Source organism: Candidatus Bathyarchaeota archaeon (assembly GCA_026014725.1).
GTDB lineage: Archaea > Thermoproteota > Bathyarchaeia > Bathyarchaeales > Bathycorpusculaceae > Bathycorpusculum.
Genome location: JAOZHV010000026.1, coordinates 115,344 through 230,686, shown reverse-complemented (window position 1 = coordinate 230,686; position 115,343 = coordinate 115,344). Strand labels below are relative to the sequence as shown.

Sequence of the window (115,343 nt, the reverse complement as noted above, 5' to 3'; positions counted from 1 at the left end):
GCATACTCAGCGGTTGTTGCCATGGCTCTGCCTTCAGCGTTAAAGCTAACCGTGAATGCCGTATCTGTCACGTAGCCATCGATGTGAACTCCTAAATCCACTTTAACAGTGGAGCCTTCAGGAATCCGCAAAGTGTCATCGGGCGGTGAAGTATAATGCGCCGCAACCTCATTGATGCTGACGTTGACGGGAAACGCTGGTTTGCCACCTTTTTTGCGGATAAGCCCTTCTATTTTTTCGCAAATGTCTATGGCAAGCATGTTTTCCTCGACGATGCATCTCATTTCTTCGCGTGTTTCCCGCAGGATTTTGCCTGATTGGCGGAATTTTTCGAGTGCTTCCCTGTCATACGGCATGTTAAATCACTAATGTTATGGGTTTGCTTAATGCACTGCATCCTTAAATGCCTAACCTAAAAATGTTAATCAAAAAGGTGGGTAAAATTTAGTGGTGCGGTCGCCGAGATTTGAACCCGGGTCGTCAGCGTGGCAGGCTGATGTCCTAGACCAAACTAGACTACGACCGCCTTTCCATGGTTTCCTATTGGACTACGACCACCATTTGGGTGATGCGCACCCCTGATGATGAGTCGCCGTTTTGATAGACTGCGCTGATATTTATGTGCTTTTTGGTTATACTTAGTCATGTACTATTGTTGACGCTGAGCATACTTGCTTTATATTAGAGGTATCGGTGGTTTTTTGCGCGTTAAGTTCTTCCTCACAAGTGCTTCAAAACTTGTAGTTTTTCAAGCAATTATTAGGTGCTCTGCTCTTTTCCATAGGGTCTCAAAATGCTCTTCGAAAATAGCCACCAAATTCGAGTGGTTGGTCCATAGAGTCACTGCCTCGTTTAAGGGTCTTCCGGGAGAGTAGTTGAAAGCTACCTCTCTCTTATCAAACACTGCAAAGTTCTTTCCAGATATAGTTCTGACCATTCTCAATTCCAAATTGGTTCGCTGTTGCAGCGCAGGTATATTATCCAAATCATTATTACCATTATCATTTGTTTCTAATAACCCGCGCCAAATAACTCCCCTTTCTAGCGATTTTTTAATATTATCTTGGCAATTTTCATAAATCAGTAGCCATCTTTTCATAGGAGACACAAAAACGACTGTGCTCAAAGCATTATCCATACTGTATTTCAATACACTAAGCAATTTCTGTTTGCCTTTACTTACTGTGATTTTAGGTTGAATTGCATCTTGCTTTTTTTCGATTTTTTCATAACTAGCTAAGAACTTATCTAATTCTCGTAGATTCCGCTGATATTCGTCATACTTCCTTATCAGAAGTGATTCTGTCCCTGATCTTATCGGTGTAGCTGCATAAAGGTAGGGAACAGCCAAATGCTTCTCAACTAAGCCTGTCTCTTCTAACTCGTCAAGTATTCTATACGTCTCAGTTCGTGGAATCTTTGTCTGCCGCGAAATTGTAAGAGCGTCTGCGCTCCCTATTCTACCAAGTGTTAGATATACATGTGCTTGAGCGCGCGTCAACCCAATCCTTTCTAATAAGTTAACATCCGCATCTTTAGGCAAGATGTTGCCCCCCTCTCGCCAAGGTTATTATCTACGTTTACAAATTTAGCGTTTTCTGTATTATTACAAGGTTAAGACAAGATTATATTAGCGCTATCTTAGGAACAAAGAGCGTCTATATTGTTATAGACTAAAGAAGATGAAATAAATGAATAAAAAAACCAAACTTTCAAAAACTATTGCTTTAATTCTGCTGTTGACATTGTTTGCAACAACTATTCTTGCCACTCAAATTAACGTCGCACAGGCAATTGATATGCCAACCTTCTTATTTGTAACCGCTTCACCTAACCCCGTAGGCGTTGGCCAAACCGTTTATGTCGGCATCACTTTCAGTAAACCCCCACCCACAAGTTCGGGTGCCACAGGCGATCTCTATGAAGACGTAACCCTCGAAATAATAGACCCAGACGGACATAAAACCACTCATGGACCATACCTTGCAAGCCAAGCTGCAGGTGTAACCTTTACCTTTACACCCGATAAAGTCGGCAATTACACTCTGCAAGCCTTTTACCCTGGGCAAGTATTAACAGGAACTAATCCACTTAATCCCACCACCATCGGAACCAATAACCGACAACTGATTGGCAGTAAAATGTTGCCATCTGAAAGCAACATAAAGACTCTGACAGTAAAGGAAGAGGCAGTGGGACCAATATATCAGACTCCTCCTCTTCCAACTGAATTCTGGACGCGCCCAATATATGCAACTAACTGGAACTGGGGAGAAATAGGGTCTAACTGGTTTGGATTAGCCAGTCAAGGGGCATACGATGCTAGCGGAAACGTCAGGCCATTTGGTACAGCACCAAACTCTGCCCATATCGTGTGGACGAAAGCAACCCAATTCGGAGGCCAACCAGGATCACCCATCGAAAGCGATTCATCCACTGCGTACAGTTCGGTCTCACTAATTCAAACGTACTTCCACCCAATATGCATCCTCAACGGAATACTCTATCACAATGTATATGACGGCAGTCCAGGTTCTAACTTGTTAGGCTGGAGAGCCATAGACGTTCACACAGGAAAAGTACTGTGGGACAAACCTGCGGGTAAATCAGGCATCGAGACAATTGCATGGGGCCAAATAGTAAACTACAATAACTATCAGGAGTTCGGATCAAATGCATTCCTATATAGTTCGCCGGGAGCCGGCGGGGCCTTCTCCTCTGCAGCGAACTGGATGGGAATATACGATGCATATACTGGAAACTTTTTGGCAAACGTTACTAATACTATTAGTGCAAGCAGGGTAATTGATTATGATGCAAATCTTGGGGGAGCAGTAGTCGGCTACTACGTTTCTGGTGGTAATCTGTGCATGTACAACTACACCAACTTGATATCCACAGGCACATTCGTTCGCGTAAGCGGTAACATTAACGGCTCTGATCCCCGCATGACAACATGGAAAACGCCACTTCCAACCACATTCAACGGTGACACCATCAGTCTCAGCATTTCTGCAGTAACCCCTGAAGTAATACTTATGCGTCAAGTACCCAACGCGGTTTCGTGGCAAGGAACCACTATGGGCTATCAATACGTCGCAGGCTACGATGCAAAGACAGGCGCTAAACTGTGGGGACCATTAAACCAAACACTACCCGCATATGAAGACACAAGTGTACTATGCGCGCGCGAAGGCTACTATGTTATGCACAACAAGGACAGGAATTTAGCGTGGGGCTATAGTCTACAAACCGGTCAAATGAAATGGGGTCCAGTTCAACTGAAAGGAGGCGGCGACAGTGCTGTTTGGCGTGACGGTGAAATTGCTTACGGCAAAGTCTACGTCTTTGACCTCGGCGGCTACGTAAATGCCATCGACCTTGAAACAGGAAAGGTCGCGTGGACATTCTATGCTGGAGACGCTGGATATGACACTCCTTTTGAAAGCTATCCAATTTTCGGCTACAATCGACATACTATTACAGATGGAAAACTATTCCTCTCCGAAGGCATCATGTACACCCCACCATTACATCCAAGCTATCGACTTGCTATAAACTGCACTGATGGAAGTCTAGTATGGAAAATATTACAGTACAGCAGTACAACTTGTGCTCCTGTAGGCGACGGCTACTTGATTTCATGGAACAGCTTTGACAACCAGATATATAGCTTCGGCAAGGGACCAACCGTCACCAAAGTTTCAGTATCTCCGAAGGTAGCGGTACATGGCCACAGCGTACTCGTTGAGGGTACGGTCATGGACACATCTGGCGGCACGACACAGGACATTATCACAACACGCTTTCCAGAGGGCCTTCCAGCTGTATCTGAGGATAGCATGGAAGCATGGATGGAATACGCCTACATGCAGCAGATTAAGCCTACAAACGCGACAGGTGTTAAGGTTGTCATAACTGTGCTTGACCCGAACAACAACGTCTACGATGTTGGCACAACGACAAGCGATGCTAGCGGCTCTTACAAGTTGATGTTCACTCCTGAAGTTCCAGGTGCATACACTATAATTGCGACGTTCCAAGGCTCTGAGTCCTATTATGGTTCTTATGCGGTAACCCACATAGGAGTGGAAGATGCACCAACGCCTGCTCCTACAGCAATGCCGATAAAAGAATCGATGGCTGACTTGTACTTTTTACCTGCAACAGCTGGAATCATCATAGCGGTCGTAGTAATCGGACTAGCAATCATCATCCTAGTGCTCAGGAAACGCTAAACAAACCTGCAAAAACCAAAATCAACCTTCCTCTTTTCTTTGTTTTCATGATTCATACAACAAACAAGAATCCTGAAAACTGGTTTTTGAGTTTTAAGGAAATTAGGTTGTTTGGCTCACTTTTGAGATACCGTGGCTCGTTTTATCCCAATAGAACGGCTTTTTTATTAACTGGATTAGTCCCCTCCAGCTGGCAGCGCTCAAAAGAGCCCAATACAGCGGCATAAGCAATGCATATGGTACATACTGGTACTTCTTAAGTTTGAAACACGCTAAAATGTAGACTGCAATGTACGAGAGATTGCCCACTATAAGGTTAAAGAGACAAAGGGGTTGCAAATAGCTTGGAATAAGCCAGCCGAACGCAGAAGGTAAAACCACAGTAACGCCTAGCAACATCCACAGTATTGGGTTAATGATGGGGATGAAAATGCTTGTTCCGAAAGTAAGCTGGAATTTGAAGAATTTTGCAAAGCCTAAGTCATCAAAGAGTTGTTTGGGATTACGCATGTGCACAAGATAGGTTTGAACATGCCCCTTGAACCATCGGGACCTTTGGACAACCCAGCTTTTAACATTCACAGGGGCCTCTTCGTAAGTGTAAGTTTCAATCATTTCAGTCTTTAGCTTTCTTCTAGCTAGTCTGATGCCTATGTCGGCATCTTCAGTGACATTGTAGGGGTCCCATCTGCCCAGTTCGTCAAGCCCTTTTTTACGGAAATGATTACTTGTGCCACCCAACGGGATAGGTGCATCAATCCAATCTAGCCCTTGCAGGTAGAACTCATACCAACTGGCATATTCAATCGAGAACCATTTCGTTAGCAAATTTTCATCAGCATTGTAGAAGTTAAGCTTAGACTGGAGACACACAACATCTTCAGATGAACGCTGAAATGCTATTGCGGCTTTTTTAAGCTGGTCAGGGTCAGGGTTATCCTCGGCATCATAAATTACACAAAGTTCACCTTTTGCACGAAGTAACCCATAGTTGCATGCCCGAGGCTTAGTTGTTACCTGTGCTGTTGGGATAATTATGGGGTCAAACACCTTTAGAAATTCAGTGTACTCATCGCTTGGAATACCCTTTACCGTCTTTTTGGGCGAACCAAAGAGTCCCAAGAGCTTGGCTTCATGAATTGTTTCATCATCTTTTTCTTCCATGAGAATTTTTATGTCCAGTTTATCCCTCGGATAATTCAAGCGGTAAATATTGCGTAAGTTTTGAGCAAGCACGCTTGCCTCATGAAAAACAGGGATTAAAACTGTGTAAACTGGAAGACCTGAATCTGGAATTTGTAGCAAGTTAGCCTTGGAGATTGTTGCTGGTACTCTTGCTCCTCGAAAGCCTCTGATGGAAATGTAAATTTTTATCGGGTTAACTATAAAGTAAGCGACACTGATTGCTGACAACAGGACAATAGCGGTTATTGCCGAATTTAGAACTGCACAGACGGTAATTATTAATGCCACAGTCAAGACGAAAATTTTTTGGTTGGGATAAAGTACCTTATAGGCTGACTGACTGGGTGTTCGATTATACAAATCAAGCATTGCCGCTTGTTTGTGAATTTGACTGTAAATACTATCAATTGCCCAGTCGATAGCTTTAGAGGAGACCACACGAAGGTTAATTGTCCAAGAGCTAAACAGACATTTTATTGTAAACATGACGCGCTTGTCTAAAGGGTTGTCGACGGCTAAGTCAACAACTGTGCCGTTTACTTCTAGGGGGATGACTTTGTATTTGCTTATTACCGCGTAAGGTAAAACTGTGATCAGCTTTCTTCTATTCTCTTTTTGATATACTTTTTGCACATGAAAGTAATCTACAAAAAAGAACCCCAGCCTTGAAGCTAAATCCTTAAAGAAAGTTTCAGGTATCTTAACTTTGGCCTTCCTTAAAGTTGGGATGACATTTTCGATTGTGACGTTAGAGTTTTCAACAGAACTTGTTTTTACTCTGTGCATCTTGAGGAGGTTAAGTAAGCCTTCTTTATCGAGTGGCTCTTTCGTGGAAGTGTCTATAAAGATTCCATCGAACTTTTCTTCTTCAAGGCTTGACATTTAAAGTCTACAATGTTCAAATTAAGAATGAAAATTAATAAGACTTGTTTATTAACAATACGTGTTTATAATTTATTTTTAATTAGTTATAATTTAAACTAAATTGTTTCAATAGCGATTCATATGTCTTTTAATATTGTATTAATTAATTATGAAATGTATAAGTGTTTATTTTGACAAAAATTTAAGAGCTTAACCGCCATTCTTAACGAAACATAAACACGCCAAATTGAGCCAACATGATTAGTGAACATAAACTAAGAACATTGCTAAGCGAACACTACGCCCTAATAGGCATTCTAATCGGTGTTGCACTGGTCTCGTTTACGATTAGCCCATTTCGCAACGGTGACACTCGACTCGAATATGCTGCCGCTTCAGGTGTGGTAAATTGGGGTATGCCATATGCCTACAGTATCCCCAACATAATTGACGAACCGCCATTAGGTTTCTATATTTCAGGGTTGGTGTTCAAAATTTTCGGTTTATCAGTCGAAAATGGTGTTGCTTTGATAACTCTTTTCGGGCTCGGTTGCACAGTTCTCATTTACAAAATAGGCAAAGAAACATACGATAAAACAACAGGTTTGTTTGCGGCTGCACTCTTCGGTTTGGCACCATGGCACCTAATCCTCACCCGCAGTTTCCTCATTGATGCGCAATGCCTATTCTTTAGCCTGCTTGCCCTATACTTTGGAATCTTTGCCATCCGTAAAGATTCACTCAAACTGACAGCCATCGCAGGCATATTCTTCGCACTTGCACTCCTCACAAAACTATATGCCGTCTTCGTGTTGATTCCGCTGTTGCTCCTGTACCTTCACCACAGACCCAGAAACACAAAACAAATACTCACGCAATTGGGCATTTTCGCGTTCCCCGCTGTGTACTCTTCTTTTTTGTGGTACCAAATAACATTAGGCAAAGACCTTCTCTACATGGTGACACACGGCGACTTCACTTACCTAAATGCCCCAGAAATTGCTCCAACGCCCACGTTCGTTTGGGATTTTCTGGTTAATTATGGTTTAGGAATCTTTTTTGTTGCTGCAACACTTTTTTCTTTAAGCATCGGTTTGCTGTTTAGAAAGCACTTGCCTAAACAGACGCTTCTCTTAGACATCGCTTGCTTAATCACCGTAGTGTCTATTTTGAGTGTTAACGTGTATCTGGCTGTAGTATTGAACCTAAAAGTGCCCTACACTAGCGCGGTTAAGTACGATTACCAAGCCTTGCCCTACTTTAGTCTGCTGGCCGCATCACTGGCAAGCAAAAGTGTTTTCCTGTTTCGTACGGTTAAATCGCAAAATAGGCTGAGAAAGATTTTGTTTTTCTCCGTCGCTTTTGCTGGGTTGTTGCTGCTTGTAGCTCCAATAATTACTAACATGTATTATGCGCATCAACTTTCTTTGTCTGACTATTTGCTTTTTAGAGTTGAACCAGACAAGCTAATTGGCTATTCGTTTTTCAACTATTTCCCAACCAGTCCAGATAGTCCTTTAATGTATATGCAATATTTGGGGTTTGCATTTGTTTTGTCTGGGCTCTTGTGGGCAAGCAGGCACAAGCTTGAGGGTTCTTAAAAACTTAAGCGAGTTTAACCTTGCATCAAGTTTTTATTTCAAAACAATACACATTTGAATAGAGGTAATTCTAATGAGCGCTTTAGTTCTTAAAAGCCCTGCGTTCGAGCACAACAAAAGAATCCCCCAAAAATACACTTGCGATGGCGAAGGCATCAATCCACCATTAACCATTGAAGGCATTCCCGAGGGAACAAAAAGCCTTGCATTAATTTTTGAAGACCCTGATGCCGTGGAGGGCATGTTTGACCATTGGGTAGTCTGGAATATTCCACCATCAACAAACAAGATTGCTGAGGACTCAGTTCCAGGAACGGTAGGACTAAATACCGCCCGAGGACACGGTTATTATCCGCCGTGTCCACCTTCAGGCTCTCACCGATATACCTTTAGAGTGTACGCACTAGATACAATGCTTGGTATAAGCGCTAATTCAAAAAAGAAGGATTTAGAGAAGGCTATGCAAGGACACATTCTCGCTAAGGGCGAACTGATTGGCAGGTACCGCTAACACTGGTCGGCAACACTGTCAGGGTATCTTTGTGTTTTATAGTGTTAACCTTTTAATATGTTAGTTTTTGTTTATCTATGCAAGTGAGCCTGTTGAACCGTAAATTTGTTATCTTATTTGGCATTGTGCTTGTTGTGCTTGTTGTGGCGGCTCTTTTTTTTGCTGCTAATTTCTTGGGCTCACGCGCGTCACTTAGGGAGTTCTATGTGGGCGTAGAATATGCTTATGGTGACCATGGCAATGATGTTGCTGAAGTGAAGCTTTTGGTTGATAAGGTTAAGGATTACACTAACCTTTTTATCATTGGCTTGAGCGGTTTGACGTTTAACAAAACAGCGTTAGATGAGGCTTCTGACTACGTGGTTGCTGCCGATTTGAATCTTATTGTGCAGTTTACGAGCTTATACAGGTACGATTATAATACTTCAGTGTGGTTAGCGGAGGCAAGCATGAAGTATGGAGACAAGTTTTTGGGCGTTTATAGGTATGATGAACCAGGCGGTAACCAGCTTGACGACGAAACACGACTGATTAATAATACGGTGATAGCGCCGAGCTGGGGTTACAGCCAAATTGCTGAAGTTTACGTCGGTAATTTGTCGGTTTTTCCTGATTATTATCTTAATTTCGCGCCAAGAATTTTTACTGCCGATTACGCACTATACTGGTTTGATTACAAAGCCAAATACACCACAATTTTCGCCGAGTTTGTAGGCAACGAGAGCAGAGAGCGCCATATCGCCTTGTGCCGGGGCGCAGCACGAGCGTTTGATAAAGATTGGGGTGTTATTGTCACTTGGAAGTATGAGCAAGAGCCTTATCTTGAGAGCGGTGAGGAGCTTTATGCTGATTTGGCGTTGGCTTACAGTGCTGGAGCCAAGTACGCGATTGTTTTCAGTTACCCCCATGTCACAGATTACGGCACGTTAACTGATGACCACTTTGATGCCTTGGAGAGGTTTTGGAACACGATGCACACCAACCCTGAAAGTTTTGGCTCCCGCCACCCAGAAGTCGCCTACATCGTACCTAAGGATTACGGATTTGGCTTTCGTAGCCCCACCGACAACATTTGGGGCTTTTTCCCTGCTGATGAGTTATCGCCAAAAATCTACAACGACGTGGTAACTCTAACCGCAAAATTCGATTCAAAATTAGACATATTCTATGACGAACCCGAATATATCGAGGCATTGCTTGGAAACTATAGTAAAGTATACTACTGGAACCAAACAATAACATAACTGGTCATTACACTGGTCCCTATCTTAGTCAGTCGACAAGTGCTCACCAACCTATTTGTCGTCTATTAGAAACTCATTGCAGAAACCTATAGGGGGTAGGTCACTATTGGCGCTTTTTTCAGCTAAAAAGCATTTGAAAATCCCGCCTTTAAATAGGGGGATAGGTCTACCGCAGAGCAATAAAAGCTTTTTAGCACAAGTGCTAGCTGTTTTCTCAAGCAAAAGAAAAAGGTTGAGGCTTAAATATTAAAGAAGCCTGTTCCGATGGGTAACAAGCCTATACCGATTCCGATCAGCCATAGAATCAACGCTATCACAACGTAAATTACTGCCGCTACTATGGCAATTGCTAAGGCTTTGAGCCAGCCGCAGTCAAAGAAATGCTTCACCAAACCCAGAGTAATCACAAGCAGTATCAGCGAAGCAATGATTCCTTGAAAGAAATACCCGAAAATCGAGCTGATCACTGTGCCTAAAACAACAATCCACAGCGCATCCGTGAATTTTGCCTTTGCCTTGCCAACTAAGAGCCTGCCAGAAATCCACAGAACTGGCGAAATAAAAATGATGTTGACGATTATTGTCACAATCAAATTGATTAATGCAACATCTAAATTAACCATTCAATTAACCCCTTCGCTTAATTGCTAGTTTGTGTAGTTACGTTTAAAAGTTTTATGTTACTGCTCCCACGCTTGAAAGCACGCTGTATCAGAAGGAAAATTTGCTTTTCTTCCCCGCTTCAGAACCAAGCTCTTTAGCCAACTGCTCCACAAGCGCCCTCTGTTTGCTACTCAACTTCTTAGGGACCTCAACACCCACACGAACCAGCAAATCGCCTCTGCCGTAACCACGAAAACGAGGCATACCCTTACCCCTAAGAGTAATCACTTCGCCTGGTTGAGTTCCAGCGGGAATCTTAAGCGAAGTTTCGCCGTCTATGGTTGGCACAGAAATCTCCGCTCCTAACGCGGCTTGTGGATAAGTAATCATGGCAAGGTGCCAGAGGTCATCGCCTTCCCGAACAAACTGCGGATGCGGCAGAACATGCACTATAACGTATAAGTCGCCTGCTTCGCCGCCGTTTGGCGCCATTTCGCCTTCACCGCGAAGCCTAAGCTGGTAACCTTCATCAATGCCGGGTGGAACTTTAACGCTGATTTTTCGGCGCTTCTTAACCAGTCCAGACCCACGACAATTGGTGCAGGGTGTTTCTATCAGTTGCCCTTTTCCTTTGCAGGTTGGACAAGCTGACACCATACGCATGTACATGCCAAACGCGCTTTGGCTAACGTTTTCTACGTGTCCTGTTCCGTGACATTTGGGACACATTTTGGGGTTGGTGCCTGGTGCTGCGCCTGTGCCGTTGCAGACTTCGCATTTTTCGGTTCTTGGAATTTCAATTTCTTTTTCGGTGCCTTTGGCTGCTTCTTGCAGCGTTATCTTGAGTTCATATGCGATATCTTCTCCGCGGTTGCGTTGTTGGCGGTATTCGCCGAAGGGTGAACCGCCGAATATGGTGCGGAAGAGGTCTCCGAAGCCCATGTCGCGGAATATGCTGTCGAAGTCTGCTCCGCGGAAGATGTCTTCGCTTGTGTATCGTTGGTCAAATCCTGCGTGTCCGAGTGTGTCGTATTGTTGGCGTTTTTGGTCGTCAGATAGGACTGCGTATGCTTCGCTGATTTCTTTGAATTTGTCTTCTGCGCCTGGTTCTTTGTTGCGGTCTGGATGGTATTTTAGGGCTAGTTTTCGGTATGCGTCTTTGATTTGGTCTTTGGTTGCGTTTTTTTGTACGCCCAGGACTTCGTAGTAGTCTCGTTTTTCTGTCATGCAGCCTTACCGTGGGTTTGTTTTTTAGCTTTTATAGATAGTTTTGGTCTTGGATTTTTATGTTTTCCTTTGGTTGGCTTGTTTTTCTTTAGTAGTTGTTGTGTGTGACCCTTCCCCTTCACAACATCAACTTGTGGGTTGTGTGGTTGGTTGTTTTTTGGTTTTTGGGTTTGTTTTGGGTTTTGCGTTAGTTGTGAGGTTTGCACAAGCAGTGTGTTGGAAATGTGCGGTGATTTTCGGTTTTTTATGTGTTGGTGTTCGTAGGGTATAAAAATCGGTCATGCATTATCTACTGGGGAAGTATTAACGTTGGCTTTGCCTGTTGATATGTTGGTTATCGAGCACAAGCTGATTTTGCAAGCTGTTGAAAAAATCAAAAAAGAAATTGGGCAGATAGAGGCGGCAAAGGCAGCAAACCCAAATTATCTCGCCACTGCTGTGGATTTCTTCCGCACATACGCTGACAGGTTCCACCATGGCAAAGAAGAAGGCATCCTCTTTAGAGCTCTCTCTCAGCGGAACCTAAACGAGACAGACCAAAAAGTGATGATGGAGCTAATGATTGAGCATGGGGTTGCTAGGCGCACCGTAACTGCTCTCGACAATGCCAAGGGGGAATACATCGAGGGAAAACAAGAAGCCCTAACGCACATTCTTGACCTGCTAAACACTCTTGTGAAACTCTACCCAGCACACATCGAAAAGGAAGACGCACACTTCTTTTACCCCTCAATGGCATACTTCACTGAGAAAGAGCAAAACGAGATGCAAACAAGCTTTATCACGTTTAACCAGAACTTCACCGATAAAAAATATCAACAAGTAATCGACCAACTGCAATAGATAAAAATATATGCTTCTTTAAAACAGGCTTTCAGCTGCTTTTTGGTAGATTTGGAAGTCTCGCTCAGAAAACAGCACAAAAATAACCCTGTCAAGCCTGTCTTCTTTTTCCAAGAAATCTTTGACTGTTCTCACAGCGATGAGGCTGGCTTCTTCAATGGGGTACTCGTATGCTCCGGTGCTGATCGACGGAAAAGCAACAGTTCTAAGCCCATTAGAAACTGCAAGTTTTAGTGAGTTCCTGTAGGCTTGCTTTAAGAGTTCAGCTTCAACATGAAAGCCTCCCAGCCAAACGGGACCAACGGTGTGGATAACATGCTTGGCTTTAAGGTTGCCACCTGAAGTAATTACTGCTTTTCCTGTTGGCAGTCCATCTGGCCATAATGTAGCCCTTATTCGTTTACATTCTTCTAGGATTTTTGGTCCACCTTTGCGGTGTATCGCGCCGTCTACTCCTCCACCGCCCAGAAGTGTAGAGTTTGCCGCGTTTACTATGGCGTCAGCTTCAACATCGGTTATGTCACCTTTGACTAGTTGCAGGGTTGCGTTTTCAACTTTGAATTCCATAAATTAACCTTTACCTAAACAGTCTATTTAACTATGCGAATAGTGACCACAACGCTGAACCCATAAAGTACGCTCCAAACCCAATGAAAACCGCCACGCAAAAAAGCGTAATTCCTATTCTCGTGCGCTGTGTCCAGAAGCGTTGCGACTTGAAAATCAGCAGAGCCGCCACCGTGTACCATGAGAAATCACACAGCCAATGCACGCCTGCAAAGATGGAAAACCCTAAAAGCCCAAACAATTGAGCATTCAAAATCAGAGTAGTGCCGATGGTTAGCCACCAAAGTATGAAACCAGCGTTTGCTGCTGTCGTGTAAACACCTGCAAGAATCGACTCACGCTTCACATTAATGGCTACTGTTTCTTGTTTGTGCCTGTTTCTAAAAGTTTGTATGCCCATGAAAATCATCAAAGCGCCGCCAATTAATCCAACTGCAACCTGCACAAGACTTGGGATTTCAAATTGGCTGAGCACAAAGAAAATCAGAAACATCAACGGAAACTCCACAATCCCGTGCCCAACTGCGATTAAGGCACCCGCGATTTTGCTTTTCGATGCTTTCTCAAGCGTAACAGCGAACAGCGGCCCAGGCATCAAAACTCCAGTGAGCGATATTAGCAGAACTGAAGCTAAAAACAAGTAGAAATTGGTAATAATTTCCAAACTTCAATTCTCCATAACTGCGCTTAACCATCATTTTGCATGGTTAATTATAAGGGTTTCATGATGCCGTATACAAAAGCATCAACAAAACACAGTTTCAATCACACTTTTTGCCTTTCAAAAGTCGAGTTTGCATCTCCACGATTTCTGCGCTATCCTTAGCAGTCACGTAATTATCAAGCAACATGCCATTGACTTCAAAGAAGGTGTGTCCCCACGTGAAAATCGACAAAAGCTCCTCTGACTCCTTCTTGAACCTAACAATGTACAAGGCAGCGGCAATCGCCTCAGCAGTCGTCAACTTCGTCAACTTTCCAAAATTCACAGGGTTGCTTGCAATCAAGACGGGCAAGCATCGGCTTGTTCCACGTACATGTTTGCCCAGGACCTTTTGAGCGTGCTCCCAACTGCAATCCAGCGCAACCAAGCCAAACTGCTCAACTCGCTCGCGGTCAGCAGGAGAAAAAGCGATTTCTCCAAACGGATTTAACACTATAGCTCGTTTTGGCAGAAACCGTATTTTATTTACTATCCTAGCGTATCCTCGACGGCTCAGCCTAAGTGCAGTGTTCTTCTTCGGGTCATCCTGAGCTGCATGATATATAGCAATCCTGACGGGAAAAGACGGCTTCTGTGCTTCAGGTTCAGTGCTCACTTGGCTTGCGCACCTTCACATGGCACATAGGGTCATCCAAAACTTTAGGAATCCACTCAAGAATGTCTGTGGCAACCATGTGGAAACCGATTTCGCTGGCTACAAAATCACCAGCCGCACCATTAACAAACGCCCCAGCCACAGCGGCTTCAAACGCGTCACCATTTTGGGCAAGCAAACCGCCGACAATGCCGCTTAGAACGTCTCCTGTTCCGCCAACAGTCATACCTGGGTTACCTGTGAAATTCAACTTTGCCCTCTCTGAATCGCAAACAATATCCACTTTACCCTTTACCAAGATGACAGCGCCAAGCTGTTTTGCAGTCTTCTGTATTGCAGAGATGCGGTCTTTTTGGTTTTCAGGCAATGCTTCACCAGTTAATATGGCATATTCGCCCGCGTGCGGAGTCAAAACAAGCGAAACCTTTAACGCTCGCTTGAAATTCGCATACGCTTTAAGCCCATCAGCATCTAAAAGCAGTGGCTTCCCAGCAGCCTCCACCTCTCCAACAAATGCCTCAACGAATTTAGTGGTTTCAGAATTTAAACCCAAGCCAGGACCAACAACGACAGCATCCACCAAGCGCAAGTAGGGCTTGAGTGTTTCAATGTTGTGCGGGTTTAAATTGTTGTCCTCTAGCTTTATCGTTATCAAGTCAGGGGACATCGAAGCAATCGAATAAGCCGTCTTCTCAGGAGCAGCAAGATAAACAATGTCTACACCAGTGCGCAGGGCAGCTAACGAAACCAGTGTTGGAGCACCAGAGAACACTTCGCTTCCGCCGACAACGAGAAGTCGCCCAAAGTCGCCCTTGTGAGCTGTTGAGGCACGCGGTTTTTTAGCAAGTAAAACATCGCCTGGACCAGCAAACTGCTCCATCTCAGTAGGCAAACCAATGTCCGCTACAGCAAGTTTGCCAACGTGTTTTTTGGCTTTTTCCAATCCAGCCTTTGCCTTATGAAACGTTACTGTCAAATCCGCTTTTACGGCAGTGCCTAAAACGTCGCCAGTATCTGAATCTATTCCTGTTGGCACATCTACTGCAATTTTAAACCCCTTTAGTGAGTTGATGTACTCCACCACTTGCGAGATTGGCGGTTTAAGTTTTCCTTTGGTTCCTGTGCCCAGTAAAGCGTCAACAACAACATCCGCGGTCACTTTAGGTATGAGCGTGCTGTCAGTCACTTCATAGACTGGAACACTATCCTGCAAGCTTTGCAGTGCAACAAAGTTTTTCAACGCTGCTTCATGACTAATGTCTCGGCTCCTGCCAACAAGAACAACCTCCACATTGTGGCCTGCTGCCAACAGATGCCTTGCTGCAACAAACCCGTCGCCCCCGTTTCCTCCTAAACCACAAAAAATCAAAACCTTCTTCTCTTTTGAGAAGCGAGACGTAATTTCTTGGGCTATGTTGCGTCCGGCATTTTCCATTAATTGAAGTAGGCTTATGCTGAAGTACTCAGCGTTAGTTTCTAAAGCTCGCATGTCACGACTTGTTATGTAAGTTTTATTTTTTGTTTGCATAGTGACGCCTGATTAGTATTGTGTTTGGTTTAAAGATAAGCCTATCCTTGCTGTGTATACAAAAGCATCGCCCAAACACAGAAAATCTTGTTTTGTACTTTTTGGCAGGCTAAAAGGCACTGAATTATCGAAAATTAACGAACCTTATATATTCATACACGCTTAACAATCAACTGAAGCCCTCCATACCGCATAAAAAAGGTCAAAACAGGTTTAATGTGTCATACATGAGTATTTTTAGTCTGCCTTTGCTCTCTTTTGCTCGTTTAAGCTCTGTTTATTGCTTCCTTATTGTGCATTGTCCGCTTATTTGACGTTATAGCGAACTTTTTTAATGGTGTTTTGTATGCGATTTTGTTTTTTGGTAGCTTATATAAAGCGAAAAATAATCGAATGTTCACTTTTTACATTTAAAAGTTAAAAAAGCCCATGACTGACAAAAGAAAGTTAAAGAATAAGTGCAATTTCTCCATTGTTTTGCTGTTCTGTAGCGCTACGGAAAGCGAATACCGCATGATGAAAAAAGCAGGTGACTGTGCAGGGCTTTGGCTAAAAGAATATCTATTCACAAAAAAGTGTTGACGGCTATTTTTTCTGTTTTTTGCCCTTGTACTCCCTTGAGATAATCATGGTTGACGTTACAAGTACGTTAGGTACTGTTCTGATACTATCCGAAACAAAGTCTTCCAACTTCTCCAAATCCTTCGTTGACAACAAGGCAATCACGTCATATTCGCCGAAAATAATGTCCGCCTGCAAAACTTCGTCGAATTCGGTGAGTTTTTGAGCGACTTCGCGCTCGGTTCCTGACGCTACCTTAAAGAGTACATACGCTAACACCGTCATATTGTTCACCATTTCAAAAGTAGGCAAGACGGCTTAATTACTTTTCCGTGAACCACCAATGGCAAAAAAGTTTATCCCATACTAGTATCTTCTATTGAAGATAGTCTTAAAAAACAAAACAGGTTATTTTAAAGGTGTGACTTGCTTGAAAACCACATACATTCTAACCAATTCAGATGCCCTTTTAGTGACTGATATCCAAATTGATTTCTTACCTGGCGGTGCTTTGCCAGTTGCTAACGGCGACCAAATCATCCCAGTGATAAACGAATACATTAAACGGTTTGAGATAGCTAACGCGAGCATTTTAGCGTCTCGAGATTGGCATCCCCCAAACCACATGTCCTTTAAAGCGCAGGGTGGTCCTTGGCCGCCTCACTGTGTCCAAAACACTAAAGGTGCAGAATTCAGCCCAACCCTAAAACTGCCCCAGAATACAGTGATTATTTCTAAAGCAACAGATCCTAAACATGAAGCGTACTCCGCTTTTGACGGCACACCCCTAGCTAAAGAACTGGAGATGCGGGGAGTTAAGCGTCTCTTCATAAGCGGTTTAGCCACCGATTACTGCGTTTTCTATACAGTTCTTGACGCGCGGCAACTTGGTTTTGAGGCGGTGGTGCTTATGGACGCAACCTTAGGCATAAACGTTAAACCAGGCGACGTAGACCGCGCCATCAAAACAATGCTTGAACACGGCGCACAACAAGCAACCACCGAAGACTTCCCTGACGCCGTAGATAGCTTACCTGTAGAGGAAGCGGAACCTGACGTGTTAGAAAAAAAGCCTGCCTTGATGGCAGCAGAAAAAAAGAAAGCCCGCATGAGACCCCGCGGCGCCAATAAGCAGATTAAGCCTGAGCGCGGCTAACTTTTCTCGAAGACGAACGAACCTTATATATACATGCAACACAACAGACCTAAAAACACTGCAGAGGGAAGAAACTGCTGATTTTTTCATCTCGCGAAACCCTGCAAGCTAACAAAATAGGTGCCGACGCCCATTTCTCCCCTTTATTGATTGTATTTCAACACGTTTTCAACGCTCCCAACTCATCATTTTGCGGTTTTTGGCTTCCAAGCGTTAAGAACTCCGTATTTCAAGCCATGCGAAATTAGCTCGAATTGTAATTTTTCACAATTAACAGTTAAAAAATTAAATTAGTACTTACGAATTTATAATTAAATCATTAAAAAGAATGGGTTCAGAAATTTCTCTGTTGCACGATAAGCGAAAAACTGCTCGGGAACGCGTGTGTGCTATTGCTCGCCCATGATTTGGATAATCAGGGTTCTCTGCCTCGCGTAAACATCAGTCTCCACAAAAAGCAACGACTGCCACGTACCAAACTCCACCCTTCCATTGATGATAGGCAAGGTTTTGTCAGGCGGTAGCATCATGGACCGCAAATGCGAATGAGCATTCGACGGATGTTGATAAGAGCCGCGACTTGGCGCTAATTCTTCGAGGAAAACTTTAATGTCGTTTAGCAGGGCATAATCGTTCTCTGTTAAAATCAGCACGCCCGTTGCATGCGGGGCAAACACGTGGACAATGCCGTTTTTGATGCTTGAGCGAGCCACCTCTTCTTGAAGTTGGTCAGACAGGTCGATGAAGTCTATTTCGCCCTTTGTGCGAAAATGGTAGGTTTTGTTTACAACTTTGAAATCTGTCATGATTAATCAATCGTTAGCACTGCAAAAAAAGTTTTCTAGCCAGCCAAAAACGGTGTTTGTTAACGCTTCGAAATACAACGCGCCTGTGTTTGGGGTTCCAGGCTCTTTTTTGTTGCTGCGTATTGAGCGTTTTAAACATGTAGGCTCCTTTTTGTAGTCACAAATTCATAATAAATTCACTCTTTATCCATACCTTAGTGATTTCTGATGGAAAAAATTAAAAGTGCAGTAGGCAGTATGGTGCAGACTGGTATCCGCCGAGAAAAACCCAACGTTTTCAAGCCCTTCGAAGAGAAAGGCACGCCCATTGAAGAACAGTTTAGGAACTGGAACACAGTAGTAAAAGCGCCTTACGACAAGGATAAGGTTGATGCGTACACAAGAACAAGGGTCATTTTGATGAACGGCATCGAAAACAACAGTGTCTTAACTTCTCATGCAATGGCACGAATGATTGAGAACGATGAAATTAAACGTAAAATGGCAGCTATTAGAAGAGCCGATTCGCAGCATCAATTAACCGTTGACTGGCTCAATCCCGGCAACCAGAGCATTCTGGAAACCACCATAGGCTACGAGCAGGTGGCAGTGGACTTAACAGCTAACCTTGCAAAGAACGAACCAAACGATTACTTTAGACAAACCCTAGATTTCGCGTTGCTGGAAGATTTTGACCACCTCTACCGCTACAGCCTTCTCATGAAAATGCTTGAAAACAAAGATGCAGAAAACATTGTTCAGGGCAAAACAGAAATCAAACCTGGCAGACCAACCAGCATTGAGCACAGGCACCCTGATGATGAGATGCGCTTGCATTTTGGCAAGGATTCAGCGCAGATAAAGTCTTGGATGAACTATTTCACTATCGTGTCTGGTGAGCAACAGACAATGCTCTACTACCGCACCCACGGGGCGAATTTGACTGATGATCTGGCGCGGAAACTGTATGCTGAGATCGCAGAAATCGAGGAACAACACGTTTCGCAGTATGAAGCTGTCGGTGACCCTAACGCTACGCATCTAGAGATGGCTACGCTAATTCAGCTAAGCGAAGCCTACAACTACTATTCTTGCATGATGACCGAGCCTAACGAGCGTATAAGAAACATATGGGCTGAGTTTTTGGCTGATGAAATAGAGCACTTTAACATCTGCAACCAGCTGTTGGAGAAGTACGAGAAAAAGGATATCCGTGACGCGATTAAGGCAGAGTCAATTGAGCCTTTGATAGTGTTTGAGCCAAACAAGGAATACGTAAACAAAGTGCTAGAAGAACAAGTGAACCTGCGACCCTACAACATGAAGTTTATGCCTGAAGAAGAATTGCCCTCGGATTGGAAATCTTTTAGCTACCAAGAGAAAGTGAACGCTGGCGGAGTGCCGTCTGATATTGTGGAGGAGCGTTGGAGAGAAAGGTAACTTGTAGGTTGCCTACCGCTCCTTTTTCTATTAGCACATCACCAACTTCTCTCTAATTAGCGCATTACACCTCACCAGTTAAAGACGGATTTTTGTAAATTATAAGCAGTAAATACATCCCTCAGCAGTAAGCTTTGGACACCATTAAAAAAGTAGCTGTCGCTAAAGCGCATTTGCTTGTGCATCATAGTGGGCCTGTGACGAATATTACTCAGTGGCTGTATTGCTGACTGCGTTTAAAATAGTGGTTGTTGGGCATGTTAACTTACGAGTTATCGTTTGGCTTTTTTTCATAAAATCGGTTTATTTTAAGGTTATTTTAATTCAAAACATTCAATTTATCACTGTTTCGTGACGAAACTATTTGATCTGAAATTTGTCAGAAGTTTTGACTCCAGAATCCAAAACTAAACACCCTAATATTGCTTAAAAGTACAAAACCGCCTCAAATTGGGCTTTTTTGCCTGTCTCTTAGGAACTTGGAATGGGCAATATCGGAGCCTCATATAAGTACTGTCGAAAATCTCCATGCGAAACAAAATGCCGTTTTTTCGGTTAACCTTCGAGCTCTCAAGTTTGTTTTTGGCATTTTTGGAGAAACTTTGGTTTTTTGTTGAGCGCATTAAGTCGTTATCGGGCAAGTGGCTCTTTTGGTTTCCTTCTCAGGGAGCTTTTCAAAAGTGTGTTTTGTTGATGCTTCTGTATACGGAGATTGCGGATTTGTGTTGTCTTCTTAATCGTTTTTATGTGTTTTTGGGTGTTTTTGAGGGCGTTCTAGTTCGTGCCTTTGGGGGTTAGCGGTTGTTTTGATGTGCTTGATGTAGTCTAAACTGGCGATATTTTGAGTGATTGAATGTTGGTTGTTCCGTTATTGGTGATTATCGTTGTATCAGTATTACTCATAATTGTTATCGTCACCAGCCCTCTCCACTCTCACCAACCAAATTTGTCGTATACTGAAGCATCTCCCAGACACACTTTTTACAGCGTTTTGAGGAACAATTTTTATCTCAAAACTTGCAATATAGCAAACACTTGAGGCAGATTGGTTGAAAGAAATTGATAAAATAAAACTTAGACGCTGGCGCAAACGGGGCTTCTACAGTGAAACCGTACTAGTCAAACTGTTGCAGAAAAACGGCTACAATGCTGTCCGCGTGCCGGTAAGCAACCCCAGCCTCAACCCGCTACCAGATGTCATGGCACGCAGAGGCCAGCACTTATACGCTTTCGAAGTGAAAAACGCCAGCTACTATGCATATTTTCCTAAGCCGCAAATTGATAAGCTCTTCCAGTTTCTGGACCAGTTCATTCCTTCAGGCAAAGAAAATAAACATGCAGTAGTTGCAGCACATTTGGGTAAGAGATGGCTCTTTAGAGAAATTAGCTGGGTGGATTGGGAGAAGGGTAAGGTTCCAGAGAAAGTCAGGATTCTCAAACGCGACCGCGGCAACTTGAATATAGCAAACTGTTATGTTGAGCCTCAGTAGCAGTAAAGGAACGTACCTCAAACTTTATTTCTTAAAAGACAACTTGGCTACTGACAATGCAGGTATAAGAAAGATGACTGAAAAAGAAGCCGAGTTAATTGTTCTAACAGAAAAGCTCAGCAAAATCTATCCCTTAGGAGACGCAAAAATCAAAGTTCTAAACGACATAAACTTGCAGATACCTAACGCACAATTCGTTGTGCTATGTGGTCCTTCAGGTTCAGGCAAAACAACGTTGCTCAACATTATCGGCGGACTCGACAGGGCAACAGCGGGGCGAATTTTTGTGGCAGGTGAAGACTTGACAAATAAAGATGAGGACTTCCTTTCTGATTTTCGCTGTAACTGTGTAGGTTTTGTGTTTCAAGCCTACAATCTTGTATCAACCTTAACAGTAGCCGAGAACGTGGCTTTTCCAATGGAATGGACGCAAAAACCGCCCAAACACATACAGCAAAGCGTTGAAGAACTACTAAAAACAGTTGGTTTGGAGCATCGAGCAAACCATTTCCCATCTCAACTAAGTGGCGGCGAACAGCAACGGGTGGCATTTGCAAGGGCATTAGCAAATGACCCTGATTTAATTTTAGCGGATGAGCCAACGGGTAATTTGGATGCAAAGAATGCTCAAAAAATTGTGCAAGTGCTTCAGTTGTTGAAGTCCGAGGGCAAGACAGTTATTGTTTCAACGCATGATGAGCAAATCCGAAAGCTTGCAGACCAAGTTTTATGTCTAGAAGATGGCAAATTGGCGAGTGAGAATGAGCATTAGGGCTAATTTTTCACTTAACGATTTATTTCGTCGTAGGCTTCAAACAAGCCTCACACTTGTAACTTTAACATTAAGCGTGGCATCTACACTGTTTCTTTTGCTTTTTGGTAGTCGTTTGGGTTTAGGTATCTCCTCGGCAACAGGCACACTAACATGGGGTTTGGCTGCTATCTTTCAACAATTCCTCCTATTCATCGGCGTTTTGATTTTTGCAGTCGGAGCAGTACTATCTTCCTTTATTGTTTTTTTGATGATGGCGCAGAGAATCCGTGATTTTGGTTTAATTAAGGCTGCTGGTTGCCCAAACAGCCTTGTGGGCGGTTATTTTATGACTGAACTTTTAACAATAACTGTTCTCGGGTGCGTTTTAGGTATCGCTTTTGGCTTTCTAGCAGATTTTGCAATGGCTAATCTCGTTTTTTCAGGTTACTCTTTGCCTAACTTCTGGTTTGCTCCAGTAGTATTTGCGGCTTTTTTTGCTCTTGCACTTATCTTCGGCTTAAACCCCATTCTAAAAGCATCAAGAATGTCAGCAATAAGTGCTCTTTCACCTGTAAATTACTATGGCATAACCACAGCAACCAAGCACAAGCCTCTCTCAAGACGGGGAATAACTTGGCGCATCGCATTAAGAAGCCTGTTTCGTCGTCAATCAGCAAGCATTAGAATTGTGGTTTTACTTTCGATAGTTTTTATTTTGCTCACTGTTTCAATTTGTGGAGGTATAGTTGCCAATGACACCACAACTTCATGGGTCCAAAAAACCGTGGATAAAAATACAATCGCCATAGCGCATAGTAGCATGGCAACCCAGTACAAACTGTTACTTACAAAGTTTTCAGGCGCCCATGAAACAGGAGCTTTCAACTATGCTGACCCAAACCTTGGCATCTCCAACTCACTAATAGAAACATTGAATGCTTTGCCGACTGTGAATTTCGTTGATTCACGGCTAATATTGTTTGAGTATGTCCAGGAGGTTGGCAACTTCACTATTGACCCAGAAACCAAAAACACTTTACCTGTCGGTGACAGCCGAAAAGGCGAATCAATCGTAATAGGCGTTGATCCAGAAGAACTTGCCAGTGACTGGTCGGTAAAGGGCAGATTTTTGTGTGATAGCGGTGATTTGGAAGCGGTTATTGGCGATTCTATTTCTCAAAAACTATACTCGCCACATCCCAGCAAGTACGTAGTACTCGCAGACCCATTGCTTGAAAGCATAAAACTCCAAAACACCACTTTCCGCATCGTAGGGGTTTGTATTGACCCAATAAACAACGGCTTTGTTACTTATGTCCCAATTCAGAAACTGATGAACGTAACACAAATTTCAAGCCCTAACCTGCTAATAGTCAAGATAGCCGACTCAGCAGACCTCGAGACAGCCCTTACACAGATAAGAAATACAATTCAAGCTACAGATTCAAACTTAGAAGCCTTTGACTTAAATGATTTAGTTGCTCAGAACACGGCATTTCTTTCCTCATCTTGGCAAACAATCTTGCTTTTGCCACTGTTCACACTGGCATCAGCCGCCTTTTGTCTTGTTGGGTATATGATGCTCTCTGTGGATGAGCAACACCAAGAATTCGCCATATTGCGAGCTGTTGGCGCTAAACCACGAATAATCATTAATGTTTCAGCCATTCAAAGCGGGATCGTTCTGCTTTCAAGCTTTGGGGTTGGAATATCGTTCGGAATCATTATTACTTTGCTTATTTTAATGACTAATCCGCTAGTGACAACCACTACAGTGCTTGTTATTGCAGTTTGGCTAGCTTCAGCCTTAATCAGCATGTTTCTTTTCAGCCTTATTCCAGCCTTCAGGCTATCTAAAACCTCAATCCTAAAAATCATGACCTAACGGATTGAAGGATTTTGGAAAGAACTTTAATGTTTCAACGTATGCAGGCAACTGATGTAAGAAATCCTGAAGCTGAAGAACAGCAACCACTGGAACGTTATCATAAAACTTGAAGACACAAGGAACAAGAGAAAGCATAGCAGGCAAAAACTTAGCCTTGCCCCATTTAGTACACTCAAGATTTAGAGCAATGTTTGGTAATGAATCGGCTAACGCTTTGGTTCTCTCCACCTGAGCGTTAACAGTTCTCTTCAGGGCTGATGGTGACAATGCCCGTTGCCAGTGCTTGCAATCAACACATACAACTAAAGGCTTCCTGCAACCCACCACATCAATCTCCCAACGCCGTCCGCCATACTTAAACCGCACGTTATTTTGCACCACATACCCATTGTTTCTTAATGCCAACGCTGCAATTGCCTCAAACTCTTGCCAACAAAGAAAACGGCTAATGCTTTCAACATCTGCACCTAAAGACACTGCCTTAACGGCCAGTTTAAGCCTGCCATCCGTTTCAACGTTAATGGTGTCCTGTTTGAAATAAACAAGCCCCTCATTTTGCAATCTTCCAAGCATTTTCAACATACTGGCTGTTGGAATCTTAGCATCATTTTTGACACTTTCAATTAAAACAGACCCTTCCTTGGAAAGTTTAAGCAACGAAATTGCCAAATTCCTCTCAATACTCACGAAATCTTCTCCTATAAATTGGCATAAATGGCTCAAAAAATTTACCAGCAATACTCAAAAAGACCATTTCATATGTTAATCTTCTTAAATGGTATACGAAAGCATCAACCAAACACATTTTTGAAAGCCCTAAACGATTTAATGCCATCAGTCTTTCTAACATTATCCGTTCAAATATTTAATGAGTTTTTAGTATAATGCTTTCTGGAAACCCACTTACGCTATTGCAAAAACCAACTTTGCCCTGTGACGATTGCCCCGCATAATTACAAGCTGCTTCTTTGCCTTCATGTGATGGCTTGGTAAGCTACCAAGCAAGACGCAGAGCTGAAAAGTACCAAGCCTTACGGAAACTTAACCACCGCCTGCGTTTACAAGTAGAAAAGAACAGGCAAAATCTTAAAAAAACATCATCACTACTATTTTTTTATGACACTAAGACGAGAAAAACAAGACGATCCCGATGTGCTCATGTATTGCGCTGATACGCTAAAACTTAATCTATTAAAAGGCAAACCTTGCAAGAAGTGCCACGACATAGCCGAACAGATAGAGATTGATTTTTTAGGAATAGCTGTTATCTGCAAGGGTTGCGGAAACGTTAAGTATTTTTTGCCAACTGTTGAGGCTTGAACAAGGGGATACTTGCTAATTGCACCTTCGGGTGATGGTTTCTATAAAAAAGCTTACATACCCCACGAGGTTTTTATTCGCCTTCATTTTTTACAACCTGTTTTAAAAGTGTGGAATTAGTGCTTTTTGGAATAGCTGTCTATTGTTTCCCCGTTGAAAGTCGCCGTTTTCCAAAGCAGATTTTTCAACAAGCGCGACTTCGTAAGTCGGAGTGGCACGGTTAAGCAAAAACAAGTTTAGTGCACTATTTCCATTAATTTCAACAGTCTATACTAAGAGTTTTTTTAACTTTTTAATGTTAAAATTGACCATTCGAGAATTTTTCGCTTCATTTACAAAACCAACCAGCATAGAAAAGCAGCAATTCAATGAATAATCAAAAAGCAAACTTGAGAAAAACAACAAAGTCAACATTTAAAAACTTGTAAATGAGCACTAATTAACTGAAAAAGCCTAACGGTCAACCCATTATCCACGTCATAACTTCGCGCAAAATACCCATACGTTGTCTCTGACGCATGGATATATAAGGTTCGCCGAGTTTCGATAAATTAAACCTATAAAGTGAGTGCTTTTGAAGGTTTTGTGTCCACAAAACATGTTGAAAAATCCGCCTTTAAATAGGGGGATAGGTCTATGGCAGAGCAACAAAAATGGATAGTTTATAGGTGCTGTCTGACTTTTTTTGCCATGTCTTCAAGTTTTGAGCGCTCAACCACTTTTAGGTCGCTAAAATGCGGCAGTACCTGCCCCTCAAACCGTGGAACCACATGCACATGTAGATGAAAAATGTCTTGCCCTGCTGCTTTACCGTTTTGTTGGATGATGCTTATGCCATCCGCCTTTGTTGCTTTTTTGACGGCGGAAGAAACCAGTTTAGTAATTTCGTAGATACGGCTCAATAGTTCCTCTGGGACATCAAAAATATCTGCATAGTGAATTTTAGGGATAACTAAAGTGTGGCCAAGATTTAGCGGTCGAATATCAAGAAAAGCCATCACTGCCTCATCTTCATAGATTACGCTTGAGTGCGCCTGTTTTTGCACGATTTTACAGAAGATACAGGAATCATCAAAGACCAATCATATCACCGCTAAATCGCCGCAACTCAACTTCCATCAATCAGTTTATATGCTATCCTCTTCATATTTCTTTCACCACATGCTTGAGGCTAAAGAAATGACCGAATTAGAAGACCAAGTCCGCAAAGCAGTCGGCAACGTGCAAGACCCAGAAACTGGTCAAACCTTCGAAGAAATGCAAATGATTCTTAGCGTAAAAGAAACAACACCCGGCAACGTAACTGTTGAATTCGTTCCAACAAGCCCATTTTGTCCAATAGCTTTCAAACTAGCCGTCGACTTACGGGAAGCAGCAAAAAAAGTGCCAGGTGTGCAAAAAGCCACAATCTTATGTCGTGGACATGCGATGGAGCAACAAATCAACGAAATGACAAACAAGTAATATGCCCGTTAAGCACTATTCTTTTCATTTTACCTCTTTTAAAAAAGCATAACTGATAACTACCACACCTACCAACAATCCCCTATGAAACGTGTAATCCTAATCACAGGCACACCATGCACAGGGAAAACAACCACTGCAAAACAGCTTGCACAAAAACTAAACGCGCACTACATCAACCTTACAAAATACGCTAAAGAAAACAATCTAACAATAGGTGAAGACAAAGAACGCAAAACCACCATAATTGATGAAAAAGCAATGAAGACAAAACTCGCGAAAACAATAGATTCCCTCGAAAACGTTGATGTAATCATTGATGGACACTACGCAGCTGCAGTCACACCACAAAACCAAACAACCCACGTGTTCGTTCTGCGCAAAAATCCAAAGCACTTAAAACAACAAATGCAAAACTGCGGATTCGAAAAACAAAAGCTTTGGGAAAACCTAAGTGCTGAAATCCTCGACGCATGCCTAATCGAAGCGCTCGAAAATCAAAAAGGCAAAGTCTGCGAAATAGATACCACAGAGAAAACAACAGACCAAATCGTTAACGAAATCATAGATGTCTTAGAGAAACGCAAAAAATGCTACAGCGGCCACATCGACTGGATAAGCATGCTTGAGCGCGAAGGAATAACCGAACAATACCTAAAAGCCTAAACTCAACGAAAACTGCCCAACTTCTGCTTGGTTAACAGAGTAATCTTACGCCGATTCGAATACGATTTGGCATGGTCACTAAATTTCTCTCCAATCATTATTGGACTGGACAGGTCCACATCCTCAGAAGCTGTATCTAAAGTTATAATTACATTAACCCCAATCGTGCGGTTCCAATCACGCACCCAAACACCCTGCTCAAGTCGCCCCTTCTGAACAATCAAATCAAAATGTCTAGTCACGCCACTGTGACCTTCCAAATAAACGTCTTCACCGTTAACCTTGTATCCTTCCTTCTTGAAGTATCGAAGGGCCAAATCCATCAAACGGAACCTAACCTTTTCTTCACTAGCCACAGCGCTCGCTCCCTATTTCCAATTAACTAATCCTTATCTACTTGTATGTGGAAAAGCCTTTCGGAAGCAACCGCAAAAATGCCAATAACCCACATTGTAAAATGCCCCAAATGCGGCAAATTGATGCTGGCTAAACACAGCCAAAAAACCAAAACTTGCCCATACTGCAACAACAAAGTCAGCCTTCTTTGTGCCCAAAAAATTGCGACAGCAGACTCCGCTTTTGAAGCTTCAGAAATGCTGCGTAAACTCAAAAATAAATAAGGGTTTAGTTAATCACGAACAAGCCTGAGCATCTCGCACGTTTTACATAAATCCAAAGCTGATGGCTCACCGCACTCAACACAAGTCTTGAAATCTTCATTTTTTGCAGTTTCCTCAAGTGCAGGACGCAAACGGTCCATCGCCCGAAGAACCGTAAACTTGGTTCCAGCATGCTTATCCTCCATAAGATTCAGCAAAGCTCGAATGTCATTACGCAATGCTTCAGAAGCATAAGGACAAGGAACATTCTGAAACCTAATCCGTTTTACATAAGCATAAAGCGCGCTTTCTTTTTCAGGAATCTCCACAAAAGGCTTGATTTTACGCACTAAAAGCGGATGCACCTCATTTGTCACTGGCTTTTCCTTCGCTAATCGTGCAATATCACCGCGAAAAATATTCATCAAAAACGTCTGCACCTCATCATCAAGCGTATGAGCAGTAGCAACCTTATCAGCACAGACCTGTCTTGCACCAACGTTTATGGCTCTTCGTCGCAAAACACCGCAATAAGCACACGAAGTTAACCGTGCTTGCCCGCTCTGGCGGATTTTCTGAACAATCTCATCAAGCGTAAAACCATAAAGCTCCTTAAACGACACCACATGATAAGGTACTTGCAGTTTTTTGCAGTTTTCAACGGCAATCTCTAAGGCTTCGTCACGATAGCCTTTGATGCCTTCATCCACAATCACAGCGGTCAAGGTTGTTTTCGGTCGATAACGTTTTATTTTTGCTAGAATATGCAGTAAGCTTAAGCTGTCTTTGCCGCCTGAAACTGCCACAGCTAAGTGGTCGTTGAATTTGAGCATGTGGTAGCGTGTTATGGTTTGGCGCACTTTAGCTTCTATGGATTGGGTGAAGCATTTTTTGCACAGGGTTTCCCCCGAGTATGGTCTATAGTAGAATGCTTTCCGTGTTTTGCATGCCGTGCAGATTTGTTGCGCCATCAATTTTCACAGATTACTTGTTTTGTGTGTTAAGGTAAATAAAGAGTGAGTTGTAAATGTTTGATTTGTTGGGTTAAAAGATGGCTGTTGCACCAACTAAACGTGCAGAATACAAAGAAGTAAATTATACCAAAAAGCATTGGGAACTGTTAAAGACGCTTCGAGAAAAAGCCATTGACGTAATGAAGGCTTTAGAAGTGTTCCATTTGCAATCAATCGTGCATGGTAGTGTGGCAAGAGGCGACGTTAACTGCAACAGTGACGTTGACGTTTTCATCCCTGAAATACAAAGCAGTTTCTTAGTTGAAACAGCTCTCCAAAATGCCAAAATCAAAGCCAATGCACGTTTGATTGTTCAAGCTACACCAACATACGCAATGAAAGCACACATAGAAATTAACGGGAACACATTCGTGTCTTTTCCGCTTATGGAAATGCGCAGGGTTGAACGTGAATTTTACAGGTTTGGCGGCGAAGCAAACTTGAGTCAGCTTGAGAACGGAGTTCGTGTTGCTGGTGTAGATAAGCGGCTTATGCTTGTGGAGCCGACTGAGTTTGGACATGTTGAAAGTAGCATTATGGGCAGGGAAGAAATTGTTGCTAAAGTTTTAGGCATCACGGTTGACACGGTGCTGGATAGAATTCATGCTCTAACTAAGCGTGATAAAGTTGGCAGAACGGGTGTATTTGTCAAAAAAGAATTGGGTCAGGATGAGACTTTTGAATTGGCGCTAAAAAAGTTGGCGGATGCCAATCCTGCGGTTCGGCGTAGGATAAGAAAATAAGGGTTAGGATGGATAGTAGATGAGCTCTTTTTCTTCGAGAAGCTGTTGGATTTTGTCGACTGCCTCGTAGACTTGTTCTTCTTTTTTGGCTCCGACACATACGAGTTTGCCTGCACTGAAGATAAGAAAGACGACTTTTGGTTCGTCCATGCGGTAGACTGCGCCTGGGAACTGTTCAGGTTCGTACATTACGCGGCTGAGTTTGTAGACTAAGCTTTCTAAGTCGATTTCTCCGCCTAGTTCCGCGGATGCGACAATGTTTTGGATGTTTACGATTGGTTTTTCTGTGATCTGTATGCCTTCGCTTCGGAGTTCTTTGACGACTTTTTCTACGGCGCTTCGGGATTCTTTTTCAGATTTAGCGCCTGTGCAGACCATTTTGCCTGTTCCGAAGATAAGGGTAGCTGTTTTGGGTTTTTTGAGGCGGAAAACTAAGCCTGGGAAAACGGATGGGTTGTATTCTGTTTGTGGGAATTTCTCCACTATTTTTTGTAAGTCTATTTTTTGGTTAAGTGAGACTGAGGCTACGATGTTTTGAATGCTGATGATGGGTTTTCGTTTACTCATGTCAACTCACGGCTTTCCCTATTTAAATAACATAGGGAGTATATAACATCATCTATTTATAAAGGGGCTTTTAAGCACTAAAATGATTGCTTTTTCATGCTGAATATAATGCAAATAAGGTCATGACATTAAGCTAAAACCATTGCTATAGCCTTGTTTTTTCTTTACCTTAAAATAATATAAATGCGCGAGATTTGTTGCTCTGTCGCTACCCCTATCCACCTATTTAAAGCGCCTGTTTTTTCAGCATGCTAAGGGATTGAAAAAGCGCCAATAGAACCTACCACCCTCAGGGTTCTGCATGGATATCCTAATATGATGCAAATATAGATAGCAAAAATGGAAGTCAATCACCAGTTGTCAGTATCAGAAGCAGTTATGTTGGTGGTCTTTTTTGTGCATATTGGTATCGACGTGGTTTGCCGATGCGGGTTAGCACGTTGTCTTTGACTAAATCAACCAGCGCGTGGGCGACTGCGGTTCGGTCGTAGTGGTAGCCGCGTCGTGCAAGTTCACTGTGCACTTCATCGAGACTTTTTGGCTCGCCAAACCAGTTTTCTTCCCATAGTTTTGTGATTACACCTCTGCAAGTTTCAGCTCTTGGCGGTGGTGCTGGTCGTTCCACAATCTGGCTTAGGTTAGTGTTTTTTAGGCGGTCGGTGACAGTGGATAGAATTTTATCGACTGTGCTTTGGATTTGGTCTGGTTGGGCTTCAATTTCGAACTCAATTTCACCTATTTTCATTTTTACGCGTATTGGTTGGTTTCGCGGGGTATCTGTCAATTTGTCACCTATTGTATATTGTATTGTGCAAGATGCGCATGCACAATATTTAAATATTTCACCATTAGATTTATTGAATATTGGTGAATCATGGTGATTGAACAATATACAATTACTAACAAATATAATTTTCCACAACTCGCCATAGACACAATCCTCCCACAACGCTTTCTAGAACAAAGCCTCTACTCACTCAAGCAAGTCCAACAGCAACCCTTACAGCTAAACCAGCAATTTCAACAACTAAACACGACCGAGCAATACCCCCACAACCTCCAGCTCAAACAACAGCCAATCACCCTAAAGCCCGACCACCAAGAAACAATAATCGCCGCCATAGACACTTCAACCATAAAAATCGGCGAAACCAGCACAGGCATGTTAGTCGCCGTGAGGGGCGCAACCACTTGGCGGCAAAACCGCACCTACAAATACACGCGGCTTGGACCTTTCATTTTTCATATTACTGAAGATAACAAAAATCAACTTTACAATACGCTTGAGCGGGCATACTTTAGCACAACCTACGGTAGCATGCATCAAGCGGCTCCCAACATCATGCAGATGCCCCTCAGACTCGCCAGTCTACTGGAGCGTTGGCTACAAATCATGCTTGCAAAAACCGTAAACAACGGTGTACTCCTCTTTGACGGTTCCCTAACGTCTGGTACTCCTGAAACTCCTGCACAACGCCTAAAAGAAATCCTCAGCTACGCAAGAAGAAACAACACAACCGTTTTAGCGTTCTCCAAAGCAACCACACTACGCGCCAACGGTGTCCTCATAACTGAACAGCTTCCAAAACAAGAACCACCATACTTACTAGAGACAGTGGGCTTACGCTCTAAACCTCCCCAAGTTCTGTTAGGTGAAGTTTACGTGGCAAGGCTCAACAAGGCAAACATTGCATTCAGATTGGATATAGACAAAGAAACTGACTTTTCTCAGCGAATTGAAGCTATCCAAAGGCTTCTCGGCAACGACATCTACAGCCAAAGCTACCCCGAAACACTCAGGCTATCGCATATTCTTTGCACGTTCACTGCCAACGAGGTCTTAGCCATCAAGCATTTCCTCACACGCAAACACGGCATCCAAATCATCAACCGACCAGACATGCACAAACTCCTCTTTGGGCCATTCGGAAGCGGGGAGGCTTATGCATGAAACTCTACAAAAAAGAAGGCAACATCCTGCAAGTCATCAGTTTTCCCACGGAGAGCGCAGAAAAAGGCGACTACCTACTTGTTGAAGACGCGGATGCGGGCAAAGCACTAATCGCCCAAGTAATTGATGCCCAATTCGCCGCAGTACCAGGTGTGCTTGAAGAGTTATTGCGCACGCTCCCAGATGGTGGCGAACCGCTTCAAGGCGAAGACATCGACCCCATGGAAATCGCTCCACACATAACCTACATTCAAGATGCAAGCCTGTTAATTTGTAAAATCCGCGCCACATTGCAGAACGAGATGCTAAGCCCAAGTAGCAGTTGGTTGCCGAGTCGCTCGCAATCCACAATAAAGAAACTCTCCATTCCAATGCTTATGAAGCTGGCAAAAGTCGATGGCACACTACCCATAATTCTAGGCGGAACCAAAGACTCCACCCTTCTCACCATTGATGCCTCCTCAATCGATGGCACATTAAACATTATTACGGGCAAGAAGGGCTGCGGCAAATCTCATCTCTCCAAGCTCTTGATGGTGAACCTAGTCGGCTTTAAAGCAACCGTTGTTATCTTCGACTTGAATGGCGAGTACACGAGTCTGGGCATGACTAACGACGGCAAAAGAAACATCTACTACGATAAAATTCACGCGCTCACGCCTTCGCAAAATTTCAAAGTGGCGCTCGAGCAATTGCACCTAAACACAGTCATGGGTATACTCGTAAATGCGCTGCATTTGCCTGGGACTTCTGCGCGTGAGTTTAGGCGTCTTTGGAAATCGCTCAAAGAGCGCGGAAAACTTTCAATGCAGGAACTTGGCGAGGCGATCCGTGATTTAAATTGTAATCAGCATGTGCGTGACGCGTTGGCTTCGCGTTTTCACTCGTTTGTTAACTCGGGTTTTTTCACTGACTGCCCTGGTGAGGCAACGCTCCTTGATGAGACTTTGCTGAAAGCCAAGGAACATGGCGGCGCTATAGTCATTAACTTAAAAAACACATCAAACATTGACCGCCAAATTGTCGTAGAATATGTTTTGGGCAAACTGGTTGATTCTCTTTCAAGCTGGAAGCTCAAAGCAGTTTTCTTGTTTGCTGAGGAAGCCCACTTGTATCTGCGTGAGACTTACTGGGATGATATCGTGACTCGCATGCGCCATTACGGAATATTCACGACGTTCATAACTAACCAGCCTGACACCATCCAAGAAACCATCTACCGCCAAGCCGACAACATATTCCTATTCAACTTCACAAATGAACACGATTTAGATGTTGTGAGCCGAGCCGCTCGCGTGGATGCAGAAACCGTTCGCAGCATTGCACGTGACTTGCCACCTCATCATTGCTTAACTTTGGGTAAGGTTGTTAGGGATTTTCCAATCGTTGCCCGCGTGCGCGCTTTAGACGTTAAGACGATGGGTGAGACTAGGCTATTCTTTTCTAACCTTAATTCTTAACAAGAGAATAACCGAAACAGCCACTGCAATAATTGTTGTGCCAGCTACCGCGTAGCTTAAGTCTAAAGGTAGCGCTACGGTGAAGTTTACTGTTTGAGAAACGCCCATGTTTCCAGCGGTATCGTTAGCGTAGACTGTTAAACTGTGTTGTCCGTTGGCTATTCCTGTAAGGGTTGTGTTTCCAGTGATGGTAACGTTCTCTTTTCCATCAAGCGAATAGCCTATCCACGAAGTTGGCTGATCAATGGTAAAGTTTAATGGCAAAGCGTTTTGGCTGTAGGTTTTGCTTTCAAGCGACAAGTTTGATATGGTCGGCGGCTTGCCGTCGTTTACTGTAAAGTAGACTGTTTTTTCGTCAAATCCAATTTGGCGTGAGTCTGCTGAAAAATCGTATTTTGCGTACACGGTTATGTTGTGTGAGCCTTCAGATAATTCTGGCAGATTTGCGATTGCCGAAATCAAGTAGTATGATTGTATAGAGATGCCTTGGGTTTTTGTGCCGTTAGCATAGGTTATTTCTGCCCATATGGGCACAAATGTTGTTTGTGTGTTGATTGTTGTGTTTGTTTTTCCGTTGATGCTGTACGTCATTGTTATGTTTGAGGTGCTTGGGTTTAGCATTGTTTTGACTGTTATGTTCAGTGTTACCAATCCTGAACTGTAAGTGGTGTTGGCTGGAGAGGTTATGGTTAGTGGCGAAGCAAGGATAAACGCTTGATCACCAGCAGTATGTTGCGCTTGTATGGTTTGTGTTCCAGCCAAAAAGGCAACTAAAATGCTTAACACCAAGGTGTAAGTTCCCTTTTTCATTGTTCCCATCCAATAATAATCATGCCAAGCGATATTTAGTTCTCCCTACGGAACATTTTGTTCCAACTCTGGAACACCCAATCAGTAAAGCGTAAAAGCATATTCTTAGCGGTATGAACTCATTTTCGCTAATTTTTCACGGTTGTTTCTAAAAAACAATCGAAAAGATGCTGTTAAATCATAACTTTCCACTTCGTCAAAAGGGACCCACTGCAGTTCGGCGGCGTCGCTTGCAGCCCTCATGGTGCCGCTTTTGACCTCTACTAAATAATCGATTATTATGTAATGAGATTTGACGGCGCCCTGAGCATCCAAGTCAACGTAATTAACCACATCAATTAAGCGAGGATTGACTACTTCTAGGCAGGTTTCCTCTTGAGCTTCACGAATGACTGTTTCTTCGAGGCTTTCTCCAAGCTCAACAAGTCCACCGGGAATTGTCCATTTTCCTTTGCTCGGCTCGTTCCCTCGTTTAATGAGAACAATTTTGCCTCGGTCAACTATGACTGCACCGACGCCTACGATGGGTTGTTTAGGATACAAGCGTCTCTTCAAGCAGAAAGCTCCTTAATACCCTTTATGCTACTCGTATCTTAAAGCTTCTCCGAAGGCTTTGAAAAGGTTAAGAGGCGGTTTGGGAAGTCATTGCATTTGTAGATTCGCAGTTGTCTTTGAGGTTCTATGCGGCATCTTTTTCTTGAGTTTTTGCGTCTGATTTTAGGTGGCAACTGAAAAAAAGGGCATTTCGAACAAAGGGTACTCATCACAATATGTCCCCTTTATTCGTATCTTAAGGCTTCTACTGGTTTGAGCTTTGACGCACGCCACGCTGGGTAGAGAGCAAAGATTACGCTAACGCCAACTCCAAAGCCTAAAGCGCCAATAATCACAGTGGGTGTAAGAAGCGGAGTTATGGCGAATGATGTTTGATTGCCAAAGAATCCGCCAGCAGACAGAACGCTTGCGGTGACGATTGATAATGCCCAGCCTGAGATTATGCCGAGTACAGCGCCGATTAAGCCGATAATTACGGATTCGCCTAGGAATATTGTCAGCACGGTTCTGCTTTTCATGCCTAATGCTTTGAGGATGCCTATTTCCCGTGTACGCTCGATAAGCGAGACTATCATTATGTTCATTATTCCGATGCCTGCTACTAAAAGGGAAATCGCTGCGATGCCGCCGAGGAACAATTGTATGGTTCCGAAAATGTTTGAAAGCAAGCTTAACACTGCAGTTGAAGATATGACAGAGACTTGGTCACCAAAGTAGTCCGTTATAGCTTTAGAAACATTAGTTATCGTTGCGTTATCGCTACTGCTGAGTTTAACGATTATCATATCACACTGATCAGTTCCAAAGAAACTCTGAGCCTTCTCAAGAGGGATGTAAACGCCTGTGTCAGATGGACCACCGATACCGAAACCGCCGATTCGCTGGAGTACGCCTGAAACATCTGCAGTATATGATTGGTTTACTGGCGGCAGTACAGTTGCGTTTGTCCATGTAACATTGATTCTATCGCCAGCAGTGAAGTAAATGGTGCCGTTTTGCCCAGGCTGATTAACACGTGTCCCAACAACTACCTCATCCTCAGAAGGACTTAAGGGTATAGTTCCTTCTTGAACCACAAAGGTTGTGCTGTACGCTTGCGAGTACTTCTCGAAGTCTACGCCGTAAATGGTTACTGTTCTGTTGAGGTTATCTGTTTGAACATACCCACTACGCGAAATCAAAGCTGCAGTTGCCACTATATCCGGCGATAACGCTTCTATCTCGCTGGTATAGTTAACGTAGAGCCTAAACCCAGAATTATCAGTGCTTCCGCCAAAAGCTCCACCAGCGCCTCCACCACCCCCACCTCCACCGGCTAAAATGCTGCTACCCGCTGTAACAATCAGCGTGTTGGCTGATAACCCTTGATTAAGCTGGTTAGTTATGGTTGCTTGTAAACCTTGAGTGATAGATAGCAGGGCTACTATGGCGGCGATCCCGATGACGACACCGAGAGTAGTTAGTGCTGCACGAAGTTTGCGGAGTTTTATGGCACTAAAAGAGTAACCGAGAATATCTACAGTTTTCATTGACCATTCACCTTATCAGAAGTTATTACGCCGTCAAACATTTGGACGGTTCTTCTCGCTTCTTTTGCCAAGCGCTGATCATGAGTAACCATGATTATGCTAACCTTATCTTCAATGTTGAGCTTTTTGATTAACGCTAAAACTTCGCCCGCGGTTTTAGAGTCAACGTTTCCAGTGGGCTCATCAAGCAATAAGAACTTGGGATTATTTGCCAACGCACGCGCGATTGCTACACGTTGCTGTTGCCCACCGCTAAGCTCAGCGGGCTTATGCTTGATGCGGTCTTTTAAGCCGACGGTTTCCAAAAGCTCTTCCGCGCGCTTTCTTCTCTGAGCCTTGCTCGTGTTGGCAATCGACATCGCTAATTCAACATTGTCACGGGCGGTAAACCTTGGAATTAAATTAAAAAACTGGAAAACAAACCCAATTTTCAACCTCAAGTTAGCAAGCTGATCGTCATTGAGCTTACAAATATCAACGCCGTCAATCAAGAGGGTACCTGAAGTTGGTCTGTCAAGAGCGCCAACGAGGTTTAGCATCGTTGATTTGCCACTCCCCGATGGCCCTAATATCGAGACGAAGTCACCACTATCAACACACAAGTTTACGCCTCTTAGAGCTTCCACTGGGATTTTCCCAAGCATGTAAGTTTTCTTTACGTCTATTGCCTCGACCACAGGAGTTTTGTCCAACATTCCTTCACTCAACTTCAATTCGGGTTATCATGGAAAACACCGCCATCATATAAAGGATATCGCATGACGCCTATACACCAAAGGTGCAATACATACTTTAGTTTACTCTGTGGATGAACGGGTTGTGTTTTCGTTAAGCAGTTTTTCTTCGAGAGTGCTAAGCTGTTTCATACGGTGCCCCCATCTCCTGAAAAAGCGGTACTGCATAACCATAATCCGTATGCTGTATATGAGGAAGGAGGCAAAAAATATTGCAAAAATTACCTCTCCGATACCCAAACCCAACCGCACAATGCGTATAAAAATTGGTATAGAAGCAACCAACAATACGCTTAGAATAATAATACTCATCAACGTTCCTCTTTTGAATAGCCTCCAATCCCTGTTTAGCTCTAAGAGGAGCCTATGCAGTGTCCTAATCGGGTAAGTTTTTTCCGTTTCTTTTTCCGTCATTTGAATTTCAACCTTTCTTTCTTTTCGACTATTATATAGCTGATGCACCTTTGGTGTAAACTAAAGTAACGACGGCAAGGAGTCACGAAGGCTCGTGTAGACTTTTCTTCCTTCTGCCGTTAGTAAGATGTGCCCATCGGGGGTTTCGTTTATAAAGCCTTTTTCCCGTAGGTAGGTTAAGTGTTTTAGGAAGTCGTCGTAGGAAACGTCGGTGGCTTTGCGCCAAACATGGGTGCGCAGTTGAGGCTTGTCGACAAAGAAGAGAAACTCGAGTAACTCAAAGCGTATTTGCACCGAGCCTTTGCGCTTGTAAGCCATTGTTACACCGTCAAGCCGTTACTCATTTTTGTTTAATTGGTTGCTAAATTGTTATTATGCATCTGTTTAAAAGAGTTAGTTAACGTTTGCAATAAAAAGAGAGCGGCAATGCGCTTTACTTGTTGAGATATCTCCAAGACAGCACTATGCCTACAATTGTTAGAACCGCTGCGAATATCCCCACATACGCATATTGAAGCACAAGCTGACCCCAATCTATCGACTCATAAATTAACAATTGCCTCATACCGTTAATCGTGTATGAAATGGGATTAATGTTTGCAACTGCTTGAAGCCATCCGGGCATACGGTCGATTGGGAAAAATGCGCTACTGGCGAAGGTTAACGGCAAGTTAAGCAAGTTCATGACCGCCATTGGTGTTTCGATTCTAGTTGAGCGGATGTTGATGGCTATGAAGAGTGATGATAAGCCCATACAGATTAAGAACAAGAAGCCAAATACACCCAGTATGTTTAATGGAGTGAAGGCTGCACCAACTTGGAATCCTAAGGGTATAGCTATTATCAGTATTATAGAGGCTTGGAACATTGAGCGCAAGGTTGCTGAGAAAACTTTGGAGAGTATAATTACTGCGCGGGAGACTGGTGTGCTAAGTGCCTTATTGAGGAAGCCTAGGCGCCTGTCCCAGACTACTGACATACCGCTAAACATTGTCGTGAACAATGCAGTGAATGCTATCATGCCCACTGCCATGAAGCTGATGTAACTGGTCGTTCCAAAGGTATCTTTCAGTATCTGGTCTCCCATGCTGTTAAATAGCTGCTGCAGTAAGCTGAGTTGCTGGGGAGAAAACTGCGCTGCAACATCAGGTGGAATAGCGACTGAGCTTGAGCTAACCAAGCTACCTAAATTTAATGCGTTTCCAAGTAACCCCAGCCAAATAATCGGTTGAATCAATGTTAAGACAAATACTACTGGTGCTTTGTACCATTTCTTGAGTTCTCTGTTTGTCAGCGCCCACAAACCGTGCAGTTTGCTTTTTGAGTTGCCGTTTGTTTCGCTCAATGTCGCATCCTCCCCATCATCATGTGCTTTGCCATAGCTGAATCTCCTGATTCGTCTGCGGCATCACGCATTGATTTTCCAGTGTACTGAAGATACACTTCGTTTAGTGTTGGCTTTGTAAGTGAAAGTCTTGTAACCATATGGTTCTCCTTTCTTAAAGCCTCAATAATCAAAGGGGCAGCTACTTCCCCGCTTTCTGACTTGATAATGTAATTGCTGTTGTCCTTCTTTACTTCTTTAACATGTGGAATTTTTTCAATAAGCGCGGTAATGTCAACGTCTTTTTTAATGCTCAAAGTAATTATATCCCCGCCCAAATTGTTCTTCAACTCTTCAGGGGTGCCAATCACCACAATTTTTCCGTGGTCAATAATGGCAACGCGGTCACAAAGAGAATCTGCCTCTTCAAGGTAGTGCGTAGTCATGAAAAGAGTCATACCAAATTCTTTCTTTAGCGTCTTGATATAATTCCATGTGGCAGCCCTTGTTTGGACATCCAAGCCTAAAGTTGGCTCATCCAAAAAGAGCACTTTAGGCCTATTAATTAAACCGCATGCAAGTTCAAGTCTCCGACGCATGCCTCCTGAATAAGTTTGGACTTTTTTGTCTTTGAATGTAGTTAACTCAACAAGTTCTAAAAGGTCAATGGCTCGTTGCTTGGAGATTTTTCGCGGAATCCCGTATAGGTCAGCGCACAGAAGTATGTTTTCCAAGCCTGTTAGGTCATCATCTGCTGTGTATTCTTGGGGCACTAGACCGATGGCGTTTCTCACTTCGTTATTCTGTTTGGCTATATCGTTGCCCAGTATTGATGCTTTGCCTTTTGTGGGTTTTAGGATTGTTATGAGCATGTTGATGGTTGTAGTTTTGCCTGCTCCGTTTGGTCCTAAGAAGCCGAAGATTTCACCGCGCTTAACACTAAAATTTATGTGGTCAACTGCAACTAAGTTACCGTTGAAAATTTTTGTTAGTCCTTCAACTTCTATTACATTTTCACTCATTTTTACCGCCTTTTTGTTTAATATTTCGATTCATTTTCTCAAACTTTTCAGCCATTTCATTAATGATTTCTAATGATTCATCAATGGCTTCTGTTGAATAGTTCTCCTGAAGAACGCTTCCAAACTGGAAGAATGCTGTTGCTAAACGTTTTAGCGACCTGTGAATTTCAGCTGCTTTCTCAGACGGAACCCTCATGAAGAACGAATCTAAAAATTGGCTGGGCATAAAACCTTGTTCCCTGAATTTTTGTCTAATTTTGTCTTGTTCTTCCAGAAGTGCCTTGCCTTTTTCTGTTAGTTCATAACGTTTTAAGCCGTTTTCTGAAGGAAATTCTTTGATGTAGTTGTTGTCTTGTAACCAAGCTAAAAGTGGGTAGATTGAACCTGGGCTTGGTTTCCAGCACCCGCCAGTGTGCGCTTCGATATCTTCCATTAATTCTGAGCCAGACATGGGTTTTTCACTGAGCGCTTTAAGAACATGGTAGCGCAAGAAACCTTTAGGCACCATTGCGGTGTGGCGCATCCATTTATTGCTGAAATGTTGGGGGGGAGGAGGGGGGAACATGTATATCACTATTGATTTCAATATCGATATCAAATGCGATATTTAAACATGATGCAAAATAAAACGACAAAAGGCGCACAACAATGCCCGTTTTAACCATAACAGAAAGTAAACGGAAAGTAAACCTCTTTTCATCAGCAGAATCAAAATCTGCCAGTCACTTGCTTATGACAGCGTTTACATAACTAACTAAAAAACATAAAAATTTGACTGCTTTTTATAGGGGGATGGGGGTAGCGGTAGAGGAACAAGCTTCTTACAACCATAGCGCCAGTTTGTAGTTTATTGGTGTTATAAACAAATAACAGAACTATTGTACTGGAAAGGTTTATTTCATTCAACACATCTTTCATCTGAAAATGCAGGCGGACAAACTCGTCCGCAGGGATGTGGCCGAAAGGCTGAACCACAAGCAAAAAACAACAATGGAGGAAAAATAAGAATGGCATACAAATACATAGCTGAAGAATGGTCCCAACCGGGAAAAAGTTTCGTTGAAGAACTTAACCGTCAACGACTTGTGCAATGGAGAAAACAACCGACTACGCTACGCATAGAGCATCCAACGAGATTAGACAAGGCACGCAAACTAGGCTACAAAGCCAAACAAGGCTTCATAGTTGCACGTACAAAAGTCCGCAGAGGCGGATTAAGAAAAATCCGACCGAAAGCAGGAAGACGCCCAAAAAGAATGGGTGTTGCAAAATTCAAACCAGCTAAAAACCTCAAACTTATAGCCGAAGAACGCACAGCAAAAAAATTCCCAAACCTACAGGTTCTAAACAGTTACTGGGTAGGCGAAGACGGCAAACACAAATGGTTCGAAGTAATCTTAGTTGACCCTAACGCACCTGCCATAAAAACTGACAAAGACATCAACTGGATAACCGAAAAGCAACACACAAACCGCGTGTTCCGCAGTATGACAAGCGCCGGTAAAAACGTAAGAGGGCTACATCATAGAGGCAGAGGCGCAGAAAAAGTACGACCGAGCCACCGAAGAGGACCAAGAAAACGAAACACGCCCTAAAACAACCACAAACCTAAAAACCAAAAACACACACAACAACATCGAACAACAATGAATTCTAAACCCCAAATAGCGTACATAGACATACGAGTAACACAACACGCAACCGAAAACCCGCAAAAAGTCCAAACCGCCATCAAAAATCTGCTAACTGCAGAACAGGCGGAAAACCTCATTTTTCAAAAAACAAGCACAACGGGACATCATAACAATCCCATTATTATTTACACTGCTAAACTAACAGACAAAAAAACGCTCCCAGAAACACTTGAAAAAATCGGTCAAAACCTAAGTGTAATAGACAAAGAACAACTAAACCAAAACATCAGACTACACATTGAAAAAAGCAACTTATACTTAAGATTCGATAAACAATCAGCCCTACAAGGCAACCTAAAACTTGTGCAAACAGATCCGATTCATCTAAAAATTCACTTCAAAAACAAGACACTGACTGAAATAACAGACACTCTAAAAAAAGCAGGGCTACTTCCATGAAAAGAATCTTCACCGACCTGCACCTACACGTAAATCTCACAAACCAGCAGACAACCCAGCAAGTAATCAATAAAGCTAAAGACTTCGGTTACCGCAAAATTGGCATTCCGTTAACGGTGCAACAACAAGACCGAACGTCTAACCTGAAAGAAATATGTTCCCAGTTGGGTATGGACTGCGTTTCCCGCATTGACTATAAGCCTAGAAATCAAGAAGACCTGACACGTTTCTTGCGTAAATATCGACGAAAAACGGAAATTGTGTGTATAGTCTGCGATAACAAAGAAATCGCACGTCAAGCCGCCAAAGACAGACGGGTTGACCTTCTAAACTTTCCAAGCCTTGACTATCGCAAACGGTTTTTTGACCGTGCCGAAGCAGAACTAGCCAGCAACGCCTTAACCGCGCTAGAAATAGATGCTAAACCCTTATTGGTTCTGGAAGGCCCGCCGCGCATTCGGATGCTGTCGTGCTTGCGTCGCGAAGTAGCTGTTGCACGTGAATTTCGAATACCGATTGTTCTGTCAAGCGGTGTTAGTGAAATAAATTTGATGCGTACGCCAATGGATTTAGCCAGCTTGGGTTACCTTTTTGGGTTGAACGAAACCGAAGCCTTAGACGCAATATCTACAAACTCAGACGCGATTGTGACGCGCAACCGAGAGAAGCTTAGTTCGAGTTTTGTTGCTCCAGGCATAACCATTGTTAAGGAGGACAAAACAGTTTGAAACGTGCAAAACGGCGTTACTTAGCGCTTAGAGTGGAGGGAGAAGCAATCCCTAGTGAGCGGGAACTTATGGATGCGATTTGGGGGGCTGTTACGAAGTTGTATGGTGAAGTTGGGGCAAGCCAGACAGGTTTGGCTTTGATTAGTTTTGATGTTGAAAAAAGGATTTTAGTGATTCGCACTTCACTGGTGGCTTTGCCTTGTGTACGTGCTTCTTTAGCTACGATTACTAGCGTTGCTGGTAAGGATGCGGTGTTGCGTGTGTTGGGTGTTTCGGGTACGCTTAAGAGTTTGTTTGTGGCGTTGCGTTAGTGTGTTTGTTTGTGTGTGAGTTGGTTTGGTGGGGGTAGGTTTGTATATACGCCTGTATATACGTTTGTATATACGGTGGTTGTTTGGGTAAGGTGCTTAGGAGTTTCAAGTTTAAGCCAGAACTTTACGGCAATTTCAAGAAACTTGCTAACACAGCAGGCTACAACGTGACTGACGCGTTAGAGCGGTTCATGAGCAGTTGCATCGAGGCAAATGCACTTGTTTTTCCCCAAAAAGCAACAGAAAATTCTGAGGCTGAAGCACGCATCCTCGTCGATTGGCTGGAGAAAGGCAAGCATTTCTACCGCACCGAAAACGGCGAAGAAATAAACATCCAAGGACGCCTACTCTGGCTTCTACCAAAAATACAAGACACCACGCTAAAAAACAAAACAGAACACACCCTAAAAAAATCCGTAACAACACAAGAATAAATTGGACTAAACGGATTTTTCCGCTTGGTTAGTTCCTGCAACAAAGGGGCTCAATAATATGTTATCTGTCAATGGTTCTGTATCTATGTTTAGATGCTTATACATTGCCTTAATTAAATCAAGCAGTCGCTCATGCCCTATTTTCGCGGCTCCACCACCTTGAATATGTTCATGGTATGCTTTAAATGCAGCCAGCACTTCTTTGGATTCATAGTAAACCACTGGTACTCGATTTATTGCATCCACAAATCTTACACAGTGGAAGTCATAACGATTAGCCAGTAACTGTTGCAGAACTTTTAGTTTCAGCCTTCTTATCTCATTGCGTTTGTAATGCCAATTTGAAATTAAGACACCAAGCAAACCTGATAGCAGAGCCGATGCTAAAATTGGAAGAATAGTTAGAGCAATTTCATCTGAGGTTGACATATCTCCTTCTATATGCTAACTTAGTTTAAAATTTGCGGTCTAAACCTAAAATGCAAAAATCAAGCTGTCCCAAAAGTGCTAGCCTAAACACGTCAACAAAATTTAAATTTGCAAACAACATACCGCTCTATTGGTGTAAAAATGGGAAAAATAATCTCAAGCGGAACAATAGTTTTCGATGGAGAAAAAATAAAATATGCTTATCGCCGTGGCGAACTTATGCCAAACAGTAAGGAATGGAATAACTATATCGAAACAAATTATCATGGAAACCCAATAAGCATCGATGACCATGGCTATGGCGAGAAGTATGCAATAAGTTTGTTGAAAAACGAGCTTGCAATCTGCAAAAAGAACCAAAATCGATAACACACTGTTCCCTAAATTAGGGAAGAACCAATGAGCCAAGAATTTTTAGCACCAGATGTTATGTACCCGAAAAACGAGAGCGCAAAAACTTAAAGCTAATTGGCTTAATTATCAAAACATGAATGAGATTGGAAAAGCCAAAATAGGTAATGATAAAATCACAATTCGCCTTGCTGCCATTCCTGATTTTGCGCTGAATGAATATCACCAAGAACAAATTGAATACTATTCAAAATTTACCGAATTAGTGTATAGAGCATTAAGCATTGACTCAGTTAGTGTCTTCTTGCAAGAACTTATTAAAAATCTGGGCATCAATGAAGTTGAGATTAGAATTATGCGCTTGCCTTCGTTTAAGAGCAAGATAGTTGGAATTACCGTGAAAGGAAGAATCCTTGACCATCAATTACATGGGCGTGCATGGAAGAAGAAACCCTTGATTGATATTTTTCCTGATTGTCTTTTTCTCGATAAGTTTTCTGAGCCTTATTTGAATGTGGGCTTAAGGGGATATGTTGTCAATGGTTCTATTCGAACAGTAATTCATGAACTGCTACACAAATCAGGTTTACACGATGAAGCCAAAGTTCGGGAATTGACAGAACAACTTTACAAGGAATTTAGAACAAAATATATTCAAGCGTTTAATGAAGAAATTAAACCATTAGTCAAAGAATGGAAACGTTTTGAAAAGAGATTAACATCTCCCCGTTGAAGAGAATGCCTATCGTATATGCAGTTAAGAGGCAAAAATTTAAACGCTAATTTGGTTGATGAAAAGATTGTTAGAACAAGAGAACAAGTTTGAGACCTGAAGAGATCAACATCTAATTTGCAAAATCACCTGAAGCGATAATCATGAACACAATTGAACAGCTTAGAAATCGTGCCGAGTTAAATTTTTGCGAAAGATGTTTCCAATAATATAAAGCATTGATTGAACCAAAGCATTAGGGGAAAGGGTGAACCCTTATGACTAAGAAAGGACTTGACAAGCGTTTCAATAATAAGAGGATTGAAGGAAATCTGAAGCAGTTACCCCAACTAAAGAGAAGAGGTGGAAGAAATATGTCAAATGCACTCCGCTCTTGGACGATTGGAGACGTAGGCGAAGTTATCGGGTTCTGGGCTCTTCATAAAGCCCGATTTTGGCGCATTGTTAAACCCTTATTGTTGCAACATAAAAGTGAAGATAAGCTAGTAAACATCTCTAGTTTTATTTCGCCAAATCAACTTAGGCAGGGTCTATGTTGGCTTCCCAATAGCGATGAACGTTACTACAGAAAAATCCTCACAGAAGAACAAATACAACTCACCTTCCGATGGGATTTTCTGGCTCTGAAATACAAGGTAGGTCCATGCCTTGTGGAAATAAAAACTCAGTCTGGAACCGAGCCATCTGATGATTATAGATTATTCAAAAAGAGAGATTTTTCAAAAGAGAAGAAGATGGGCTTTCAAATTTTTTGCCTAAGAGTCGTACTGCGAGAAAATTGGGAATTTGAAGTTGTGATTGAAGAATTATAAAGATGCAGCATAAACATTAAGAAGCCCCTCTGGTTAACAGACCTTTCAGCAAAGCTCAAAAGACCCGAATAGTTAACAAAACGGAAATCAGCAAAATAGAAAAGGTAGAACTCATAATAGTCGTAGTGTCTGTTGCCTATGAAGACCCTAAAAGAAATAACCTCCACCATAGAAGCTCTAAAACCCCAACTCAGGGAGCAATTTAAAGTGAAAACTATCGGCGTCTTCGGCTCCTACGTTCACGGGGAACAAACCACCAAGAGCGATGTTGATGTGTTGGTGGAGTTTGAGGAGCCTGTAGGTTTGTTTGAGTTCATGGATTTAGAATTCTTCCTCTCCGACACTTTAGGCATAAAAGTGGATTTGGTATCTAAAAAAGCCCTCAAACCCCACATAGGAAAGCGGATTCTTGAGGAAGTCGTCATCGTATGAAAAAACGTGACGCAACCGATTACCTAAAAGACATTCTGGATGCAATAGATGAGGTTGAAACCTTCATTGACGACTTAACTTATGATGAATTCATTAATGACAGGAAAACCCTCAATGCTGTGGTGCGCAGCATCGAAGTAATTGGGGAAGCAACCAAGAACATCCCAGAGGCAGTGAGAGCAAAATATAAGGAGTTGCCTTGGAGAGAAATGGCTGGCATGCGAGACAAACTAATCCACGGTTACTTTGGGATTGACACTGAAACAATCTACAAAGCAGCCAAAACCAACATCCCAGCCCTAAAACAACCAATCCAAAAAATCCTAAAAGAACAAGAAAAACAATAACCGCTAAAACAAGTCTCCCTATATTCGCTTTGTCCATTTCTATCTTGGCACTACTACAAGAAACGGTTTGGGCGCTGCTTCTTTACTTGCATAACACGCTAAGGCTAAGGCAAAAAGCTGGTCGTCATGTCTGCCTTTTGGGTGGCGGAACTTTATGTGTATGTGTTCTTGAGCCGTGTTTGGCTTTTGATACTCGTATTGTTGCTCGTTTATTTGAGCGATTAATTGTTTGTCTTCCCCTCGAATTTGCAGTTGCTTTTTCTCCATGAGAAGCTTAAGGTAGTTGAGCATGTTCTCTTTTTCAGTATCCGTAAAGAATATGCCTTTGACGTTTGGTATGTCAAGACTTTCCAACTCGTCTACTACGGCGTCGCCTATGCCTGTTTTGTCAACATACATTCCTTCAAAATCAAAAATTTGGTGCGCTCTCGCAACGTAGGCAATGACTTGCGGGTAGGGTGTGCCCAACGGAAATTGGTATTTATGGACATGCCTGACTATTTTTTTATCAGTTAACTCAACAACTGACAACACGCTGTGGTCTACTTGCTTGCCTAGGTCAATGCCTGCAAAGTACCTTCCTCGAATCTTTTGTGTGGGCTTTATGTGCTCAATGTCTTCGATGTACTGGTTTGGCGAGTTCGGATTATCCAATTCCGCGTCTATGCAGCTAGCGATTAAGTCCATAGGAAAGAATGTTTGCGATATTTCAATCCACTGCGCCTCTACTTCTCTTTGCCACTCCTCTTTTGTCATCATCTCACGCCATTCTAGGAGCTGTGACTTACTTACCAGTGGGCTGGAGTCGCTTGAATAATGATGTACAGAGTACCGTTTAATGTCTAAGAATGCTTTTCGGAAAACATGGTCAAAAGCCATCGGGGTTCCGCTCATTATCAAAGCCACATTTGGTTTAGTTAGCATAAGCATTATTTCGCTTGTAATCATTTCAGTCGGAACTATGCTTGCTTCATCTACAAAAATCCAGTCAGGATGATAGCCCCTGAGCTTATTTGGCGAACAAGGCAAAGCAATTAGTTTACCGTTTAATGGCGGTTTAAGCTTGATGACTGTTCTTGTTGAGCCTGGATGCTGAAGCATTTCTCGCAAAAGCGGATTCGCAGTTATTGTGGAATAGCAGTAATCGAACATTATCATGCTTTGGCGTTGTGTACTGCTTATTATGAGGCTTTCAACGTTGGGTTTGGTGAAAAGAAGCCAAAGGTTCTTACGGCTAAAGACAAGGCTCTTACCCCAACCTCTACCGCAAACAGCCACTTGTCTGGGGCTGAGGTCTCTTAGCAGTTTTTGATGGTCAGGCGCATCAACCAGCCAGCCATCACCACACATGAGAACACTAAAGAAAACAGGGTCACTGACTAGTTTGTGTGCGATTTCAGGATGAGCGATTAGCTGTTTGTAAGCCCTCGGTCTCTGCCTAAGGTCACTGTAAATCTGGGCACTGAATTTTAGGTCACTTAGCGCCTTTTGAACGAAAGCGTCCTCTTCCATGCCCTAAAATCACGCCTAAAATGCCTTGCAATTCTTGGCTCCACATCCCTTAGATAGTCGCCTAAATTCTGTTCATCAAACTGCTCCGACTCACCCTTCTGCGCTAACAACTTGTTTAGTGTGTTTATGTGGAAGGCAAGAACGTTTGCCACACTGGTTTTCTCTTTCACCGTAAGCTCAAGGCTTTTGAGCATCTTTTCTAACTCCTTAATGGTAGTCCACTCGCTTAAAATCAGCGCTTCATGGTTTGGACCATCTGTTTGCTGTTTTTCTTTCGAATTTTGTGCTTCCAATTCTTGCCACCGCAAACTATTAGGTAATGTTATGTTGGGGATTGCAATAGTGCGAATCGCCGAATTTATAAAATTCGACGCAACAAAACACTCATTCTAAAAAGGGTTAAAATAAAGAGAGGTTAAAATAGCCCTGAAAACGCCATCCTTAAGTCTTGGTTGCACATGACCGCGTTTTGAATGTAAGCTTTTTCTTTGCTTTTTGACAAGACAACTTGTTTTAATGTCATGTATGCCCATTTGACAAATTTACAAAAAGGGTAGAGAAACATTTATCAATTACAGTTCAAACGTAATGTAGCATTACACAAAAACGCTGAGACAGACACAAAAGTAAAGGTTTGAATAGAAAAAATGGACATAAAAGACTACTACTATAAACTAAAGTTAAAAACCGAACCCATAATAGACGACACAACCCTACGGGACGGCATCCAAATGCCCGGCTTAGCGGCAGCACCGCATGACTCAGCCAGAATCGCTCAGTTGCTGGCCGAAATCGGTGTTGAACGCATAGAGCTCTTTCACTATCAAGAGCCAGATAAAAAAGCAGCCAAACTAATCCAAGACTTAAACCTCAATTTGCGGGTTGCTGGTTGGTGCAGAGCCGTAAAAGAAGATATAGACAGCGCCGTCGCATGTGGGTTTAAGGAAGTTGGCATCTCTCATCCTGTCTCATTCATCCATTTCAAGGCAAAGTGGCCAGACAAAACCGTTGACGAAATCTTAGCCAACGTTGTTGATGTCACTGAGTATGCGGCTAAAACTTGCGGCTTGAGAACCTTCGTTCACGGCGAAGACAGCACCAGAGCAGACTGGAACTTCGAGAAAAAATTCATAAACGCTATTGCTGACGCTGGCGCTGAATGCTACCGCATATGCGACACAGTGGGCATCGGCTTGTCTGACCCTGCTGCGCCTTTGCCTAACGGTATCCCAGCAAAAGTAGTTGCCATAAAGAAAGAAACAAAAATAAAAGCCATAGAGATTCATGCGCACGACGATTTCGGCAACGCTGTCGAGAACACCATGGCAGCAATCAAAGTGGCTTCAGGCGTCTGGGACAAAGTCTACGCCAGCACAACATATCTCGGCATCGGCGAGCGCGCAGGAAACGCAGAAACCGAAAAAGTAATGCTCAACCTGTATCTGCATTATGGCGTCAGCAAGTTCGAGGGCAAAACCAGCAAGATGAAAGCTACAGCGGATTACATCGGCAAAGCCACAGGCTACGTTGTGCCACCTAACAAGGCAATTGTTGGCGACTACGGCTTTGCGCACGAATCAGGCATCCACACCCACGGCGTTCTCAATGACCCATGGACGTATGAACCTTATCCACCTGAACTTGTCGGTAACGAGAGGCGTTTGACGATTGGGAAGCAGTCGGGAAAAGGCATAATCAAGCACAAGATAACGGAGTTAGCAGGCACGGTTCCAGACGACCAAACAGTAGCCATGGTTGTGGAGAGGGTCAAGGATATTTACGCGAACGGCAGAAGAGCCTCACTAAAAGAGGAAGAGTTCAAGAGAATTCTGCGCACGCTAAAGATACTGCCAATGCCAACCAACAATTGCCATTAGCCACACTTTTTTGGTTAATCCAACTTTTTTGCTTCTTGTTGAGCGAAAGGGAAAATAACCTAATCGCTAAATTATAGTGGCAAGTGAGCGTTCATGGTTGAAGTTGATATTTCATTAATTGTTATAGTAAGCAATACTTTGGTTGTTTTTGCCACGTTTTTAGCTACACTCTATCGCATTAAGATTGAGCGTGACCAAATTAGGACTTTCAAAAATAATGTATCCGCTAGTCAATGCTTGGAGTCTTTTCGCAAGTATGTTAAGGCTGAGCGCTCCGCGATTTTGCACATGGAAAAAGCTGACTTGGAAAAGTTTGTTGACTACCTAGAGAAGCTAGGTGAAGGCTAACAGGAAAATCAATATCATATAGAATGGAGAAGTGTACGGTTTGAGTTTAGCAGTAGAAGCCACATCCTTAACAAAACAGTTCGGACAAATAAGAGCACTCGACGGCGTTAGCTTCAAGATTAAGCCGGGAGAAATTTACGGTTTAATTGGACCCAACGGTGCAGGAAAAACTACCACACTGCGCATCGTTTGTACACTAATCAAGCCGACATCTGGCACGTTAAAAATTTTCAATCAAGACGCTGTTAAGCAAGCTGAAAAGGTAAGGCAGATTATCAGTTACTTGCCTGAAGAGTCAGGGGCTTACCCGAACCTGACAGGTATGGAGTATCTTGAGTTTATGGCGAAGCTGCAGACTAAACCTGATGTAGATGTTAAGGCTGTTATTGCTGAGGCAGTGCAGATTTGCGGGCTTGGCGACCGCTTGAAGGATAAGGCTAAGACTTACAGTAAGGGCATGAAGCGTCGTTTGTTGGTTGCGCGTGCGTTGATGACTCAGCCAAAGTTGGCGGTGCTTGATGAACCTGCAAGCGGCTTGGATGTTATGCACGCATACCATATCCGCGAGATAGTTAAGCGCTACGTCAAAGAGCACGGCGTGACTGTTTTGCTTAGCAGCCACAACATGTTGGAAGTTGAGTATTTGTGTAATCGTGTGGCTCTCATAAACAAGGGTAAACTTGTCATGGAAGGAGAGCCAAAAGAACTCAAAGAGCGTTTTAGCAGCGAGAACCTAGAAGAGGTTTTTGCCAAGGTGGTCGGTTATGCTTAAGGGCTTCACAACCATACTGGTTAAAGAGTTAAAAGAGCTGATTCGCGACCCAAAAATTTTGGTCGGTATGATTGTTTTACCCTTGGTTATTTTTCCTGCCATGGGGCTGGTTTTGGGTTATGCGGTTGAATCGGCTCAGGAGCAGGCGTTGAAAGCCACCTTGTTGGTGGTTGACAATGATGAGGGCGTGTGGAGCGATGCTTTTGTCACGTACATGAATAACAGCATGAACGTGGTGATAATCAACAATACTTCACCGCAGGAAGTGGTGAACCAAGACTTGCTGGGCCATTACAATAGCACCATGTTTTTGGTGGTTCCATCTGGATTTAGCGAGAATTTAACTAGGCATGACGCTGGTGAATTGAACGTTACGGGAACAGTAGGTGTTTATAATGTGTTTACGGGTGGCGGCGGACTCTTTAGCAGTATTGGTGGCTCAGCTGTCAGTGTGCTTGTTGGAGGGTTTAATCGGGCTGTTGCTCCTGACTTGGTGGTGACTTTGCAGTCTACTATAATTAAAGGGCAAATTCAGGAAGGCGTTGATGCCAGCGTCTTGTCTGGTTTGATGTTGTCGCAGTCGATTGCTTTGCCGATTACAATTATGATTATGCTGACTTATGCTATGCAGATTGCTGCTACCAGCGTTGCAATGGAGAAAGAAGAGAAAACTCTAGAAACGCTGTTAACGGTGCCTGTTGACAGGTTTGCGATTTTAATGGGCAAGGTTTCCAGCACTATCATTGTCGCGGGGATTGCTTCAGTTACGGTTTTGGTTGGTTACACTTACATGCTAGGATCCATATCGTTTGGTGTTGTGGGTAGTTTGGGTTCTGGAGTTGACTTGGTTGCTTTGGGGTTGGTGCCTTCTGTCGGGGGTTATGTTCTTTTGGGTGTGAGCTTGTTCGTTACGTTGCTTTCAGCTCTAGCACTGGCGGTTGTGATGTCTGCATTTAGCGAGAACGTAAGAGGCGCTCAAGCGTTAGTTGGCTACATTTATCCGCTGATTTTCTTGCCAGCGATGGCTCTAATTTACTTGGATGTGAAATCTTTGCCCTTAGCGTTGCAGGCAGTGTTTTATGCTATTCCTTATAGTCACCCGATTATTGCGTCACAAGCTGTTGTAACTGGCGATTACTTGATTGTTGTGCTCGGAATTGTTTACGTTGCAGCCTTCACCATCGGCATAATGTACATTGCCTCACGGTTGTTTGCTACAGAAAAGATTTTGACTGCAAAACTCAAGTTAGGCAAAGGTAAAGCAAAAAAAGAATCAACCGAATAAGCACCGCAACTTTTTCTATACCCCCTTATTTATATTACAAATATAAATTGGGCGCTATGTTGTAAGAAGCTTGTTGCTCTGCAGCTACCCCCCCATCCCCTTATAAAAATCACGTTGGGGTTCACGTTGGATACTGGATGATGTCAGTTTACTACGACCATAAAGAAGTTGGCTGACGTGACCTTGCCAATTTTACAACTACCTTGAAAAAGGTAACATTCTAAGGATTCTCAAGAAATAAACGCCCTTCTTCAGGGATCGAATAATGAAAGATATGAACAGTCCTTGTTTAAGCCTCTAAGTATTGGCTATGGAACATAATATTTCCGCTCTCTCATCTGATTTAGAAGGTTACTAAAAATACCAAACCGCAATAGCAGAAACCGCTAAAGCAATGGGACACACAGTTAAGATGATTAGGGAAAATAACATACCTTCCGAACTACAAGCAATGTGTAACTTTGTTAAAAAGAAAATCAACCCGTTATCTGCTCAGACTAACTCTGAATATAGATAAAGTCCTCTGTTTAAGACAATCGTATTTGTGTTCTCGCTCTGATTTGATAAATTCATAGCCGATAACTGAAAAATTTATTTACTAATAGAATCTAATACAATGAATTTATGATAAAAGAAGCAATCATAATTATGATTGCAGTGTGTTGTATATTTTCATTTATTCCACTGACTTGGATATCATATCCTCCAGCTAGTCCTTTTGGTCCATTATTATCCTTTGCTTTGCTTTTCATTGTTTTGATCTTTGCTGCTCATGACATTAAGAAACTATATGGTAATAAGGAATATCGCTTAGCTAAGAATTTTATTCTTTTCCTGATTCTTTCAATAACACTTTCTTTTGTTATATTAATGCTGGTATGGCGTTACTTTACGCTTCCGACCGTACAATCAGTTTTTTTATCTGAAATATTCTAACTATTTTGACGACTTGCATCAGTTTTTTAGTTCTTAGGTTAAGATAAATATCTAACACTTGCAAGACTAAGTTAACGCTTAAAGAGAGTTGAGATGGTACCAAAAGCAAAGGGTTGTATATTTTGCCTTTGAATTGGTCGTTGTAATAATAAATATATTAGCTTTTACAGAGAAATCAAGCATGCAAAAAAAGTTTTCAACATTTTTGGGACGATTTTGCTCCAACAGCGTCTATCCGTTTTTTGCCAAATAATGAACCATCTGATTCTGATTTGCTATGTAGAAAGTTTATATCAAAAGCCAGCATAAAGCATGGAAGGTTCGTGAAAGGATGACTAATCAAAGTGACGCTGAAAAATTCCAGTTTCTAGTCAAGCTAGCCTTCGAAAAAGGGGCAGCAGACGCCAAAATCATTCCAGCCAACAAAGTGGTCGTTGAGGACCGCGTTGTTCTCAAGTGTAAAATCGGTTGTAATCACTATGGGAAAACCCTTGCCTGTCCGCCCTACACGCCCAGTGCCGGAGAGTTCCGAAAAATCGTCAGCGAATACAGCTATGCCATGTTCATGAAGTTCACCTCAAACGCTCAGGCTGACCCTGAAGTGTATACGAAGCTTATGGTGGCTGAAACCGACCCCTCCGTGCCGAAAGAAATCAAAGAGAAAGCCGCCAAGTTCTGGCAGGACTGGAAGGATGACAAACGCAAAATGCTCCAAACAGTGGTTGATTTGGAAAAAGCCGCCATGAACAAGGGCTACACGTTGGCAATATCTTTCGTTTCAGGACATTGCCAACTCTGCGAGAAATGCAATACTGAAACAAAAATTTGCGTTCACCCTAATCTTGCGCGCTGGTCAGAAGACGCCGTTGGCGTTAACGTAAGAAAAACCGCAGCTAACGCGGGCATTGCATTTAGTTTTCCATTCGCTAAGAACCCTGAATCATTTGCATTACTGCTCATAGATTAAAGGCGTGTTTAGGCAACATCTAAATATTCTAACGTTTAATTGAGGAAGCGAAGCCTATGAAACTTTTACTCGATGAGATGTACGCTGGCTTAAAAGAATACTTCGAGACTTTAGGTTACCAAGTTTTGACTGCTCAAGAAGCTGGACTCAAGAGCGCAAAAGACCGCGACATAGTAGAGTATGCTGGCAAGCACAACTTGCTCTTGGTAACCCAAGACCAGAAGCCCGCTGAACTTGCAGAATTGCTTGGAGTTAAATGCGTTTTCATTTCTAACTTAATGATTGCCAAGATAGTGGACCAAAAAATAAAGGAATCCTTCAAAGAATAACTCAAACGCTCATGTGACGCAGATACTTATTCCACAAGTAAGAGGCTGCATAACCCGCTACTGCGCCCGTCACTGGACCCATGAATAAGACGAGCGCGTCTAGCATGGGGCTTCTTTGAATAAACAAGCTGACGTAGGAGATGCCTTGCGTAAACTGTGGAAAAGCAGCAAATGCGGAGTAACTCGACACAGCTATTAGTAACGTTGCAACAGCCATTGCGAGTATCAACTTGTTACGATTTACTCCCAAACGAGAACCGTTGACTTTAAAGACAAACAGGGATATGTCCACAAAGACACCAAAGAGAAAAGCAAAGAAGAAAGTGAAAGGACCCAAAGCAGGGCTGCTGAGAGCGGTCAATAATCCTCCAACCGCTCCTGCATACATTGCGCCTACTTTTCGGATAAACAATGAGCTTAAAGCTAAGAGGACAGCCTGAACGACGATGAGAAGGTAGTTTATGGGGGGAGGTAGAAACATGTTGGTTACAAATATTATTGAGCCAAAGAGTGCAGTTATGAACAATCGGTTGAGCTTATGCGTTCATTATCCCCCATTTAGTATAGCTGTTTGGTTACAATCTAAAAAAGCTTAACGTAGACGCAAACGCAATGTTTCTTCTTGTAATAGTCCAGATTGTTTTTTAACGGAAAAATATAAATTGTCAGGCTACATTTACTAGTTAACACTTAATATTTGACTTATAAATGTAAATAGGGGATAAGGGAAAAAGTTGAGCACTCATGCAGAAGACCTAAAACTTCGCTTAATGACAATCGAGCTTTTACGCACTGCAAAATATAAGCGAAATATCACTTATAGAGAATTAGCCTCAAAAACAGGCTTACCAGTCACAGTTTTAAGCCGTTACGCAAAAGGCCACGTGTTACCAAACACTACAAGAGCCAAACAGCTCTGGCGTGTACTGACCAAAATGGTTGGGCTCGAGGCAGAACTTAGAAGCAGGATAAAATTCGACGAAATCGGCTACTTTGACAACACCGAAATCGTAGGTGACTACAACATTCTCCAGCAAGCCGCCAACCATGCACTAGCAAACTTCGCAGGAAAACGTGTAACAAAAGTCCTAACTGCCGCGGTTGATGGCATTCCGTTAGCCACGATGGTTGCGAATGCGCTAGGTGTGAATCTCATTGTGGCAAAACGTAACAAAGAGGTAGGCGTCAAAGCTTTCCTAGAAGAAACCTACATCTTGGGACGCGATTCAGGTGTAACTATAACACTCTATATTCCAAAGGAATCTATCAAGAAACGTGACAGCGTCCTAATCGTTGATGACATGATAAAAAGCGGTGACACACAGGAAGCACTGGTGAATCTGGTGAAGAAGTCGAAAGCAGAAGTTTCAGGCATCTTCTCGCTTGTTGCTGTGGGAGAAGAATGGAAAAAACGCTTAAAGTCAGGGGATGATTCACCCATCGAAGTCGTAACACATCTCAAATCACCCTTTGATACTTCCTAAGCATCTCTCCATTTCACAAACAGCGTTCTCTGGAGAAGAAGTAACATGCGAATGATAAAGTGGGAAAACGGTAAAGTAATCACGCCTGACCAAACCAAACTGCCCCTCCAAGAAGTCACATTGGAAATAACAACCGTGGAGCAGATGGCTGAAGCCATAAAAATGCTCCGTGTCAGAGGGGCACCACTTTTAGGTGCAGCAGCAGGCTTCGGAGTGGCAATAGCGGCTTATAATTCTAAAGCTAAGAGCAGAGAACAACTACTCAGGGAACTCGACGCGGCTGGCACACTCATTAAGCGTCAAAGACCAACCGCAGTGAACCTTTTCTGGGGGGTCGACCGCGTCTTAAACAGAGCCAAAACTTTTTCTGGTAGCTTAGAGGCACTTAAAGCGGCAGTTATTGAGGAAGCACAAAAAATCGCTGATGAAGACGCCGCACAAAACCGCGCCATAGGCAAAAACGGCTCAGTCCTCATAAAAGACGGCGACACTATACTAACCCACTGCAACGCTGGCGAGCTTGCAACCGTCGAATATGGCACTGCATTAGGCGTAATTCGTGCAGCTTGGGCGGAAGGCAAAAAAATCAAAGTTATAGCCGACGAAACACGCCCACTGTTGCAAGGTGCACGGCTCACAGCCTATGAGCTAAAACGCGACGGCATACCCGTCACGTTGATTACGGATAACATGGCAGGCTACGTCATGAGCAAAGGTCTGGTTAACAAAGTAATTGTTGGCGCCGACCGCATCGTGCAGGGTACCGTATTCAACAAGATAGGCACATATAGCGTTGCAGTGTTAGCGCATGAGCACAACATACCTTTCTATGTGGCAGCCCCAAAATCCACCTTTGACTTGACACGCAAAGCCTCAGACGTAACCATCGAGGAGAGAAAAGCTGAAGAAGTCACTCATGTTGGCTGTCAACAAATCGCTCCCGACGGCGTAGCAGTCATGAACCCAGCCTTTGACGCCACACCGCTAAAGTATGTGTCAGCAATAATCTGTGAAAGCAAAGTTATCTATAACAAGGATTTTGGCGCTTTCAGAAAAGGAAAAGTATAGGCTCAAGAGTAAAGTAGCGAAGTGAAATGAACGAAAAAAAGACGGCGACACCTGCAGAATTCAGAACCATTGGCACTATCACAGAGGAAGGCGTTGTTGTAACAGAGCAAAGCAGTATGGACGCGCTTTCATCACGTGGATACGGTACAATAGAAGACAAGGTATTAACTTTGAGCTTTTATGAGTCATTATACCTCTTAGAAAAGGGCTTATTAGATGTCAAAAATAAAAAAGGCTCAGCAATAGACTTCCAAAGTCTTCTGCACGCCTACGAAAAAAAGAACGACAACGCATGGGGTAACTACCTTGTGTACCGTGACCTACGAAGCCGAGGCTACGTTGTAAGAGACGGTTTCGGTGCAGGCATCGACTTCCGAATCTACGAACGAGGGGCATACGGCAAAGATACAGCCCCTTACTTGATTTTAGGCATTCAAGAAGGAAAACCTTTGCCAGTCAATGAGTTGGTGAATCTTCTTCAGCAGTGCCAGAGCCAAAAAAAAGAGTTGATCTTGGCAGTTATAAACCGCCGAGGCGAAATAGTGCATTACTCAGTCGGAGAACTGCGTTTCCCAACCACAGAGAAGTAAACTATAAAGCAACAAAATGTTAAAAAATAGGAAATAGTGGATTCAAGAGAGGCTACGTGTATTCTCTGCACGTATAACCACATGCGATACATCGCAGAAATTGCGTTGAAGACTCATCAGAACCCCTAGTTTGAACCAACCAAACATTTGCCGTGTTATTTCCGCATCGTGGGCACTCCATGCGTACAGTCGGCAACGTATTGAATCCCTGCTCTTCTTTTCCAATTATAGCAACGAACTGCTTAGGGTCATGCTGAATAATCTTGCCATTAACTTTCACGGTTCTGCCTACTTCAGCTTTCTTATTCCCACATTTCATACACGTTAACATGACCATTGCTTGGCTTTTAGTGTTCACTTTGACTGGTTTGAGACGAGAACCACATTCAGCGCAAAACTCCATATCACAACTCCCTCAAAACATCACAAACGGCTTGGAGAAATCAAAGGTTGACTTTGGCGCAAACTAAAAGTGTTTGGGAGAGAGAGGGGAACAACGACTTTTCTGCCTGCGTCTCAGTCAACCGCTGATTTTCCTGACGCTTTTGGATATTATCACATCCGATGCGTGGTTATACCCATTAATGGAGTTTGAGTGATAAAAAATAATGTGACTGTACCCACACAACAACAAAAAAGAATAAAGTTGCAAGTGTTTTCATGTTTTTTAGATAGTGGTTTTTTTGTTTGTCTATCCTGAAACAGACTATTGATTATAAGAAAACTTGTACAGTTTTGTTTGTACGTACTAATTTTAGATACGTAGGACGCTTTCATAAGTTAGTTAAATAGCTTCAGCTATTCTGTGTGGTAATGGTAAATGGAGGAAAGTGTATGAAGCAAATCCCAAGTAAAAACAGGAAAGAACTGGAAGCCAAGCTGGCTGATGTATTCGATGATAAAATGGACGGATTGCCGACAGAATTGCGTGATATATTGCTAGATGACATGGTCACTGCCTTCGAAAATAGATTAAATGTGTTAAACAATCTGACAATAAAAGTCGCCAACTAATGCAAAGCATGGACAAAAATACTGATTAGTGATACATAAATGATTTATATAAAAAAGAGGAATTAAACAAAAAAAGAGGAGTATTAAAGTGCGTCGATCAAAACTTGAGATGTACGTTGACATCCTAACAGTCCTCGCTCACCGAGGACCATTAAAACTAACACATGTCATGTACAAAGCAAACGTTAACTGCAGTGTCCTCAAAGAATACCTTGACTTTCTCATGAAGCAGGGACTTGTTGAAGAGCGTACTGTAGGAAAAAGGCGTGTAGTTTTCGCCATTACGCAGCGCGGTATTACGGTTCTTAAATACTTCAAAGAATTAAAACAAGTTTTGCCCATAGTAGAGGAAGCAAGGAGCCAAGTGCCAATTCCCTACTAAACTCTCCCTGATTTAACCGCAACGCTTCAAAAAAGCTTTACCTTCGACTTTTCAAAACAATTTTGACAAGGCATTTATTGAAAAATAAATTAAAATGAGAGATTAATTACATGTTTAAAATATTTAGTTCAGTATCGCAAGACTTAATAAATAGTCTATTGTTAAATTATAAAACTGTACAGCTGATATACAGTTTGAGGGAATAGACATGATTAGGGATGAGTTATTCAACAAGAAGCCATTGAACGTTCTCGAAAGGATCGAAGACAGCCTAGAGAAGCTCAATGAGAAAATGGAAATAATGATTGCACTTCAGAAGAACGGCGTTGAGGAGCAAAAAGTCGCCGCCCCCTTATTACCTGATGCGTCATTGGATGTTATGACGTTACTTTCTATGCCTGATCATCTTCGAAAAACAGCTATGACGATTTGCAGATGTGGAAAAGCAACTGCTGAAGAAGTAGCTGAGCAAACCAGCAGGGCCAGGGCAGTAGAAAGCGCCTATCTTAATCAACTGGTGATTATGGGTTACATCAAGAAGGAGCGGAAGGGGAGAAAGGCTTACTTTTTCATAGATAGAGAAGCGCAGAGTTGAAAACCATGAGCAAAATAATCGCTGTACATTCATACAAGGGCGGAACAGGAAAAACTCTTCTTTCAGTTAATTTGGCTGCGTCTTTAGCAAAGGAAGGCAAGAAAGTATGCGTTTTTGACCTTGATTTTCGAGCTCCAAGCTTATTTGCTATATTGAAAGTGGATAAAGTTGATTGCTGGTTTAATGATTACCTCAATAATACCTGTGAAATCGATAAATCCCTTGTGGATTTAAGTGATAGGATTTCTTCAAGAGGCAAGTTTTTTGCTTCCCTAGCAAACCCTTCAACAGAAGCTATCCGTGACATGTCCTCTAAGGATAGAAAATGGGAAATGCGCGCTTTAGGTAAGCTTTTGGCTTTGCGGGAATCGATGCTTAAAAATCAAGAGTTTGATTATTTGGTTTTTGATACAAGCCCAGGCTTACAATATTCTTCGATTAACGCAATTGTTGCGGCTGACTTTGTAGTGGTGGCAACAACAGGTGATAGGTCAGATGTTGATGGTACAAAGCGCATGTTGCAGGAATTGTATAATCTGTTTGAGAAAAAAACTGGTTTGGTTCTAAACAAAGTTCTTGACCCATCTGCAAGCGCTCGGAAAACAGAAATACAAAACAAGGTTAAAATGGATTACCAAGTTCCCATGTTAGGAATAGTGCCTTGCTTCTGCGAGATTTTGCGGGCAGAAGGGAATTTAATTTTTGTCAGCGACAAACCTGACCATCCATTCACTAAGATTGTTGCTGAGATGGTACGAAAAATTGAGAATAACGAAGTAAACTAACCCGCTCTTCTTTTATTTTTTTAGGAAAAGTTTAAACAATATCTTCAGGTTAGAGTGTGCTCGGAACTGGAGATGTTGCTATTTGAGTAAATCAGCTGTAATTTTAGCAGGTGGCTCTTCTTCTAGATTAAACGATGACAAAGGCATTGTGGCACTTGCAGGTAAACCATTGCTAACTTACGTAGTTAATTCTGTTGAGGGTCTCGTAGATGAAACAGTCATAGTCACTAGCTCCAAGGAACGCGCAAACGCTTATGCAAAACTTGCTTCCTCGTCTAATGTGCGATTTGCTGTAGATGAATACGATTCAAAGGGGCCATTGATTGGAGCGTTAACTGGTTTTAAGTCTGTTAACGGCGAATACACGTTATTGTTGCCTGTTGATACACCGTTTGTTTCCAGAGAGGTTTTGTCTTTGCTTTTTGAATTATGCATCGGTAAAGTAGCTGCGGTTCCAAGATGGACAAGCAACGAAATCGAGCCCCTGCATGCTGTTTACAGAACAAAAGAGGCATTGAAGGCTGCTGAGGAAGCCTTTGTTCAAGGTGAAGTTGACATGCAAGCAATGGTAAATAGACTTCGTGGAGTACGCTACATTTCAACGCTTGTGATAGAGCAGTTAGACCCTGATTTGCGTACATTCTTTAACGTAAATACAGCTTTAGACTTGAAAAAAGCGGCAACAATGATTAAGCATGAGAAGAATAAAAACATAGTGCATCCATAATTCATAGCATTTTTTAATGTCTATTACTTAGAAGGGTAAAGCAACAAACCAGAAACCACAGTGCAGTGTAAATATTTTTATGGATGCGCCTCCACTTATTTGCTTCGTGCCCAGACAGGTGGGGTCGTAGTCTAGGCAGGTATGACGACGGGCTCCAGAAAGCAAACATACACGGGTTTGCTGACTCCGCGAGGAGAATGACGAATCTCTGGAGCGGTCTTGAAGAAACCCGTAAACGGTCGACTTTGCGCGACTGTTGGGTAAAGGTCGTCGGTTCAAATCCGGCCGGCCCCACCATATTTTTTGGGCTTAAAAGGTATTTTGTGACTTGTCTGCTTAGTAGAGCGAGGCAACGATTTCAGTTACTGTATCTTGGATACCTGGAATTTTTTCGATTTCGCTGACAAGCCTCTGAAGTTGAGCCTTATTGGTAGCTTTTACTGGGCATATTAAGTCGTAGGGTCCAAAAACTACTTCAGCTGATAGAACGTTAGGTATCTTTTGGATTTCTTGTTGTACTTCTTCGATGTTGCTTGGGTTACAATTGGCAAACACGAAAGCGTAGGGTTCTTCATTAAATGGTTTGCCTTCGATTGCAACTATGAACGTTTCTGTTTTGTCAATCAGGGGGTTTTGAGGAAGTATTTTTCTTATGGGGTCATACCACTCTTTAATAAAACCATTAAAACTCTCTATTTCTTTGAATCTAACAATGATGTCTAATGGTCCAAAGAGCAAGAATACGTCTTTTTTACTCAATTTCATATTTATTAGTTCGTCTAAGACCCTGTTAAAGCAACCAACTTTGGCGCTTATTGCCATATAAGCCTTCATTTGTATCAAGTAAATAATTGCTGTATGTCTTGATAAGCTTAACTGAAATTCGCCTTTGCGCAGATTTTAGGTTTACTTAGAAGTGGCATGAATACACATATGCGGCATTGAAATGCTACTGATAGACCAGGGTGGAGCAATAATGTGGTACTGCGCTATCCACCTTTATAGACGAATATCATATAATACCGTTTTTTACTTTTTTAGTGTCTTTTCAGGTTAACTCTAACTAAAAGCTTAAATTTAGAAAACCTGAATCCGATGATAATGGCACTATTCCCAATCTTGCTTATCTGCGCTGGCTTAGCTATTGTAGTTTTAAGCGCCGATGAAGCAATTAAAAGGCTTCTTAACATAGCAAGGTACCTTCGTCTTTCAGAATTTGTGGTAAGCTTTGTGATAGCAGGCATAGTTGCTGTTCTGCCAGAACTATCCATAGGTGTTTTAGCCGCTTTTGGGGGCACTTCATCGCTTGGCTTTGGCATTATTTTAGGAGCAAATGTTGCCGATTTGACCCTAGTTATTGGAGCTGTGTTGTTAGTTGGAGGCGGGATGAAGCTGGATAGGAAGACTGTAAAAAACATTCGTCTTTCTTTTTTAGCTGTCATTCTTCCAGTCTTATTGTTTATTGATGGAGAAATTTCACGTATAGACGGAGCTATCTTGGTGTTTGCATTCATGCTTTACTTGTTTGTAATGCTTAGAACTAAACGTAATGATCCAGTGTTTATCGGTAAAAGACCAAAGTTGCGTTTCATTTTTGAAGTACTGGTCCTCGTTGTCAGTTTATCAATTTTGTTTATAGGCGGAAGCTTAGTTACGGATAACTCGAAAATCGTTAGTTCATCGCTTAGTTTACCCTTGTTTGTTGTTGGTGCCATTGTTGCAGTTGGAACCTGCCTACCTGAGTTGGTGTTTGCTATACGCTCTTGCAAAAAGAATCATTGTGAACTCGGCTTAGGAAACATTTTAGGCAATGTTCTAGCAGATTCTATGTTAACGATAGGAATAATTGCCCTGATACAACCCATCAGACCCCAGTTCCCTGTGCCACCCTTTCTTACGGGCACTTTTATGGTTGTCTGCACAGCGGTCGTTTACATCTTGTCGAAGGATGGCGATTTGGATAAACGGGATGGCATTTTGCTTGTTTCGATTTACGCCGTCTTCGTTATTATGCAAGGAATAATCGGGATATTCATTTAAGACTATGATTGGAGCTTACGCTTACTTATCCAATATTATGTGAAGTAGCCGTAGGATTACTTACTTGTTGAACCAGTAAATATTGAATTTTTCATTGCACCCTGAGTTCTTGCAGCCCAACACCTGTTCTATGACACTAATGTTTTCTTCTGGATCTGTCGGCTTTTCTGAAGACCAAAACGGGTGATTACTGTCAGGTCTTGTTACTTGCTGGGGCGTTTTGCATTTTGGGCAACATATAACTACTTTTGCCATGCACATAATTCTGCCCTCATTAATTATTAGCGCATTCTTTCATTTAATATTTTGCAGAAGCCCTAAAGGTGTCGTGAACGGAAGAAAAACAGAAATAACTAATCATTCTACAGTTACCACAAGGTGAAAAATGTGTCTGCGAAAACTCAAGTAAACATAACCCTAGCTTATAGGCTGTTGCATCCTATGCATACAGTCCTAATTTCATGTATCGGCAAAGCAGGCAAACCAAACATCACTACCATGGCGTGGGTAATGCCCACCTCAATCAACCCTCCGCTTGTAGCCATCAGCCTCGCCCCTGGGCGTCACTCTCACGCGTTTATCGAGGAGTCGGGCGAATTCATCGTTAATATTCCAACTCTTGAGGTTCTGCAAGCAGTTTACGCCTGCGGCTCGCTAACAGGCAGAAGTTTTGACAAATTCAAAAAAACAAACCTGACCCCTATGCCTGCCAAAAAAGTTAAGGCACCAGCAATCCGCGAATGCATCGCACATTTGGAATGCGAGGTAAAAGACAAAATCACTACTGGCGACCACACCATATTCATCGGCAAAATCCTAGAAGCCTACGCAGACATGGGCGTCTTCACTGAAAGCTATGACCTCAAAAAAACAAGAATGCTCTATCACGCAGGCGGCAACAACTTTGCCGTGTTAGACCCTAAACTTTACAAGCCATAGTGGCACCGGCAAATTGGCGTCTAATTATTTTTTCGCCACCTAATCAGCAAATAGAGCAGCAAAGGTCCGCCCAAAAATGCAGTTATAGCGCCCACAGGCAAAATTATCGGTGCAATCAACCGTCTGGCAAGGATGTCTGCGAGCAACAGCAAGATTGCCCCAGTGAGGCTTGAAGATATGATTAAGAAACGCTGGTCTCCGCCTACTATGGCACGGCAAATGTGAGGGGCAACAAGGCATATGAAGCCGATGGCACCTGTAAAGCTCACTACCGTTGCAGTTGCCAAACAAGCCATAACTAAGGTGATTATTCTGGTGCGGTCAACTTCTGTGCCTAAACTTTTTGCGGTGTCATCGCCCATCTTTATTACGTTAATGTCCCAAGACAGCCGAAGGTTAACAAGTATGCAAAATACCAGCACGCCTAAGATGTAGGGGAGTTGCCACCAGTCGGCTCTTGACAAGTCACCTACTACCCAGAATACTGTAGCGCTGACGGCATTGGTTTCCGCAAAATACTGTAGTATAGTTGTGCATGCATTGAAAATGTAAACCATCGCGACTCCCGCTAAAATCATGGTTTCAGGCGAAGCGCCCCTTCGTTTAACCAACAATAAAACTACAAAAACAGGAATTAACGAAAAAACGAAGGCGTTACTGACAATCAAAAGCTTACCCGCCATTAATCCCTTACCCAATATGATGCCAATGGCAGCACCTAACCCTGCTCCCGCGGAAACCCCCAACGTGTAAGGAGTCGCTATGGGATTTCGCAGAATAGCCTGCGTTGTAGTCCCGCCCATAGCCAATGCGGCACCTGCAAAAATGGCAAGCAGTATGCGGGGAAGACGCAAATTCCAGACAACGGTGTCTGCTAAGGAACTAACCGCAAACCAGTCAGGAAAAATCCTGCCCAGCACAGCAGCATAAGCATCCAAAAAAGACATGTTGGCTGAGCCAAGAGCAAGAGCAACTCCTGCTACAACAAAAAGCAGCAACGCGCATCCAGCTAAGAATACAGCTCTTTTTGCTAGTAACCTCTTGTACTTTCTTTTTTCATCATCGGCACTGTTTATTTCTTGTTTGGGTGATAACTTTATAGATTCTTTGTCCACCATATCAGTGCTGCCTTCTTTTTACGGTATAACCATAATTTTCCGTCACTATCCTGCACGAGAATCTTAGCCAAGTAAGCCCTAAGTTCATCTTGTTTTGTGAGTGATATGCTGTATTGTTGCATTACTTTTGATACAGCATCATCCAAATTTTTGTAACATTGTTGGGATTGAAAGTTAAAAATATCTACATTGGCAGAAATGCCTAGCTCTTGCAAAATATTAACAACATAAATGTGGTCAGGAAAGTCAAGACCTGAAAAGCCCTCGCCATAGACTATATTTCGCATTTCTTCATCCATCCACTTGCTGGCTGACAAGAAAACGTAAACACCCTTTGTGGCGAGAGCATCCATCTTTAGTAAGGCTTTTCCAACATCAACCATCAAAAGTGAAAAAGAAGATAGAACAATGTCGTGAGTTTCGATGTCGGTTGCATCCACATCTTCGATGGATGTATGGAGACATTGAATGTTTTTGATGTTTTCTTTTTGAACGTTTGCCTTTAGCAACGCCATCATGTTTGCGGAGGGCTCTAACGCAGTTACATGTTTGGCATATTTCGCTAAGGGTATTGTTATTCTGCCTGTGCCAGCACCAACATCGAGAACGGTACATTCAGGTGATAAGATAAGTCTGTTGAGTTGTTTTTGAGTCAAGTCCTCCATTTGGACTGTGTTTTCGTTGAAGGTTTTTGCCTGCTTGTCCCAGTAGGCTACACTGCAAAAATCAATTCTATGCGTACTAAGAAGCATTGCGTGTCTTAGCTGGGTCCAATTTATTATACCAGTCATATTGTAGCCATCTGTCTCTTTCAATTTTTTAATAAAAAAAGGAAAGTGGATTCATTTCCTATCTTAGGTTGCTCCGTTAGGTATACCTACGGTGTCGCCGTTGACGGTTATCGGTGGATACAAGAAGATGCCGCTGTTATCTAAGTTATAGTTTAGCCGCAGATACTTCGTTATGTATTCTTGATGGATTGCTTGCGGGTTTAAGTCAGGGAACAGGTCGGAGTAGAGTATTTTTGCCATGTACACTGCACCTAAGGTACCGCCCATTGCGTTGTTTCGAAAGTCGCCTGCTATTATGTAGACGTGATTATTCTTAACTGCAGTGAGGTTGGCAAATGAGGGTTGAGACAGGTAGTCTTGCAAACAAGCCTGTACGCCAGTTATGTCATTGGCATCTATTCCTTGTGATGGCTCATTTGTTCCTCCGCCGAAAGTGTATCGTACAGTATGTAAGAAAATGTACTCGGGGTCTTGTTGAATTATCCATTCAGCGTCAACGGTTACTGACGATGCATTAAGGTATGTCGGAAGTGACTTTGCTATATTTGAGCCGCCGGCTAAAATGCAGACTTGCCCCAGAGTGTCGATTGTTGCATACGCTTTGGTTGTAGTGGTTATTGTAGGCGAGTTAGTAATGAATACTGTGTGCATTTGGTTCTCTGATAAGGTACTTATTTTGGCTCTAATGGTGGAAGTTAAATTTAGTAGCCAATTTGCATATTCCATTGCCTTCGGTACTTTGTTGAAGATGTAGCCTGCTTTTAAGATGCCTTGAAGGAATTTGGAATCTTCAGGAGCAGTAACATTTGGATAGTATAAACCCAAGAAGACAACGTCAACACCTGGCAACTTGGACTTTTTTTCATCTGTAGCGCTGGTGAAAGTCAACAGTATGTCTGGATTCAGATTAAGGACTGCTTCGTAATCTGGCGAGTTCATGTTTCCAACAGAAACTATGCCTGGTTTATCTGGGAAATAGATTGATCTAAGTTTATCCACAGCGTAATCAAAGCCGACTATCTTGTCCTCTATTTGTAAAATCCGTGCTAGTTCTGCGTTCTGAATGTACTCAACTATCACACGGTTTGCGGGTAATGACACTGTAATGTTTTGTCCGTTGCCGTCTAGCATGCTGATTTGTGTGGCTTCACCGTTTATGATTGCGTTTATTTGAGTTACATCTTTTGAGTCGATAACGCCGTCAAAGTTTGCATCGGCGAATTTGGTTTTATTAGCGGCGCCTGCGATTATGCTGTTCACGTAAGTTACATCGCTTGCGTCTATTTTGTCATCGAGATTTGCGTTCCCGTAAACTTCCAGTGTAAGTTTAAGCGCTTCTACAGTTGTCGGTTGGGCTGTAGGTGAAGCTGTTGGTTGGCTGGTGGGTGAAGCTGTAGCTGTTGGCGAAGCGGTTGCCGTTGGTTCCGTTGTAGGTTGCGTGGTTCCTGATGCTGTGGGTGTAGGGTGGGGGGTCACGGTTGATTGGAACCAGTTTTGACTATAACCAATTAATGCTGCGGATACAATTATTACTATCAGCAGGATTCCTGCTATCAATGCTTTATTCATTTTTATCACAGTATTACTTTTTTTCAGAACAGTAATACTTATACCTTGTGTTACTGTTTAATGAAAAAGTAATACTCAAATAGCCCAAAGACATCACTCTTGACAGAGGCAAACGAAAATGAACATAACCGTGCAGGGCGTAACTTTCACATACCGTAGCACACCAACACTAACCGAAGTTTCCCTAGAACTCAATGAAACCGAAGTCCTAGGCATGGTAGGACCCAACGGTTCAGGAAAAACCACCCTACTCAAATGCATAAACAAAATACTCGAGCCTAAACAAGGCAGCATTATGCTTGGTGAGCGAGCGATAAAAAAGATGAGTCGGCTTGACGTGGCCAAGCATATAGGGTATGTTCCACAGAGTGCAATAGGCAATCCTGATGCGCTTCCAGTATTTGAAATGGTTTTGATGGGTAGGCGACCACACATTACTTGGCAGAGCACTGAAAAAGACGAAAAGAAAGTCTGGGACGCCATAAAACTGTTAAACATTGAGCACATAGCTATGCGTAATTTCTACGAACTCAGCGGAGGAGAACAACAAAGGGTTCTCATTGCAAGGTCTTTAGCTCAAGAAGCCAAAGTTCTCCTGCTGGACGAACCAACAAGCAACCTAGACATAAGACACCAGTTGGAGGTAATGGATTTGACACGAAAATTAGTCGCTGAAGAGCATCTTGCCGCCGCAGTTGCAATTCACGACCTCAATCTTGCATCCAGATATTGTGATAAAATCGTTATGATGAAAGCTGGTAAGATATTTGCCGCTGGCAACGTAAAATCGGTGTTAACAGCTGAAAACATAAGCGCTGTTTATGACGTAGAAGTAATTTTAAATTATAATAACAATACACCATATATTATACCCATAGCGCCCCGTTAAAATAACGGGTGCTGGATTAGGCGTAAACAAACATATTTATTTGTTAGCAGTTCTATGCAGAAATCAATAGAGAGGAGCAGGTCGCTATTTTTGTTTTCAACTGTTAAGCTTTAGTTTACTACGTACATATAGGGGTTCTCTTTGGCGATTCTAACTACTACGTACATTGGGAGTTGGGTTGTACGTAGTAATGGCACATTAGCTCCATGTATGTAGTGAAAACCAAACAGTTCACTGGCCCTATTTGTGTTTTGTCGGATAGTCAAGAAACTTTTACTAACTCTGCACTGGTTTAGTCAAGAAACCTTGACGAAAAGTAATTAATAGACTTGACATGCCAAAAACGTATAACACCAAAACAGCAAGAACAGTGAAGCCAAAAATTGAGTGTACTAAAGATTAGACTTAAAAACAAACCAAAACAATCAAGGGGTTGATACTTAATGCCGCTACTGTATCCAATCAAGCATGTCTACCGCAACTGGAAACTTTTCACAGCACTCTTAATAGGGATAACCCTTGCCGCAACATTTTTTGCCGCCATAGGCGTGAAAGCAAACATTTCAGCTGAGCAAGCAATTGATAAACAGCTCAGTTCCATTCGAACAGACATGGAATTTACTGCGCCGCTAAACCAGTCAAACCTTCCTTTAGCTTATGGAAACATAACAAGCATCGAAGGGGTAAAAAAAGTCGACATGGTTGCTCGGCTCAATTCTGAGCCTGTACGGTCAACAAGTGATAACTACACAAATGTGTGGTTTCCCCAAATGTATTCTTTCCCCAATACTTCCACGATTTATGATGAATGGATAAACAAGCCCGCGTCTATTCCAGAAAACTACACGTATGTCATCGCAGAAACGGAACTCGCAAAAAACGTGGCAGTAGGCGACAACATCACAACTGTAATTCGATTTCCAACCCCCAAATACTATAACACAAGTCAAGTTTACGTTAACTTGACTGTTGCTGGATTCGCCACATTAACCGACAAAGGATATCGGCTCCTGTCAGGTTATGGCGGAGGCTACTTTGTGTATGCAACTCCCACTCTTGATTATAAGAGCAGCATCTCAGGCTGGCGTGGCGACACCTTAATTATCAGCTGGGAAAACACTCTCGAGAAGTTTTGGAATTCCACCCTCGACAGCAGTACCGTTGACATCACCTTTTTGGTCAGCGTTGACCGCAAAGCGCTCATTAACCCTTGGAATATGGATGCATCCATTCAAAACGTGAACAGTATTGCTCAAAAAATAGAGAACAGAGTTCTTGGCAGCTATTTGGCACATGGTCAAGTAACTAATTACCTTGGCGATTCATTGTATACTTTTCAAAACAACTTTTCCTACACCTTGCTTAATTTCTTTATTGTGTCACTGCCCGTGTTCTTTGTAGCATGGTATCTGGGCTCAACCGTTTCTGATGTCTCCTTTAACATTCGTAGAAGAGAAATCGGTCTCTTATCAACGAAGGGACTTTCAAGTGGGCAAATACAAAGAATGTTCCTCACGGAAGCAGTGGCAATTGGCTTAGTCGGAGGATTTTTAGGCGTAGTAGGCGGTTTGATATTAAACCAATATTACGTTGGTGCGATAGACCTAAACAGCCTTTTTAACTCACAAATGTTCAATCCTGTTCTCCTAGTAGCCACCATTATTTTTGGAGTAGTTTTAGCACTCGCAGCGGTCTTTTGGTCCTCACGCAAAGCCGCTAGATTACCCGCCGTCGATACGCTTAGAGATTACATGCCTGCGGACAAACCGCATCGCCGAATAATACCGTTAATAGCACTTATTCTTGGAACCTATAAAATAGTGGTTTTTGCTTTAGGGTTAAACATTCAACAAGTTTTCTATCAGCTCAGCTATTCAGGAGGCAATTTCTTCCTTTCCTTAATTTCAGGACCGATTGTTTTAATCGATTCTGCATTGACCTACATTGGCCCCTTCCTGTTCTTGTGGGGCTTTACAAAGTTGCTAATTCGGGATTCGACAAAATTCCAAGTGCTTGCATCCAAAATTTCAGCGTTAATGGGTGATTTGGGCGCGTTGGCAGCAAAAAACGTTCGAAGAAACCCAGCCCGTTTAGCCGCCATAGCGTTTATTGTAGCTTTAATCATAGCATTTAGCGTTCAAGTGACTGGGCAAATCGCCAGCCAACAAGATTACACATACCGCCGTGTCAAAGCGGATGTCGGCGCAGACGTAACCGTTTCTGTAGTGAACGCCACAAGAGCACAACTCATTTTAGAGGACATTCGGGCAAACGTTTCAGGCATCAGAAACGCAAGCATTCAACGCGAACTCACAGCACCACTACGTGATGGAGGGGGACAATTAACCATAAGAACAATTGAACCCGGCAACTGGAGCACCTCTGCGTATTATGAACAAGAATGGTTTACTGAAACCACCATTGAACAGGTAATGAAGGAAATGGCGAATAATAATGCAACCATAATTTTAGAGCGCAACATCGCCAAGCAACTCAACCTAAAACTCTACGATGAAATAGCTATAAACTTCGCATCATGCCCACGCCAATTAAAAATAGTCGGATTCTTCGGTCCTGAATCCCCATACAACACCGGACCAGTAATTTTTTCCTCGTCAGGGGGACTAGATAAATATCCAATTTACGTTTCATCCCAATACTACTCGTATGTGCCAAGAGACCTCTTCAACATGACTTTCTACAGCGACATTTACCACTTAGAGAGCTTTTCAACAACAATCCTAATTAAATTAGAACCAGGGGTTAACGGAACCGATGTAGCTAACCAAATTAAAGAGTTGGAAGGTTTGGAAGTTTACAGCACTAACTCTTTTGATGAGCAATGGCGGGCGTCAGAGGGGATGAATTATCTTTCAACGTATTCCAGCCTGCAAGTTCTCGATATTCAAGGCTTAGGCTTACTTTTCGCAGTTTTATCTGCCTCTGTTGGAACAGCATTAATAGCCATTGTCAGCCTAAAAGAACGAAGCCGAGAAGCCACCCTAATGAGTGTTAGAGGCTTATCCTACCGCCAACTGGTCTGGATGTTCCTAACAGAAAGCATGGCGATAATCACCTTTGCAGTAATCTTGGGCGTAGTTGTAGGCGTAATAATAGTATACGGCAACATAACCGCAGCGAACACTAGTTTCGGTACTGCTACAGAACTCGTCAAGCAACGCTTTATTTATCCAGTCAACGCGATAGCAACCATTGGAACATACATAGCCTTAATCTACGCATCAACGATTGGTGCAATCTTAGTAATGACAAGTCAATATGTAACCAAACTTGAAAGGATGGTTAGAACAAGATGAGTGGACTACCCGTAAAAGTAAGAGACCTAGTAAAAGTACACCACACAGGAAAAATCGAAGTACAAGCCCTCCGAGGACTCAACTTAGACATCACAAATGGAGAGCTAGTCTCCATCATAGGCCCTAGCGGAAGCGGCAAAACGACCCTGCTAAACATCATTGGCGGCCTAGACAAAGCCACCGCAGGCACAGTTCAAGTTGGAGAAAAAACCGTAACATCCCTATCCGTCCGTCAACTGGTTGATTTTCGAAGAAAAATGGTCGGGCACATCTTCCAAAACCTAAACCTGATTCCAACGCTAACCGCAAAAGAAAATATAGAGTTCTCAATGGTCGCATCAGGCGTCAAACGTAGCAAACGAGCGCACCGCGTACAAGAACTACTCAAAACAGTCGGCTTAGAAGACCGCGCCAACCACAAACCCGAAGAATTAAGCGGCGGAGAACAACAAAGAATCGCCATAGCCTCTGCATTGGCAAACGACGCGCCAGTGCTTTTAGCGGATGAACCAACAGGTGAACTTGATACTGCAAACGCAAGAATCATCGCAGAATACCTAGTCAAAATCAATAAGGAACTAGGTAAAACCATTATAATGGTCACTCATGACCCTAGTGTCGCCCGCGTTTCAAGCCGAATTTTGCGCATTGAAGACGGCATCATAAAAACCGCTTTGGCGCCCTCAGAAGTTATTGTGCAGGAGAAAGCGCACTCCTACGTGGACCAAATCAAGGACAGAATCAACGAAATCAACGAGGAACTGCGGCAGTTAGACAGCGACTTCCGAGCGGAAAAAATGGATGGCGACGAATACATGCATAAACGCCTAAACCTAAAACACATCAGAGACAGCCTCAAAGAAGAATGCTCACGCATGGGCGTCATCCCACCATAAAAAAAGCCCTAACCGCCAGTACTACTTGTGCAACCCCACAACCAACAAACAGCCCAAACCACAAACAAAATACGAAAGCAACATTCTAAGCAACCCGCTGATTGTTGATGTAATGGGAGGGGAATACTTCAACAACTAATAGAGAAAAAGTTATTGCGTCACAGAATGATACCAACTTATGATGTACTCAGGCAGGTTCAAACCTCGCTCCCCAAGACGTTCAGCAAGCTTCACAGGAATTGGACTAAGAACGTAAGCTGCACGAGTGTAGAAACGCCTTGGAAAACTCGGTTTCGGGTCTTCTGGGAGAACGATTTTTAGATCAGCTTTCTTAGCAAGGGTGGAGTCCTTGTTGCCCGTGATAGCGAACACTGTTCCCGCAAACTTCTTAATCACATCAGCCCAAATTATAACAGGTCTAGTTTCGCCAGAATACGATAGTAATATTTCCAAGTCGCCTGCCCTTGGATGCGGCGTGTTAACGCCACGTGTTATGTAAACGTTGTCGCCTAAGAAACTTTTAATGTGGAAGAGTCTGACGCCTGTCATTTTAGCAATTTCGTTGGCGGTGCCTTTTCCGCCGAGGAATACGTTAGTTCTTTTTTCAAGGAGGTCAACGAGTTGGTTATAAGTATCTGAAGCAACATGCGTATCAATCATATCGCCGATTTTTTCGAATTCTTCGACGCAAAGCTGGAAGACTTCGTCAACTTCGAGGTTTCGAAATATTGCCTCTATCATGCTGTTTAAAAGTTCAAGAGTACCCAACTCAAAGATGTCGCCCATCATGCCTGTTTCGCTGTACTCAAATGAGGGTTTAGATTTACCGCGCCCTTTGATCTGAACAACCTGCCCGTACTTTCTTGTGACATCTGCCAGCGGCGAATTATAAGTTGATGTCAAAAGCCCCATAGTAAATCGGTTAGTTTTCTTTTCTTCAATGTACTTGGCAAGGTCCTGCGCCATGACAAGCGGGTCATCACTATAACCGCTGCCTGAATTCATCAAAAGCAGGGTTTTCTTATATCGACGTTCCAAATCAGGCGCTGCGTCATACATGCTTTTGCCTGGGAACCCGGGGTCGTCAGGCGTTAAGACAACTTTGTTTCGCCATCCTGCTTGTGCGAGAGCTATTTGGCTCATAGCGGCGTTAAGCGAATACAGCGAGCGCCCTGCTCCTCCACAGATTACGCAGTCTGCCGCTTTTAGGTCTTCATAAAGAGGTGCGAGTTCCTTTCTTTTAATGCTTAGAATGTTTTCTTGGATTCGGTTTACATATCCAATGCTGCTGATTTGGTTCTTGATAGTAACGCACCTTCAGTTAGAGTGATTCGGGGTTTTGCTATATTATTCTTATGCTCGCTAATCAGAGAGGCTTACTTTCACAAAGTTGACAAGCGCACAAACTATCAGGGATAATAATCTCTGCAACGACTATAACGTTTACTGAAGACTGCAGAAAGCCCTTTTGTCTACATTATTATAAAAAATTAGAGAAGGGCGTGATGCGCTGCCATAGACCTATCCCCCTATAAAAAGCGAGATGAATGAAAATGTTTCTTTAACTGTTTACTTTAAGGCGTATTAAAATTTGAATTGCCAATATTCTATTTAATGCTGAAATAAGGGGTATAGACGAACGATTATGATTTGAACTTAGTCATCGTTTGCTGTTGCAACCTTTAAAAGTAACTTCAACTATTAACCTAAAAGGGATTTTAATGGCGAGTCAAATTTCTGCAAAAAATATCTACACTAAAGAATTTGCAACCGTCCAAGATACCGATAGTCTCTCAAGATGCCTTGAAGCTTTCAAAGCAGGTATGCCGCCCGTTTTAGCTGTCTTAAATGACAAGGGCAAGTATCAAGGCATGATAACAAGGCGCTCAATTCTTAGAACACGGCAAGACCCAGCAACCACGAAAGTCAAGACCCTCATGAAAACCGCACCACCTGTAACTTTCGACGACCCTTTAGGTAAACTAGCAAAACTGATGATACAAACAGGCATAAGACAGCTACCACTTTTCGAAAAAAACAAACTTGTTGGTTTTGTAACTGATGAAAACATAATTCACGCCGCTGTCATGGAGGACTTCGGAAACACAAAAGTAGAAACAATCATGACACGTGCACCACACACAATCGACGCAAACCGCTCAGTTGGCGCAGCACTTAGTCTCATGCGTGAACATGACATATCCCATCTTCCAGTCATGGATAACGGTAAACTTGCTGGAATGCTAAGCGTACAAGACGTCATAGAAAATATCTATTGGCCGCAAAAACGCCAAACAACAGGCGACATAGCTGGCGAAAAAATCCAAACATTAAACATCCCAGCAAAAGGTATCATGAACACGCCCGTTATAACAGCGAAGACTACAACAACTCTGCGGGAAGCTGAGCAAACGATGCATAAACATGACATATCCTGTCTGCCCATAGTGACAGACGACAGACTGGTTGGAATCATAACAAAACTCGACTTCCTTGAGCCAATCAGCCAACTTGAAACGCCAATGCCAAAACTAACAATACAATTCGGCGTAAAAGGTGGCGATATAACCCCTCAACAGCAAGCTTTCATGATGGATGAATTTGACTCATTCTCACGCAAATATCAAGAAGCCTTCCAACTTGGCACCTTATTCGTTTACATGAAAACACACGGGAACACAGAACTCCGTGGAACACCCTTGATTCATTGCCGCTTGCAGTTCCGAACCGTAAAAGGCACCTACTTTAGCTCAAGCGAAGGCTGGGGAATAGAACCAACTTTCCGTGTTGCGCTTGATAGACTTGAACGAAGACTTCTTCGAAGCAAAGAACTCATTGCCTACAATCCAAAGTTTGCCAAAGATTACCTGCGCAAAATCGGGTTACCGCAAGAAGAAGAAATCTAACCCTCCCTTCTTTTCTAAACCGCAGAACATAAACCTGTGTTGCGAGCCTCTGCTTCTCTACTCAGCCATTGCATTCTTGGTGAAAATTGTCTGTTACAAATTCCTCATTGTTCTATGGCAATTAATAACTAAATCCCTCGTAAAATAAAAGTAAATACAGAAAAATAAATTGCATTATAGATAAAAATAGAACCATTTATCCTTGTACTTTAAATAAGCCAACAAGACACTAACTAGTTGAGGATTTACCTCAAGCTAATTTTAAAGAAACACCCAAACAGCTTTTCTCATCCGCTTCTGTCATGAAGGGATTCTATAGTTATGGTTCTGAAACAAAACCAATTGGTTGATGAATTAAAACTTGAATGGAATAGACTCTGGCGTGAAAGAATTGACGACAAAGTAAGAGCTGAAGGCATAGCTGTTAATGATTACACCTCATTGTTTGTTGATAAAGGTACAATAATTCATGCGACGAGAGATTTCAAAGCCTTAAACTTCAAGGAAATTTTGGAGCAGTATGAGATTTCAGACGTTGAAAAATACATCCCGCCTTATCCACAAGTTGGCGGTTGGACAAAATTCGTTAGAACATATATTATCAGCAAGCAGCAACCGAGGAAAAAAAGGGTTGTGCTCTGCAGAGAAGAGAAAAGAGGTAAGCAGCAACTAAAGAAGAACGGCAGAGGCTGGCTGCATATATAGTTTTAATTGATAAAGGAGACGTTTTACTTGGTTAGTTATCGGGATAGAGTGGACATTATAGCTGACATACTAAACGTTGTTAGTCGAGAAGCCAAGAAAACCCAAATCATGTATCAGGCTAACTTAAGCTACAGAGTCCTCCAAAAATACCTAAGCGAAATTGCTGAAGCTGCACTCATAAGATATGAACGTCAAAGTCAAAGTTACACGTTGACGTTTAAAGGGCAAGAGTACTTAGAAGCTTACAAAGATTATGCCCGATGTAGCAAAAGCATGGAAAAACGCCTCAGTGATTTCTCAACCAAAAAGAAAGTCTTAGAGAATTTATGCCCTGTTAGACAAAACAAAACGTACCTAAATCAAACCGCCAAGTAACATGCTAATTTTGGTGAAAAAATGGTTAAATGCACCACTGTCTCTCTCACAACGTTTTTGCTGTTTTTCTTAGCCACTGTCGCGTTTTCCAAAACAGTTTCCGCTGACCAAGGAAGCGCCCAAAACGCAATTTCTTCAGCGGAAAGCACCATGAAAAGCTGTTTTGACGAAGTTAGACAAGCAGAGTCAGCAGGCGTAGATGTAACGGCACTAGTGGCTACTTTGAACAATGTTGCTGAATTATTGACAAAAGCCAAGTTGGCATATGCAAGTAACAATTTCGATTCAGCTTTTGATTACGCGAGTCAAAGCAGAAACCAACTCAATGATTTTGTCTCTAAAGTTAATATTGCACATGAAACCGCAATTGGCGAGAACAATAGAAAGCAGTCCACAATCGTTCTGTCGATAGTATTTTCAGCCGCTATTCTGTCCGCAGGAGTAGCTTCCTATGTTTCTTTAAGTCGAAAAGAACGGAGAAACACAGATGACACAAAAAACCATACAGTATAAAGCAATCTTGTTATCTGTAACGGCTGTTTTAGCGTTACTGGTTGCGTCACCTGCTTTTGAGCAAATAGTAGAAATTCCCCAAACGTATTTTATCACTGAATTATCAATTTTAGGTCAATACCACAATGCCACTTATCCTTCTAACATAACGGTTGGCGAAAACTATCGCTTATACATAGATGTCACCAACCGTTTAGGAGCCAGCGCCTACTATACCTTGGAAATAAAGTTCCGCAGTCAAACTCAATCAGCACCAGACAGCTTCGCCCACACAGCAAGCAATCTCCAATCAATAGTAAGCATACCCTTTTTTGTTGCCGATAAAGCAACATACGAAATACCTCTTGACGTCTCTTTCCAATATGCGGTTAATTCTCCTGACCAGCTTGTCGTGCAAACAATCACGGTTAATGGCGTGCCTTTGACTGTTAATACAGTTATCAACCGAGACGCAGAGAGGAGGGGTTTCTATGGGAACTTGTTTTTTGAACTATGGCTTTACAATGGTACAACACAGACTTTCGAGTATCATCAACGTTATGTAAGTTTGTGGTTGAGAATGAACGTTTAATCTGGCAGCCCTTTGCTTATTTGAAGGACTAAATTTTGGTTTTAAAGTCTGATGTAATTCTTGCAGTGGGCGCGCACCCTGACGACATAGAATTAGGCTGCGGGGGAACCCTAAGCGTCGCATCTAAACTTGGGAAAAAAGTGATAGCTATTTTTCTCTCAAAAGGTGAACAGAGCGGAAGCCCAGAAGTGCGACTAAAAGAAAGTATCGAAGCGCTGAGAACTCTTGGGGTGAAAGAAGTGCATTTTGGCGATTTCCCAGACACAGAGATTCCCTGTTCACGGCAAGCAATAGATTTTCTTGAGGCCTTCTATACCGCAAATAGGGCTGAGACTATACTTACGCATACAGTTAACGATATCCATCAGGACCATCGTCAAGTCGGTTGGTTATCGATTTCTGCTTTTAGAAACGCACCAAAACTATTGGCATATGAAACACCACGGGTGACTCCTTCTTTTTCTCCTACTTACTTTGTAGATATAACGAATTGTGTAGGTGACAAGTGGACAGCACTAAAATGTCACCTCTCACAAAAAACAAAACGGTACATCACCTACGAGTCCATGATTAATTTGGCGTCATTTAGAGGAAGCCAAGTTAGTCTTCCTGCAGCCGAAGCTTTTGAAGTGGTGAGATATGTAGAAAAATTATCACCATAAAGGGTGAATTGAGCTAATGATTGTTGCAGGTCATCAACCAAACTATTTGCCGTGGCTTGGCTTTTTTGATAAAATGCGAAGATGTGAGATTTTCATAGTTGAAGATAACGTTCAATTTGAACATCAAGGTTTCACCAACAGAAACAAGATTATGACTGCTGGCGGCGTGAAATGGCTCAGTATTCCAGTGGAACATGCGAATAAACCGTTACAAATCAACGAAGTCAAAATCGCCAACAATGCAGAACCGAATTGGGGGCGCAGACACTGGCTAACTTTAAAGCATAGCTATTGTAAGGCACCTTACTGGGCTGACTATTTTGAATTTTTTGAGGATACATATGAGCGTGAATGGAATATGCTAGTTGACCTTAACATGCATCTGATTAGGGGAATCATGCGCTTTCTAAAAATAGATAAGCCCTTAGTAATGAGTTCTTCTCTTGGAGTTGAAGGAAAAAAAACCGAGTTACTTATTGCTCAATGCAAAAAAGTTGGTGCTGATGTGCAACTTGCGGGCGACGGCGGAAGAGACTACATTGACAAACGGCGCTTTGAGGAAGAAGGAATAGACTTGGTTTTTCAAGAATTTATGCACCCTCAGTATCTTCAGACGCGAGAGGAGGTTGTAGCTAATCTTTCAGTGGTTGACTTTCTCTTTTGCACTGGCGCAAAACAGTGGTAACATTTTAGGACCGCAACGGAGAGTTCATCGTGAAGATTCTTGGTTCATTTCCTTATTTTCCAGAAGACAGTTTGAACGAAATCTTGACTGAGATTCGGTTGGTTCTGAAGAGCGGCAGATTAACTGAAGGACCAAAAGTTCAAGAATTCGAGGAAGAATTCGCAAAATACACCAACGTAAAACATGCCATCGCCGTTAATTCTGGTACAGGCTCGCTGGATATTTCACTTAGGCATTACAAACTTAGGGGTCGAGAAGTTGTTGTGCCGACAAACACTTTCATTTCAACACCGAACTCGGTGATTTTTGCTGGCGGCAAACCTGTTTTTGCCGATATGAACCAAGACACGTTAGGCATTGATGTTGAGGATGTGAAAAGGAAGGTTTCTCCAAATACTGCAGGCGTCATTGTAGTGCACATTGCTGGTTTGGTTTGCCCAGAGATCAATGAACTCAAGGATTTCTGTGAGGATAAAGGGCTGTTTCTTTTGGAGGATGCGGCACACGCGCATGGAGCGTTGATGGATGGCAAAAAAGCAGGAACGTTTGGTGATGCGGGGTGTTTCTCTTTCTATCCAACTAAAGTTATGACTTCAGGCGAAGGCGGAATGATAATAACAAATGACGATGAGCTTGCCAAGGAAGCCCGTTGTGTTCGGGCATGCGGGCAAAATGCAAGTAGGCAGATGGTAACGTTGGGTCATAATTGGCGATTGAGCGAAGTTGCGGCTGTGATTGGCAAGCACCAACTTAGGCATCTGGAAGAATTCTTAACCCAACGTAATCAAGTGGCAAACTGGTATCAAGAAGCATTGTCTGATGTTCAAGGGGTTTCGCTTTTCAAAGTGCCGCCGAATTTTAGGCATAGCTATTACAAGTACCCTTTGAAATTAACCCAAGGAATTGACCGAATAAAACTAAGCGCTCTGATGAAGGAGAAATATAGAATCGAAACTGGGCACGTGTATTATCCGCCTTGCCATCTTCAGCCTTACTACATGGAAACGTTTGGAACCAGAGAAGGCGATTTTCCGACTGCTGAACGTGTTCTCAAAAGCGTGTTGTGCTTGCCAATGCATTGCCTCATCACAAAAGAGAATGTACGGTACATTCGGGATGCTCTTGCCTCAGCAATAAGCGAATTATCGGCTTAATTTTAGATGCAAAATAAGTGCTCTTCATGCCTTGGAGAGAACGAAGAGTTGGTGCTCATAAAACTCGGTTTCCTATCGGGAATCAGAGTTTGATAGGTTCAAGTTTGGAAAGATGAAGTATTGTGACGTTGCTCGGTTAGCGAAAAATGTACCGTTCTGTCTTGATGTTGCTTGTGGGGCAACCCCTTTTCCAAAAGCCAACGTTTTGTGTGACCTCCATGTGGAGCCTGTTCCCGACAGGAGCATGAGGGGCTTAGTGACTGAGGGTAAACCGTTTGTTTTGTGCAGTTGCACTAATTTGCCTTTCAAAGATGAAGCTTTCGATTTTGTAACGAGTTTTTACCTGATTGAGCACATAGCTGACCCATGGAGCCTTTTTAAGGAATTAAAACGCGTTGCCAAACATGGCTACGTACAATGCCCCTCATGGGTCAACGAGCTTTTGTATGGCGAAGGCGTGCATCGCTGGACAGTGCTCAAACGTGGCAACAAGCTTTACGTCAGACCTATAAGTTATGGAGCGCTTTCTCAGCTGAGGTTTGGCTTCATTTTCCACCGATTGTATAAACATCGAACTTGGAAGCTTTTGCACACAATCTTAGATGAGCAATTTCATCTTTTTACTGTCCGCTATGATTTTTAGGAAACATTTCGATGGGCAAGCTGATTCGTTCTTCGAGGCCGTTCTTTCCAAAAGAAGACATCGACCGATTATTGCTTGATATTAGTGCAGTATTGGAAGAGGGGCAATTTAGGAACGGCAAAAACGTTACCCTTTTTGAACAGATGGTTGCCAACTATATCGGTGTTAAGAACGCTGTAGCTTTTGATTCTGATTCAAGTGCTTTTGAAACTGCTCTTCGCTACTTTAATGTGAATGATGGCGAAGTGGTGGTTTGCACAAACAGTTTCATTTCTGTACCAAACAGCGTACTTTCTGCGGGTGGCAAGGTTGTTTTCGCTGATATACGTGCAGACACGCTTTCCATGGACCCGAAAAGCTTGCTTCAGAATATCACGCCAAAAACTCGGGGAGTAATCGTTACACACATCGCTGGTTTTCCTAACCCTGACTTGGAAAGGATAACAGAGATTTGCCATGAAAGCGGGCTTTTTCTAATCGAAGATGCGACGCATGCAATTGGTGCAGCCATCAACGGCAAGAAAGTAGGCAGTTTTGGTGATTCAGCAGTCTTTTCCTTCGCACCAACAAAAGTTTTAACGACAGGGGAAGGGGGGCATGTTAGTGACTAACAATTCAGAACTTGGCGAGTTGGCAAAACAATACAGGTTCTACGGTTCAGGAGCTGGGAAAACTATTTTTGTTGATTTTGGGCGTCACATGGTTTTGCCTGAGATTTCTGCGATTTTAGGCATTTACCAGTTGAATCGGCTTGAAGAGTTCATTTCAAAGCGAAATGAAATAGCTAACAAATACAATGAAATGTTTGAGAAAATCAACACTATAGGGATTGTTAGTTGCCCTGCGTGTTACAGAAGCAGCTATTACAAGTACCCTTTGAAATTAAATGATAAAATAGACAAAACAAAATTCACCCAGTTACTTTTTGAGGATTTCGGCATTGAAACTGGAAATATTTTTTATCCGCTATGTCACCTCCAAACTGTCTACAAAAAGCTAGGAGCTCTTTCGTATGCAAGCTTGTTAACGGCTGAGACTGTTCTTTCTAGAACGTTGGCTCTGCCGATGCATGTGCAATTAACTGCTCAAGATGTTAATTATGTCCTTGAAAAAGTTACTTTTCTGCTTCACGCCCTTTCTTAACTACAGAACTCTACTGGAAATGTATAGAACAATTGTTTAGTGTTCGGGATGTTAATTCCTTACGGCTTTAAGAGTTAGTTTTCCCGCATAACTAATAACTGTAGTTTTTGATTTTTTCGGGAAGATACTTTTATGGTCGAACTTAACCCGAGTATTTCTGTAGTTATTGCAACACTCAACGAGGAAGAAGGCATAGGACCAACCATTAGCGAACTACAACAGGTTTTGGGTAATCCCTACTTGGTTGTGGTTGACGGCAACAGCGTTGACAGAACCATGGAAATAGCGAAGAACATGGGCGCTGATGTTTTGCTGCAAGAGGGCAAAGGCAAGGGAGCCGCTATGTTTCAAGGGTTCAGTCCTCTTTGCTCCAAAGTGCAGTACATCGTTTTCACTGATGCAGATTACACTTACCCAGCAGAGTATGTTCCTAAGATGCTTGAAGTGCTGGAACAGAATCCCCAGGTCGGCATGGTTATTGGCAACAGGTTCAAAGGTCAACATAACCATGACAAGTCAGTCACAAACCCCTTTTATGTAGGTAACAAGTTGCTGGCGTTTGCTCAGTTCGTGATGAACGGCGTTAAACTTGATGACCCCTTGTCAGGTTTAAGGATTGTACGTAGTGAAGTTTTAGATGGTTGGAAGCCAAAGAGTAAAGGATTTGATGTAGAAGCAGAAATGAACGCGTTTGTTGAAAAGAAGGGGTACAAGATTGTTGAGGTGCCGATTGATTATCGTGACAGGCTTGGTGAAAAGAAGCTTAAGCTGAGAGACGGCTTAGGCATAATGAAGAGGATTCTGGTTGAGAGCTTGACCTTTTAAGCTCATGCTTTCTTTGACAGCTCTTTCTTTTTGTTTTTTAGCAGTTGGTTGTGGATTTTTGCTCAGGGTCGGGATTGCGGGTTTAGGACACATGGGTCAGCTTCACATGCTTAATGCGATGCGTGTGGACGGCGTTGATGTGGTGGCTGGAGCCGATAAATACCTAAAGAACCGCAAGTTTGCAGAACGATTTCATGCTAAGAGTTATGATGATTACAGTAAACTGTTAGACTCAGAAGAACTCGATGCGGTTATTATTTCGTTGCCGAATTACGTGAAAAAAGACTGCGTGTTTTACGCGGCTGATAGAGGTCTTGATATTTTTCTAGACAAGCCTATTGCCCGCAACCTTGCTGAAGCCAACGAAGTGCTTGGCAAGGTTAAGAAAGAGAATGTTCGCATGATGGTTGGGGTTAATTACCGTTATTTTCCTTGTGTGCAGAAAATTAAGAGCAAGCTTGATAGCGGAGAAATCGGCGATACTGTCATCGCTACTTCGGAACTTGTAATGAATGGCCCTATTTCGCATGCTCTTGTGCCGGCTCCAGTCCCCGACTGGTGGCTTGACAAGAATTTAGCTGGTGGCGGCGCGTTGCTTGATTTGGGTTACCATTTGATTGATGTTTTGTGCTGGATGCTGGGTGATTTTGATGTCGCTTACTCGTGTTTGGGGCACAAGTTGAATTTACCTATTGAAGATACAGGAACAATTGTTTTGAAATCCAAGACAAGCGATACAACTGGAATAGTTAATGTTGGCTGGTTCTCAAAATCGATTTTCCCAGATTTCAATTTCAGAATCAACATGCACGGAACTGTGAGTTTTGACTCAACTGATCGTTACATTCCAAACAATCCGCGAGTAAACGCCCTCAAAGAGGGACTGTGCAATCTTGCCCGACGGATTATCCAGAAAAAGCCAACTTATCTCTCTTACACGTATTATTACGCCTCTTTTTACAAAATAATTCAGCAGTTTTTTGAGGCGTTAAAGACAGGTGCGGATTTTCCTGTTTCTTTAGACAAGCAGTTGGATGTTATTCGACTGATTGATACGGCTTATAGTAAGAATGAGTGGAAATGAATGACGAAGGTAAGTGTTGCATCAGTTAAGAACCAGACATTTTCCAGCAGCGTTATCGATGACGTGGTGGAACGAGCCATCGATTGCTTGAGTTATGATTTTAGCGGCGTAAAAAATGTTATGATTAAACCGAACTTGTGCTATTACTGGAATGCTTCCACGGGCGAGACTACTGATGGGCGGGTTGTTTGTTCAGTAATAAAATATCTCAAGAAGAAAATTGGGAACGACGTTAACATCACTGTGGCTGAGGCTGATGCTTCGGCGATGCGGACCAAATATGCATTTAGCATCTTGGGTTATAATGATGTATGTCAACAAAACAGTGTGGAGCTAAAGAATCTGAGTGAAGGAAGCATTGTTGACAGAACTGTTGAGGTTGGCAAAGCGAGTTTGACGTTGCCTTTTAATGAGGAGCTTTTGAATGCTGATTTGGTAGTTAATGTGCCCAAGCTTAAAACGCATAATTTCGTCGGTGTCACCTGTGCAATGAAGAACATGTTTGGAGCGATTTCGAAGCCGAGAAAATATGTTTATCATCGTAACATCGAGAATGTTATTGTTGCGGCAAACAAGATTGTGCCCTCTGACATTGTTGTGGTTGACGGCTTGATTGTTCGCGGGTCATGTCCAAAAAAGCTCGGTGTAATCATCGCTGGCGACAATGCCTTGTCAACCGATTTTGTGGCGGCTAAGGCGATGAGTTTTAATCCTAAAAAAATGCTTTACCTGCATTTGGCGGCTAAAGAAAAAATCGGTGCCACGGAAAACATCCATCTAATCGAAGATAACATTACTTTGGCTGAGGTCAAGAAGAACTTTCCGCATTACAGTTACCGCATGCACGCGCTGTCTTGGGATTTGCAGCTTCGGTTGCTGAGGGCTTACACTGCCGTTTCAGGAGACGTTCTTCCACCATTCTTAGAGCAGTAAGCGGTTGAAAAACGGAGTACGAACGCATGGATTGGAGTTTGGCTGTTTGGGTTAGTTTATGTGCTGTTTTCTTTGGGGTTCCAGCCGTTTACTTTGTGTACATGAAGAAGCGTTCATCTTCAGGTTGGGATTTGAACGTGAAAAACGATTATTCTCCTTCTGTTGCCATAATGATACCTGTCTATAATGAGGAGAAGACAATAAGGCTTAAACTGGAAAATCTGTCTAAAGTGTCATATCCGCTTGACAAAATGGAAATCGTTGTGGTTAACGATTCTTCAACTGATTCCACTTTAAGAGAAATTAACCAGTACATCGCAGAGAATTCGTTGCCGAAAATCAGTATATTCAACAGCAAAGTGCACTTAGGTAAAACTGGATGTTTAAACAGCGCTTTGAAAGGCATCAACGCCAGTGTGGTGATAATTTCTGATGCTGACTGCTTTTGGCCGCATGACATTCTACGCAAAGCTCTGGGTTATTTGTCTGACCCAACCGTTGGCGCAGTAACAGGGCGTGAGTTGCTTTTGAATCCGAGGGATAGTTGGGTTACTGTGGGCGAGCAGTATTACGATGCCACTGTGCAGGCGATTAGGATTGGCGAATCTAAGATGCATTCAACAATCTTTTTTCAGGGCGGTTTTGCTGCTTACAAGCGAAGCGTGTTGGAGGAGTTTAATCATTTTACAGATGATTCAGGAACTGCGCTAGACATTGTTCAGAAAAACAAGCGTGCTTTATTGATTCCTGAGGTTGGTTTTTTCACGGTTAGCCCGACGATTTTTAGGGATAAATTTGCCATTAAACTTCGGCGTGCTAGCCATTTACAGAAGTTGTGGGCTAGATGCTTGAGGTTGATGGCGCAGGGTAAGTTGGCATTTCCAAAAAGAATAGCACTTCCAGAAATCATGCTTCATTTAATCAATCCTGTGTTGTTTGTTGTTTTGGCGGTTTTGTCAGTGTTTGTTTTCTTCGCTTATCGGCTGCTTGCTTTGGCGTTGTTTTTTGGGGCATGCGTACTTTTTGCTGTTAAGAAAACTCGCACCATAGCGGTTGAGTTAATTCAGAATAACTTGATTTTGCTTGTGGCTTTGTCCTTTTTTGTTTCTAATCGGAAATTTAGGTTTTGGAAGCCCATTGAGGCATCTCGGTTTGGGCTTAGCGAGAAGTTGCTCCGTGAGCACAAATTAATCTAGAGCCATCTATTGGGAGCAATGTGGTTTGTAAATGGTCACGGTGACGGTTGGATTATGCGTAAAGAATGCCGAGAAGACAATCAAGAAAGCCACAGACAGCTTGGTCGCGCAGACTCTTCCAGCCAAAGACTTAGAGTTAATTGTGGTGGACGGCAACAGCAAAGACAATACGATGCGGATAGTTAAGGACAGCTTGAGAAACGCGCGTTTTAAGGTGCGATTTTTCGCTGAAAGAACTGGTTTGGGCTTTGCTAGGCAACTGGTTGTTTTGGAAGCTACTGGCAAGTATATCGTTTGGGTTGATGCTGACATGGTTTTGCCGCCTGATTATCTGGAAAAGCAAGTTGCGTTTATGGAGAGCCATCCGCGGGTTGGGATTGCTGGTGGACGGTATAATGTGCATGTTGGGTATGGTTTGGTTGCTGATTTAGAAAACATCGTGTACGCGGTTGATTCAACGTTTGGTTTAAGAGCTAACACTTCTAAGTTTGGGGTTTTGCCTGGTGCTGAAGGCGCGATTTACAGGGTTGAGGCGGTTAGGCAGGCTGGCGGTTTTGACACAAGCATCAATGGCGCGGCTGAAGATACGGAGATGACTTACCGTGTTAGGGCGCATGGATGGGAGTTAGCTGTTACAGAGGTGCGGTTTACTGAGTCAACGCAGCTTTCTTGGGGTTCACTTTGGAGCCAATACGTTTGGTATGGTCGTGGTGGGCACTTTATCTTTCACAAAGACCCTGCTTCTTTGAGTCTTTGGAAGATGTCGCCGCTGGCTGGTTTTGTAGCTGGAATTCTGCGTTCACCGGGCGCTTATTTGCTAACGCATAACAAGGCGTTTTTTCTGTTGCCTATGCATTATACGTTTAAGCGTTTGGCTTGGTTTTGTGGGTTCTGTCGTGCGCATTTTGATGGGTATGGTCATGGGCTTTAACGCTCTTTTTTCGAAAGCTCTTACATTAATTATATAATAAATGTCGCAGGTTTGTTGCTTTTTCAGCTACCCCCTATCCCCTATAAAAAGCAAGTTGGACGCTGAGTGGCTGTGGGGTTTACTACGACCATCAAGGGTGCCGGTTGACGGTATGAATTGACAATTTACTACGACCAACCACGGGGGCAATAGCTAACTGTAATGGTCGTAGTAAGCAATGGTCGCAGTAAAGGCCAACAACACAAAAAGGTGAGTCTCACCTACCCTTCCTATAGGTTTTCTGCATAGGTCAAAAATTAGGATGCAAATATGCTGTTCTTTTAAGCTGGTTTATGCATGGAAACTCTTGTAACCATCGGCATATGCGTCTGCAACGGTGGCAAACTTCTCCCAAACGCCATCGAAAGCATTCTTACACAAGATTTTCCGCCTGAACAGTTGGAAGTAATTTTTGTTGACGACGGCAGCCAAGACAGCACCCCAGAAATAATCCAGCGTTACCTGCCGTTTTTTGGTGGCAGAGCCAAGTTCTTAAGCTCCGCTTGGAAGGGGTTGGGTCATGCGAGAAATTTAATCGTGAAAGAGGCAGGGGGTAAGTATGTGCTTTTTGTGGATGCTGATGAGAGGTTAACGAGCGGTTACGTGAAGGCGCAGGTTGAGGTCTTGGAAAAAGATAGCCAGGTTGGAGTCACCGCTGGAGTTTTCAAGACGGTTCCTGACAACTTGATTTTGAACCTTGAGGTCACACCATACATTGTCAATCAAAGAAGCTTTGAGCAACCTAAAAGTTTCATTTGGAAAACTGACAAGTTAATCGGTACTGGCGGAACAGCTTTTAGAACTGAAGCTCTAAAGCAAGTTAAAGGGTTTGACGAGTACATAACGGGCGCTGGAGAAGACACCGATTTAATCTTACGAATAAAAAAGGCGGGCTGGCGGATTCAGCCCAACTTGGCAGAGTTCTATGAATTGCATGGCGGATTATCTAACCTCTTTGAACTGTGGCGGAAATATTTCTGGTACGGTTATAGTTGTCAGAAGAGTTTTCGGCGCATTAAAGACGCTTTTTCACTGCCGCGCATGTCGCCGCTTGCTGGTTTTGTAGCTGGGCTGTTTTATTCGTTTCCTGCCTACAGGTTTCTGCATGAGAAACACGTTTTTCTTTTGCCGTGGCATTTTGGTTTAAAGCAGACAGCTTGGACTTGCGGTTTCATTAAGGGACAATTAAGCAATAATTTCCGTGGTGATTCAGATAAGAATCGGCGTTTTTTGCCCAACACTTAGCGTATATGGCGGCGGAGAATTCATTGCAGTAGCCATTGCCAACACGTTAGCCCAAAACAACCACCACGTAATCCTCTTCACCAGTGAGAGAGTTAATCCAAAAGAAATCAAAGCCTTCTTTGGAGAAACACTCTACCCATCCATCACGAACATCACGCAACCAACACGTTTTCCTCCAAGAGAGTTAGCAGACTTCTACCAAACAATAATTCACTCCTACATCGCAAAAACAAAATGCGACGCCTTCATCGATGCCTTCTCTAACTGTGTGTTTCCTTGGACAGACATCAGCTACATCCACTTCCCATACCTAAACACATCCGCCTTCAGCAAAGAATTTCCCTATCTGGAAAACCCCCGCATCATGCAAGCTGGCACTTTACTACACGTGTTACTAGAAAAAAATCTTGTCAACTACAGCAGGCATTTAGTTTTAGCAAACAGCCATTACACTGCAGACCAAATCAGAAAGTACCAAAACAAAACTGCCCACGTCCTCTATCCACCCTTCGCCTCCACCATCTCGGCAATAGGCAAGGACGCAATCAAAAACTCACACGAAAACCTTGTGGTAACAACCTCGCGTTTTGAATCAAACAAGCTCCTTGAGCGAGTACCCTACATCGCCTTGCAAACAGAAAAGAGCATAAAGTTTGCAGTAATAGGACGATTAACCAACCAAGAAGTCTTAAAGAAACTGCAGAACCTAACCAAAAAACTAGACCTGACTGACCGCGTAAAATTTTACCCTAATGCCTCAGCCGAGCAAAAGATTGCCCTCTTAAAGAGAGCGAAAATCTACCTGCACACTATGGTTGGCGAGCATTTTGGGATTTCAATCGTTGAAGCCATGGCACTTGGTTGCTTGCCCATCGTTCATGATTCTGGCGGAATGAGAGAGTTCGTTCCGCAACAATACCGCTATGAGAGCATGCAAGAAGCCGCCGCAAAGATTGACAACGAAATCGACAACTGGTCAAATGATAGAACTGATGAGATGAAAGAAATTTCCGAGCGCTTCTCCATCTCGAATTTTTCTTCTCGTTTCATGCACCTGTTCTCCAGCCATTATGAGTGAGGATGCTTTCTTTGCATGTTTGCCATGTATGGGAAAGATTTTGGCCTCTAGAAATCGGCGGTCTGGAACGCTACATTTTAGGGTTGACCAATTACTTGGCGAAACATCACAGCGTAGACTTTTCACTCGTGACAGGGCGGACAAAATTTCTGCTACTCACAAAGAACATTAAAAAATTCGAGGACACAGGTTTTCTAAAAGTTTACCGCCTTGGACCAAAACCAGTTGACTTGGTTAACGGCGCTTTCATGTATGTTTTTGGCTCGATGCCTAAGCCCATTGAAAAGATGAAGTTTGCAAGTTTATGTCATGAAGCGGCTAACTGGAAATATGCCAAATCAGCTGATGCGTTTCATATACATGGGATTTGGAAAGATTTAGAATACATCAACCTTGGGATTTTTTTGAGCCGGCACTTCCAAAAACCACTGATTCTAACTCTGCATGGCGCTTTTGTTGGCGACCCATTGATGGGCGGAATGCCGCTGGAATCTTCCACTGTGAGAACCATATTGGAGAATGATGTTGCTGCAATCACTACTTACTCAAAAGAGGTTTTTAGCATATTAGAAAGTATGGGACTTGGCGAAAAGAGTTATTATATCACAAACTTCGTTGACACCCCATACTTTAGCAACAACGGCGCGTCAATTTCACCGCACAAAACTACGATTATTTATGTCGGCAGATTTGAACCAGTACAAACTCCAGACATGGTGGTCAAAGCCTTCAAACAAGTCAGCATCCAATTTCCAAACGCTAAGCTTATCCTTGTCGGCTACGGAACCATGTTTAGCTACCTAAAGACTCTAATCAAAGAGCTAAAGCTAGAACAGTCCGTTGCTATGGTTGGCAAACAAACAGCCGTAAGAAAATACCTCTGGAACAGCGATATTTTTGTTGCAACAAACTTCGGCTACATGGCAACTCTCGAAGCTTTGTCGGCAGGACTTGCTGTCGTCGCCCCACATTTTGGAGTGCTAAAAGAGACAATCAGTCATGGAAACAACGGTTTGTTTTTTGAGCCTGATAACACCGATGAATTAGCGTCTGTCCTGTTAACCCTAATAAAAGATAAGGAACTGAGGAAAAGACTTGCAGTAAACGGTGCACAAACCGCCAAGGATTACGATATCCGTTCTGTGGCACCAAAAATCTTCCAAGTTTATCAATCGGTAGTCAAAAACAGTTGAGCCAAAGTGATTTTTAATCGTGCTTACCTTTTTCAAAACTTTCTAGCCATAGCGGTGCTTTTACAAATCGTGATGTACATCGCGCTTTTCTTTGATTTGCAGCTTGCGCGCCAAGTAATAGGTACAGTTTACCTCACTGTCATTCCAGGCTTAATCGTGGTCAAACTTCTAAAACTCGAAGAAAAATTCGCAACAATCGAGCGTGTCCTTTTCTCAGTCGGCTTCAGCATCGCTTTTTTGATGTTTTCTGGGCTGCTAATCAACGAGTTCGGCTACCTTTTTGGGTTAGGCTTTCCGCTTGCAACTCTGCCCCTTTCGCTCTTCATTAACACCCTAATACTTGTCGGAGCCGCGGTTGCTTACATAAGACAAAGAAAAATCAGGCAACCAGCCACAACAGAGGGCATCAGCTTTAGCCCCGCCCTGCTACTTCTAACTTTGATTCCTCTCTTAAGCATCGTAGGCATATACTTTGTCAACACAACAGGCAACAACACAATCCTGTTAGTCATGATTGTAGCCATAGCCATTCTTGGCGGCGTCAGTACTTTCTTTGAGAAATCAGCAAGCTTCTACATTTTCGCCATCTTCATGATAGCCATAGCGCTCCTGTTCCACGTTTCTCTGCTCTCCAACTATATCGTTCCATTCGGAAGCGACTCCCCGGCAGAACTCTACGTCTTTAGAAACACGCAGCTTAATTCTCACTGGAATCCTGTGTTCGCTTTCCCGGCAGATGAGGGATTGGGCAGATTCAACGCAATGCTCAGCATCACCATCCTGCCAACGGTCTATTCAAACATCATCGGCATGGACGGCACATGGATATTCAAGATTATTTACCCCATAATTTTCGCGTTAGTCCCCATCGCCCTATACCAGCTCTGGCAACCCTACATCGGCAAAAAATTCGCGTTCCTCGCCACTTTTCTTTTTATGGCGCAGTTAACTTTCTTCACCGAAATGGTTGCGCTAAACCGCCAGATAATAGCTGAACTCTTCTTTGTTTTGCTGTTTCTCTTGCTACTAAACAAAAAGATAACGATGCAAAGAAAGTTCATTGGCTTTGCAGTTTTTAGTTTTGGTTTGATATTTTCACACTACGCCTTAGCGCAAATCTTTTTGTTCCTTATCTTAGCGGCATGGAGCACTTCAGTCTTTTATCTCAAAAAACCAAGCCTCAACCTGAAGCTCAACATGATAGTATTCTTGTTTGTGGCTATATTTGCTTGGTACATTTACACGTCGGGCGCCGTTGTTTTTAACAGTTTTTTGTCCTTCACAGGTTACGTGTACAACCAATTAGGCGGCTTCTTTAATCCTGCCTCTAGGGGGCAAGCTGTTTTGACTGGGTTAGGTTTAGCTCAATCTCCCTCGCTACTAAACACGATCAGTCGAGGGTTCGCGTACCTCACTGAAATATTCATTGTCATAGGCGTAGTTGCACTAGTGAGAAAGAAAACACGATTTGCTTTCGAGCGAGACTACACGGTTTTCAGCTTGGTTGCAGTGGCTTTCTTAGTACTCATAACAATCGTTCCTGGACTTGCAAACACATTGTCTATGACGCGGTTCTATCATATTTTACTGATGTTTTTAGCGCCGTTCTGCATAATCGGCATATGGGCGTTTGTGCAGTTCATTCAGAAGCAGGAGGACAAACTGCTTGTTTCACTGCTGGCTGTTATTATTCTTGTCCCTTATTTCCTGTTCCAGACAAACTTTGTTTATGAAGTAGCTGGCGCTGACAGTTGGTCAATGCCGCTTAGCGGTTACAGAATGGATCCGTTGCGTTTCTACGGAGAAGATGGCTACATAGATAGTTACAGTGTGTATGGTGCACAGTGGCTTTCAAGAAACGTTCGTCCTGAATGGAATATTGTAGCAGACAGCGGGCTTTTTACATCGTTGACGGCTTATGGGCTTGTGTATCGAGGTTACGTTTCAGGTTTAAACAATTACACGGTTCTTCGTTCAGGGCAATTTGTATATTTGAGTTACATAAGCATCGGCTATGAACAGTCAATGTGGAACGGTACTCTACCAAAACTGGTCAATCAAACAGACGTTGTCTACTGTAACGGCGGCAGCGAAGTGCGCGCTGTGAAATGAAACATTATCCCTTTCTGGTGGTGCCGTGGCAACCCCTTGTAAGCTAAACCCAAACGATATTTTTGCTACTTCCAATAGTAGCATGGCCTATTGGGATAACTATGTAACCAACTACTTTCTTGCACGCCAACAAACTCCTGAGTGGATCCGCCGGTACATACGAATGTTTTACTTTCAACTTGTCAACCGTGCTCTTGGACAACTTGGCGCCGACAAGAATTTACGTATTCTAAAAGTTGATTTGTGGAACGAAGGTGTTGAAACTTCCCGCGACATTTTAGGTAGCCTTCCCAGTGTGGAGGGGGTTGGTTTTGATTTCTCCAACAGGATTTGCCGTTTAGCTAAGAATAGGCTTCGTAATGTAGGCATAACACAGGCAGTCTGCCAAAACTTGCCTTTTGATTCTGGAAAATTCGATTTAGTTTTGGATTTGAGTACTATTGACCATATCCCCTTTTCGGGGGTTAGCAAGATTTTTGCCGAGTATTATCGTGTGCTTAAGCCCAAAGGGTTGTTGGCAACAGCTTTCTGGCGGTCTACCTTTATCACCAAATATTTCCTTTGTCCTCATGAGGACCAATTTTATTTTGATGAGAAAAAAGTTGCTTGCGTGCTACAAGAAAACGGTTTCACTATAGTAAGTAGCTATGATGTTGGTTCTTTGCTTACCCTCATGGAAAGCAACTTTTGGTTTGGGCAATTTGTTTTTTGGCAACTGAAGCGAGCGTTCGAGGACAAACTGTTAACTTCTGTGGCGACTTTTGAACAGTACTTCTTGAACATGATGGGTGGGCTACACGTTTTCTGTGCTCGTCATCCGTAATGAAATCATGCATGGCTTGGTGGTGCTTGAACGGTTTCATCATTGGGAAACTATTGGGTTTCCATTGTCATCCCCACGTACAAGAGGGTCGGTATGCTTGCGCTCTTGCTTTCAGCGCTAAAACGGCAGACCTACCGTAACTTTGACGTGGTAGCCGTGGTTAAGCCATCGGGTGACGGCACTGAAGATTTACTCAAACAAGAATCTGCTCAATTAACAATTACCACGGTGTTGCAGACTCAGGGTCACATTGTTGACGCGTACTTTTTGGGTATTAAGAAATCCACAGGCGACATCGTTGCGCTTCTTGATGACGATGCTATTCCAGCTGATGACTGGGTTGAAGAAACAGTAAAAATCTTCAAAAACTCAAGCATCGTCGCAGTTACAGGGGATTCATTTCCCGCGTTGTTAAACAGTGGCAACATAAAAATTATCCCAGAACGTGAGTTTCCCAGTGTTCTATCACGCTACGAGTTTGCCTTGTTCGGGCGTCCACTCAAAGGGCTTGAACAATACAAGAATTGCGTAACAGACTCAGGGCTGGTCTATGAGCGGGGCAATAATGCTTACTGGCGCAAGCACGGCGTTGTAAAAGCGTTGCTTCGTGGTCCTTCCATGGCGGTTTTAGGCGATGTTTTGCGGAGCATAAATTTGGCGGGTGATTGGATTCTTGGCTGTGCTTGGGAAATGGTGTTAGGATGGCAAATCTGGAAGCAAGGGTTTGAGATGATTTACAGCCCAAACGTGAAAGTGTACCACCTTGTTCATGGCAGAACGGCAAGTCGTGATTTTTTGAGCCCTAGGTGTGACCTTTTGTGGGCTGTTGAGGCTGAACTGCTGTTTTATCGTTTGTACCGTGATGAGCCGCAGCTTTCGGTTATTAGTAAATTGGAATCTGACATCATGCGTGTTATCTACAGTTTGATGCATTTGCGTTCTAATTCAAAGTATCAGTTGCGCAAAATTGAGGGCATCATGTTAGGGAACATAATCGGAGCAAAATGGGTCATATACAAACTGTTGAGTTCATCTTATTCCCCTCTTGCTGATTTGGCGAGATTCAAGTCCAAAGAAACCTAACTGTTTTCCAGTAATATTGGAGTGCATCTTTTGTTGTCACAGGCAGACCCACTTGTCTCAGTCATCATCTTAAACTTCAACGGCAAAGATTGCTTAACGAGCTGTCTGGATTCAGTGTTAAAGAACCAATACAACAACTTCGAAGTCATCGTTGTGGATAATGCCTCAACAGACCAAGCCCTGCAAACCGCAGAAGAATTGTTTGGCGCTGACTCGAGGCTTAGAATAATCAGGAACGGCACGAATTTGGGGTTTAGCGGCGGCAACAACGTCGGCTTTGCTCACTCCCATGGTGACTACATTGTTTTCTTAAACAACGACACCATAGTCGCCCCTGATTGGCTAACTACACTGGTCAGTATCATGCAAAACGATTCAACCATCGGTCTAGCGCAAAGCCTAATTTTAACCATCGACGGGCAAAGAATTCAGACAGCAGGCTGGCTCTTTAGCAACTACCTCATACATAAATGTACACTATGCGCTGATAAACCAAGCAACATGCAGTTGCTACCAGTTTTTGAGGTTTCTTTTGTCTGCGGAGCCTGCATGATGGTTAGGCGGGAAATAGTTGAAGTGATGGGGTTGTTTGACCCTAAAATTCCTTTTTTCTACGATGACACGTTGCTTTCTTTGAAAACTAGACTGGCACAAAAAAGAGTCGTGACGGTTTCTGGGTCAAAAATTCGCCATGCCGGTGGAGCAACAAACGTGTGGAAAACAAAGTTCACAACGTATCATTTGCTCAAGTCAAACTTGTGCCTACTATTTGATATTTATCCGCGGCTGACTGATTTGGCAAGAGCATTGCTTGTTAACGCTTTTCATATAACAAGTAACACTTTTTTCTGCGTGAAAAAGAAAAACATAGCCGCCATTGTCGGAAACATTTCTGCATTAGTTTGGAGCATTAAAAATCTTGGGCATCTATGGCAAAACCGTCTCGATCACTGGAGCAAAACTGCGATTTCACCAGAAAATCTGAAAAAGGCTTTTGTTAAAATTAATCTTCCCACTGCCTTGTACCTTTTGCCCTCCAAGCTTTGCAATGATAGCCTTTCTTTTGCGGTAAGTAAGTATGAGAACATGATACTCAAGGACTGATTAAATTCTTTCTTAGGCTGTATTAGAATTAAAGCCAGTTTTGTAATAGCAAGCTAAATATTTCTGATTCATCAAATATTTCTTAGGCAAAGACCTCGTTTTTAGGCGAAGATTTTGAAATTCATGAAAACTTTTTTCGCCATTCTGTTGGTATCAATAATTTTAGTGATAACTATCATTTTTGTCTTTAACTTGCCAGCTACACCCAGTAACATAGAAAACCCTAATTGGCTCATCGGTTGGGATTACCGAAAAAGGCACAGTATTGAAGGGTCATATTGTGCAGGCACCGATTACCAGATAAAAATAATTACTTACTACGGGGAAGGTGTTGATTCTCGCTCAGAAGTGTTTCTTAATGCCAAATGCCAGAGAAGCTTTGACGATGTTCGATTCACAGACGATGATGGCTTAACCATGCTTGACTATTGGTTAGAAACAAAAAATGATGGAGACAAGGCGGTGTTCTGGGTTAAAGTTAATGATAATCTCGATGTTGACCAAGACATTTTCATCTATTACGGTAATAAAACAGTCGCTAGCGCAAGCAACATAAACAAGACATTCCCATTCGCAGACGATTTCTCAGCTGATCTAAACAGTTCTAAATGGAGACTGTTCGGTGCAGGAAAAGTAACAATTTCTAATGGTGAATGTAAATTAGAATCCGTGCCCAACCCAAGAGGCTGGATATACATAATCGGCAAAACTTTAGTTGGCACGAACTATGCTGTGCGTTTCCGCTCCTTAGTTATTGAACAAGCAGATTACCGCTGGACACACCATGGTTTCGCAACAATCTACAACTCCACCGGCACCGGTGGAAGAATAGACGAGTACCCAAATTACATAACCGCAAGCCAAGAAGCAACTTTTTACGCTTGGTCATTTCGGTCGAGGGCTTACTCTAACACGTCAAGGCTCGACTTATCCAACTTTGCGCCGCAAGTAGAAACATTTTACACTTATGAAATTCAACGCAACGGTTCAACAAACGTCCTGCTGAAGTCAAACGATATATTTCAGGGAAGCGTGAGCACTAATGTTTCTGAGGAACAAATGGGTGCAATGTTTTCAGCCGATAACGGTGGCTCAAACTTGTATGCTGTTACAGTGGTGGATTGGGTTGTCATCCGCAAATACACAGCAAATGAACCTGCGCAGAGTGCGTGGGGAGCTGAAGAGACCATATTCGGAAAAAACATTTTGGTGTTCCTTTAGACCGATAAGCTACCGTAATCGGTCAAACCAAGCTGCATTACAACACTAATTTTGAGAAGAGATAATTTTGCTAAAGCAACAAAAACGCAGCCTTCTTGACGAGTGCAGAATTGTTGATTTCCCAAAAGTAACTGATTACCGAGGCAACCTCTCAGTCATCGAAGAGAACAAGCAAATTCCCTTCAAAATAAAACGAGTTTACTACTTGTACGATGTGCCAAGCGGAGCAAGTCGTGGTGGGCATGCTCACAAAGCGCTACAACAGCTTGTTATAGCTTTGAGCGGAAGCTTTGACGTTGTCTTAGACGACGGGTATAGTCGGCACCGATTTTTCCTCAATAGGCCACACTACGGGCTCTACATTCCCGCACGAATCTGGCGAGAACTAGAGAATTTCTCCTCAAACTCGGTTGCTTTATCGCTTGTTTCCCAAGTTTACGATGAATCTGACTACATTAGAGACTATGATACTTTCAAAAGGATGGTTGAGAATGGCTGGAGAGAAACAAAAAGTGGTAATTATCGGTGAAGGTGAAACCGCGGAGCTTGCTTACGACTATTTCAAAAGCGACCCATGCTATGAAATAGTGGCCTTCAGCGCGGAAAAAGTCCACATGAAAAGGCAAGTGCTCTTTAGCCTTCCAGTCGTGCCCCTTGAACAAATTGAAGAATACTACGACCCTAAGAGCCACAAAGCGTTTGTTGCAATTTCTTATACGCAACTGAACAGGCTCCGCCTCAGGCTTTGTAACATTACCAAACAGAAAGGCTACTCTCTTTGCACATACATAAGCCCCAGAGCATTCATAGGCGCGGGGGCCCAAATCGGCGAGAACTGCTTCATCTTAGAGAATGCGAGCATTCAACGAGGCGCAAAAATCGGCGACAACGTGACTATCTGGAGCGGAAGCTTGGTGGGGCACCGTTCAGTTGTTAGAGATAACTGTTTTATTGCGTCGCATGTCGCCATCTCTGGCTTTTGTGATATAGGCGAGAACTGTTTTTTAGGCGTGAACAGTTGTGTGGGCAGTGGCATAAAAATCGCCAGAGACTGCGTTATCGGAGCGGGGGCTGTTGTTATTGCTCAAACAAATCAAGGTATGGTTTATGCTGGTAACCCAGCTAAGCCGCTGAAAAACAAGAAATCGCAAATGTTTATCGCGGGCGCAGAAACGATATGACCATTCTTGAACCCCAAAGCAAAAGACGAACCAGAGATAAAACATTAAGAGTAGCAGTCTACAGCCCTGAAAACAAAGGCTTATGGGACAGGTTTGTCTCTGAATCTAAAAACGGCGTTTTCCTCTTCTACAGGAATTACATGGAGTATCACCAAGACAGGTTCCGCGACCACTCGTTGCTGTTCTTTAAGGGAGGCAAACTTGTCGGTGTTTTGCCTGCAAACTTGGATGGGCAGACGCTGTATAGTCACGGTGGTTTAACTTTTGGCGGCGTAGTATCAGGATATGATATGACACAGCCGTTGATGCTTGAGATTTTCGGTAAACTGTTTGAGCACTGCCAAGTGATAGGCATAAATCGTGTTGTTTACAAAGTGGTGCCGTATATTTACCATTCTGTTCCAGCAGACGAGGACCTCTATGCCTTATTCCGTTATGGCGCTGAATTAATTGCACGCAACGTTTCTTCCTGTATACAACTATCAGAGAAGAGACCTTTTGATTCAAGCAGAAAAGACAACTTAAGAAAAGCCAAACGAAATGGGCTCTTTGTCCAAGAAAGCAGAGATTTTGAATCCTTTATGAAAATAAGCCAAGAAATATTAAACGAGCGTCATGGAGTCAAACCCGCGCACACCGCACAGGAAATTAAGCTTTTAGCCTCACGTTTCCCAAATAACATTAAACTTTTTACCTCATGCAAAGACGACGAGATGCTTGCGGGCGTAATCATGTACGAGAGCAAGAACGTTGCACACATGCAGTATGCCGCCAACTCAAAACTGGGCTGGAGTCTCGGCGCCCAAGACTTCATAGAAGACTACCTAATCAACCATTACTACAAAAACAAGCGGTACTTTGATTTTGGAATTTCCACTGAAAAATCTGGACAGGCGCTGAATTTAGGGTTGATTAGGCGCAAAGAAGATTTTGGTGCAAGCGCCGTCATGTACGACATCTACCAAATTCGCGTTTAGTTTTAACGTTTAGTTGGCTTAACAAATGGTTTTAGTAAGTGTTTTGATGGCTTCCTACAACCACGAAAGATACCTATCAGAAGCCATTGAAAGCGTGCTAAACCAGACCTTCCCAGACCTCGAATTAATAATCGTTGATGACTGCTCCACCGACAACTCGAAACAAGTCATTGAAAAGTTCCTTGCCACGGATAAGCGAGTGCGAGCGTTTTTCCACAATAAAAATATGGGAATTGCTAGAACAACAAACGAGTGCCTAAACGCTGCCACAGGCAAGTATGTCTCTTTTGTAAGCTCAGATGATGTTTGGGCGCCGTCTAAGCTCGAAAAACAGCTTAGCATTTTGAGAAGGGACGAAGACAAGGTTGTCTGGTCTGAAGGCATCATCATAAACAGCGAAGGTTTTCCCACTGGCCAAACCTTCACGCAGATGAACGCTTGTGGAAATAAACCTAAAAACGGCAGAATCTTTAGAGAAATCATAAACGAGAACTACATTTTTGCCCAAAGCCTTCTGTTTAAGCGAGAATTCTGCCGCAACTTATCCTTCAACTGCAACCTGAAGTACTTAAGCGACTATCAATTCATGGTTGACCTCTCCTACAACCACGATTTCGTCTTCATCCCCGAGCCCTTAGCTAAGTACCGCATTCACGGCAAAAACACGATCTTTAGAGACCAAGCCAACTGGCTAAAAGACCGTGTACTTTTGAGAAGTTACTTTCTTGAGCGGTACGGCAACAGTCTGTCAAAGCACCTCAAAGGCAACTTGTACTTGAAGATAGGCGAAGCATACTTGGGTCTGGGGCAAAAAGGCTTAGCGAAACAATACTTTTTTGAGGCACTACGAGTTGATTCCTTCAGCAAAGAAAGCCTTCTCTACTTCACCCACGTTGCAACAAAAGCCGATAGCTTAGCACACAAGTTTCTGCTACAATTCTACCTAAAGCTATTCAGCGGAGTTGCCTGATTGAGTCTAGTAAGCCTCGTTAAAATCCCCAAAAGCAATGAGCATCCAATGGGACAGGCGATTCGTCAAGCGCTCAACCTAATCGATTACGCCTTCGACAGAAGCGTTCGGAAAGTTGTGATTAAGCCTAATTTGTGCTATTATTTTGATTGTACGACTGGTCAAACCACTGAGCCGCAGTTCGTGTCAGAGCTGATTGACGTGTTACGGGAGGAAATCTCGGGGGATGTGGATGTTGCGGTTGTGGAATCTGATGCTTCTGCGATGCGTTGCAAGTACGCTTTTAGGATGTTAGGGTTTGAGAAGCTTGCCAGCGAAAAAAATGTGCGGCTGGTGAACTTATCTTTAGATGAGAGCCAACGCGTTGATGCCACCTGTAACGGCAAGAACTACAGTTTTTTGGTTCCCAAAACCATCCGTGACGCCGACTTGCGGATTAACATTGCCAAAATCAAGTATACTGTTGACCCAATCAAGTTAACGTGCGCTTTAAAGAACATTTACGGTTGCAACCCTTACCCAAAAAAATACACGTACCACTCCGACCTTGGCAACGTAATCGTCGCCTTAAACAAAGCTATGAAGTTCAACCTATGCCTAATCGACAACAAAATTGCCTCAGGCATTCAGCCGCGCAGGCTAGATTTAGTCATGGCTAGCCGTGACCCAGTGGCGATTGATTTTGCAGCAGCAAAAATAGCGGGTCTAAATCCGTACAGGATTGCGTATTTAGCGTTGGCTGAGCGGGAAGGAGTGGGCAAAAGAGCCTACATTCCACGTGGCGAATCTCTCGAGTTTTTTCGGGCTTTGTATCCTAAGCCGACATTTAAGATAAAAGCTAAAACGCGTGCCCGCCAGCTTCTGGTCGGTGTAGGACTTGGTGGACGGTTGGGTCTTGAGTAAATAACGGTGATTTTTGTGCAGAAGGTAAAGTTAGGTATCATTGGTTTGGGCTTCGTTGGTCAGCTCCATCTAAAGCATGGTCTAAAACTTGAAAACGCTACGGTTGAAGCTGTAGCGGACACTTCGCCTAAGGCTTTGCAGAAGGCAAAAGAACTCGGTGTAAAGAAAGTTTTCGTTGATTACACTGATATGCTCGCGGGTTCGCAGGTTGACGCTGTCTTGATTTCGTTGCCGACACATCTTCATCTAAAATGTGCAAGGCAAGCGGCTGAGGCTAAGAAGGATATTTTTCTGGAGAAGCCTATTGCTATTACGGTTGAGGAAGCAAAAGAAGTCATCGCGGTTGCTGAACACAACTCGGTTAAGCTGATGCTTGGTTACCCCTTGCGGTTTAATAAAAAGTTCCTTAAAGTCAAGGAGGATATGGCAAACGGCTTACTCGGCAACGTGGAGAACGCTCATGCAACCTACATAAGTTCGGGACCCTTTTTCCACAGAGCAGACGACCACACGCCTGTTCCTGTTCCTGACTGGTGGTTCAACACGGAGCTGACAGGTGGCGGAGCCCTGATGGATTTGGGCTGTCACGTGATTAACCTGCTGAGGTGGTTGTTTGGTGAAGTCGTGGACATCAAAAGCCAGTTCGGGTACAGGTTCAATATGCATTTTGAGGATTCAGCGATGTGCCTTGCAAGGTTTGCGTCGGGGTCAGTTGCCGCAATCAATGTGGGTTGGTTTTCGCAGGAGTACTTGTTTAAGGTAGATTTCTTGGGAAGCGTTAAACATGTTTCAGTTGAGCATATGCCTCCAAGTACCATATCCAATCTTTATCAGATGTTGACTAGAGGCATCAACTCTTTTACTCAGCCTCATTTCGATGAGCTTCAGTATTTTGTTGACTGCTTGATCAACGATGAAGAACCGTCGCCGACTGGGTTGGATGGGCTGAGGGATTTGGAAGCTATATCAAAGGCTTATAAAAACCAAATTATCGTGTAGCAATGCGTGTTCTGCGAGCGCCAAGAAAATTCATGGAACTCTAACAATGCCAAAGTGTATAAGAATCTGAACATATCTAATATTGAAAAGTCGGTACCTGCGCCATGGACAAAGCTTTAGAGATGGGTAAATCTTCAGCTACAGGAAGCTTCCACCTGTTAATCGGCGTAGCTGGCTCCACTGTCATCATGGCCATCGGCACCCTGATTTTAGCCGGGCTTCTCCAAGTCGATGAACTTGGCTTGTACGGCATGGCGTTAATTCCTGCTTCTATCATCAATTTCTTTAGGGACTGGGGAGTTAACTCTGCTTTAACTCAGCAGATTGCTGGGTTGAGGGCAGCAGGTAAAGATTCGCAAATTCATGATGTTATCCTCTCAGGCGTTGTCTTTGAGGTTATTAGTGGTGCAGTGCTGTCGCTGGTTTGTTTTGCTGTTGCTCAGCCTTTAGCTTTAATTCTTAGCGCGGAAAAAGCAGGGGAACTCTCAGTTTACATATCCATATTGTCGCTGTCGATTTTCGCGGGGGCTCTGCTTGCGGCGGCTGGAGGCATTTTTGTTGGTTTTGAGCGAATGAAGTTCAACAGTTTCACGCAGATTTTTCAAGCTATAGTGAAGACTGCTCTTGGTCCGCTTCTAATTGTTCTTGGTTTTGGAGTGTTCGGTGCCGTTTATGCGACGGTGGGTTCTGCTCTTGCAGGGGCTGCCATCGCTATGCTTATTGTGTATTTCTCGTTCTTTCGACCGTTGCGTAAGTGCAAAGTTGGCGAGTGCGACATAAAACAAACTTTAAAGCCGATGTTAAAGTTTGGATTACCACTCACAGTATCAACCATTGTTGTTGGTGTTCTGCCTCAGGTTTTTGCTTTTTCCATGGCTGCTTACGCAGGCGAGTGGATGATGGGCAATTATTATGCCGCCAGCTACTTTTCAGTTCTTTTAACGTTTGTTTCTTTTCCTGTTGCGACAGCTTTGTTTCCAGTTTTTTCCAAAATTAATCCTGAAAAAGAGCCAGATTTGGTCAAGACAGTTTTTGCTTCATCAGTCAAGTATACCGCTGTGCTTCTTGTGCCTGCAACGATGATTTTGGTTTCTCTGTCAACTCCGCTTGTTAACACTCTGTTTCCAAAAGAGGGCATACTGCAATCATTGTTTGTTGTTAATGCGGAACCCAAGTTTCCGTTTGCGCCTACTTTTTTGGTTCTCTCAAGCTTGGTTAACTTGCTTGTTTTAGTGGGAAATATTAGTTTAGGAACTTTCCAGACTGGTATTGGGAAAACAAATCAAGTTATGAAGCAGAGCTTGTTGTCTTTGGTTGTGGGTTTGCCGCTTGCTTACCTTATGGTAGCATACTTCTATTCGCTGGGCGGCGGAAACCTTCAGGCATCAGCGTATTTTGCGGTGATTGGCGGTCAAATCGGTTCGATTATCGCAACCACTCCTAACGTGGCTTGGGGGCTTATTTGGATTTGGAGACACTACCATGTTAAGGCAGATTTCAACATTTCAGCAAAGATTTTTGCTGCATCGGCGCTTGCTTCAGCGGCAACTTTTCTATTCATCAGCTTTTTCAACGCTATTCCGTGGAGCGTTATGCTCGTTGCTGGCTTTGTAGTCTTTCTGCTGGTTTACTTGGCTTCTGCTCCTCTTCTTGGAGCCATCAACCAGACGGATATTGAAAATTTCAGAGCCATGTTTTCGGGGCTGGGCATAATTTCAAAGATTTTGAGCTTGCCCCTGCTGTTTATGAGTAAAATGTGTATTTGCCGAGTTAACGTTGCCAAGAAACTCTTAACCAACGGCAAATAAGGCTCATAAACTTGAGATAACGCTTTTCATATTTCCATTAAACTTTTTTCATTGTTAGTTAAAGGGATTAATTTGTGATGCCGAAAATACCTAAAAGAGTTAACCCTGCAGGCGCGATTGCAGGTGTATTTCTAGCCATTGGGGTTCTCTTGCTTGTTTTTGCAGTGTTCCTTGAACAACAGGTCATCGCTTTTATCGGATTGGGGTTTACATTTTGGGGTGCCATCTTCGCCCTTACAAGAAGCAACAGGTATGTTGAGGGTATCCTTCTTGATAGCACCGCAGAATCAACTTACACCACAATCGACAGAATGGTTAACGATTTAACGTTCACCAAGCAAGGATACTACATTCCAGCTTACCCCAGAGATGTCTCCCTGCCAGACTACCTCAAAACGCTAAAGGAACCAGTTGTTTTCATTTCAGCTCCATCCTTGAATGGAACGCCCTCAGTTGACGAATTAGCTCAAGGAAAATTCCTCTCAACAAGAAGTCAAGGAATATTCATCATCTCGCCAGGTGCTGGGCTCTTAGCACAGATGGAAAAACAGGTGCAACTTGACTTTAGCAAGATTAGTCTCCAAGAGCTTGCCGAGGTTTTGCCTCGCCTACTTACTGACGTTTTCACTTTAGCTAAAACCGCTGACTTAAAACTCACTGAGAACGGAGCAGTTTTCAAAGCGACTGGTATCGTTTATGAAAGCCTCTATCATGCTCAGCCGCCTCTTAAGAGCGTCAACATATTAGGTTGCCCCGTGGTAAGCGCTGTTGCCAGCGCGCTAGCCAAGACTTCCCAAAAGATGGTTGTCATTAGCGAACAGGTGCTGTCGCCGAACATTTGTGGGGTGAATGCGACCTTTAACTTTGTAGGTGGTAGTCAATGATGTTTCCTCTTTCGATAGCTGATGTTAGCCTCTGGCTTGCGGTCACCGCTATCATACTCTTAATTGCCTCCGAATTGATACTCTCCAGTCCAGAGTATTCAGCGAGGATTCTACTTGACAAGCGCCTTCTGCGGTTAAGCGCCATCGGATGCGGCGTAGCTTTTTCTGTCACAGTTGTCATGCGAATTATGAACATTTCTTGAAGCTTGTGCAGTAAAACCGCTGTTATATGCAAGCAGATTCTCTCAATCAGGCTGCCGTGTGTTCGTTAGTTTTTCTGGCAACCAGCCGTGTTGCGACTAACGCTCACCTAAACTTGACCCCAACTATACCCATACACTTAATAGCAGAATAGAAGTTGATTTTTGGAGTCTAAAGGAGGAACACTGCTTCGTTCGCTGTCGGACACATGGCAATCGCTTATCTGCTAGGTAAAGGCTCCGCAAAACTACTGCATGTAAAACCAAACATACCTGCGCTATTGGTTCTCTCTTTACTGCCTGACGCAGACATAATCTATGACTTTTTAACTCACTCGGAAATACATAGGGGACCAACCCACTCCATAGTAGTTGCGCTTATCGTTTTCATTCCACTCTTCACTATTTACCGCAAAAAAGCAGTCCCCTACTTCTTAGCCCTAATATCCCATGCAGCAATAGCTGACTTCCTAATTGCTGGACAACTGCAACTGCTCTGGCCTCTTTCAACAACCGAATTCGGACTCAACGAGATATCATCAATTTACATTAACATTTTCAGCCCAGTAAACATAGCACTCGAACTTATCCTGTTTCTTGCTGCAACCGCTGTCTTGTACAAAACGGGCGACTGGAGAGTCTTCTTTAGAGCCGATAAAACAAACCTTGTCCTGATTATCCCGATTGTGACGGTTCTTTTGCCGAGCACAATCGGCTACCCATTTACGCAACCATTGCTCTTAACTGTACCGCTGCTTGCGTTTGCACACCTCTTCTACCTTGTACTTTTTTGTATAGCAGTGCTAAAAACTCTCTCAAACATGTTCAAACAACAAAGCATACCACAAAAAACCGCAACCGCAAACGGCAACAGCACAAAAACCTAACAGAACTATTGACAACTGCTTGCACAAACTCCACAACCAGCTTTCAACCCAAAACAAACGCAGAAGACAAAACACAACGTTCTGGCATCAAGCACTGCTTGTTGTTGTAACGGGGGAGGGGTCTACTCAACAACAACTAGAAAAAACAAAGACGATACGCTTATATCTCCCGCTTAAATGTGATAGTGAACACCAACATATATTAAAACCAAAAACAATGGATTGATGGACCAACATGGTTAGAAAAGCACGAATACGCCTCACAAGCACAGACTACACCAAACTAGAAGACGTCTGCGGAGAACTCAAAAGCATAGCACAAAAAACAGGCGTGAAAATGAACGGTCCAGTACCGCTACCAACTAAACGACTCAAAGTCCCAGTTCTCAAAGCACCCTCAGGCTCAGGCACCGCAACATGGGACAAATGGGAAATGCGCATCCACAAACGCCTAATCGACATCGACAGTGAGGAACGCGTCATGCGAAGAATCATGCGTATCCGTGTACCAGAAGAAGTCCATGTAACCATCGAACTTATCTAAACATCCAAACAAACTAATTTTCAACCAACCTTTTCATTCTTCAAACCATCTTAGCAAACACCTTAAATCAACCCACCGCAAACTCAAACACCACAGAGGTGAAAACAATGAAAGAATGGCGATGCATAATCGTCGGACACCACGAACACATCGGCCAAGCAATCCAAGAATGGGAAAAACAAGGCTGGAAACTCCACACTTACAGTGCAGCGGGCATGGGCGGAACCTACAACTACACCGTCAACCACTACCTACTTTTCGTAAGAGGCGAATAAACACCGTATTTTTAGATAAACAAGAAAGTAATTATCGTCAAAACAAGACTGGGAACAAAGACCAAAGCCCAAAGTTTTTTATTCAAACTAAAAATCTTATAGCCATCCAAGACGCCGAACGGAATCAGATTAAACAGCGCCATAAAAGCGTTAATGTAGGCACAGAAAAGAAAGACCAATCCCCATTCTAGACTTATAGGCAATATGAAAGCTAACCCGACAAACACTACTGAATAAACAAGATTAGTGATTGGCCCCGCTAGAGAAATCTTTAACAAATCATCCCTCTTTTGTAGCGTCCCTCCAATCATCATAGCACCAGGAGCAATCATCCGAAACGGCAGAAAAATCGAAGCAAACGTCAAAACTGCACCCCAAGTCGTCAAACGAAACTCAGCCCACAAACCCCGCTTTTGAGCCATAATTTTATGGCCTATTTCATGGGTTAAAAAAGACGCCACCATCACAACCGCAAAAAAAGCCATCATACCTAAAGTCCATGTAAAACTGAAACCACCAAAAAAGTTGCCATAAAACCCGATTGAAAAACCAATGCCCACAACCAGCAAAGCCGCAACCGCTATGTGCTTAACCTCTTTTTGACTAAAGTTAACCCGATACTGCCGCTTAAACGGCTGCTGACCAAAAACGTAACTGTAATTATAAGAATTATACCCTTGTTGCGTCATCACCTGCTCACGCTTCTGAGCACGAGCAGCAGCAATTCCGGGGCACGCATGACTTTCAGGTAAACGGTGTACACTACAAAACTGTCCACCGCAAAATGGACAACGAAACGGCATCATGGTTTCTTGTGCACACACTTGGCAGTTCATGAGAGCCTGCGCCTTGCAAAGTAAGGCGCACCATTGAGGTTTATATTTTTCCCTAATTTTCCCCCAAAAACTCAGATTAGCATAAACCCTTTAAAACAACCAAACCATAACAGCAAAGGAAGGGAAACATGAGGGAGCCGCAGCCAACTTGAAGCCGTTTAGCTTTGTCCACGCTTCAGACCTGCACTTGGGCTATTCGCAGTACGGCTTAGAGGCAAGAAGGCAAGACTTCGACAAAGCATTCCAAGAACTCGTGGACAAAACAATCGGGCTAAAACCTGACTTCATGATAATCGCAGGTGACCTGTTCCATCATGCAAGACCCTCAAACGTCACCTTAGAGAATACGATTCGAACCTTCAAGCGGCTCAAAGACGCCAACATTCCAGTCTTAACCGTTGACGGTTCACACGATTCTGCACCTAACACAATAACCAGCACAATTCTCTATCCGCTTGACAGCGCAGGATTAATACATCACCTGCCAAGGCACACTGGCGCATGCTGGCAAAAAACAGACTGCTGCTACGTTTACGGCATACCAAACTACCATAACAGACACAGAACTCAAGAAGCACTGCCAAAATTCTTTGCAGAAAATCCGCCGACACCGAAAGATGGAATCGCTAACATTTTTGTTTTCCACGGCGCTGTGGATTTACCAAGCGTTAAACCACCTTACATAGAAGCAGAGATTTCTCCTGAACAGTTGCCTGAAGGCTTCTGTTATTATGCGGCTGGACATGTGCACGAGCATTATTTGGACAAGTTCAAAACTGGCTATTTGGCTTATAGCGGCTGCACTGAAACGGCTGATTACAGGGAAGCCAAATGCACCAAAGGCTTCTACCACGTGCATGTCAACGAAAAAGGGCAGGTGAAACCAGAATTTATAGCGTTAACGGCTGGTCGCAAATTCGTAATTATCGAAGAAGACTTCTCTGGGATGCCATCCGCAAAAATCACCGAGTTAGCCGCTCAAATGGTCAAAGACGCTGACTCAGATGGAGCAGTGCTGATTCCGCTTTTGAAAGGCACATTGCCAGCAGAAGCAAACAGGGGAGAAATCGACATTGGAAAAATCCGAAATGCTGCTGAAAAAGCCCTGCTTGTCCACCCAATCGTGCTGCTAAAGGAAACAGCCGTTGCAGACGAGATTGTACGCTCGATTTTTGAGAGCGAATTCAAGGATATAAAAACCAAATCTTTTGAGTATTTCTTGCAAATATTTATGGAGCGTTACGGACGCGAAGAAGCGGATAAAATCGCTCGTGGCGCACTCAGCCTTATCGAGCCTTTAACTCGCAAGCAGGACGAGAAGGTCAAGCAAACAATCGAGGAGTTGATCCGATGAAGATTGAAATCGTCCAGCTAGAAAACATCCGAAGCCACGTCAAATCAACAGTACCCTTTACCCGAGGGTTTAACTGTCTTGTTGGCGGATTAGGCTGCGGAAAATCAAGCGTTCTCTATGCAATTGATTTTGCCTTTTTCGGCGACTCAATTAGTAGAAGTTTTGAGTATCTTTTACGTGAGGGAGCTGACGCATGCCGAGTCACGGTTCAGTTCTCCCAAAACGGCAACACCTACAAACTAATTCGTGGTCTAAAAAGAAAAGGCAAAGGAATCAGTCAGGACTTTGAAGCCCTCAAACTCTACGAGAACGATAAGCTTGTTGCCAGCATGAAAACCGAAGCCATAAACGAACAGTTCAAGGCAATTACTGGCTTGGACAGAGACCTTTACCGCGAAATCGTTTGGTTTAGACAAGAACATCTAAAAGAACTGCTTGATGCGGCACCACGCGACAGGCAAAGACGCTTAGATGAGCTATTTGGTTTGTCTGATTACGAAGTAGCTTGGAGCAACATTGCACAGTACCAGCGGGACTTTGAGACCGAGAAGAGGGTTTACGAGAAAGACCCGGATGTCAACAGTTTAGAAAAACTCAGCGCCGAATACAACAGGGCAAGCGAGGAATTCGCACTCTTAGAGATGGATTTGGAGAATTCAACACAGAAACTAGCTGTTACTAAGAGGGCATTGGATGAAGCAGATTTGAAGCTAAAGCGGTTGGAAGAGAGAAAACTGGCTGTGGAAGAACTTAAACGAAAAGAAGCAAAGCTCCTCGCTAACATTGCAAATATGGCTACAACCTTGGCTTCTTTAACCCAGCGCATAGAGGGCAAAAAAAGTATCGTGGATAACCTGCGTCAGCGCCAGAACTCGCTGGATTCCCAGATGAAACTTTGCCTTAGTAAGCTTGAGCAAGCAGGATTGCCTACTAACCAGTCGCTTGAACAGTTAGGTGCAAGCTTAGCGGCTTTTGATGACAAGATTAGTAGCTTAAAAGCTGAGCAAGAAGCTACTTCGCGCAGTTTGCAGACTGACCAGAAAAGAGCAGTGTCCTTAGCTGAGAAGAGCGAGTGCCCACTTTGTATTCAGCCCTTAACTGGCGAGTACAAGACAGGCTTGCTTGAGCGAATAAAGCAGGAGAATGCAGAGCGAGAAAGGATAATTGGTCAATTAGGTTCTCAAATTTCCAGTTTGCAACAATCAAAGTCTTTAGCGTCGGAAGCTTTCTCTAGTTTGCAGACATGCATTACTAAAGCTGACGATGTCAAGTTGAGAATAATTGAAGAGGAGAATAACCTCAAAAGTTTAGCAAGCGAGTTAGAAGAACAGCGCAAGCTTGAAGCAGATTTTCGTTCGCAATTAGAAGCTGTGCAGTTTGAAATCGCCAAATTTGATTTGACAGCGGTTCAAGTTGCAAAGGATTGCAAAGAACAAGCGGTCAAGCAGTTTTATGCTTTAGAATCAGATTTGCGCACCAAGGAAAACCGCAAAAAAGATGTTCAAAGACGCTTGGATGACATCAGCGAACGCATCAACATCGCACAGCAAAAGCTTGAACGGGTCGAAAAGATTCGCCGAACTTTGGATGTTTTGGGTGCTATTCGTGATGCTTATCGTAGTATTCAGCCTAAGCTTCGGGCTGAGTTTGTGAAGGTTTTGCGTAATTTTGTTCAGCAGGTGCTTGATAGTTTGGTTGGTGGAGAAGCACCGTTGCTAAACGTGGTTATCGATGAGAGTTACACGCCTTACGTGAAGAACGAAAGTGGCGTTGACCGCGAAGTAAGCAACCTCTCTGGTGGTGAACGGACGCTTCTGGCATTTGCTTACCGTTTAGGCTTGGGGCAACTTATTATGCAGTCGAGAACTGGGCATGGCTTGAGCATACTGGTGCTAGATGAGCCTACTGAAAACTTGGGCAGTGAAGATGGCAGCATAGAGAGGTTAGCTGAAGCCATCAGCAGATTCAAAGCAATCGAACAAATAATCGCTGTAACGCACAGTGAAGCGTTTGCAGCCAAGGCTGAACACGTTGTGGTTTTAGAGAAAGAGGCTGGAATCAGCAAAATCTCAATCGAGAAATAATGGTAGCTTGATGTTTTTTAACTTTCTAAAGCTACTTTTACTCAGTCTTATTATATGGCTCTCTTAACGAGTTGGCATTGATAAACAATTCTCTTAATTGCTCGTCGCTTGCTCCCTTTCGAATCGGCGTCAAAATATCTGTTAGATTGTCGTTTCTCATTAAACATGGCTTTAATTTGCCATCACTGGTGACGCGCATGCGAGTGCAGTGCATGCAAAAATCACTGTTCTCGATGGGTTTTACAACCTCAACGGTTGCGTTTGGCAAATGGTAGATGAGACGGTTATGCATAAACGGTCTCTTCTCCACACTAACAGCTTTCTCTTTGAGCATTGCCTCTTGCTCGTCTAAACTGCGGTGATGCGCTGAGTAGTACTTGTCGCTAACGTTTATGGGGTCAAGTTCAATGAGTTGTAAAACCACGCTGTTGCGTCCAGCGTACTCTATCATTTCAGGCACATCATTGACATTAACGTCTTTTAAGACGACCATGTTGAGTTTCACTGGGCAAAAACCTGCCTCAATAGCAGCGCTCACGCCTGCCAATGCATCTTCTAGCTTTCCGCCTGACACCTTTCGGTATGTCCCTTGATTCAATGAAGGCAAGCTGATGTTTACTCGCCTAAGACCGCTTTCGCGTAGTTTTTTAGCCATACCTCCGCCAAGCAACAACCCATTAGTAGTTAACGACAAATCCCTCAAGCCTGGCACTGCCGCTATGCCCGCGATGATTTCCGGGAGATCTTTTCGCATGAGCGGTTCTCCGCCAGTTAACTTTACCCTAGAAATGCCCAAACCGATGGCGATTTTGGCTATGCGCACGATTTCTTGGGCTGTCATTTTCTCTGCTGAGCGGTTGGCACGTTGCACTTCACCTTCCCTGTGGCAATATACACATTGATTGTTGCACCGCTGGGTTATCGAAATTCGAAGATTAAGTAGAGGTCTGCCACAGTTATCTTTTAAACTCATTTTTCCCCGTTATTCCCGTGCGTGCTTAACGATGTGAGGAGCCTCGGGCAAAATAAGCATTTCGACCGAAACTTTAACAGCGTCAGGGGAACCTGGGATACAAAACAACGCTTTACCCTTAGCAACCCCTGCAGTAGCGCGGGACATAACCGCGGCAGAACCGACCCTGTCATAGCTTATGCGCCTGAAGAATTCGCCAAACCCTGGCAAGGTCTTATCAAAAAAGGGCGAAACCGTTTCAATCGTAATATCGGTAGGCGTTATGCCTGTGCCGCCTGAAAAGATTGCAACGTCTAATTCAGGCAAGCCTAAAACGTACATGACAGCGTCTTGAATCATGGTTTCGTTGTCAGCGATAATTTTTTTGAACAAGACTTTGTGTCCAGCGCCCTTTAGCATTTCAACCAAAGTGTCACCAGAAACATCGCTCGCCACTGGTTCGCCTTTTTCCATTTGGTTGTAGCGTGAGGTGCTACAGATGTAGATACCGAAATTCAATTTTTTAGCTGCTTTGGCTTTGTGCTGTTTAGAAGTTTCACTCATCGCTTACACCTGCTTGAACTTGCGTACAACATGAATGTTGCCAATGCTTGTTGAGGGGTATTGCCCTTCTGAGTCTTTTTCATACTGCTTAGTCATGTCCCAAACCGTCAGCAAAGCCACCGAGACCGCTGTTAACGCTTCCATCTCCACGCCTGTTTGAGCTTTGGTTTTAACTGTGGCTGAAGCCTCAACAGTAAACTTGTCTGAAACTTTAACGTCCACTTCCACGTTAGTCAATGGCAACGGATGACATAGCGGAACTAATTCGCTTGTTTTTTTGGCAGCAAGCACACCCGCAATCTTCGCAGTATAGAGGGGGTCACCTTTGGCAATTTTGCCTTTTTTTATCAAATCAATTGTTTCAGCTTTCAACTTTATAGTTCCAGACGCAGAGGCTTCTCTGAAAATCTGTGATTTTCCCGAGACATCAACCATAGCCAACTTGGTTTCCTTCCTGACAGCGTTATGTTCCTTTGAATACTTGGTTTTTCTTGCTTTTATTCATTAATGCAGTTATATGTTGGGTACAAAGAAAGCATAGAGAAGTTATCGTTTAGCTTTTGTGGGCATATTTGTATCCTATTAGGATATCTATGCAGAAACCTATAGGGGGTAGGTGCTATTGGCGCAAAACCAGCACAAAAGAATGTTGAAATCGCTACTTTATATAGGGGGATAGGGTCTATGGCAGAGCAACAAAAACTTTTACAACATAGCGCCTATATAATAGGGGGGCTATAGAAAAAAATTGCATGTGCCCTCAAACTCAGTGCCGTAGCGCAATTATTCTACGTAGATTGCTGGTTGATACGGCATAGCCATCACCGAACGATGCTTTGGGTCATAGCGTTCTTTATCGTTCTCGCCATACACTGACACTTCAGCGTTGAATCGTTCCCGCAAAAAGCCAACTGCATCTTGCAAAATTGCTTTTTCATCAACAGCCCCAATTTTTTGCATGTTAATTTTCCGTTCACCAGACACTTTAGTTAAATTCTTTAGTATCCTTGGAACAATGCCTGCAACATCCTTCATGTGAGGTTTCAAGTCAGGTGCAGAAGCGAATTCTCTCATTAACTCGCTAATTTTAGCCTCACCAGCCACAGCCTTCTCTAAAACCTTAAGGTAAACCTGCCACTTCCATGGTGCGGCAGTAAAGTAGCAAATGCGTTTTGGCGCAATCTTCATCGCCTTCAAAATGTTGGTTGTATCAGACATTACATCAACAACCAAGTTCTCCTGCTCCTCAGCAGCCACATCCACCTTACCAGCATCAAACACAGGCCACGAAGCAACACTGATGAAACCTTGCTCACCAGTTTGGCTCCAAAGCTCCTCACAAAGGAAAGGCGCAAACGGCGCAAGCAACCTAAGCCAAACCTTCACCGCCCAACCAAGCGCTTTCGCTTCAGTGTTGCCTTTGCGTTGTATGTACCAGCGTAAATCATTCCACGTCTCAAACAAAGCAACCTGCAAAGCAGTTCGAGTCTTAAGCTCAGCCAAACTTTCAGTAACCAATTTAATTCGGTACTGAAGCCTGCTCTGCAACCACCGCTCCAACGGCGTGTTCTCTTCCCTTTTTGCAGATGCTAGTACGCCGCTAACAAAACTCAGCAACCCCTCAAACTTGCTCTGCAAATCCCTGACGTTTTCTGCACGCCAATCAGGGTCATCCATGCCCTCAGCACCCAACAGCAATGCGCAACGAGTAGCATCAGCACCATACTTCTCAACCGCACCCTTCATCGTAACGAAATTGCCCTTGCTCTTGTGCATTCCTTGCCCTTCAACCATAAGCATGCCGTTAACACCGATGGCTTTGGGCCAATGTTGAGGCGGAAACAGCGCCGCGTGATGGAAAATGCAAAAAGTCAAATGATTTGGCACAAGCTCTTTGGCAGAGTTCCGCAAATCAAAGGGATACCAATACAAGAATTCTTTACGCATCTCATCCAACACGTCTGCACTAATGCCGACTTCCGCTGAAAGCTTTTCACGTTCCCCTTTTCCATAGAAAATATAATCAAAGACTTCAGGAGTTAACGATTCAGGCTTAATGTTATTTTGTCTGATGTGTTTGTTTACAGTGTAAAATGACATGTAAACTGTAGAATCGCTTAGCGTTTCAATAATCCAGCCTTTCCCCCAAGGCAGTGGCGTTCCAAAACCCGTCGTTCGGGCACAAGCCCACTCACGAAGCCAATCAATCACCGTGTTAAACCATGGCTTGGCAGAATCAGGATAAATCGCCATCTGAGCCACCACTTCTTTGGCTTTGCTCTTCCACTCCTCGTCGGAATAGTTGAGGAACCACTGGTCAGAGAGAATCTTAACAATGCACGGAGTCATGCAACGGCAAACCACAGCCTCAGGCAAATCGTACATGCTGTCGGCAACGCCGAGCTTGCGAAAATCGGCAATAAGCGCGTCCTTGGCTTCTCGAATAGTCTTGCCAGCGTAAGGTCCACAGTTCTCTTTTAGCACTCCGCCATGGAACTCTTTCTTGTACAACTCCTTAGTGGCTTCATCCGCTTTCGGGTCATTTTGGTCTTTAATGCCCATCTGCTCAACGATTTCAACTGCTGGGAACTCACCGAATCCTTCAACTTTGATGATTGAAATGGGTTTAATGTGCTCTACAACTGTTGGGTCCACACCGAACTGTGAAAGAACAGCTGGCTTTTCCTGCAAGTCCTTAAGCGCCAACCAATCGTATGGTGCATGCGCTGGAACACTATAAACCACTCCTGTAGCAGTTTTAGGGTCAACAAACCAGCCTGGCAAAATCGGAAACTTGCCCTTAGTTATAGGATTTTCAAAGGTTTT

Annotated in this window: 127 protein-coding genes, 2 tRNA genes and 1 pseudogene (2 of these 130 cut by a window edge); 86 read left to right on the top strand and 44 right to left on the bottom strand. The window is 43.2% G+C overall.

The window, feature by feature from the left end; genetic code table 11:
- The 3 genes from map to NWE95_05270 form a co-directional block, all read right to left on the bottom strand.
- Positions 1-356 carry the 5' end (the start) of a type II methionyl aminopeptidase gene (map, locus tag NWE95_05280; GenBank protein MCW4003309.1) on the bottom strand. Its footprint begins 547 nt before the window's first position, so 356 of the gene's 903 nt are visible here — the first part of the coding sequence; its start codon is at positions 354-356; its stop codon lies off the left edge, out of view.
- A 92-nt stretch (positions 357-448) separates the two neighbouring features.
- Positions 449-526 (bottom strand) — tRNA-Gly (locus tag NWE95_05275).
- Between the two features lie 222 nt (positions 527-748).
- On the bottom strand, positions 749-1,543 hold the full coding sequence (locus tag NWE95_05270) for a hypothetical protein (protein MCW4003308.1): 795 nt from the start codon (positions 1,541-1,543) through the stop codon (positions 749-751).
- A gap of 148 nt (positions 1,544-1,691) precedes the next feature.
- Between NWE95_05270 and NWE95_05265 the strand changes: the two genes are divergently transcribed.
- A complete protein-coding gene (locus tag NWE95_05265; protein ID MCW4003307.1) occupies positions 1,692-4,238 on the top strand; it encodes a PQQ-binding-like beta-propeller repeat protein in 2,547 nt (848 codons plus the stop codon).
- Between the two features lie 102 nt (positions 4,239-4,340).
- Here the strand turns inward: NWE95_05265 and NWE95_05260 are convergent, their stop codons facing one another.
- Positions 4,341-6,305 carry a glycosyltransferase gene (locus tag NWE95_05260; GenBank protein ID MCW4003306.1) on the bottom strand — a complete coding sequence of 655 codons (1,965 nt, stop codon included), beginning with the start codon at positions 6,303-6,305 and terminating at the stop codon, positions 4,341-4,343.
- Positions 6,306-6,544: 239 nt separating this feature from the next.
- Between NWE95_05260 and NWE95_05255 the strand changes: the two genes are divergently transcribed.
- The 3 genes from NWE95_05255 (at position 6,545) to NWE95_05245 (ending at position 9,643) form a co-directional block, all read left to right on the top strand.
- A complete protein-coding gene (locus NWE95_05255) occupies positions 6,545-7,888 on the top strand; it encodes a glycosyltransferase family 39 protein (protein MCW4003305.1) in 1,344 nt (447 codons plus the stop codon).
- A 73-nt stretch (positions 7,889-7,961) separates the two neighbouring features.
- Positions 7,962-8,399 carry a YbhB/YbcL family Raf kinase inhibitor-like protein gene (locus tag NWE95_05250; GenBank protein ID MCW4003304.1) on the top strand — a complete coding sequence of 146 codons (438 nt, stop codon included), beginning with the start codon at positions 7,962-7,964 and terminating at the stop codon, positions 8,397-8,399.
- Positions 8,400-8,491: 92 nt separating this feature from the next.
- On the top strand, positions 8,492-9,643 hold the full coding sequence (locus tag NWE95_05245) for a hypothetical protein (GenBank protein MCW4003303.1): 1,152 nt from the start codon (positions 8,492-8,494) through the stop codon (positions 9,641-9,643).
- A gap of 239 nt (positions 9,644-9,882) precedes the next feature.
- Here NWE95_05245 and NWE95_05240 read toward each other — a convergent pair whose 3' ends face one another.
- Entirely contained in the window at positions 9,883-10,266 is a 384-nt protein-coding gene (locus NWE95_05240) for a hypothetical protein (protein MCW4003302.1), read from the bottom strand.
- A gap of 88 nt (positions 10,267-10,354) precedes the next feature.
- The gene (gene dnaJ, locus NWE95_05235) at positions 10,355-11,473 is read right to left on the bottom strand and encodes a molecular chaperone DnaJ (GenBank protein MCW4003301.1); all 1,119 of its coding nucleotides are present in this window, start codon (positions 11,471-11,473) and stop codon (positions 10,355-10,357) included.
- Between the two features lie 315 nt (positions 11,474-11,788).
- Between dnaJ and NWE95_05230 the strand changes: the two genes are divergently transcribed.
- Positions 11,789-12,316 carry a hemerythrin domain-containing protein gene (locus NWE95_05230; GenBank protein MCW4003300.1) on the top strand — a complete coding sequence of 176 codons (528 nt, stop codon included), beginning with the start codon at positions 11,789-11,791 and terminating at the stop codon, positions 12,314-12,316.
- An 18-nt stretch (positions 12,317-12,334) separates the two neighbouring features.
- Here NWE95_05230 and NWE95_05225 read toward each other — a convergent pair whose 3' ends face one another.
- From NWE95_05225 to NWE95_05210, 4 genes are all read right to left on the bottom strand, one after another.
- Positions 12,335-12,883, bottom strand: coding sequence for an O-acetyl-ADP-ribose deacetylase (locus NWE95_05225; protein ID MCW4003299.1), 549 nt, complete (start codon positions 12,881-12,883; stop codon positions 12,335-12,337).
- A 31-nt stretch (positions 12,884-12,914) separates the two neighbouring features.
- Complete coding sequence (locus tag NWE95_05220; protein ID MCW4003298.1) at positions 12,915-13,547, bottom strand: LysE family translocator; 633 nt, start codon at positions 13,545-13,547, stop codon at positions 12,915-12,917.
- 97 nt (positions 13,548-13,644) lie between these two features.
- Positions 13,645-14,202, bottom strand: a complete 558-nt coding sequence (locus tag NWE95_05215; GenBank protein MCW4003297.1) for a DUF367 family protein — start codon at positions 14,200-14,202, stop codon at positions 13,645-13,647.
- A complete protein-coding gene (locus NWE95_05210) occupies positions 14,192-15,730 on the bottom strand; it encodes an NAD(P)H-hydrate dehydratase (GenBank protein ID MCW4003296.1) in 1,539 nt (512 codons plus the stop codon). The genes NWE95_05215 and NWE95_05210 overlap by 11 nt, the downstream gene beginning before the upstream one ends.
- A gap of 429 nt (positions 15,731-16,159) precedes the next feature.
- Between NWE95_05210 and NWE95_05205 the strand changes: the two genes are divergently transcribed.
- Positions 16,160-16,312: a hypothetical protein gene (locus tag NWE95_05205; GenBank protein MCW4003295.1), complete on the top strand. Its 153-nt coding sequence runs from the start codon at positions 16,160-16,162 to the stop codon at positions 16,310-16,312.
- Positions 16,313-16,315: 3 nt separating this feature from the next.
- On the opposite strand, the gene NWE95_05200 is transcribed toward NWE95_05205, so the two are convergent.
- Entirely contained in the window at positions 16,316-16,576 is a 261-nt protein-coding gene (locus tag NWE95_05200) for an Lrp/AsnC ligand binding domain-containing protein (protein MCW4003294.1), read from the bottom strand.
- Positions 16,577-16,721: 145 nt separating this feature from the next.
- Between NWE95_05200 and NWE95_05195 the strand changes: the two are divergent.
- Positions 16,722-17,303 (top strand): annotated as a pseudogene (locus NWE95_05195) (nicotinamidase).
- A gap of 533 nt (positions 17,304-17,836) precedes the next feature.
- On the opposite strand, the gene NWE95_05190 reads toward NWE95_05195, so the two are convergent.
- Positions 17,837-18,253, bottom strand: coding sequence for a secondary thiamine-phosphate synthase enzyme YjbQ (locus NWE95_05190; protein MCW4003293.1), 417 nt, complete (start codon positions 18,251-18,253; stop codon positions 17,837-17,839).
- A 207-nt stretch (positions 18,254-18,460) separates the two neighbouring features.
- Between NWE95_05190 and NWE95_05185 the strand changes: the two genes are divergently transcribed.
- The 4 genes from NWE95_05185 (at position 18,461) to NWE95_05170 (ending at position 23,801) form a co-directional block, all read left to right on the top strand.
- Entirely contained in the window at positions 18,461-19,672 is a 1,212-nt protein-coding gene (locus tag NWE95_05185; protein ID MCW4003292.1) for a hypothetical protein, read from the top strand.
- Positions 19,673-20,721: 1,049 nt separating this feature from the next.
- Positions 20,722-21,162 (top strand): hypothetical protein, encoded by a 441-nt coding sequence (locus tag NWE95_05180; protein MCW4003291.1) that lies wholly within the window; start codon positions 20,722-20,724, stop codon positions 21,160-21,162.
- Positions 21,163-21,235: 73 nt separating this feature from the next.
- Positions 21,236-21,934 carry an ABC transporter ATP-binding protein gene (locus NWE95_05175; GenBank protein ID MCW4003290.1) on the top strand — a complete coding sequence of 233 codons (699 nt, stop codon included), beginning with the start codon at positions 21,236-21,238 and terminating at the stop codon, positions 21,932-21,934.
- A complete protein-coding gene (locus tag NWE95_05170) occupies positions 21,924-23,801 on the top strand; it encodes an ABC transporter permease (protein ID MCW4003289.1) in 1,878 nt (625 codons plus the stop codon). The genes NWE95_05175 and NWE95_05170 overlap by 11 nt, the downstream gene beginning before the upstream one ends.
- Here the strand turns inward: NWE95_05170 and NWE95_05165 are convergent.
- Positions 23,784-24,491, bottom strand: coding sequence for a restriction endonuclease (locus tag NWE95_05165; protein MCW4003288.1), 708 nt, complete (start codon positions 24,489-24,491; stop codon positions 23,784-23,786). The genes NWE95_05170 and NWE95_05165 overlap by 18 nt on opposite strands.
- A 429-nt stretch (positions 24,492-24,920) precedes the next feature.
- On the opposite strand from NWE95_05165, the gene NWE95_05160 reads away from it, so the two are divergent.
- Positions 24,921-25,124 (top strand): hypothetical protein, encoded by a 204-nt coding sequence (locus NWE95_05160; protein MCW4003287.1) that lies wholly within the window; start codon positions 24,921-24,923, stop codon positions 25,122-25,124.
- A 662-nt stretch (positions 25,125-25,786) separates the two neighbouring features.
- Here NWE95_05160 and NWE95_05155 read toward each other — a convergent pair.
- Positions 25,787-26,206, bottom strand: coding sequence for an HIT family protein (locus NWE95_05155; GenBank protein ID MCW4003286.1), 420 nt, complete (start codon positions 26,204-26,206; stop codon positions 25,787-25,789).
- A 97-nt stretch (positions 26,207-26,303) separates the two neighbouring features.
- On the opposite strand from NWE95_05155, the gene NWE95_05150 reads away from it, so the two are divergent.
- Positions 26,304-26,588, top strand: coding sequence for an iron-sulfur cluster assembly protein (locus tag NWE95_05150; GenBank protein ID MCW4003285.1), 285 nt, complete (start codon positions 26,304-26,306; stop codon positions 26,586-26,588).
- Between the two features lie 84 nt (positions 26,589-26,672).
- Positions 26,673-27,254: an adenylate kinase family protein gene (locus NWE95_05145; protein MCW4003284.1), complete on the top strand. Its 582-nt coding sequence runs from the start codon at positions 26,673-26,675 to the stop codon at positions 27,252-27,254.
- 2 nt (positions 27,255-27,256) lie between these two features.
- Here the strand turns inward: NWE95_05145 and NWE95_05140 are convergent, their stop codons facing one another.
- Complete coding sequence (locus NWE95_05140) at positions 27,257-27,610, bottom strand: hypothetical protein (protein ID MCW4003283.1); 354 nt, start codon at positions 27,608-27,610, stop codon at positions 27,257-27,259.
- Between the two features lie 78 nt (positions 27,611-27,688).
- Between NWE95_05140 and NWE95_05135 the strand changes: the two genes are divergently transcribed.
- Positions 27,689-27,874: a DUF1922 domain-containing protein gene (locus NWE95_05135; GenBank protein ID MCW4003282.1), complete on the top strand. Its 186-nt coding sequence runs from the start codon at positions 27,689-27,691 to the stop codon at positions 27,872-27,874.
- 8 nt (positions 27,875-27,882) lie between these two features.
- Here NWE95_05135 and NWE95_05130 read toward each other — a convergent pair whose 3' ends face one another.
- Positions 27,883-28,824 (bottom strand): TIGR00269 family protein, encoded by a 942-nt coding sequence (locus NWE95_05130; GenBank protein MCW4003281.1) that lies wholly within the window; start codon positions 28,822-28,824, stop codon positions 27,883-27,885.
- 80 nt (positions 28,825-28,904) lie between these two features.
- Here NWE95_05130 and NWE95_05125 point away from each other — a divergent pair, with 80 nt between their 5' ends.
- Positions 28,905-29,609 (top strand): nucleotidyltransferase domain-containing protein, encoded by a 705-nt coding sequence (locus NWE95_05125; protein ID MCW4003280.1) that lies wholly within the window; start codon positions 28,905-28,907, stop codon positions 29,607-29,609.
- Between the two features lie 3 nt (positions 29,610-29,612).
- On the opposite strand, the gene NWE95_05120 is transcribed toward NWE95_05125, so the two are convergent.
- Positions 29,613-30,176, bottom strand: coding sequence for a TATA-box-binding protein (locus tag NWE95_05120; GenBank protein ID MCW4003279.1), 564 nt, complete (start codon positions 30,174-30,176; stop codon positions 29,613-29,615).
- Positions 30,177-30,552: 376 nt separating this feature from the next.
- Positions 30,553-30,960, bottom strand: a complete 408-nt coding sequence (locus NWE95_05115) for a hypothetical protein (protein MCW4003278.1) — start codon at positions 30,958-30,960, stop codon at positions 30,553-30,555.
- 90 nt (positions 30,961-31,050) lie between these two features.
- Between NWE95_05115 and NWE95_05110 the strand changes: the two genes are divergently transcribed.
- Positions 31,051-32,127, top strand: a complete 1,077-nt coding sequence (locus tag NWE95_05110) for a hypothetical protein (GenBank protein MCW4003277.1) — start codon at positions 31,051-31,053, stop codon at positions 32,125-32,127.
- Entirely contained in the window at positions 32,124-33,587 is a 1,464-nt protein-coding gene (locus NWE95_05105; protein ID MCW4003276.1) for a DUF87 domain-containing protein, read from the top strand. Before NWE95_05110 ends, NWE95_05105 begins: the two co-directional genes overlap by 4 nt.
- On the opposite strand, the gene NWE95_05100 is transcribed toward NWE95_05105, so the two are convergent.
- The 9 genes from NWE95_05100 to NWE95_05060 all read right to left on the bottom strand — a co-directional run bounded on the left by NWE95_05100 (position 33,561) and on the right by NWE95_05060 (position 40,483).
- Positions 33,561-34,397, bottom strand: coding sequence for a hypothetical protein (locus NWE95_05100; protein ID MCW4003275.1), 837 nt, complete (start codon positions 34,395-34,397; stop codon positions 33,561-33,563). The two genes, NWE95_05105 and NWE95_05100, sit on opposite strands and share 27 nt — an antisense overlap.
- Positions 34,398-34,502: 105 nt before the next feature.
- Positions 34,503-34,952 carry an NUDIX hydrolase gene (locus tag NWE95_05095; GenBank protein MCW4003274.1) on the bottom strand — a complete coding sequence of 150 codons (450 nt, stop codon included), beginning with the start codon at positions 34,950-34,952 and terminating at the stop codon, positions 34,503-34,505.
- Positions 34,953-35,176: 224 nt separating this feature from the next.
- On the bottom strand, positions 35,177-36,481 hold the full coding sequence (locus NWE95_05090) for an ABC transporter permease (protein ID MCW4003273.1): 1,305 nt from the start codon (positions 36,479-36,481) through the stop codon (positions 35,177-35,179).
- Positions 36,478-37,194: an ABC transporter ATP-binding protein gene (locus NWE95_05085; protein MCW4003272.1), complete on the bottom strand. Its 717-nt coding sequence runs from the start codon at positions 37,192-37,194 to the stop codon at positions 36,478-36,480. The genes NWE95_05090 and NWE95_05085 overlap by 4 nt, the downstream gene beginning before the upstream one ends.
- 84 nt (positions 37,195-37,278) lie before the next feature.
- Positions 37,279-37,629: a hypothetical protein gene (locus NWE95_05080; protein ID MCW4003271.1), complete on the bottom strand. Its 351-nt coding sequence runs from the start codon at positions 37,627-37,629 to the stop codon at positions 37,279-37,281.
- Positions 37,630-37,689: 60 nt separating this feature from the next.
- Positions 37,690-37,947 (bottom strand): winged helix-turn-helix domain-containing protein, encoded by a 258-nt coding sequence (locus NWE95_05075; GenBank protein ID MCW4003270.1) that lies wholly within the window; start codon positions 37,945-37,947, stop codon positions 37,690-37,692.
- A 115-nt stretch (positions 37,948-38,062) separates the two neighbouring features.
- On the bottom strand, positions 38,063-38,974 hold the full coding sequence (locus tag NWE95_05070; GenBank protein MCW4003269.1) for an ABC transporter permease: 912 nt from the start codon (positions 38,972-38,974) through the stop codon (positions 38,063-38,065).
- Entirely contained in the window at positions 38,971-39,975 is a 1,005-nt protein-coding gene (locus NWE95_05065; protein ID MCW4003268.1) for an ATP-binding cassette domain-containing protein, read from the bottom strand. Before NWE95_05065 ends, NWE95_05070 begins: the two co-directional genes overlap by 4 nt.
- Complete coding sequence (locus tag NWE95_05060) at positions 39,968-40,483, bottom strand: PadR family transcriptional regulator (GenBank protein ID MCW4003267.1); 516 nt, start codon at positions 40,481-40,483, stop codon at positions 39,968-39,970. The genes NWE95_05065 and NWE95_05060 overlap by 8 nt, the downstream gene beginning before the upstream one ends.
- A gap of 499 nt (positions 40,484-40,982) precedes the next feature.
- Here NWE95_05060 and NWE95_05055 point away from each other — a divergent pair, with 499 nt between their 5' ends.
- The 5 genes from NWE95_05055 (at position 40,983) to NWE95_05035 (ending at position 43,541) form a co-directional block, all read left to right on the top strand.
- Positions 40,983-41,570 (top strand): 50S ribosomal protein L15e, encoded by a 588-nt coding sequence (locus NWE95_05055; GenBank protein ID MCW4003266.1) that lies wholly within the window; start codon positions 40,983-40,985, stop codon positions 41,568-41,570.
- A 51-nt stretch (positions 41,571-41,621) separates the two neighbouring features.
- A complete protein-coding gene (locus NWE95_05050) occupies positions 41,622-42,068 on the top strand; it encodes a hypothetical protein (GenBank protein ID MCW4003265.1) in 447 nt (148 codons plus the stop codon).
- The gene (locus NWE95_05045) at positions 42,065-42,796 is read left to right on the top strand and encodes a hypothetical protein (protein ID MCW4003264.1); all 732 of its coding nucleotides are present in this window, start codon (positions 42,065-42,067) and stop codon (positions 42,794-42,796) included. Before NWE95_05050 ends, NWE95_05045 begins: the two co-directional genes overlap by 4 nt.
- Positions 42,793-43,107, top strand: a complete 315-nt coding sequence (locus NWE95_05040; GenBank protein MCW4003263.1) for an Rpp14/Pop5 family protein — start codon at positions 42,793-42,795, stop codon at positions 43,105-43,107. Before NWE95_05045 ends, NWE95_05040 begins: the two co-directional genes overlap by 4 nt.
- 83 nt (positions 43,108-43,190) lie before the next feature.
- On the top strand, positions 43,191-43,541 hold the full coding sequence (locus tag NWE95_05035; GenBank protein MCW4003262.1) for a hypothetical protein: 351 nt from the start codon (positions 43,191-43,193) through the stop codon (positions 43,539-43,541).
- Positions 43,542-43,547: 6 nt separating this feature from the next.
- Here the strand turns inward: NWE95_05035 and NWE95_05030 are convergent, their stop codons facing one another.
- Positions 43,548-43,970 (bottom strand): hypothetical protein, encoded by a 423-nt coding sequence (locus NWE95_05030; GenBank protein ID MCW4003261.1) that lies wholly within the window; start codon positions 43,968-43,970, stop codon positions 43,548-43,550.
- A 141-nt stretch (positions 43,971-44,111) separates the two neighbouring features.
- Here NWE95_05030 and NWE95_05025 point away from each other — a divergent pair, with 141 nt between their 5' ends.
- From NWE95_05025 to NWE95_05005, 5 genes are all read left to right on the top strand, one after another.
- Entirely contained in the window at positions 44,112-44,339 is a 228-nt protein-coding gene (locus NWE95_05025) for a hypothetical protein (GenBank protein MCW4003260.1), read from the top strand.
- Positions 44,340-44,457: 118 nt separating this feature from the next.
- Positions 44,458-45,054 carry a hypothetical protein gene (locus tag NWE95_05020; GenBank protein MCW4003259.1) on the top strand — a complete coding sequence of 199 codons (597 nt, stop codon included), beginning with the start codon at positions 44,458-44,460 and terminating at the stop codon, positions 45,052-45,054.
- A 257-nt stretch (positions 45,055-45,311) separates the two neighbouring features.
- Positions 45,312-45,866 (top strand): hypothetical protein, encoded by a 555-nt coding sequence (locus NWE95_05015; GenBank protein MCW4003258.1) that lies wholly within the window; start codon positions 45,312-45,314, stop codon positions 45,864-45,866.
- A gap of 138 nt (positions 45,867-46,004) precedes the next feature.
- A complete protein-coding gene (locus NWE95_05010; GenBank protein ID MCW4003257.1) occupies positions 46,005-46,298 on the top strand; it encodes a nucleotidyltransferase family protein in 294 nt (97 codons plus the stop codon).
- The gene (locus tag NWE95_05005) at positions 46,295-46,645 is read left to right on the top strand and encodes a DUF86 domain-containing protein (GenBank protein MCW4003256.1); all 351 of its coding nucleotides are present in this window, start codon (positions 46,295-46,297) and stop codon (positions 46,643-46,645) included. The genes NWE95_05010 and NWE95_05005 overlap by 4 nt, the downstream gene beginning before the upstream one ends.
- A 39-nt stretch (positions 46,646-46,684) precedes the next feature.
- Here NWE95_05005 and NWE95_05000 read toward each other — a convergent pair whose 3' ends face one another.
- On the bottom strand, positions 46,685-48,157 hold the full coding sequence (locus NWE95_05000; protein ID MCW4003255.1) for a hypothetical protein: 1,473 nt from the start codon (positions 48,155-48,157) through the stop codon (positions 46,685-46,687).
- Positions 48,124-48,450, bottom strand: coding sequence for a hypothetical protein (locus NWE95_04995; protein MCW4003254.1), 327 nt, complete (start codon positions 48,448-48,450; stop codon positions 48,124-48,126). The genes NWE95_05000 and NWE95_04995 overlap by 34 nt, the downstream gene beginning before the upstream one ends.
- A 354-nt stretch (positions 48,451-48,804) precedes the next feature.
- Between NWE95_04995 and NWE95_04990 the strand changes: the two genes are divergently transcribed.
- The 4 genes from NWE95_04990 to NWE95_04975 all read left to right on the top strand — a co-directional run bounded on the left by NWE95_04990 (position 48,805) and on the right by NWE95_04975 (position 52,439).
- Positions 48,805-50,034, top strand: a complete 1,230-nt coding sequence (locus NWE95_04990; GenBank protein MCW4003253.1) for an isopropylmalate synthase — start codon at positions 48,805-48,807, stop codon at positions 50,032-50,034.
- A gap of 93 nt (positions 50,035-50,127) precedes the next feature.
- Entirely contained in the window at positions 50,128-50,382 is a 255-nt protein-coding gene (locus NWE95_04985; protein MCW4003252.1) for a hypothetical protein, read from the top strand.
- Between the two features lie 40 nt (positions 50,383-50,422).
- Positions 50,423-51,154 (top strand): ABC transporter ATP-binding protein, encoded by a 732-nt coding sequence (locus NWE95_04980; protein MCW4003251.1) that lies wholly within the window; start codon positions 50,423-50,425, stop codon positions 51,152-51,154.
- Positions 51,147-52,439, top strand: a complete 1,293-nt coding sequence (locus NWE95_04975) for an ABC transporter permease subunit (protein MCW4003250.1) — start codon at positions 51,147-51,149, stop codon at positions 52,437-52,439. Before NWE95_04980 ends, NWE95_04975 begins: the two co-directional genes overlap by 8 nt.
- A gap of 608 nt (positions 52,440-53,047) precedes the next feature.
- Here the strand turns inward: NWE95_04975 and NWE95_04970 are convergent.
- Entirely contained in the window at positions 53,048-53,191 is a 144-nt protein-coding gene (locus NWE95_04970) for a hypothetical protein (GenBank protein ID MCW4003249.1), read from the bottom strand.
- Between the two features lie 515 nt (positions 53,192-53,706).
- Between NWE95_04970 and NWE95_04965 the strand changes: the two genes are divergently transcribed.
- Together NWE95_04965 and NWE95_04960 are read left to right on the top strand one after the other, a co-directional pair.
- Positions 53,707-54,342 carry a DUF2284 domain-containing protein gene (locus NWE95_04965; GenBank protein MCW4003248.1) on the top strand — a complete coding sequence of 212 codons (636 nt, stop codon included), beginning with the start codon at positions 53,707-53,709 and terminating at the stop codon, positions 54,340-54,342.
- Between the two features lie 56 nt (positions 54,343-54,398).
- A complete protein-coding gene (locus NWE95_04960) occupies positions 54,399-54,671 on the top strand; it encodes a DUF5615 family PIN-like protein (GenBank protein ID MCW4003247.1) in 273 nt (90 codons plus the stop codon).
- Between the two features lies 1 nt (position 54,672).
- Here the strand turns inward: NWE95_04960 and NWE95_04955 are convergent, their stop codons facing one another.
- The gene (locus NWE95_04955) at positions 54,673-55,152 is read right to left on the bottom strand and encodes a hypothetical protein (GenBank protein MCW4003246.1); all 480 of its coding nucleotides are present in this window, start codon (positions 55,150-55,152) and stop codon (positions 54,673-54,675) included.
- A 253-nt stretch (positions 55,153-55,405) separates the two neighbouring features.
- On the opposite strand from NWE95_04955, the gene NWE95_04950 reads away from it, so the two are divergent.
- From NWE95_04950 to endA, 3 genes are read left to right on the top strand one after another with little or no spacing between them, the layout of a single operon-like run.
- Positions 55,406-56,155 carry a phosphoribosyltransferase family protein gene (locus NWE95_04950; GenBank protein ID MCW4003245.1) on the top strand — a complete coding sequence of 250 codons (750 nt, stop codon included), beginning with the start codon at positions 55,406-55,408 and terminating at the stop codon, positions 56,153-56,155.
- A gap of 45 nt (positions 56,156-56,200) precedes the next feature.
- A complete protein-coding gene (gene mtnA, locus NWE95_04945; protein ID MCW4003244.1) occupies positions 56,201-57,223 on the top strand; it encodes an S-methyl-5-thioribose-1-phosphate isomerase in 1,023 nt (340 codons plus the stop codon).
- Between the two features lie 26 nt (positions 57,224-57,249).
- Positions 57,250-57,813: a tRNA-intron lyase gene (endA, locus tag NWE95_04940; protein MCW4003243.1), complete on the top strand. Its 564-nt coding sequence runs from the start codon at positions 57,250-57,252 to the stop codon at positions 57,811-57,813.
- Positions 57,814-57,865: 52 nt separating this feature from the next.
- Here the strand turns inward: endA and NWE95_04935 are convergent, their stop codons facing one another.
- Positions 57,866-58,216 (bottom strand): RPA12/RPB9/RPC11 RNA polymerase family protein, encoded by a 351-nt coding sequence (locus NWE95_04935; GenBank protein ID MCW4003242.1) that lies wholly within the window; start codon positions 58,214-58,216, stop codon positions 57,866-57,868.
- A 431-nt stretch (positions 58,217-58,647) separates the two neighbouring features.
- Between NWE95_04935 and NWE95_04930 the strand changes: the two genes are divergently transcribed.
- The 6 genes from NWE95_04930 (at position 58,648) to NWE95_04905 (ending at position 61,613) form a co-directional block, all read left to right on the top strand.
- A complete protein-coding gene (locus NWE95_04930; GenBank protein ID MCW4003241.1) occupies positions 58,648-58,827 on the top strand; it encodes a hypothetical protein in 180 nt (59 codons plus the stop codon).
- An 88-nt stretch (positions 58,828-58,915) separates the two neighbouring features.
- Positions 58,916-59,209, top strand: a complete 294-nt coding sequence (locus tag NWE95_04925) for a hypothetical protein (GenBank protein ID MCW4003240.1) — start codon at positions 58,916-58,918, stop codon at positions 59,207-59,209.
- A 208-nt stretch (positions 59,210-59,417) separates the two neighbouring features.
- The gene (locus NWE95_04920; GenBank protein ID MCW4003239.1) at positions 59,418-59,804 is read left to right on the top strand and encodes a transcriptional regulator; all 387 of its coding nucleotides are present in this window, start codon (positions 59,418-59,420) and stop codon (positions 59,802-59,804) included.
- A 5-nt stretch (positions 59,805-59,809) separates the two neighbouring features.
- Positions 59,810-60,589 carry a ParA family protein gene (locus NWE95_04915; protein MCW4003238.1) on the top strand — a complete coding sequence of 260 codons (780 nt, stop codon included), beginning with the start codon at positions 59,810-59,812 and terminating at the stop codon, positions 60,587-60,589.
- 82 nt (positions 60,590-60,671) lie between these two features.
- Entirely contained in the window at positions 60,672-61,316 is a 645-nt protein-coding gene (locus NWE95_04910; protein MCW4003237.1) for a molybdenum cofactor guanylyltransferase, read from the top strand.
- A gap of 120 nt (positions 61,317-61,436) precedes the next feature.
- Positions 61,437-61,613 (top strand) — tRNA-Trp (locus NWE95_04905).
- A 39-nt stretch (positions 61,614-61,652) separates the two neighbouring features.
- Here NWE95_04905 and NWE95_04900 read toward each other — a convergent pair.
- Positions 61,653-62,081, bottom strand: coding sequence for an Lrp/AsnC ligand binding domain-containing protein (locus NWE95_04900; protein MCW4003236.1), 429 nt, complete (start codon positions 62,079-62,081; stop codon positions 61,653-61,655).
- A 336-nt stretch (positions 62,082-62,417) separates the two neighbouring features.
- Between NWE95_04900 and NWE95_04895 the strand changes: the two genes are divergently transcribed.
- A complete protein-coding gene (locus tag NWE95_04895) occupies positions 62,418-63,356 on the top strand; it encodes a hypothetical protein (GenBank protein ID MCW4003235.1) in 939 nt (312 codons plus the stop codon).
- A gap of 60 nt (positions 63,357-63,416) precedes the next feature.
- Here NWE95_04895 and NWE95_04890 read toward each other — a convergent pair whose 3' ends face one another.
- Complete coding sequence (locus tag NWE95_04890; protein ID MCW4003234.1) at positions 63,417-63,611, bottom strand: hypothetical protein; 195 nt, start codon at positions 63,609-63,611, stop codon at positions 63,417-63,419.
- Positions 63,612-63,743: 132 nt separating this feature from the next.
- Here NWE95_04890 and NWE95_04885 point away from each other — a divergent pair, with 132 nt between their 5' ends.
- Complete coding sequence (locus NWE95_04885; GenBank protein MCW4003233.1) at positions 63,744-64,295, top strand: flavin reductase family protein; 552 nt, start codon at positions 63,744-63,746, stop codon at positions 64,293-64,295.
- Between the two features lie 20 nt (positions 64,296-64,315).
- Here the strand turns inward: NWE95_04885 and NWE95_04880 are convergent, their stop codons facing one another.
- The 3 genes from NWE95_04880 to NWE95_04870 form a co-directional block, all read right to left on the bottom strand.
- Positions 64,316-65,413 (bottom strand): iron ABC transporter permease, encoded by a 1,098-nt coding sequence (locus NWE95_04880; GenBank protein MCW4003232.1) that lies wholly within the window; start codon positions 65,411-65,413, stop codon positions 64,316-64,318.
- Complete coding sequence (locus NWE95_04875) at positions 65,392-66,204, bottom strand: class I SAM-dependent methyltransferase (protein ID MCW4003231.1); 813 nt, start codon at positions 66,202-66,204, stop codon at positions 65,392-65,394. Before NWE95_04875 ends, NWE95_04880 begins: the two co-directional genes overlap by 22 nt.
- Positions 66,205-66,267: 63 nt before the next feature.
- Positions 66,268-67,773 carry an ABC transporter substrate-binding protein gene (locus NWE95_04870; GenBank protein ID MCW4003230.1) on the bottom strand — a complete coding sequence of 502 codons (1,506 nt, stop codon included), beginning with the start codon at positions 67,771-67,773 and terminating at the stop codon, positions 66,268-66,270.
- 118 nt (positions 67,774-67,891) lie between these two features.
- Here NWE95_04870 and NWE95_04865 point away from each other — a divergent pair, with 118 nt between their 5' ends.
- The 3 genes from NWE95_04865 (at position 67,892) to NWE95_04855 (ending at position 72,875) form a co-directional block, all read left to right on the top strand.
- Complete coding sequence (locus NWE95_04865) at positions 67,892-68,662, top strand: ABC transporter ATP-binding protein (protein ID MCW4003229.1); 771 nt, start codon at positions 67,892-67,894, stop codon at positions 68,660-68,662.
- Positions 68,663-69,105: 443 nt separating this feature from the next.
- Positions 69,106-71,979, top strand: a complete 2,874-nt coding sequence (locus NWE95_04860; GenBank protein MCW4003228.1) for an FtsX-like permease family protein — start codon at positions 69,106-69,108, stop codon at positions 71,977-71,979.
- A complete protein-coding gene (locus NWE95_04855) occupies positions 71,976-72,875 on the top strand; it encodes an ABC transporter ATP-binding protein (GenBank protein ID MCW4003227.1) in 900 nt (299 codons plus the stop codon). Before NWE95_04860 ends, NWE95_04855 begins: the two co-directional genes overlap by 4 nt.
- A gap of 150 nt (positions 72,876-73,025) precedes the next feature.
- Here the strand turns inward: NWE95_04855 and NWE95_04850 are convergent, their stop codons facing one another.
- Complete coding sequence (locus NWE95_04850; GenBank protein MCW4003226.1) at positions 73,026-74,018, bottom strand: SIS domain-containing protein; 993 nt, start codon at positions 74,016-74,018, stop codon at positions 73,026-73,028.
- A 578-nt stretch (positions 74,019-74,596) separates the two neighbouring features.
- Between NWE95_04850 and NWE95_04845 the strand changes: the two genes are divergently transcribed.
- The 36 genes from NWE95_04845 (at position 74,597) to NWE95_04670 (ending at position 106,727) form a co-directional block, all read left to right on the top strand.
- Positions 74,597-75,781: a CBS domain-containing protein gene (locus tag NWE95_04845; GenBank protein MCW4003225.1), complete on the top strand. Its 1,185-nt coding sequence runs from the start codon at positions 74,597-74,599 to the stop codon at positions 75,779-75,781.
- A gap of 321 nt (positions 75,782-76,102) precedes the next feature.
- Positions 76,103-76,486, top strand: coding sequence for a hypothetical protein (locus NWE95_04840; GenBank protein ID MCW4003224.1), 384 nt, complete (start codon positions 76,103-76,105; stop codon positions 76,484-76,486).
- 27 nt (positions 76,487-76,513) lie between these two features.
- Positions 76,514-76,861, top strand: a complete 348-nt coding sequence (locus NWE95_04835; protein ID MCW4003223.1) for a winged helix-turn-helix domain-containing protein — start codon at positions 76,514-76,516, stop codon at positions 76,859-76,861.
- A 21-nt stretch (positions 76,862-76,882) separates the two neighbouring features.
- A complete protein-coding gene (locus tag NWE95_04830) occupies positions 76,883-77,374 on the top strand; it encodes a hypothetical protein (protein MCW4003222.1) in 492 nt (163 codons plus the stop codon).
- A complete protein-coding gene (locus NWE95_04825; protein ID MCW4003221.1) occupies positions 77,349-77,945 on the top strand; it encodes a DUF1616 domain-containing protein in 597 nt (198 codons plus the stop codon). Before NWE95_04830 ends, NWE95_04825 begins: the two co-directional genes overlap by 26 nt.
- 35 nt (positions 77,946-77,980) lie before the next feature.
- Positions 77,981-78,607 carry a PIG-L family deacetylase gene (locus NWE95_04820; protein MCW4003220.1) on the top strand — a complete coding sequence of 209 codons (627 nt, stop codon included), beginning with the start codon at positions 77,981-77,983 and terminating at the stop codon, positions 78,605-78,607.
- 16 nt (positions 78,608-78,623) lie between these two features.
- A complete protein-coding gene (locus NWE95_04815) occupies positions 78,624-79,292 on the top strand; it encodes a WbqC family protein (GenBank protein MCW4003219.1) in 669 nt (222 codons plus the stop codon).
- A gap of 29 nt (positions 79,293-79,321) precedes the next feature.
- Positions 79,322-80,446, top strand: a complete 1,125-nt coding sequence (locus NWE95_04810; protein ID MCW4003218.1) for a DegT/DnrJ/EryC1/StrS family aminotransferase — start codon at positions 79,322-79,324, stop codon at positions 80,444-80,446.
- Between the two features lie 112 nt (positions 80,447-80,558).
- Entirely contained in the window at positions 80,559-81,089 is a 531-nt protein-coding gene (locus tag NWE95_04805; protein MCW4003217.1) for a class I SAM-dependent methyltransferase, read from the top strand.
- A gap of 11 nt (positions 81,090-81,100) precedes the next feature.
- Positions 81,101-81,700 (top strand): aminotransferase class I/II-fold pyridoxal phosphate-dependent enzyme, encoded by a 600-nt coding sequence (locus NWE95_04800; GenBank protein MCW4003216.1) that lies wholly within the window; start codon positions 81,101-81,103, stop codon positions 81,698-81,700.
- A complete protein-coding gene (locus NWE95_04795) occupies positions 81,693-82,232 on the top strand; it encodes a DegT/DnrJ/EryC1/StrS family aminotransferase (GenBank protein ID MCW4003215.1) in 540 nt (179 codons plus the stop codon). The genes NWE95_04800 and NWE95_04795 overlap by 8 nt, the downstream gene beginning before the upstream one ends.
- 132 nt (positions 82,233-82,364) lie before the next feature.
- Positions 82,365-83,057, top strand: a complete 693-nt coding sequence (locus tag NWE95_04790) for a glycosyltransferase family 2 protein (protein ID MCW4003214.1) — start codon at positions 82,365-82,367, stop codon at positions 83,055-83,057.
- A 4-nt stretch (positions 83,058-83,061) separates the two neighbouring features.
- Positions 83,062-84,141 (top strand): Gfo/Idh/MocA family oxidoreductase, encoded by a 1,080-nt coding sequence (locus tag NWE95_04785; protein MCW4003213.1) that lies wholly within the window; start codon positions 83,062-83,064, stop codon positions 84,139-84,141.
- On the top strand, positions 84,142-85,074 hold the full coding sequence (locus NWE95_04780; GenBank protein MCW4003212.1) for a DUF362 domain-containing protein: 933 nt from the start codon (positions 84,142-84,144) through the stop codon (positions 85,072-85,074). It abuts the gene before it with no gap.
- 26 nt (positions 85,075-85,100) lie between these two features.
- Positions 85,101-86,270 (top strand): glycosyltransferase, encoded by a 1,170-nt coding sequence (locus NWE95_04775; protein ID MCW4003211.1) that lies wholly within the window; start codon positions 85,101-85,103, stop codon positions 86,268-86,270.
- 31 nt (positions 86,271-86,301) lie between these two features.
- Positions 86,302-87,201, top strand: a complete 900-nt coding sequence (locus tag NWE95_04770; protein MCW4003210.1) for a glycosyltransferase — start codon at positions 86,302-86,304, stop codon at positions 87,199-87,201.
- Between the two features lie 336 nt (positions 87,202-87,537).
- Positions 87,538-88,485 carry a glycosyltransferase gene (locus NWE95_04765; GenBank protein ID MCW4003209.1) on the top strand — a complete coding sequence of 316 codons (948 nt, stop codon included), beginning with the start codon at positions 87,538-87,540 and terminating at the stop codon, positions 88,483-88,485.
- Entirely contained in the window at positions 88,442-89,563 is a 1,122-nt protein-coding gene (locus NWE95_04760) for a glycosyltransferase (GenBank protein ID MCW4003208.1), read from the top strand. Before NWE95_04765 ends, NWE95_04760 begins: the two co-directional genes overlap by 44 nt.
- An 11-nt stretch (positions 89,564-89,574) precedes the next feature.
- Complete coding sequence (locus tag NWE95_04755; protein ID MCW4003207.1) at positions 89,575-90,756, top strand: glycosyltransferase family 4 protein; 1,182 nt, start codon at positions 89,575-89,577, stop codon at positions 90,754-90,756.
- 6 nt (positions 90,757-90,762) lie between these two features.
- Positions 90,763-92,868, top strand: a complete 2,106-nt coding sequence (locus tag NWE95_04750) for a DUF2206 domain-containing protein (protein MCW4003206.1) — start codon at positions 90,763-90,765, stop codon at positions 92,866-92,868.
- Between the two features lie 25 nt (positions 92,869-92,893).
- On the top strand, positions 92,894-93,691 hold the full coding sequence (locus tag NWE95_04745) for a class I SAM-dependent methyltransferase (protein MCW4003205.1): 798 nt from the start codon (positions 92,894-92,896) through the stop codon (positions 93,689-93,691).
- A gap of 42 nt (positions 93,692-93,733) precedes the next feature.
- Complete coding sequence (locus tag NWE95_04740) at positions 93,734-94,774, top strand: glycosyltransferase family 2 protein (GenBank protein MCW4003204.1); 1,041 nt, start codon at positions 93,734-93,736, stop codon at positions 94,772-94,774.
- Positions 94,775-94,807: 33 nt separating this feature from the next.
- Positions 94,808-95,878, top strand: coding sequence for a glycosyltransferase family 2 protein (locus NWE95_04735; protein ID MCW4003203.1), 1,071 nt, complete (start codon positions 94,808-94,810; stop codon positions 95,876-95,878).
- Between the two features lie 123 nt (positions 95,879-96,001).
- Positions 96,002-97,099, top strand: coding sequence for a DUF2341 domain-containing protein (locus NWE95_04730; protein MCW4003202.1), 1,098 nt, complete (start codon positions 96,002-96,004; stop codon positions 97,097-97,099).
- Between the two features lie 67 nt (positions 97,100-97,166).
- On the top strand, positions 97,167-97,628 hold the full coding sequence (locus tag NWE95_04725; GenBank protein ID MCW4003201.1) for an FdtA/QdtA family cupin domain-containing protein: 462 nt from the start codon (positions 97,167-97,169) through the stop codon (positions 97,626-97,628).
- On the top strand, positions 97,591-98,280 hold the full coding sequence (locus NWE95_04720; protein MCW4003200.1) for an acetyltransferase: 690 nt from the start codon (positions 97,591-97,593) through the stop codon (positions 98,278-98,280). Before NWE95_04725 ends, NWE95_04720 begins: the two co-directional genes overlap by 38 nt.
- Positions 98,277-99,257, top strand: a complete 981-nt coding sequence (locus NWE95_04715) for a GNAT family N-acetyltransferase (GenBank protein ID MCW4003199.1) — start codon at positions 98,277-98,279, stop codon at positions 99,255-99,257. The genes NWE95_04720 and NWE95_04715 overlap by 4 nt, the downstream gene beginning before the upstream one ends.
- 25 nt (positions 99,258-99,282) lie before the next feature.
- Positions 99,283-100,227 (top strand): glycosyltransferase, encoded by a 945-nt coding sequence (locus NWE95_04710; GenBank protein ID MCW4003198.1) that lies wholly within the window; start codon positions 99,283-99,285, stop codon positions 100,225-100,227.
- Positions 100,228-101,130: a DUF362 domain-containing protein gene (locus tag NWE95_04705; GenBank protein ID MCW4003197.1), complete on the top strand. Its 903-nt coding sequence runs from the start codon at positions 100,228-100,230 to the stop codon at positions 101,128-101,130.
- A 15-nt stretch (positions 101,131-101,145) separates the two neighbouring features.
- Positions 101,146-102,129: a Gfo/Idh/MocA family oxidoreductase gene (locus NWE95_04700; protein MCW4003196.1), complete on the top strand. Its 984-nt coding sequence runs from the start codon at positions 101,146-101,148 to the stop codon at positions 102,127-102,129.
- Positions 102,130-102,233: 104 nt separating this feature from the next.
- Positions 102,234-103,937, top strand: coding sequence for an oligosaccharide flippase family protein (locus NWE95_04695; GenBank protein MCW4003195.1), 1,704 nt, complete (start codon positions 102,234-102,236; stop codon positions 103,935-103,937).
- Positions 103,938-104,011: 74 nt separating this feature from the next.
- The gene (locus NWE95_04690; GenBank protein MCW4003194.1) at positions 104,012-104,821 is read left to right on the top strand and encodes a hypothetical protein; all 810 of its coding nucleotides are present in this window, start codon (positions 104,012-104,014) and stop codon (positions 104,819-104,821) included.
- The gene (locus NWE95_04685; GenBank protein ID MCW4003193.1) at positions 104,818-105,024 is read left to right on the top strand and encodes a hypothetical protein; all 207 of its coding nucleotides are present in this window, start codon (positions 104,818-104,820) and stop codon (positions 105,022-105,024) included. The genes NWE95_04690 and NWE95_04685 overlap by 4 nt, the downstream gene beginning before the upstream one ends.
- A gap of 206 nt (positions 105,025-105,230) precedes the next feature.
- On the top strand, positions 105,231-105,908 hold the full coding sequence (locus tag NWE95_04680) for a metal-dependent hydrolase (GenBank protein ID MCW4003192.1): 678 nt from the start codon (positions 105,231-105,233) through the stop codon (positions 105,906-105,908).
- 235 nt (positions 105,909-106,143) lie between these two features.
- On the top strand, positions 106,144-106,452 hold the full coding sequence (gene rpsJ, locus NWE95_04675; GenBank protein MCW4003191.1) for a 30S ribosomal protein S10: 309 nt from the start codon (positions 106,144-106,146) through the stop codon (positions 106,450-106,452).
- Between the two features lie 107 nt (positions 106,453-106,559).
- A complete protein-coding gene (locus tag NWE95_04670; protein MCW4003190.1) occupies positions 106,560-106,727 on the top strand; it encodes a hypothetical protein in 168 nt (55 codons plus the stop codon).
- Between the two features lie 11 nt (positions 106,728-106,738).
- Here NWE95_04670 and NWE95_04665 read toward each other — a convergent pair whose 3' ends face one another.
- A complete protein-coding gene (locus tag NWE95_04665) occupies positions 106,739-107,563 on the bottom strand; it encodes a hypothetical protein (protein ID MCW4003189.1) in 825 nt (274 codons plus the stop codon).
- Between the two features lie 148 nt (positions 107,564-107,711).
- Between NWE95_04665 and NWE95_04660 the strand changes: the two genes are divergently transcribed.
- Positions 107,712-108,917 carry a DNA repair exonuclease gene (locus NWE95_04660; GenBank protein ID MCW4003188.1) on the top strand — a complete coding sequence of 402 codons (1,206 nt, stop codon included), beginning with the start codon at positions 107,712-107,714 and terminating at the stop codon, positions 108,915-108,917.
- Positions 108,914-111,001, top strand: a complete 2,088-nt coding sequence (locus NWE95_04655; GenBank protein MCW4003187.1) for an SMC family ATPase — start codon at positions 108,914-108,916, stop codon at positions 110,999-111,001. Before NWE95_04660 ends, NWE95_04655 begins: the two co-directional genes overlap by 4 nt.
- Positions 111,002-111,038: 37 nt before the next feature.
- Here NWE95_04655 and moaA read toward each other — a convergent pair whose 3' ends face one another.
- From moaA to leuS, 4 genes are all read right to left on the bottom strand, one after another.
- A complete protein-coding gene (gene moaA, locus NWE95_04650) occupies positions 111,039-111,974 on the bottom strand; it encodes a GTP 3',8-cyclase MoaA (protein ID MCW4003186.1) in 936 nt (311 codons plus the stop codon).
- A 9-nt stretch (positions 111,975-111,983) separates the two neighbouring features.
- Complete coding sequence (locus NWE95_04645; protein MCW4003185.1) at positions 111,984-112,517, bottom strand: MogA/MoaB family molybdenum cofactor biosynthesis protein; 534 nt, start codon at positions 112,515-112,517, stop codon at positions 111,984-111,986.
- A 3-nt stretch (positions 112,518-112,520) separates the two neighbouring features.
- The gene (gene moaC, locus NWE95_04640) at positions 112,521-113,018 is read right to left on the bottom strand and encodes a cyclic pyranopterin monophosphate synthase MoaC (protein MCW4003184.1); all 498 of its coding nucleotides are present in this window, start codon (positions 113,016-113,018) and stop codon (positions 112,521-112,523) included.
- Between the two features lie 282 nt (positions 113,019-113,300).
- Positions 113,301-115,343 carry the 3' portion of a leucine--tRNA ligase gene (leuS, locus tag NWE95_04635; protein ID MCW4003183.1) on the bottom strand. It continues 840 nt past the right edge of the window, so the window shows 2,043 of its 2,883 coding nt (coding positions 841-2,883); its start codon lies beyond the right edge, outside the window; the stop codon is at positions 113,301-113,303.

Bases quoted from the DNA above. Each gene is read 5' to 3' on its own strand.
- NWE95_05265 (MCW4003307.1), top strand. From the start codon at position 1,692: ATGAATAAAAAAACCAAACTTTCAAAAACTATTGCTTTAATTCTGCTG.
- NWE95_05260 (MCW4003306.1), bottom strand. From the start codon at position 6,305: ATGTCAAGCCTTGAAGAAGAAAAGTTCGATGGAATCTTTATAGACACT.
- NWE95_05255 (MCW4003305.1), top strand. From the start codon at position 6,545: ATGATTAGTGAACATAAACTAAGAACATTGCTAAGCGAACACTACGCC.
- NWE95_05250 (MCW4003304.1), top strand. From the start codon at position 7,962: ATGAGCGCTTTAGTTCTTAAAAGCCCTGCGTTCGAGCACAACAAAAGA.
- NWE95_05240 (MCW4003302.1), bottom strand. From the start codon at position 10,266: ATGGTTAATTTAGATGTTGCATTAATCAATTTGATTGTGACAATAATC.
- dnaJ (MCW4003301.1), bottom strand. From the start codon at position 11,473: ATGACAGAAAAACGAGACTACTACGAAGTCCTGGGCGTACAAAAAAAC.
- NWE95_05225 (MCW4003299.1), bottom strand. From the start codon at position 12,883: ATGGAATTCAAAGTTGAAAACGCAACCCTGCAACTAGTCAAAGGTGAC.
- NWE95_05210 (MCW4003296.1), bottom strand. From the start codon at position 15,730: ATGCAAACAAAAAATAAAACTTACATAACAAGTCGTGACATGCGAGCT.
- NWE95_05205 (MCW4003295.1), top strand. From the start codon at position 16,160: ATGACTGACAAAAGAAAGTTAAAGAATAAGTGCAATTTCTCCATTGTT.
- NWE95_05200 (MCW4003294.1), bottom strand. From the start codon at position 16,576: ATGACGGTGTTAGCGTATGTACTCTTTAAGGTAGCGTCAGGAACCGAG.
- NWE95_05190 (MCW4003293.1), bottom strand. From the start codon at position 18,253: ATGACAGATTTCAAAGTTGTAAACAAAACCTACCATTTTCGCACAAAG.
- NWE95_05185 (MCW4003292.1), top strand. From the start codon at position 18,461: ATGGAAAAAATTAAAAGTGCAGTAGGCAGTATGGTGCAGACTGGTATC.
- NWE95_05175 (MCW4003290.1), top strand. From the start codon at position 21,236: ATGACTGAAAAAGAAGCCGAGTTAATTGTTCTAACAGAAAAGCTCAGC.
- NWE95_05170 (MCW4003289.1), top strand. From the start codon at position 21,924: ATGAGCATTAGGGCTAATTTTTCACTTAACGATTTATTTCGTCGTAGG.
- NWE95_05160 (MCW4003287.1), top strand. From the start codon at position 24,921: ATGACACTAAGACGAGAAAAACAAGACGATCCCGATGTGCTCATGTAT.
- NWE95_05150 (MCW4003285.1), top strand. From the start codon at position 26,304: ATGACCGAATTAGAAGACCAAGTCCGCAAAGCAGTCGGCAACGTGCAA.
- NWE95_05145 (MCW4003284.1), top strand. From the start codon at position 26,673: ATGAAACGTGTAATCCTAATCACAGGCACACCATGCACAGGGAAAACA.
- NWE95_05135 (MCW4003282.1), top strand. From the start codon at position 27,689: ATGCCAATAACCCACATTGTAAAATGCCCCAAATGCGGCAAATTGATG.
- NWE95_05130 (MCW4003281.1), bottom strand. From the start codon at position 28,824: ATGGCGCAACAAATCTGCACGGCATGCAAAACACGGAAAGCATTCTAC.
- NWE95_05125 (MCW4003280.1), top strand. From the start codon at position 28,905: ATGGCTGTTGCACCAACTAAACGTGCAGAATACAAAGAAGTAAATTAT.
- NWE95_05120 (MCW4003279.1), bottom strand. From the start codon at position 30,176: ATGAGTAAACGAAAACCCATCATCAGCATTCAAAACATCGTAGCCTCA.
- NWE95_05110 (MCW4003277.1), top strand. From the start codon at position 31,051: ATGGTGATTGAACAATATACAATTACTAACAAATATAATTTTCCACAA.
- NWE95_05105 (MCW4003276.1), top strand. From the start codon at position 32,124: ATGAAACTCTACAAAAAAGAAGGCAACATCCTGCAAGTCATCAGTTTT.
- NWE95_05100 (MCW4003275.1), bottom strand. From the start codon at position 34,397: ATGAAAAAGGGAACTTACACCTTGGTGTTAAGCATTTTAGTTGCCTTT.
- NWE95_05090 (MCW4003273.1), bottom strand. From the start codon at position 36,481: ATGAAAACTGTAGATATTCTCGGTTACTCTTTTAGTGCCATAAAACTC.
- NWE95_05080 (MCW4003271.1), bottom strand. From the start codon at position 37,629: ATGACGGAAAAAGAAACGGAAAAAACTTACCCGATTAGGACACTGCAT.
- NWE95_05075 (MCW4003270.1), bottom strand. From the start codon at position 37,947: ATGGCTTACAAGCGCAAAGGCTCGGTGCAAATACGCTTTGAGTTACTC.
- NWE95_05065 (MCW4003268.1), bottom strand. From the start codon at position 39,975: ATGAGTGAAAATGTAATAGAAGTTGAAGGACTAACAAAAATTTTCAAC.
- NWE95_05060 (MCW4003267.1), bottom strand. From the start codon at position 40,483: ATGGTGCCTAAAGGTTTCTTGCGCTACCATGTTCTTAAAGCGCTCAGT.
- NWE95_05055 (MCW4003266.1), top strand. From the start codon at position 40,983: ATGGCATACAAATACATAGCTGAAGAATGGTCCCAACCGGGAAAAAGT.
- NWE95_05050 (MCW4003265.1), top strand. From the start codon at position 41,622: ATGAATTCTAAACCCCAAATAGCGTACATAGACATACGAGTAACACAA.
- NWE95_05045 (MCW4003264.1), top strand. From the start codon at position 42,065: ATGAAAAGAATCTTCACCGACCTGCACCTACACGTAAATCTCACAAAC.
- NWE95_05030 (MCW4003261.1), bottom strand. From the start codon at position 43,970: ATGTCAACCTCAGATGAAATTGCTCTAACTATTCTTCCAATTTTAGCA.
- NWE95_05025 (MCW4003260.1), top strand. From the start codon at position 44,112: ATGGGAAAAATAATCTCAAGCGGAACAATAGTTTTCGATGGAGAAAAA.
- NWE95_05020 (MCW4003259.1), top strand. From the start codon at position 44,458: ATGAATGAGATTGGAAAAGCCAAAATAGGTAATGATAAAATCACAATT.
- NWE95_05015 (MCW4003258.1), top strand. From the start codon at position 45,312: ATGACTAAGAAAGGACTTGACAAGCGTTTCAATAATAAGAGGATTGAA.
- NWE95_05010 (MCW4003257.1), top strand. From the start codon at position 46,005: ATGAAGACCCTAAAAGAAATAACCTCCACCATAGAAGCTCTAAAACCC.
- NWE95_05005 (MCW4003256.1), top strand. From the start codon at position 46,295: ATGAAAAAACGTGACGCAACCGATTACCTAAAAGACATTCTGGATGCA.
- NWE95_05000 (MCW4003255.1), bottom strand. From the start codon at position 48,157: ATGGAAGAGGACGCTTTCGTTCAAAAGGCGCTAAGTGACCTAAAATTC.
- NWE95_04990 (MCW4003253.1), top strand. From the start codon at position 48,805: ATGGACATAAAAGACTACTACTATAAACTAAAGTTAAAAACCGAACCC.
- NWE95_04985 (MCW4003252.1), top strand. From the start codon at position 50,128: ATGGTTGAAGTTGATATTTCATTAATTGTTATAGTAAGCAATACTTTG.
- NWE95_04975 (MCW4003250.1), top strand. From the start codon at position 51,147: ATGCTTAAGGGCTTCACAACCATACTGGTTAAAGAGTTAAAAGAGCTG.
- NWE95_04970 (MCW4003249.1), bottom strand. From the start codon at position 53,191: ATGAAAAGCAAAGCAAAGGATAATAATGGACCAAAAGGACTAGCTGGA.
- NWE95_04965 (MCW4003248.1), top strand. From the start codon at position 53,707: ATGACTAATCAAAGTGACGCTGAAAAATTCCAGTTTCTAGTCAAGCTA.
- NWE95_04960 (MCW4003247.1), top strand. From the start codon at position 54,399: ATGAAACTTTTACTCGATGAGATGTACGCTGGCTTAAAAGAATACTTC.
- NWE95_04955 (MCW4003246.1), bottom strand. From the start codon at position 55,152: ATGTTTCTACCTCCCCCCATAAACTACCTTCTCATCGTCGTTCAGGCT.
- mtnA (MCW4003244.1), top strand. From the start codon at position 56,201: ATGCGAATGATAAAGTGGGAAAACGGTAAAGTAATCACGCCTGACCAA.
- endA (MCW4003243.1), top strand. From the start codon at position 57,250: ATGAACGAAAAAAAGACGGCGACACCTGCAGAATTCAGAACCATTGGC.
- NWE95_04935 (MCW4003242.1), bottom strand. From the start codon at position 58,216: ATGGAGTTTTGCGCTGAATGTGGTTCTCGTCTCAAACCAGTCAAAGTG.
- NWE95_04930 (MCW4003241.1), top strand. From the start codon at position 58,648: ATGAAGCAAATCCCAAGTAAAAACAGGAAAGAACTGGAAGCCAAGCTG.
- NWE95_04920 (MCW4003239.1), top strand. From the start codon at position 59,418: ATGATTAGGGATGAGTTATTCAACAAGAAGCCATTGAACGTTCTCGAA.
- NWE95_04915 (MCW4003238.1), top strand. From the start codon at position 59,810: ATGAGCAAAATAATCGCTGTACATTCATACAAGGGCGGAACAGGAAAA.
- NWE95_04900 (MCW4003236.1), bottom strand. From the start codon at position 62,081: ATGAAATTGAGTAAAAAAGACGTATTCTTGCTCTTTGGACCATTAGAC.
- NWE95_04895 (MCW4003235.1), top strand. From the start codon at position 62,418: ATGGCACTATTCCCAATCTTGCTTATCTGCGCTGGCTTAGCTATTGTA.
- NWE95_04890 (MCW4003234.1), bottom strand. From the start codon at position 63,611: ATGGCAAAAGTAGTTATATGTTGCCCAAAATGCAAAACGCCCCAGCAA.
- NWE95_04880 (MCW4003232.1), bottom strand. From the start codon at position 65,413: ATGGTGGACAAAGAATCTATAAAGTTATCACCCAAACAAGAAATAAAC.
- NWE95_04875 (MCW4003231.1), bottom strand. From the start codon at position 66,204: ATGACTGGTATAATAAATTGGACCCAGCTAAGACACGCAATGCTTCTT.
- NWE95_04870 (MCW4003230.1), bottom strand. From the start codon at position 67,773: ATGAATAAAGCATTGATAGCAGGAATCCTGCTGATAGTAATAATTGTA.
- NWE95_04865 (MCW4003229.1), top strand. From the start codon at position 67,892: ATGAACATAACCGTGCAGGGCGTAACTTTCACATACCGTAGCACACCA.
- NWE95_04860 (MCW4003228.1), top strand. From the start codon at position 69,106: ATGCCGCTACTGTATCCAATCAAGCATGTCTACCGCAACTGGAAACTT.
- NWE95_04855 (MCW4003227.1), top strand. From the start codon at position 71,976: ATGAGTGGACTACCCGTAAAAGTAAGAGACCTAGTAAAAGTACACCAC.
- NWE95_04850 (MCW4003226.1), bottom strand. From the start codon at position 74,018: ATGAGCCAAATAGCTCTCGCACAAGCAGGATGGCGAAACAAAGTTGTC.
- NWE95_04845 (MCW4003225.1), top strand. From the start codon at position 74,597: ATGGCGAGTCAAATTTCTGCAAAAAATATCTACACTAAAGAATTTGCA.
- NWE95_04840 (MCW4003224.1), top strand. From the start codon at position 76,103: ATGGTTCTGAAACAAAACCAATTGGTTGATGAATTAAAACTTGAATGG.
- NWE95_04830 (MCW4003222.1), top strand. From the start codon at position 76,883: ATGGTTAAATGCACCACTGTCTCTCTCACAACGTTTTTGCTGTTTTTC.
- NWE95_04825 (MCW4003221.1), top strand. From the start codon at position 77,349: ATGACACAAAAAACCATACAGTATAAAGCAATCTTGTTATCTGTAACG.
- NWE95_04815 (MCW4003219.1), top strand. From the start codon at position 78,624: ATGATTGTTGCAGGTCATCAACCAAACTATTTGCCGTGGCTTGGCTTT.
- NWE95_04805 (MCW4003217.1), top strand. From the start codon at position 80,559: ATGAAGTATTGTGACGTTGCTCGGTTAGCGAAAAATGTACCGTTCTGT.
- NWE95_04800 (MCW4003216.1), top strand. From the start codon at position 81,101: ATGGGCAAGCTGATTCGTTCTTCGAGGCCGTTCTTTCCAAAAGAAGAC.
- NWE95_04790 (MCW4003214.1), top strand. From the start codon at position 82,365: ATGGTCGAACTTAACCCGAGTATTTCTGTAGTTATTGCAACACTCAAC.
- NWE95_04785 (MCW4003213.1), top strand. From the start codon at position 83,062: ATGCTTTCTTTGACAGCTCTTTCTTTTTGTTTTTTAGCAGTTGGTTGT.
- NWE95_04780 (MCW4003212.1), top strand. From the start codon at position 84,142: ATGACGAAGGTAAGTGTTGCATCAGTTAAGAACCAGACATTTTCCAGC.
- NWE95_04775 (MCW4003211.1), top strand. From the start codon at position 85,101: ATGGATTGGAGTTTGGCTGTTTGGGTTAGTTTATGTGCTGTTTTCTTT.
- NWE95_04770 (MCW4003210.1), top strand. From the start codon at position 86,302: ATGGTCACGGTGACGGTTGGATTATGCGTAAAGAATGCCGAGAAGACA.
- NWE95_04765 (MCW4003209.1), top strand. From the start codon at position 87,538: ATGGAAACTCTTGTAACCATCGGCATATGCGTCTGCAACGGTGGCAAA.
- NWE95_04730 (MCW4003202.1), top strand. From the start codon at position 96,002: ATGAAAACTTTTTTCGCCATTCTGTTGGTATCAATAATTTTAGTGATA.
- NWE95_04720 (MCW4003200.1), top strand. From the start codon at position 97,591: ATGGCTGGAGAGAAACAAAAAGTGGTAATTATCGGTGAAGGTGAAACC.
- NWE95_04715 (MCW4003199.1), top strand. From the start codon at position 98,277: ATGACCATTCTTGAACCCCAAAGCAAAAGACGAACCAGAGATAAAACA.
- NWE95_04710 (MCW4003198.1), top strand. From the start codon at position 99,283: ATGGTTTTAGTAAGTGTTTTGATGGCTTCCTACAACCACGAAAGATAC.
- NWE95_04695 (MCW4003195.1), top strand. From the start codon at position 102,234: ATGGACAAAGCTTTAGAGATGGGTAAATCTTCAGCTACAGGAAGCTTC.
- NWE95_04685 (MCW4003193.1), top strand. From the start codon at position 104,818: ATGATGTTTCCTCTTTCGATAGCTGATGTTAGCCTCTGGCTTGCGGTC.
- NWE95_04680 (MCW4003192.1), top strand. From the start codon at position 105,231: ATGGCAATCGCTTATCTGCTAGGTAAAGGCTCCGCAAAACTACTGCAT.
- rpsJ (MCW4003191.1), top strand. From the start codon at position 106,144: ATGGTTAGAAAAGCACGAATACGCCTCACAAGCACAGACTACACCAAA.
- NWE95_04670 (MCW4003190.1), top strand. From the start codon at position 106,560: ATGAAAGAATGGCGATGCATAATCGTCGGACACCACGAACACATCGGC.
- NWE95_04665 (MCW4003189.1), bottom strand. From the start codon at position 107,563: ATGAACTGCCAAGTGTGTGCACAAGAAACCATGATGCCGTTTCGTTGT.
- NWE95_04655 (MCW4003187.1), top strand. From the start codon at position 108,914: ATGAAGATTGAAATCGTCCAGCTAGAAAACATCCGAAGCCACGTCAAA.
- moaA (MCW4003186.1), bottom strand. From the start codon at position 111,974: ATGAGTTTAAAAGATAACTGTGGCAGACCTCTACTTAATCTTCGAATT.
- NWE95_04645 (MCW4003185.1), bottom strand. From the start codon at position 112,517: ATGAGTGAAACTTCTAAACAGCACAAAGCCAAAGCAGCTAAAAAATTG.